Origin of the sequence: Nocardioides litoris, from assembly GCF_006346315.1 — a bacterium.
In the GTDB taxonomy this organism is placed as follows: Bacteria; Actinomycetota; Actinomycetes; order Propionibacteriales; family Nocardioidaceae; genus Nocardioides; species Nocardioides litoris.
Genome location: NZ_VDMR01000009.1, coordinates 1 through 113,677 on the forward strand (window position 1 = coordinate 1; position 113,677 = coordinate 113,677).

At 75.2% G+C, this 113,677-nt stretch carries 105 protein-coding genes, 1 tRNA gene, 1 rRNA gene, 1 other RNA gene, 1 pseudogene and 3 riboswitches (1 of these 112 cut by a window edge); of the genes and pseudogenes, 55 read left to right on the top strand and 54 right to left on the bottom strand.

What is annotated here, in order from left to right; all coding sequences use genetic code 11:
* Positions 1-3: 3 nt before the first annotated feature.
* Positions 4-120: ribosomal RNA gene (rrf, locus tag FJQ57_RS19710) — 5S ribosomal RNA — on the top strand.
* A gap of 83 nt (positions 121-203) precedes the next feature.
* Positions 204-1,043 (top strand): tetratricopeptide repeat protein, encoded by an 840-nt coding sequence (locus FJQ57_RS19715; protein ID WP_246081924.1) that lies wholly within the window; start codon positions 204-206, stop codon positions 1,041-1,043.
* Between the two features lie 18 nt (positions 1,044-1,061).
* On the opposite strand, the gene FJQ57_RS19720 is transcribed toward FJQ57_RS19715, so the two are convergent.
* Entirely contained in the window at positions 1,062-1,577 is a 516-nt protein-coding gene (locus FJQ57_RS19720; protein ID WP_139983674.1) for a hypothetical protein, read from the bottom strand.
* Positions 1,578-1,638: 61 nt separating this feature from the next.
* Between FJQ57_RS19720 and FJQ57_RS19725 the strand changes: the two genes are divergently transcribed.
* Positions 1,639-2,571 (top strand): alpha/beta fold hydrolase, encoded by a 933-nt coding sequence (locus tag FJQ57_RS19725; protein WP_139983676.1) that lies wholly within the window; start codon positions 1,639-1,641, stop codon positions 2,569-2,571.
* Positions 2,572-2,672: 101 nt separating this feature from the next.
* A complete protein-coding gene (locus FJQ57_RS19730) occupies positions 2,673-3,191 on the top strand; it encodes a DUF3145 domain-containing protein (RefSeq protein ID WP_139983678.1) in 519 nt (172 codons plus the stop codon).
* A gap of 15 nt (positions 3,192-3,206) precedes the next feature.
* On the opposite strand, the gene FJQ57_RS19735 is transcribed toward FJQ57_RS19730, so the two are convergent.
* The 7 genes from FJQ57_RS19735 to FJQ57_RS19765 form a co-directional block, all read right to left on the bottom strand.
* Entirely contained in the window at positions 3,207-3,653 is a 447-nt protein-coding gene (locus FJQ57_RS19735; protein WP_139983680.1) for a hypothetical protein, read from the bottom strand.
* Positions 3,654-3,736: 83 nt separating this feature from the next.
* On the bottom strand, positions 3,737-5,185 hold the full coding sequence (locus FJQ57_RS19740; RefSeq protein WP_139983682.1) for an acyl-CoA carboxylase subunit beta: 1,449 nt from the start codon (positions 5,183-5,185) through the stop codon (positions 3,737-3,739).
* A 23-nt stretch (positions 5,186-5,208) separates the two neighbouring features.
* Entirely contained in the window at positions 5,209-6,471 is a 1,263-nt protein-coding gene (locus tag FJQ57_RS19745) for a beta-ketoacyl-[acyl-carrier-protein] synthase family protein (protein WP_139983684.1), read from the bottom strand.
* Positions 6,471-6,716, bottom strand: a complete 246-nt coding sequence (locus tag FJQ57_RS19750; RefSeq protein ID WP_139983686.1) for an acyl carrier protein — start codon at positions 6,714-6,716, stop codon at positions 6,471-6,473. Before FJQ57_RS19750 ends, FJQ57_RS19745 begins: the two co-directional genes overlap by 1 nt.
* A gap of 53 nt (positions 6,717-6,769) precedes the next feature.
* Positions 6,770-7,777 carry a beta-ketoacyl-ACP synthase III gene (locus FJQ57_RS19755; protein WP_139983688.1) on the bottom strand — a complete coding sequence of 336 codons (1,008 nt, stop codon included), beginning with the start codon at positions 7,775-7,777 and terminating at the stop codon, positions 6,770-6,772.
* Positions 7,774-8,961 (bottom strand): acyltransferase domain-containing protein, encoded by a 1,188-nt coding sequence (locus tag FJQ57_RS19760; RefSeq protein ID WP_139983690.1) that lies wholly within the window; start codon positions 8,959-8,961, stop codon positions 7,774-7,776. The genes FJQ57_RS19755 and FJQ57_RS19760 overlap by 4 nt, the downstream gene beginning before the upstream one ends.
* Before the next feature lie 80 nt (positions 8,962-9,041).
* On the bottom strand, positions 9,042-10,256 hold the full coding sequence (locus tag FJQ57_RS19765; protein WP_246081925.1) for a PucR family transcriptional regulator: 1,215 nt from the start codon (positions 10,254-10,256) through the stop codon (positions 9,042-9,044).
* A 187-nt stretch (positions 10,257-10,443) separates the two neighbouring features.
* Here FJQ57_RS19765 and FJQ57_RS19770 point away from each other — a divergent pair, with 187 nt between their 5' ends.
* Positions 10,444-11,400, top strand: coding sequence for an alpha/beta fold hydrolase (locus FJQ57_RS19770; protein WP_139983692.1), 957 nt, complete (start codon positions 10,444-10,446; stop codon positions 11,398-11,400).
* Positions 11,401-11,603: 203 nt separating this feature from the next.
* Here FJQ57_RS19770 and aceE read toward each other — a convergent pair whose 3' ends face one another.
* A complete protein-coding gene (gene aceE / locus FJQ57_RS19775; RefSeq protein ID WP_139983694.1) occupies positions 11,604-14,399 on the bottom strand; it encodes a pyruvate dehydrogenase (acetyl-transferring), homodimeric type in 2,796 nt (931 codons plus the stop codon).
* 220 nt (positions 14,400-14,619) lie between these two features.
* Between aceE and FJQ57_RS19780 the strand changes: the two genes are divergently transcribed.
* The 4 genes from FJQ57_RS19780 (at position 14,620) to FJQ57_RS19795 (ending at position 17,871) form a co-directional block, all read left to right on the top strand.
* Positions 14,620-15,048 carry a DUF3052 domain-containing protein gene (locus tag FJQ57_RS19780; protein ID WP_246081926.1) on the top strand — a complete coding sequence of 143 codons (429 nt, stop codon included), beginning with the start codon at positions 14,620-14,622 and terminating at the stop codon, positions 15,046-15,048.
* An 87-nt stretch (positions 15,049-15,135) separates the two neighbouring features.
* Positions 15,136-16,824: an AMP-binding protein gene (locus FJQ57_RS19785; RefSeq protein ID WP_139983697.1), complete on the top strand. Its 1,689-nt coding sequence runs from the start codon at positions 15,136-15,138 to the stop codon at positions 16,822-16,824.
* The gene (locus FJQ57_RS19790; RefSeq protein ID WP_139983699.1) at positions 16,821-17,285 is read left to right on the top strand and encodes a peroxiredoxin; all 465 of its coding nucleotides are present in this window, start codon (positions 16,821-16,823) and stop codon (positions 17,283-17,285) included. The genes FJQ57_RS19785 and FJQ57_RS19790 overlap by 4 nt, the downstream gene beginning before the upstream one ends.
* A gap of 283 nt (positions 17,286-17,568) precedes the next feature.
* The gene (locus FJQ57_RS19795; protein ID WP_139983701.1) at positions 17,569-17,871 is read left to right on the top strand and encodes a DUF3467 domain-containing protein; all 303 of its coding nucleotides are present in this window, start codon (positions 17,569-17,571) and stop codon (positions 17,869-17,871) included.
* 7 nt (positions 17,872-17,878) lie between these two features.
* Here FJQ57_RS19795 and FJQ57_RS19800 read toward each other — a convergent pair.
* Positions 17,879-17,953 (bottom strand) — tRNA-Val (locus tag FJQ57_RS19800).
* A 146-nt stretch (positions 17,954-18,099) separates the two neighbouring features.
* Between FJQ57_RS19800 and FJQ57_RS19805 the strand changes: the two genes are divergently transcribed.
* Positions 18,100-18,531 carry a hypothetical protein gene (locus tag FJQ57_RS19805; protein WP_139983703.1) on the top strand — a complete coding sequence of 144 codons (432 nt, stop codon included), beginning with the start codon at positions 18,100-18,102 and terminating at the stop codon, positions 18,529-18,531.
* Positions 18,532-18,578: 47 nt separating this feature from the next.
* On the top strand, positions 18,579-19,457 hold the full coding sequence (locus FJQ57_RS19810; RefSeq protein WP_139983704.1) for a serine/threonine-protein kinase: 879 nt from the start codon (positions 18,579-18,581) through the stop codon (positions 19,455-19,457).
* A gap of 18 nt (positions 19,458-19,475) precedes the next feature.
* Here FJQ57_RS19810 and FJQ57_RS19815 read toward each other — a convergent pair whose 3' ends face one another.
* Genes FJQ57_RS19815 through FJQ57_RS19830 form a run of 4 tightly spaced genes read right to left on the bottom strand, consistent with a single transcriptional unit; the run spans position 19,476 to position 23,057 of the window.
* Positions 19,476-20,567: a serine/threonine-protein kinase gene (locus FJQ57_RS19815; protein ID WP_139983706.1), complete on the bottom strand. Its 1,092-nt coding sequence runs from the start codon at positions 20,565-20,567 to the stop codon at positions 19,476-19,478.
* Positions 20,564-21,232 carry a response regulator transcription factor gene (locus tag FJQ57_RS19820; protein ID WP_139983708.1) on the bottom strand — a complete coding sequence of 223 codons (669 nt, stop codon included), beginning with the start codon at positions 21,230-21,232 and terminating at the stop codon, positions 20,564-20,566. The genes FJQ57_RS19815 and FJQ57_RS19820 overlap by 4 nt, the downstream gene beginning before the upstream one ends.
* 3 nt (positions 21,233-21,235) lie before the next feature.
* Complete coding sequence (locus FJQ57_RS19825) at positions 21,236-22,705, bottom strand: sensor histidine kinase (protein ID WP_246081927.1); 1,470 nt, start codon at positions 22,703-22,705, stop codon at positions 21,236-21,238.
* Positions 22,674-23,057 (bottom strand): hypothetical protein, encoded by a 384-nt coding sequence (locus FJQ57_RS19830; protein WP_139983712.1) that lies wholly within the window; start codon positions 23,055-23,057, stop codon positions 22,674-22,676. Before FJQ57_RS19830 ends, FJQ57_RS19825 begins: the two co-directional genes overlap by 32 nt.
* A gap of 140 nt (positions 23,058-23,197) precedes the next feature.
* Between FJQ57_RS19830 and FJQ57_RS19835 the strand changes: the two genes are divergently transcribed.
* A complete protein-coding gene (locus FJQ57_RS19835) occupies positions 23,198-24,772 on the top strand; it encodes an AMP-binding protein (RefSeq protein WP_139983714.1) in 1,575 nt (524 codons plus the stop codon).
* Positions 24,773-25,268: 496 nt separating this feature from the next.
* On the opposite strand, the gene FJQ57_RS19840 is transcribed toward FJQ57_RS19835, so the two are convergent.
* Positions 25,269-25,556 (bottom strand): zinc-ribbon domain-containing protein, encoded by a 288-nt coding sequence (locus FJQ57_RS19840; RefSeq protein WP_139983716.1) that lies wholly within the window; start codon positions 25,554-25,556, stop codon positions 25,269-25,271.
* Between the two features lie 27 nt (positions 25,557-25,583).
* Here FJQ57_RS19840 and FJQ57_RS19845 point away from each other — a divergent pair, with 27 nt between their 5' ends.
* Genes FJQ57_RS19845 through FJQ57_RS19860 form a run of 4 tightly spaced genes read left to right on the top strand, consistent with a single transcriptional unit; the run spans position 25,584 to position 29,914 of the window.
* Positions 25,584-26,714, top strand: coding sequence for a Nif3-like dinuclear metal center hexameric protein (locus FJQ57_RS19845; RefSeq protein ID WP_139983718.1), 1,131 nt, complete (start codon positions 25,584-25,586; stop codon positions 26,712-26,714).
* Positions 26,711-27,454, top strand: a complete 744-nt coding sequence (locus tag FJQ57_RS19850) for a zinc ribbon domain-containing protein (RefSeq protein WP_246081928.1) — start codon at positions 26,711-26,713, stop codon at positions 27,452-27,454. The genes FJQ57_RS19845 and FJQ57_RS19850 overlap by 4 nt, the downstream gene beginning before the upstream one ends.
* Positions 27,451-28,638 (top strand): bifunctional RNase H/acid phosphatase, encoded by a 1,188-nt coding sequence (locus FJQ57_RS19855; RefSeq protein ID WP_139983720.1) that lies wholly within the window; start codon positions 27,451-27,453, stop codon positions 28,636-28,638. The genes FJQ57_RS19850 and FJQ57_RS19855 overlap by 4 nt, the downstream gene beginning before the upstream one ends.
* A 13-nt stretch (positions 28,639-28,651) precedes the next feature.
* Positions 28,652-29,914, top strand: a complete 1,263-nt coding sequence (locus tag FJQ57_RS19860) for an aminoglycoside phosphotransferase family protein (protein WP_139983722.1) — start codon at positions 28,652-28,654, stop codon at positions 29,912-29,914.
* A gap of 17 nt (positions 29,915-29,931) precedes the next feature.
* Here FJQ57_RS19860 and yaaA read toward each other — a convergent pair whose 3' ends face one another.
* Positions 29,932-30,711, bottom strand: coding sequence for a peroxide stress protein YaaA (yaaA, locus tag FJQ57_RS19865; protein WP_139983724.1), 780 nt, complete (start codon positions 30,709-30,711; stop codon positions 29,932-29,934).
* A 29-nt stretch (positions 30,712-30,740) separates the two neighbouring features.
* On the opposite strand from yaaA, the gene FJQ57_RS19870 reads away from it, so the two are divergent.
* Complete coding sequence (locus FJQ57_RS19870; protein ID WP_139983726.1) at positions 30,741-32,216, top strand: RNB domain-containing ribonuclease; 1,476 nt, start codon at positions 30,741-30,743, stop codon at positions 32,214-32,216.
* Between the two features lie 18 nt (positions 32,217-32,234).
* Here FJQ57_RS19870 and FJQ57_RS19875 read toward each other — a convergent pair whose 3' ends face one another.
* Positions 32,235-34,370, bottom strand: a complete 2,136-nt coding sequence (locus tag FJQ57_RS19875; protein ID WP_139983728.1) for an MMPL family transporter — start codon at positions 34,368-34,370, stop codon at positions 32,235-32,237.
* A gap of 39 nt (positions 34,371-34,409) precedes the next feature.
* On the opposite strand from FJQ57_RS19875, the gene FJQ57_RS19880 reads away from it, so the two are divergent.
* Entirely contained in the window at positions 34,410-34,877 is a 468-nt protein-coding gene (locus FJQ57_RS19880; RefSeq protein WP_139983730.1) for a GNAT family N-acetyltransferase, read from the top strand.
* On the opposite strand, the gene FJQ57_RS19885 is transcribed toward FJQ57_RS19880, so the two are convergent.
* Complete coding sequence (locus tag FJQ57_RS19885; protein WP_139983732.1) at positions 34,874-35,455, bottom strand: sugar O-acetyltransferase; 582 nt, start codon at positions 35,453-35,455, stop codon at positions 34,874-34,876. The genes FJQ57_RS19880 and FJQ57_RS19885 overlap by 4 nt on opposite strands.
* Positions 35,456-35,475: 20 nt before the next feature.
* Positions 35,476-36,831 carry a serine/threonine-protein kinase gene (locus FJQ57_RS19890; RefSeq protein ID WP_170219525.1) on the bottom strand — a complete coding sequence of 452 codons (1,356 nt, stop codon included), beginning with the start codon at positions 36,829-36,831 and terminating at the stop codon, positions 35,476-35,478.
* A 221-nt stretch (positions 36,832-37,052) separates the two neighbouring features.
* Here FJQ57_RS19890 and FJQ57_RS19895 point away from each other — a divergent pair, with 221 nt between their 5' ends.
* The 9 genes from FJQ57_RS19895 (at position 37,053) to FJQ57_RS19935 (ending at position 49,113) form a co-directional block, all read left to right on the top strand.
* Entirely contained in the window at positions 37,053-37,955 is a 903-nt protein-coding gene (locus FJQ57_RS19895; RefSeq protein ID WP_246081929.1) for a pyruvate, water dikinase regulatory protein, read from the top strand.
* Complete coding sequence (ppsA, locus tag FJQ57_RS19900; RefSeq protein WP_139983738.1) at positions 37,952-40,378, top strand: phosphoenolpyruvate synthase; 2,427 nt, start codon at positions 37,952-37,954, stop codon at positions 40,376-40,378. Before FJQ57_RS19895 ends, ppsA begins: the two co-directional genes overlap by 4 nt.
* Before the next feature lie 19 nt (positions 40,379-40,397).
* Positions 40,398-41,444: a zinc-binding dehydrogenase gene (locus tag FJQ57_RS19905; RefSeq protein WP_139983739.1), complete on the top strand. Its 1,047-nt coding sequence runs from the start codon at positions 40,398-40,400 to the stop codon at positions 41,442-41,444.
* A gap of 176 nt (positions 41,445-41,620) precedes the next feature.
* A riboswitch (cobalamin riboswitch) is annotated at positions 41,621-41,743 on the top strand.
* Positions 41,744-41,780: 37 nt separating this feature from the next.
* Positions 41,781-45,383: a cobaltochelatase subunit CobN gene (gene cobN, locus FJQ57_RS19910; RefSeq protein ID WP_139983741.1), complete on the top strand. Its 3,603-nt coding sequence runs from the start codon at positions 41,781-41,783 to the stop codon at positions 45,381-45,383.
* The gene (locus tag FJQ57_RS19915; RefSeq protein WP_246081930.1) at positions 45,380-46,126 is read left to right on the top strand and encodes an SAM-dependent methyltransferase; all 747 of its coding nucleotides are present in this window, start codon (positions 45,380-45,382) and stop codon (positions 46,124-46,126) included. The genes cobN and FJQ57_RS19915 overlap by 4 nt, the downstream gene beginning before the upstream one ends.
* Positions 46,123-46,464, top strand: coding sequence for a hypothetical protein (locus tag FJQ57_RS19920; RefSeq protein WP_139983743.1), 342 nt, complete (start codon positions 46,123-46,125; stop codon positions 46,462-46,464). Before FJQ57_RS19915 ends, FJQ57_RS19920 begins: the two co-directional genes overlap by 4 nt.
* Positions 46,465-46,484: 20 nt before the next feature.
* On the top strand, positions 46,485-46,997 hold the full coding sequence (locus FJQ57_RS19925) for a 2'-5' RNA ligase family protein (RefSeq protein ID WP_246081931.1): 513 nt from the start codon (positions 46,485-46,487) through the stop codon (positions 46,995-46,997).
* On the top strand, positions 46,997-48,403 hold the full coding sequence (locus FJQ57_RS19930) for a cobyric acid synthase (RefSeq protein ID WP_139983747.1): 1,407 nt from the start codon (positions 46,997-46,999) through the stop codon (positions 48,401-48,403). The genes FJQ57_RS19925 and FJQ57_RS19930 overlap by 1 nt, the downstream gene beginning before the upstream one ends.
* Positions 48,400-49,113, top strand: coding sequence for a cobalt-precorrin-6A reductase (locus FJQ57_RS19935; protein WP_139983749.1), 714 nt, complete (start codon positions 48,400-48,402; stop codon positions 49,111-49,113). The genes FJQ57_RS19930 and FJQ57_RS19935 overlap by 4 nt, the downstream gene beginning before the upstream one ends.
* On the opposite strand, the gene FJQ57_RS19940 is transcribed toward FJQ57_RS19935, so the two are convergent.
* A complete protein-coding gene (locus FJQ57_RS19940) occupies positions 49,058-49,963 on the bottom strand; it encodes a cobalamin biosynthesis protein (RefSeq protein ID WP_139983751.1) in 906 nt (301 codons plus the stop codon). The genes FJQ57_RS19935 and FJQ57_RS19940 overlap by 56 nt on opposite strands.
* Positions 49,964-49,974: 11 nt before the next feature.
* On the opposite strand from FJQ57_RS19940, the gene FJQ57_RS19945 reads away from it, so the two are divergent.
* Complete coding sequence (locus FJQ57_RS19945) at positions 49,975-50,487, top strand: bifunctional adenosylcobinamide kinase/adenosylcobinamide-phosphate guanylyltransferase (RefSeq protein ID WP_139983753.1); 513 nt, start codon at positions 49,975-49,977, stop codon at positions 50,485-50,487.
* On the opposite strand, the gene FJQ57_RS19950 is transcribed toward FJQ57_RS19945, so the two are convergent.
* The 7 genes and pseudogenes from FJQ57_RS19950 to FJQ57_RS19980 form a co-directional block, all read right to left on the bottom strand.
* The gene (locus tag FJQ57_RS19950; RefSeq protein WP_246081932.1) at positions 50,484-51,194 is read right to left on the bottom strand and encodes an adenosylcobinamide-GDP ribazoletransferase; all 711 of its coding nucleotides are present in this window, start codon (positions 51,192-51,194) and stop codon (positions 50,484-50,486) included. The two genes, FJQ57_RS19945 and FJQ57_RS19950, sit on opposite strands and share 4 nt — an antisense overlap.
* Before the next feature lie 253 nt (positions 51,195-51,447).
* Positions 51,448-52,464 carry a nicotinate-nucleotide--dimethylbenzimidazole phosphoribosyltransferase gene (gene cobT / locus FJQ57_RS19955; RefSeq protein ID WP_139983755.1) on the bottom strand — a complete coding sequence of 339 codons (1,017 nt, stop codon included), beginning with the start codon at positions 52,462-52,464 and terminating at the stop codon, positions 51,448-51,450.
* Complete coding sequence (locus FJQ57_RS19960; protein WP_139983757.1) at positions 52,461-53,231, bottom strand: CbtA family protein; 771 nt, start codon at positions 53,229-53,231, stop codon at positions 52,461-52,463. Before FJQ57_RS19960 ends, cobT begins: the two co-directional genes overlap by 4 nt.
* A 19-nt stretch (positions 53,232-53,250) precedes the next feature.
* The gene (locus FJQ57_RS19965) at positions 53,251-53,469 is read right to left on the bottom strand and encodes a CbtB domain-containing protein (protein ID WP_139983759.1); all 219 of its coding nucleotides are present in this window, start codon (positions 53,467-53,469) and stop codon (positions 53,251-53,253) included.
* A 157-nt stretch (positions 53,470-53,626) separates the two neighbouring features.
* Positions 53,627-55,988 (bottom strand): annotated as a pseudogene (gene cobBC / locus FJQ57_RS19970) (bifunctional hydrogenobyrinic acid a,c-diamide synthase/histidinol phosphate aminotransferase CobBC).
* Positions 55,982-56,599 carry a cob(I)yrinic acid a,c-diamide adenosyltransferase gene (gene cobO, locus FJQ57_RS19975; RefSeq protein WP_139983761.1) on the bottom strand — a complete coding sequence of 206 codons (618 nt, stop codon included), beginning with the start codon at positions 56,597-56,599 and terminating at the stop codon, positions 55,982-55,984. Before cobO ends, cobBC begins: the two are co-directional and overlap by 7 nt.
* Entirely contained in the window at positions 56,599-58,575 is a 1,977-nt protein-coding gene (locus tag FJQ57_RS19980) for a VWA domain-containing protein (RefSeq protein ID WP_246081933.1), read from the bottom strand. The genes cobO and FJQ57_RS19980 overlap by 1 nt, the downstream gene beginning before the upstream one ends.
* A gap of 23 nt (positions 58,576-58,598) precedes the next feature.
* A riboswitch (cobalamin riboswitch) is annotated at positions 58,599-58,745 on the bottom strand.
* Between the two features lie 13 nt (positions 58,746-58,758).
* Between FJQ57_RS19980 and cbiE the strand changes: the two genes are divergently transcribed.
* Both cbiE and FJQ57_RS19990 read left to right on the top strand, forming a co-directional pair.
* A complete protein-coding gene (gene cbiE / locus FJQ57_RS19985; RefSeq protein ID WP_246081934.1) occupies positions 58,759-59,952 on the top strand; it encodes a precorrin-6y C5,15-methyltransferase (decarboxylating) subunit CbiE in 1,194 nt (397 codons plus the stop codon).
* Positions 59,949-60,692, top strand: coding sequence for a cobalt-precorrin-4/precorrin-4 C(11)-methyltransferase (locus tag FJQ57_RS19990; RefSeq protein WP_211349215.1), 744 nt, complete (start codon positions 59,949-59,951; stop codon positions 60,690-60,692). Before cbiE ends, FJQ57_RS19990 begins: the two co-directional genes overlap by 4 nt.
* Here FJQ57_RS19990 and FJQ57_RS19995 read toward each other — a convergent pair.
* The 7 genes from FJQ57_RS19995 to FJQ57_RS20025 form a co-directional block, all read right to left on the bottom strand.
* Positions 60,613-62,175 carry a precorrin-2 C(20)-methyltransferase gene (locus FJQ57_RS19995; protein WP_139983763.1) on the bottom strand — a complete coding sequence of 521 codons (1,563 nt, stop codon included), beginning with the start codon at positions 62,173-62,175 and terminating at the stop codon, positions 60,613-60,615. The two genes, FJQ57_RS19990 and FJQ57_RS19995, sit on opposite strands and share 80 nt — an antisense overlap.
* The gene (locus tag FJQ57_RS20000) at positions 62,172-62,861 is read right to left on the bottom strand and encodes a precorrin-8X methylmutase (protein ID WP_139983765.1); all 690 of its coding nucleotides are present in this window, start codon (positions 62,859-62,861) and stop codon (positions 62,172-62,174) included. The genes FJQ57_RS19995 and FJQ57_RS20000 overlap by 4 nt, the downstream gene beginning before the upstream one ends.
* Positions 62,858-63,700, bottom strand: a complete 843-nt coding sequence (locus FJQ57_RS20005; protein WP_139983767.1) for a nitrite reductase — start codon at positions 63,698-63,700, stop codon at positions 62,858-62,860. The genes FJQ57_RS20000 and FJQ57_RS20005 overlap by 4 nt, the downstream gene beginning before the upstream one ends.
* A gap of 84 nt (positions 63,701-63,784) precedes the next feature.
* Positions 63,785-63,938: riboswitch (cobalamin riboswitch) on the bottom strand.
* A 17-nt stretch (positions 63,939-63,955) separates the two neighbouring features.
* Entirely contained in the window at positions 63,956-64,618 is a 663-nt protein-coding gene (locus FJQ57_RS20010; protein WP_139983769.1) for a (2Fe-2S)-binding protein, read from the bottom strand.
* Positions 64,619-64,670: 52 nt separating this feature from the next.
* Positions 64,671-64,967, bottom strand: coding sequence for a hypothetical protein (locus FJQ57_RS20015; protein ID WP_139983771.1), 297 nt, complete (start codon positions 64,965-64,967; stop codon positions 64,671-64,673).
* Positions 64,964-65,260, bottom strand: a complete 297-nt coding sequence (locus FJQ57_RS20020; protein WP_139983773.1) for a hypothetical protein — start codon at positions 65,258-65,260, stop codon at positions 64,964-64,966. The genes FJQ57_RS20015 and FJQ57_RS20020 overlap by 4 nt, the downstream gene beginning before the upstream one ends.
* Before the next feature lie 272 nt (positions 65,261-65,532).
* Positions 65,533-66,825 carry an HNH endonuclease signature motif containing protein gene (locus FJQ57_RS20025; protein WP_139983775.1) on the bottom strand — a complete coding sequence of 431 codons (1,293 nt, stop codon included), beginning with the start codon at positions 66,823-66,825 and terminating at the stop codon, positions 65,533-65,535.
* A 231-nt stretch (positions 66,826-67,056) separates the two neighbouring features.
* Between FJQ57_RS20025 and FJQ57_RS20030 the strand changes: the two genes are divergently transcribed.
* The 5 genes from FJQ57_RS20030 to FJQ57_RS20050 all read left to right on the top strand — a co-directional run bounded on the left by FJQ57_RS20030 (position 67,057) and on the right by FJQ57_RS20050 (position 71,380).
* The gene (locus tag FJQ57_RS20030; protein ID WP_139983777.1) at positions 67,057-68,274 is read left to right on the top strand and encodes a cytochrome P450; all 1,218 of its coding nucleotides are present in this window, start codon (positions 67,057-67,059) and stop codon (positions 68,272-68,274) included.
* Positions 68,275-68,392: 118 nt separating this feature from the next.
* Positions 68,393-68,803 (top strand): hypothetical protein, encoded by a 411-nt coding sequence (locus FJQ57_RS20035; protein ID WP_139983779.1) that lies wholly within the window; start codon positions 68,393-68,395, stop codon positions 68,801-68,803.
* Positions 68,804-68,830: 27 nt separating this feature from the next.
* Complete coding sequence (locus FJQ57_RS20040; protein ID WP_139983781.1) at positions 68,831-70,141, top strand: sensor histidine kinase; 1,311 nt, start codon at positions 68,831-68,833, stop codon at positions 70,139-70,141.
* Positions 70,138-70,785: a response regulator gene (locus FJQ57_RS20045; RefSeq protein ID WP_246081935.1), complete on the top strand. Its 648-nt coding sequence runs from the start codon at positions 70,138-70,140 to the stop codon at positions 70,783-70,785. The genes FJQ57_RS20040 and FJQ57_RS20045 overlap by 4 nt, the downstream gene beginning before the upstream one ends.
* 82 nt (positions 70,786-70,867) lie before the next feature.
* Positions 70,868-71,380: a VanZ family protein gene (locus tag FJQ57_RS20050; protein ID WP_170219526.1), complete on the top strand. Its 513-nt coding sequence runs from the start codon at positions 70,868-70,870 to the stop codon at positions 71,378-71,380.
* Here the strand turns inward: FJQ57_RS20050 and FJQ57_RS22710 are convergent.
* Together FJQ57_RS22710 and FJQ57_RS20055 are read right to left on the bottom strand one after the other, a co-directional pair.
* Positions 71,367-71,528 carry a hypothetical protein gene (locus FJQ57_RS22710; RefSeq protein ID WP_170219527.1) on the bottom strand — a complete coding sequence of 54 codons (162 nt, stop codon included), beginning with the start codon at positions 71,526-71,528 and terminating at the stop codon, positions 71,367-71,369. The genes FJQ57_RS20050 and FJQ57_RS22710 overlap by 14 nt on opposite strands.
* Entirely contained in the window at positions 71,525-72,760 is a 1,236-nt protein-coding gene (locus tag FJQ57_RS20055; RefSeq protein ID WP_139983785.1) for a fatty acid desaturase family protein, read from the bottom strand. Before FJQ57_RS20055 ends, FJQ57_RS22710 begins: the two co-directional genes overlap by 4 nt.
* A 124-nt stretch (positions 72,761-72,884) precedes the next feature.
* Here FJQ57_RS20055 and FJQ57_RS20060 point away from each other — a divergent pair, with 124 nt between their 5' ends.
* The gene (locus tag FJQ57_RS20060; protein ID WP_139983787.1) at positions 72,885-74,750 is read left to right on the top strand and encodes a hypothetical protein; all 1,866 of its coding nucleotides are present in this window, start codon (positions 72,885-72,887) and stop codon (positions 74,748-74,750) included.
* A gap of 15 nt (positions 74,751-74,765) precedes the next feature.
* On the opposite strand, the gene FJQ57_RS20065 is transcribed toward FJQ57_RS20060, so the two are convergent.
* From FJQ57_RS20065 to FJQ57_RS20085, 5 genes are all read right to left on the bottom strand, one after another.
* Positions 74,766-75,440, bottom strand: a complete 675-nt coding sequence (locus FJQ57_RS20065) for a class I SAM-dependent methyltransferase (protein ID WP_139983789.1) — start codon at positions 75,438-75,440, stop codon at positions 74,766-74,768.
* Entirely contained in the window at positions 75,437-76,237 is an 801-nt protein-coding gene (locus FJQ57_RS20070; RefSeq protein ID WP_139983804.1) for an ABC transporter ATP-binding protein, read from the bottom strand. Before FJQ57_RS20070 ends, FJQ57_RS20065 begins: the two co-directional genes overlap by 4 nt.
* Complete coding sequence (locus tag FJQ57_RS20075; protein WP_211349217.1) at positions 76,234-77,211, bottom strand: ABC transporter substrate-binding protein; 978 nt, start codon at positions 77,209-77,211, stop codon at positions 76,234-76,236. Before FJQ57_RS20075 ends, FJQ57_RS20070 begins: the two co-directional genes overlap by 4 nt.
* A 23-nt stretch (positions 77,212-77,234) precedes the next feature.
* Positions 77,235-78,323 carry a FecCD family ABC transporter permease gene (locus tag FJQ57_RS20080; RefSeq protein ID WP_170219528.1) on the bottom strand — a complete coding sequence of 363 codons (1,089 nt, stop codon included), beginning with the start codon at positions 78,321-78,323 and terminating at the stop codon, positions 77,235-77,237.
* 556 nt (positions 78,324-78,879) lie between these two features.
* On the bottom strand, positions 78,880-79,680 hold the full coding sequence (locus tag FJQ57_RS20085; protein WP_139983806.1) for an NADPH-dependent oxidoreductase: 801 nt from the start codon (positions 79,678-79,680) through the stop codon (positions 78,880-78,882).
* Between the two features lie 49 nt (positions 79,681-79,729).
* On the opposite strand from FJQ57_RS20085, the gene FJQ57_RS20090 reads away from it, so the two are divergent.
* From FJQ57_RS20090 to FJQ57_RS20135, 10 genes are all read left to right on the top strand, one after another.
* A complete protein-coding gene (locus tag FJQ57_RS20090; RefSeq protein WP_139983808.1) occupies positions 79,730-80,833 on the top strand; it encodes an LLM class flavin-dependent oxidoreductase in 1,104 nt (367 codons plus the stop codon).
* Between the two features lie 110 nt (positions 80,834-80,943).
* Positions 80,944-82,035 carry an ABC transporter substrate-binding protein gene (locus FJQ57_RS20095; RefSeq protein WP_246081936.1) on the top strand — a complete coding sequence of 364 codons (1,092 nt, stop codon included), beginning with the start codon at positions 80,944-80,946 and terminating at the stop codon, positions 82,033-82,035.
* Positions 82,032-82,892 (top strand): ABC transporter permease, encoded by an 861-nt coding sequence (locus tag FJQ57_RS20100; protein WP_246081937.1) that lies wholly within the window; start codon positions 82,032-82,034, stop codon positions 82,890-82,892. Before FJQ57_RS20095 ends, FJQ57_RS20100 begins: the two co-directional genes overlap by 4 nt.
* A gap of 5 nt (positions 82,893-82,897) precedes the next feature.
* On the top strand, positions 82,898-83,728 hold the full coding sequence (locus tag FJQ57_RS20105; protein ID WP_246081938.1) for an ABC transporter ATP-binding protein: 831 nt from the start codon (positions 82,898-82,900) through the stop codon (positions 83,726-83,728).
* Complete coding sequence (locus FJQ57_RS20110; protein ID WP_139983812.1) at positions 83,728-85,086, top strand: LLM class flavin-dependent oxidoreductase; 1,359 nt, start codon at positions 83,728-83,730, stop codon at positions 85,084-85,086. Before FJQ57_RS20105 ends, FJQ57_RS20110 begins: the two co-directional genes overlap by 1 nt.
* On the top strand, positions 85,083-86,144 hold the full coding sequence (locus FJQ57_RS20115; RefSeq protein ID WP_139983814.1) for an aldo/keto reductase: 1,062 nt from the start codon (positions 85,083-85,085) through the stop codon (positions 86,142-86,144). The genes FJQ57_RS20110 and FJQ57_RS20115 overlap by 4 nt, the downstream gene beginning before the upstream one ends.
* Positions 86,145-86,205: 61 nt before the next feature.
* Positions 86,206-90,633, top strand: coding sequence for a hypothetical protein (locus FJQ57_RS20120; RefSeq protein ID WP_139983816.1), 4,428 nt, complete (start codon positions 86,206-86,208; stop codon positions 90,631-90,633).
* 30 nt (positions 90,634-90,663) lie between these two features.
* Entirely contained in the window at positions 90,664-91,410 is a 747-nt protein-coding gene (locus tag FJQ57_RS20125; protein ID WP_139983818.1) for a vitamin K epoxide reductase family protein, read from the top strand.
* A gap of 7 nt (positions 91,411-91,417) precedes the next feature.
* Complete coding sequence (locus FJQ57_RS20130; RefSeq protein ID WP_139983820.1) at positions 91,418-92,131, top strand: SDR family NAD(P)-dependent oxidoreductase; 714 nt, start codon at positions 91,418-91,420, stop codon at positions 92,129-92,131.
* Positions 92,132-92,155: 24 nt separating this feature from the next.
* Positions 92,156-93,001 (top strand): ERCC4 domain-containing protein, encoded by an 846-nt coding sequence (locus tag FJQ57_RS20135; protein WP_139983822.1) that lies wholly within the window; start codon positions 92,156-92,158, stop codon positions 92,999-93,001.
* Here the strand turns inward: FJQ57_RS20135 and FJQ57_RS20140 are convergent.
* The gene (locus FJQ57_RS20140; RefSeq protein WP_139983824.1) at positions 92,987-93,790 is read right to left on the bottom strand and encodes a hypothetical protein; all 804 of its coding nucleotides are present in this window, start codon (positions 93,788-93,790) and stop codon (positions 92,987-92,989) included. The genes FJQ57_RS20135 and FJQ57_RS20140 overlap by 15 nt on opposite strands.
* Before the next feature lie 115 nt (positions 93,791-93,905).
* Between FJQ57_RS20140 and FJQ57_RS20145 the strand changes: the two genes are divergently transcribed.
* The 3 genes from FJQ57_RS20145 (at position 93,906) to FJQ57_RS20155 (ending at position 97,614) form a co-directional block, all read left to right on the top strand.
* Complete coding sequence (locus FJQ57_RS20145; RefSeq protein WP_139983826.1) at positions 93,906-94,403, top strand: SRPBCC family protein; 498 nt, start codon at positions 93,906-93,908, stop codon at positions 94,401-94,403.
* A gap of 61 nt (positions 94,404-94,464) precedes the next feature.
* Entirely contained in the window at positions 94,465-96,765 is a 2,301-nt protein-coding gene (locus tag FJQ57_RS20150; protein ID WP_139983828.1) for an FdhF/YdeP family oxidoreductase, read from the top strand.
* A gap of 51 nt (positions 96,766-96,816) precedes the next feature.
* On the top strand, positions 96,817-97,614 hold the full coding sequence (locus FJQ57_RS20155; RefSeq protein WP_211349221.1) for a lipase family alpha/beta hydrolase: 798 nt from the start codon (positions 96,817-96,819) through the stop codon (positions 97,612-97,614).
* 16 nt (positions 97,615-97,630) lie between these two features.
* Here FJQ57_RS20155 and FJQ57_RS20160 read toward each other — a convergent pair whose 3' ends face one another.
* Genes FJQ57_RS20160 through FJQ57_RS20175 form a run of 4 tightly spaced genes read right to left on the bottom strand, consistent with a single transcriptional unit; the run spans position 97,631 to position 101,115 of the window.
* The gene (locus tag FJQ57_RS20160) at positions 97,631-98,452 is read right to left on the bottom strand and encodes an ABC transporter permease (protein ID WP_139983830.1); all 822 of its coding nucleotides are present in this window, start codon (positions 98,450-98,452) and stop codon (positions 97,631-97,633) included.
* Entirely contained in the window at positions 98,449-99,432 is a 984-nt protein-coding gene (locus tag FJQ57_RS23695; RefSeq protein WP_139983832.1) for an ABC transporter ATP-binding protein, read from the bottom strand. Before FJQ57_RS23695 ends, FJQ57_RS20160 begins: the two co-directional genes overlap by 4 nt.
* Positions 99,429-100,535 (bottom strand): LolA-like protein, encoded by a 1,107-nt coding sequence (locus FJQ57_RS22715; RefSeq protein WP_170219529.1) that lies wholly within the window; start codon positions 100,533-100,535, stop codon positions 99,429-99,431. The genes FJQ57_RS23695 and FJQ57_RS22715 overlap by 4 nt, the downstream gene beginning before the upstream one ends.
* Positions 100,528-101,115, bottom strand: coding sequence for a DUF2238 domain-containing protein (locus FJQ57_RS20175; RefSeq protein WP_139983834.1), 588 nt, complete (start codon positions 101,113-101,115; stop codon positions 100,528-100,530). The genes FJQ57_RS22715 and FJQ57_RS20175 overlap by 8 nt, the downstream gene beginning before the upstream one ends.
* 67 nt (positions 101,116-101,182) lie before the next feature.
* Between FJQ57_RS20175 and FJQ57_RS20180 the strand changes: the two genes are divergently transcribed.
* The 3 genes from FJQ57_RS20180 to FJQ57_RS20190 all read left to right on the top strand — a co-directional run bounded on the left by FJQ57_RS20180 (position 101,183) and on the right by FJQ57_RS20190 (position 102,988).
* Positions 101,183-101,929: a DedA family protein gene (locus FJQ57_RS20180; protein ID WP_139983836.1), complete on the top strand. Its 747-nt coding sequence runs from the start codon at positions 101,183-101,185 to the stop codon at positions 101,927-101,929.
* A 67-nt stretch (positions 101,930-101,996) separates the two neighbouring features.
* A complete protein-coding gene (locus FJQ57_RS20185; RefSeq protein WP_139983838.1) occupies positions 101,997-102,266 on the top strand; it encodes a hypothetical protein in 270 nt (89 codons plus the stop codon).
* Between the two features lie 77 nt (positions 102,267-102,343).
* Positions 102,344-102,988 carry a hypothetical protein gene (locus FJQ57_RS20190; RefSeq protein ID WP_139983840.1) on the top strand — a complete coding sequence of 215 codons (645 nt, stop codon included), beginning with the start codon at positions 102,344-102,346 and terminating at the stop codon, positions 102,986-102,988.
* Positions 102,989-103,765: 777 nt separating this feature from the next.
* Here the strand turns inward: FJQ57_RS20190 and FJQ57_RS20200 are convergent.
* The 3 genes from FJQ57_RS20200 to FJQ57_RS20210 are packed head-to-tail and all read right to left on the bottom strand — an operon-like array spanning position 103,766 to position 106,012.
* Positions 103,766-104,380, bottom strand: coding sequence for a VC0807 family protein (locus FJQ57_RS20200; protein WP_139983842.1), 615 nt, complete (start codon positions 104,378-104,380; stop codon positions 103,766-103,768).
* The gene (locus FJQ57_RS20205) at positions 104,370-104,804 is read right to left on the bottom strand and encodes a MarR family winged helix-turn-helix transcriptional regulator (RefSeq protein ID WP_170219530.1); all 435 of its coding nucleotides are present in this window, start codon (positions 104,802-104,804) and stop codon (positions 104,370-104,372) included. The genes FJQ57_RS20200 and FJQ57_RS20205 overlap by 11 nt, the downstream gene beginning before the upstream one ends.
* Positions 104,801-106,012 (bottom strand): FAD-dependent oxidoreductase, encoded by a 1,212-nt coding sequence (locus FJQ57_RS20210; RefSeq protein ID WP_170219542.1) that lies wholly within the window; start codon positions 106,010-106,012, stop codon positions 104,801-104,803. Before FJQ57_RS20210 ends, FJQ57_RS20205 begins: the two co-directional genes overlap by 4 nt.
* 1,266 nt (positions 106,013-107,278) lie before the next feature.
* Here FJQ57_RS20210 and FJQ57_RS20215 point away from each other — a divergent pair.
* The 3 genes from FJQ57_RS20215 to FJQ57_RS20225 all read left to right on the top strand — a co-directional run bounded on the left by FJQ57_RS20215 (position 107,279) and on the right by FJQ57_RS20225 (position 109,350).
* Positions 107,279-108,022, top strand: coding sequence for an ANTAR domain-containing protein (locus FJQ57_RS20215; protein WP_170219531.1), 744 nt, complete (start codon positions 107,279-107,281; stop codon positions 108,020-108,022).
* 270 nt (positions 108,023-108,292) lie between these two features.
* Positions 108,293-108,586, top strand: coding sequence for a VOC family protein (locus tag FJQ57_RS20220; protein ID WP_139983850.1), 294 nt, complete (start codon positions 108,293-108,295; stop codon positions 108,584-108,586).
* A gap of 176 nt (positions 108,587-108,762) precedes the next feature.
* Positions 108,763-109,350, top strand: coding sequence for a dihydrofolate reductase family protein (locus FJQ57_RS20225; RefSeq protein WP_139983852.1), 588 nt, complete (start codon positions 108,763-108,765; stop codon positions 109,348-109,350).
* Between the two features lie 237 nt (positions 109,351-109,587).
* On the opposite strand, the gene rnpB is transcribed toward FJQ57_RS20225, so the two are convergent.
* The 5 genes from rnpB to FJQ57_RS20250 form a co-directional block, all read right to left on the bottom strand.
* Positions 109,588-109,971: RNase P RNA component class A (rnpB, locus tag FJQ57_RS20230), an RNA gene on the bottom strand.
* Positions 109,972-110,104: 133 nt separating this feature from the next.
* Positions 110,105-111,367, bottom strand: a complete 1,263-nt coding sequence (locus FJQ57_RS20235) for a YibE/F family protein (RefSeq protein ID WP_139983854.1) — start codon at positions 111,365-111,367, stop codon at positions 110,105-110,107.
* A gap of 1 nt (position 111,368) precedes the next feature.
* Positions 111,369-112,208 (bottom strand): transglutaminase family protein, encoded by an 840-nt coding sequence (locus FJQ57_RS20240; RefSeq protein ID WP_139983856.1) that lies wholly within the window; start codon positions 112,206-112,208, stop codon positions 111,369-111,371.
* Position 112,209: 1 nt separating this feature from the next.
* Positions 112,210-113,142 carry an alpha-E domain-containing protein gene (locus FJQ57_RS20245; RefSeq protein ID WP_139983858.1) on the bottom strand — a complete coding sequence of 311 codons (933 nt, stop codon included), beginning with the start codon at positions 113,140-113,142 and terminating at the stop codon, positions 112,210-112,212.
* A protein-coding gene (locus tag FJQ57_RS20250) for a circularly permuted type 2 ATP-grasp protein (protein WP_139983860.1) crosses the window boundary here: on the bottom strand, positions 113,136-113,677 show its final stretch. It continues 1,186 nt past the right edge of the window; only the last 542 of its 1,728 coding nucleotides appear in the window; its start codon lies beyond the right edge, outside the window; it ends in the stop codon at positions 113,136-113,138. The genes FJQ57_RS20245 and FJQ57_RS20250 overlap by 7 nt, the downstream gene beginning before the upstream one ends.

The window sequence follows — 113,677 nt, forward strand, 5'->3', positions numbered from 1 at the left end:
AGTTACGGCGGCCATAGCGGCAGGGAAACACCCGGACCCATACCGAACCCGGAAGTTAAGCCTGCCAGCGCCGATGGTACTGCAACCGCGAGGCTGTGGGAGAGTAGGACGCCGCCGGACAAGCATTGGGTAGAGGCCACCGAAAGGTGGCCTCTACTCTGTTTTGCAGACGTTTCTCGAGATCTGAAGAGGGAGTACCGATCGTGGCCAACGAGCGTGGCTCGCGGCCGCAGGGCGGCCGGAGCGGAAGGCCCGCACAGGGCGGAGCCAAGAAGGGCGCCGGCGGCGCCCGTCCCCAGCGACGCGGCGACTGGAAGCGCCCCGCGGACAAGCAGGCGCCCCGGAGCGCCGAGCAGGCCGTCTACGACGGCCCCCCGCTGCCGGAGGACGTGACGGGCCGCGAGCTCGACCGTGCGATCACCGCCCAGCTCAAGGGTCTCCCCGAGAAGCTCGCCGCCCGCGTCGCGCGGCACCTCGCAGCAGCCGGCCTGCTGGTCGACTCCGACCCCGAGACGGCCTACCAGCACACCCTGGCTGCCCGGGCCCGAGCGCCCCGCCTCGCCGTCGTGCGTGAGGCGGCCGGCGAGGCGGCGTACGCGGCCGGCCACTACGCCGAGGCGCTCGCGGAGCTGCGGGCGGCCAAGCGGATGAACGGCGCCACGGCCTACCTGCCGATCATGGCCGACTGCCACCGCGCCCTGGGCAACCCGACGCGCGCCCTCGAGCTGGCCAAGAGCCCGTCGGTCGCCTCGTTCAGTGCCGACGCCAAGGCTGAGATGACCCTGGTCGAGGCCGGCGCCCGTCGCGACCTCGGACAGCTCGACGCCGCGCTGCGCGTGCTCGAGAACGCGCCGCTGACGAGCAAGAGCCGGGAGGCCTGGGTCGTGCGTCTGCGCTACGCCTACGCCGACGCGCTGGTCGCGGCCGGCCGCGAGAAGGACGCCCTGGCCTGGTTCCACCGGACCCACGCCATCGACGCCGAGGAGATCACCGACGCCGCTGCGCGGGCCGACGACCTCGAGCGCCGGCTCGACGAGAGCTGAGCGGGCACCTGCGCGGGTTCAGCGCGGCAGGACGTTGACGACGGCCCCGGTGCCCGCCGGGAGCGTGGCCCACTGGAGGTCCTCGCTGAACGCCAGGCGGACCGGGTCGACCACGGCCACGGCCGGTTGGTCGCTCACGACCTGGAGCAGGATGCTGTCGCCCGCCGACAGGTCTTGGCCCTCCGGGTTGACCAGCTGGCGGCAGAAGGACTCGGGCTCGGTGGTGACGCCGATCGAGCCCGCCCGGCACAGCAGCGGGGTCAGGCTGACGGCGACGTTGCTGGTCGCCTGCACCTTGACGCCGGAGAGGTGCAAGGTGCGGCCGAAGTCGGCCGGGGCGGTGAACATGCCGACGTACACCGGCTCGGAGACCGGGGTCGCGGCCGGCACGAGCCGGTCGGCATCGACCGGCAAGGCGGCGGGGGAGCCCCGCAGCCACAGGCCGAGCCCGGTGGCCAGGACCGCGATGGTGATGCCGGCCACGAGCAGCAGCCGGTGGCGGGGACGCACCTGCAGGCCCCCCGTGCTCGACACGGCGACAGAGTAGCGGCCGGACCGCCGCCACCTCGACGAGGTCCGTGGGAGGATGCGCGGCGTGGCCGACGTCGAGCGTCCTGCCCTCGAGGGCACGGTGGCGGTGCGTGCCGGACGCCGGCTGAGCTTCGCCGAGTACGGCTCGCCGCGCGGGCCGGCGCTGGTCTGGATGCACGGCACCCCGGGGGCGCGGCGTCAGATCCCGCTCGAGGCCCGTGCGTACGCCGAGCGGCACGGCGTGCGCATCATCGGCATCGACCGGCCGGGGATCGGGTCGTCGACGCCCTACCTGTACCCCTGCATCTCCGACTGGACCGCTGACCTCGAGCTGCTGCTCGACGCGCTGGCGGTCGACGACCTGCGGATCGTGGGACTCTCGGGTGGTGGGCCGTACGCGCTCGCTGCGGGAGCTGCCCTGCCCGACCGGGTGCGCGGGGTCGGCGTCCTCGGGGGCGTCGCTCCCACGGTCGGCGTCGATGCGGCCGAGGGCGGGCCGATCCGGCTCGCGGTGCGCCTGGCGCCGCTGCTGCGGGCGACGAGGGTGCCGCTCGGCGTGGCCCTGACCCAGGGCGTCCGGCTCGTCCGGCCGCTGGCCGGCAGCGCCCTCGACCTGTACGCCGCGGTGCAGCCGCCCGGCGACAAGAACCTTCTCTCGCGGCCGGAGTTCAAGGCCATGTTCCTCGACGACCTGCTCAACGGCTCCCGCTTCCAGGCGCTCGCGCCGCTGAGCGACCTCGTGCTGTTCACGCGGCCGTGGGGCTTCGAGGCGTCCGACGTCCAGGTGCCGGTGCGGTGGTGGCACGGCGACGACGACCACATCGTGCCGCTCGCCCACGGCGAGCACCTCGTGGCCCGGCTGCCCGACGCCACGCTCACCGTGATCAGCGGCGAGAGCCACCTGGGCGGTCTCGGCATCGCCGAGGAGGTCGTCTCGACCCTGATGGGGCAGAGGGACGCGAGCACTGGTGCCGACGCGCCTCATGCGTCACACTAGAGATCTAACTACACACGTGTCACGTGCAGCCGTGACGACGGATCCACCTCCGAGAGCCCGCTGGGGAAGGCGTAGCTCACGCCGGAGACAAAGGAGATGTCGTGACTGTTCGCACTGCTGACCGCACCCTGAGCCGCGGTGTCCTCTACGTGCACTCAGCGCCCTCGGCGCTGTGCCCGCACGTGGAGTGGGCAGTCGGCGGCGTCCTCGGGGTGCAGACCAACCCGACCTGGACGCCGCAGCCGGCGCAGTCGGGCACCTACCGCGCCGAGCTCTCGTGGACCGGCGTGGCGGGTTCGGCTGCCGCCATCGCCTCTGCGCTGCGCGGCTGGAACCACCTGCGCTTCGAGGTGACCGAGGACCCGAGCCCCGGCACGGAGGGCTCGCGCTGGTCCTACACGCCCGACCTCGGCGTCTTCCACGCCGTGACCGGCATCCACGGCGACATCATGATCCCCGAGGACCGCCTCAAGGCCGCCGTGGTGAAGTCGGCCCTCGGCGAGACGACGCTCGAGAACGAGATCGACAAACTGCTCGGCAAGCCGTGGGACGACGAGCTGGAGACCTTCCGGCACGCCGGCGAGGGCGCCCCGGTGCGCTGGCTGCACCAGGTCGTCTGACCGACCGCCGCGGCGTCAGCGGCGCTTGCGGAAGATCTTGAAGTACGTCGGCGCGCGGTTGAGCGTGATCTCGTCACGCCCGTCGGTCACGATCATCTGCATCTTGATCTTGTAGCGACCCGGCTTGATGCTCGAGCCGCACATCGGGAAGGTCAGCGAGCCGGTGGTCTGGCCGAGCTTGTTGGGCGAGTTGGAGTCCCAGAACTCGCTGCGGATCGAGAAGCCGCGCGGCTCGATGATGTTGGCGATCACCGTCCAGCCGTCGTTGCCGGCCGGGGGAGTGAAGCGCCAGTTGAGCCGGTAGCGGGCGCACTGGGGCTTCCAGGCCTGACGCGGGGCCGTGATGACGCCGATGCTGTTGTCGACGGCCGCGGACGCGGGCGGTGCCGGCGTGGGGGCCGCACTCAGCCCGGCGGCGAGCAGCAGCCCGGCGGCGGACGAGGCGAGGATGCGCCGGAACATGGGGATCGACCTCCGTGGGTGGGTGTGACGTGCGTCAAACATACCAACGGGTAGCAGGCGGCCCGGGTTACGGCCGTGGAGCCCTAGAGCGGGATGTTGCCGTGCGCCCCGCGGCGTACGCCGTCGCGCTGGACGGCCTCGGCGATCGCGCGCGCGATCGCGCCACGGGTGCGGTCGGGCTCGACGACCTCGTCGACGACCCCGATCTCGACGGCCCTGTCGACACCGCCGGCGATGCGCTCGTGCTCGGCGGCCAGCTCGGCCTCGACCTGGGGCCGGATCTCGGGCGGCACCTCGGCCAGCCGCCGGCGGTGGAGGATGCGCACAGCGGCGACCGCGCCCATCACCGCCACCTCGGCTCCCGGCCAGGCGAAGACCTTGGTGGCGCCGAGGGACCGGGCGTTCATGGCGATGTAGGCGCCGCCGTAGGTCTTGCGGGTGACCAGGGTGATCCGCGGGACCACGCACTCGCCGAACGCGTGGAGCAGCTTGGCCCCGCGGCGCACGACGCCGTCCCACTCCTGGCCGACGCCGGGCAGGTAGCCCGGCACGTCGACGAGCACGACGAGCGGCACGCCGAACGCGTCGCACATGCGCACGAAGCGGGACGCCTTCTCGGCCGACAGGGAGTCGAGGCAGCCGCCGAGGCGCAACGGGTTGTTGGCGACCACGCCGACGGTGCGACCACCGAGCCGACCGAGGGCGGTGACGATGTTGGGGGCCCAACGGGCGTGCAGCTCCTGGACCGTGCCCTCGTCGAGCACCTTCTCGACCAGCGGGTGGACGTCGTAGGCGCGCTTCTTGGACTCGGGCAGCGCGTCCTCCAGCGGGAGGTCCTCGACGTCGTCGACGACGAGGCTGCCCTGCGACCCCAGGAGCGAGGCCACGGTGCGGGCCCGCTCGAGCGCCTCGGCCTCGGAGTCGGTGAGCACGTGCACGACGCCGGAGCGGCGGCCGTGGGGCTCGGGGCCGCCGAGGCGGAGCATGTCGACCGCCTCGCCGGTGACCGAGCGGACCACGTCGGGGCCGGTGACGAAGATGCGGCCCTCGGGCCCGAGGATGACGACGTCGGTCAGCGCCGGGCCGTAAGCCGCCCCGCCGGCCGCCGGGCCGAGCACGACGGAGACCTGCGGCACGACGCCGGAGGCCTGGGTCATCACCTGGAAGATCCGGCCGACGGCGTGCAGCGAGAGCACGCCCTCGGCGAGCCGGGCGCCGCCGGAGTGCCACAGCCCGATGATCGGGACGCGCTCGGTCAGCGCCCGGTGGTAGGCGTCGACCACGACGCGGCACCCGAGGTCGCCCATGGCGCCGCCCATCACCGTGGCGTCGCTGCAGAACGCCACCACCCGGGTGCCGTCGACCGTGCCGACGGCGGCCACCATGCCCGAGTCGTCGTCGGGCGTGATCAGCTCGAGCGTGCCCTCGTCGAGGAGGTGGCGCAGCCGGGTGACCGGGTTGCGGGGGTCCTCGGAGCGGGGCAGCTTGACCTTCGCCGGAGCGGCGGACGGGGCAGAAGGGGCGGCGGTCATGGTGGTCTCCCGGGTCGGGGCGGTCAGGCGGTGGCGAAGACCACGGCGACGTTGGCGCCGCCGAAGCCGAAGGAGTTGTTGAGCGCGGCGACGTCGCCCACCGGGAGGTCGCGGACCTTGGTGGCGATGTCGAGCTCGACCTGCGGGTCCTGGTCGTCGAGGTTGATGGTCGGCGGCACGATGCGGTGCTGCAGCGCGAGCACGGTGGCCACGGCCTCGAGGGCCCCGGCACCGCCGAGCAGGTGCCCGGTCATCGACTTGGTGCTGGTGACGACCACGTCGCCGACGTGGGAGCCGAGGGTCGCGTGCAGCATCAGGCCCTCGGCGATGTCGCCCTGCGGGGTCGAGGTGGCGTGGGCGTTGACGTGCTTGATGACCGACGGGTCGACGTCGGACTCCAGCAGCGCCCGCTTGATCGCGCGGGAGCCGCCGGACCCGGATGGGTCGGGCTGGGCGATGTCGTGGGAGTCGGCGGTGATGCCGGCGCCCAGCACCTCGGCGTACACGCGGGCGCCGCGGGCGCGGGCGTGCTCCTCGGACTCGAGCACCAGCACCCCGGCGCCCTCGCCGAGCACGAACCCGTCGCGGCCGGTGTCCCACGGCCGGCTGACCGTGGTGGGGTCGGCGCCGTCGGCGCTGCCGGTCTTGGACAGCGCCATCATGTTGGCGAACGCGGCCATCGGCAGCGGGTGGATCGCGGCCTCGGTGCCGCCGGCGACGACGACGTCGGCCCGGCCGAGCCGGATCTGGTCGATCGCCATGGCGATGGCCTCGTTGCCGGACGCGCAGGCCGAGATCGGGGTGTTGACCGCGGCCCGCGCGCCGATGATCAGGCTGATGTTGGCCGCCGGCCCGTTGGCCATGAGCATCGGCACCGCGAGGGGGGAGACCCGGCGCGGGCCCTTCTCCTTCATGGTGTCGTAGTTGGCCAGCAGGGTGGACACGCCGCCGATGCCGGTGGCCATGGCGACCCCGACCCGGTCGCCGTCGAGGTCGCCGGCCTCCTGGGCCGCGGCCAGGCCGGCGTCGGCCCAGGCCTCGGTGGCGGCCACGACGGCGAGCTGCGAGCTGCGGTCGAGGCGGCGGGCCTTGACCCGGTCGAGGACCGTGGTCGGGTCGACCGCCGCCGGCGCGCCGATCTTCACCGCAAGGTCCTCGACCCAGTCCTGCTCGAGGCGGCGTACGCCGGACCGGCCGGCGAGCATGCCGTCCCAGGTCGTCTCCACGTCGCCACCGAGCGGGCTGGTCGTGCCGAGGCCGGTGACGACGACGCGCGTGCGGGACATCAGGCGGACGCGCGCTCGATGTAGGCCACGGCGTCGCCGACGGTCTTGAGGTTCTTGACCTCGTCGTCGGGGATCGTGACGCCGAACTTCTCCTCGGCGGCGACGACGACCTCGACCATCGAGAGCGAGTCGACGTCGAGGTCGTCGACGAAGCTCTTGTCGAGCTGCACGTCGTCGGGCTCGATGCCGGCGACCTCGTTGACGATCTCGGCCAGGTCGGAGCGGATCTCCTCGGTGGTGGCCATGCTGGTTCTCTCCTCGGGTTGGGTGGCAGGGGGTCTGCCCGGGTGGTGCAGGATCAGGGGACGACGACGACCTGGGCCGCGTAGGCCAGGCCGGCGCCGAAGGCGATGAGCAGCGCGCGGTCGCCGGAGCGGGCCTCGCCGTCGTCGACCATGCGCTGCAGGGCGAGCGGGATGGAGGCGGCGGAGGTGTTGCCCTGCTCGGCGATGTCGCGGGCGATGCGGACGCCGGCGGGCAGCTTCATGGCCCTGGCCATGGCGTCGGTGATGCGCATGTTGGCCTGGTGGGGCACGAACAGGTCGAGGTCGTCGACGGTGAGGCCGGCGCGGTCGATCGCCTGCAGGCCGATCTTGGCCATGGTGAACGACGCCCAGCGGAAGACCGCGCTGCCCTGCATGACCAGGTGCGGGGTCACGGGGGTCTCGGCCGCCATGACGTCGCGCCAGTCGTCGCGGCTGCGGATGAGGTCGTACTGCTCGCCGTCGGAGCCCCAGACCACCGGTCCGATGCCGGGGGTCTCGCTCGGGCCCACCACGACGGCGCCGGCACCGTCGCCGAAGATGAAGGCGGTGCCGCGGTCGGTCCGGTCGAGCATGTCGGTGAGCCGCTCCACGCCGACGACGAGCACGTGGCGGGCGCTGCCGGCGCGGACCATGTCGGCGGCCAGCGCGACGCCGTGGCAGAACCCGGCGCAGGCGGCGGAGACGTCGAAGGCCACCGGCTGCTCGCAGCCGAGCTCGGTGGCGACCAACGGGGCGACGGCCGGGAGCTGCATGAAGTGGCTGACCGTGGCCACGATGACGCCGTCGACCTGCCGGGGGTCGATGCCGGCGTGCTCGAGCGCCCGTCGCGAGGCGGCGACGCTCATCATCTGCACGGTCTCCTCGGGCGAGGCGAAGCGCCGCTCCTTGATGCCGGAGCGCTGCTGGATCCACTCGTCGCTGCTGTCGATGGCCTCGACGACCTCGGCGTTGGGGACGACGCGCGCCGGGCGGTAGGCGCCGAGCCCGAGGATCGCGGCGTGGGCGGCGCCGGTCTGGGCCGCCAGCGGACGGGCGCTCACGCCTCGGCACCCTCGGGGTGCAGCCGCAGCAGCGGCTGGCCGGGGGAGACGAGGTCGCCGTCCTCGACGAGCCACTCCACGACGTGGCCTCCGTGCCGGGCCGTGACGGCGACCCGGTCGCGCAGGCTGCTCACCCCGCCGATCTCGGTGCCGGCGGGCAGCAGGCCGGCCGTTGCGGCGTCCTCGGCGATGGAGAACGTGCCCTTGGCGGGGGAGACGACCATGCGCCAGGTCGGGGTGGTGTCGATCAGCGAGCCCTCGCCGTGCTCGGCGCAGAAGGCGCGCGCCTCGTCGAGCTGGTCGGGCGTCTTGAGGGCGAAGGTGGCCACGCCCTTCAGGGCGCGCTTGGCGATGCCGGTCAGGGTGCCGGCGGGCGGCATCTCGAGGATGCCGGTGACGCCGAGGTCGGCCATGGTCTCCAGGCACAGGTCCCAGCGGACGGGGCTGGCGATCTGCCCGACGATGCGCCGCAGGACGTCGGGGCCGTCGTGGACGACCTGGCCGTCCTTGTTGGAGATGAACGGGATGCGCACGTCGTGGGTGGAGACCGAGCGCGCCAGGCGGGCGACGTGGTCGACCGCGGGGGCCATGTGCTCGGTGTGGAAGGCACCGGCGACCGAGAGCGGCATGAGGCGGGCCTTGGCTGGCGGGTCGGCGGCCAGGGCGGCGAGCTGCTCGGTGGTGCCGGCGGCGACGACCTGGCCGGGCCCGTTGTCGTTGGCCGCGACCAGGCCGTGGCGGTCGAGGGCGGCGCGGACCTCGTCGGGGTCGCCGCCGAGGACCGCGGTCATGCCGGTCGGGGCGGCGGCGGCGGCCGCGGCCATCGCGTTGCCGCGCTCGCGCACCAGGACCATTGCCTGCTCGGCGGTGATGGCCCGGGCACCGACGGCGGCGGCGAGCTCGCCCACGCTGTGGCCGGCGACCGCGCCGACCTGGCTGAAGCCGTCGTTGGGGTGCGGGAACAGCTCCAGCGTGGTCACCAGGGCGGTGGCGACCAGGAGCGGCTGGGCGATGCGGGTGTCACGGATGGTGTCGGCATCCGACACCGTGCCGTGCTCGGCGAGGTCGATGCCGGCGACGGTCGAGAGCCAGTGCAGGCGGGACGCGACGGTGGCGTCCTCGAGCCAGGGCGTGAGGAAACCGGGTGTCTGGGCACCTTGTCCGGGGGCGACGATCACGAGCACGACCCTCACTCTGCCGTCGGCAGGCGGCCGCGCGCGCCTCGGGCTCGCACGAACCTGACGGGGTGAAGTTTGTCGGGTTCCTACAAAGTCGCGGTGCGACCCGACTGCCGCCCGAGGACGAGCGCGACCTGGAGGGTCAGGGCGTCGCGCGGGTCGCCGGGCGTGAGCCCGGTCAGCTCGGCCACCTGACGCATCCGGTAGCGCACGGTGTTGGCGTGCACGAACAGCGCACGGGCGGTGGCCTCGACCGAGCCCCCGGTGGCCAGGTAGGCGCTCAGCGAGTCGGCCAGCCCGCCCCGGGCGCCGACCAACGGCAGCCAGACCTCCTCGACCAGGAAGCGGCGGGCGTGGCCGTCGCCGGCCAGGGCGCGCTCGGGCAGCAGCTCCCCGCTCAGCACCGGCCGTGGCGCGTCGGGCCACCCGGGGGCGGCCCGGTGGGCGGCCAGCGCGGCGCGGGCCGAGGTGTGGGCCAGGCCCAGGTCGGCCACGACCGGTCCCGCCACCACCGGCCCGACCCCGAACTGGTCGAGCAGCCCCGTGGCCGCGGCCCGCGGGTCGTCGACGCCGCCCAGCAGCACCACGAGCCGGTCGCCCTGCGCCGCGCAGAGCGCGTCCATGCCGCGCTCGCGCGCCACGCGCCGTACCTCGTCGAACAGGTCGGTGTCGGTGCGGCGGGCCGGCACGCTGCCCAGCACCACGGCCACGTCGCCACGCGAGGACCAGCCGAGAGCGCTGGCCCGGGACAGCACGGTCTCGTCGGTCTCGGCGCGCAGCACGGCGTCGACGACGAGCGCCTCGAGCCGGGCGTCCCACGCGCCGCGGACCTCGGCGGCCCGGGCGTAGACCTCCGCGGTGGCGAAGGCGATCTCGCGGGCGTAGCGCAGCACCGCCCCGCGCACGTCGGCCGCGTCGGCCGGGTCGACGATGGCGTCGAGGTCGTGCTCGACCACCTCGATCGAGAGCCGCACCAGGTCGACGGTCTGCTGCAGGCTGATCGTGCCCGCGAGGGCGCGGGGCGCGGCGCCGAAGACCGAGGCGGCCACGGCGAACGACGCGGTCGCGTCGCCGCCGGGCGTCCCGTCGTCGGCCGGCGGGGCGGCGTACCAGTCGACGAAGGCCCGGATGCCGGCCTGGACGATCTGGCCGACCCACGACCGCTCGGCCGCGCCGAGCTCGCCGAACCACGGCATCTCGGCGTCCATCCGGGTCATGGCCGAGGTGCTGAGTGCCCCCGAGGACCGGACCAGGGCCGCGGCCGCGCGCTCGCGCGGGCTGCGGGGGGCGCGCGGGGACACCACGACACCCTAGTGCGGGCTCGGGGCACCGGGGCGGGCCATGCCCCGAACGGGCCATGCGGCGTGCTCCGAAGGGTCAGGATCCCGTGGTTGAGCGGGATTCTTCCTTCCAGATCGACTCAAGGGCATGTTGCGCAGGCCACACCACGTGGTTGAATCCGGCACCAGACGACCCAGGAGGCACGCCATGCAGGACGACCCGCACGTGGTGCAGCACGTCACCGTGCACGGGCACCGACGCGCGTTCGTGAAGGTCGGGTCGGGCCCGGCCCTGCTGCTCCTGCACGGCCTCGGCTGCGACCACACGACCTGGACGCCGGTCATCGACACCCTGGCCAAGCGCTACACCGTGGTCGCGCCCGACCTGCTGGGCCACGGCCGGTCCGACAAGCCGCGCGCCGACTACAGCGTGGGCGGCTACGCCAACGGGGTGCGCGACCTGCTCACCGTGCTGGGCATCGACAAGTGCACGGTCGTGGGCCACAGCTTCGGCGGCGGCGTGGCCATGCAGTTCGCCTACCAGTTCCCCGAGCGCACCGAGCGGATGGTGCTCGTCGCCTCCGGCGGGCTCGGGCCCGAGGTGACGCCGGCCATCCGGGCCATCACGACCCCCGGCTTCCACCAGGCCATGGGCCTGCTCACGCTGCCGGGCGTGCGCCACGTCGGCGTCGCCGGTCTGCGCGCCGCCTCGCACACCGGCCTCAAGGCCACCCGCGACCTCGCCGAGGTCGCCGACATCTACGACTCCTTCAAGGACCCCGCGGCCCGCGCCGCGATCCGGCACGTCGTGCGGGCCGTGGTCGACTGGCGGGGCCAGATCGTGACGATGGCCGACCGCGCCTACCTCACCGACGCCATGCCCATGGCCGTCGTGTGGGGCCGCGACGACCACGTCATCCCGGTCAGGCACGCCAGCAACGCCGCCGCGCTCGCGCCCAAGGCGCGGGTGGAGGTGATCCCCAACGCGGGGCACTTCCCGCACAAGGACCACCCCGAGCGGTTCGCCAAGATCGTGCACGACTTCATCCGCACCACCCAGCCCGCGACGTACTCACGGGCCAAGTGGCGCACGCTGCTGCGCAACGGCCAGGTCGGTCCGGTCGGTCCGGTCGGGTTGACCGTGGTGCCGGCCACCACGGCCTGAGGCGCCGCTCGGTCGTGTGGTCTCGAGACAGGCGCTAGCGCGCCTTCCTCGACCACCGTGGGCGCTGGCGCGCCTTCCTCGACCACCGTGGGTGCTGGCGCGCCTTCCTCGACCACCGTGGGCGCTGGCGCGCCTTCCTCGACCACCGTGGGTGCTGGCGCGCCTTCCTCGACCACCGTGGGTGGAGGAAGGCGCGCGCGGCGTCAGGCGTCGCCGCCCTCCTGCTTGACGTCGGCGACGGCGGTGGGGTCGTCGATGCGGTACTGCGTGAAGGCCTTGGTGACCAGGGCCGGGTCGATCTCGCCGGCGTCGGCGAGGGCCTGCAGGGCGCGGACGACGACCGACTGGGCGTCGATGTTGAAGAAGCGGCGGGCGGCGGGGCGGGTGTCGGCGAAGCCGAACCCGTCGGCGCCGAGGACGACGTAGTCGCCGGGCACCCAGCGCGCGATCTGCAGGGGCACGGCGGCCATGTAGTCGGAGACCGCCACGAACGGGCCGCCGGCGCCGTCGAGCTTGGTGGTCACGTAGGGCACGCGCGGGCTGTCGTCGGGGTGGAGGAGGTTGTGGTCTTCCGAGGCGACGGCGTCGCGGGCCAGCTCGTTCCACGAGGTGACCGACCAGGTGTCGGCCTGGACGCCCCAGTCCTCGGCGAGCAGGCGGGCCGCCTCGACCACCCACGGGAAGCCGACGCCGGAGGCCATCAGCTGCACCCGGGGTCCGTCGCCCTGCTCGCCGACCGAGACCCGGTGGACGCCGCGCAGGATGCCCTCGACGTCGACGTCGTCGGGCTGCGCGGGCTGCGCGACCGGCTCGTTGTAGACGGTGAGGTAGTAGATGACGTCCTCGCCGTTGCCGTGCGGGCCGGTGTCGCCGTACATGCGCTCCAGGCCGGCGCGCATGATGTGGCCGATCTCGTAGGCGAAGGCCGGGTCGTAGTGCACGACCGCGGGGTTGGTGGCGGCGATCAGGGGGGAGTGGCCGTCGGCGTGCTGCAGGCCCTCGCCGGTCAGCGTGGTGCGGCCGGCGGTGGCGCCGATGAGGAAGCCGCGGGCGAGCTGGTCGGCCATGGCCCAGATCGAGTCGCCGGTGCGCTGGAAGCCGAACATCGAGTAGAAGATGTAGAACGGGATCATCGGCTCGCCGTGGGTGGCGTACGACGACCCGGCGGCGATGGCCGAGCCCATCGCGCCGGCCTCGGAGATGCCCTCGTGGAGCATCTGGCCCTGCTCGGACTCGGTGTACTTCAGCAGCAGCTTGCGGTCGACCGACTCGTACTGCTGGCCGCCCGGGTTGTAGACCTTGGCGCTCGGGAACATCGAGTCCATGCCGAAGGTGCGGTACTCGTCGGGCGCGATCGGCACGACGCGCTGGCCGATCTCGGGGTCCTTCATCCAGTCGCGCAGCAGCCGGACCACGGCCATGGTGGTGGCGACCTTGTTCTTGCCGCCGCCCTTGGCCAGCTCGGCGTACACCTTGTCGCCGGGCAGCTCGAGGGCCTTGGCGCGCTCGGGGGTACGGCGGGGGAGCGGGCCGCCGAGCTCCTCGCGGCGGTGCATCATGTACTCGATCTCGGGCGACTTCTCGCCCGGGTGGAAGAACGGCGCCGCGCCGGTCTCCTCGTAGGAGCGCTCGAGGTCGCGGTCGGAGATCGGCAGGTAGAGCCGGTCGCGGAACCGCTTGAGGTCGTCGGGGGTCAGCTTCTTCATCTGGTGCGTGGCGTTCTTGCCCTCGAGGGCGTCGATCGTCCAGCCCTTGATGGTCTTGGCCAGGATCACCGTCGGCTGGCCGACGTGCTTGCTCGCGGCGTCGAAGGCGGCGTACACCTTGCGGTAGTCGTGGCCGCCGCGCGGCAGCTTCTGGATCTGGGCGTCGCTCATGTGCTCGACCATGGCCCGCAGCCGCGGGTCGGGGCCGAAGAAGTTCTCGCGGACGTAGCCCCCGCCCTCGACCGAGTAGGTCTGGAAGGCGCCGTCGGGGGTGGTGTTCATCTTGTTGACCAGCACACCGTCGACGTCGCGGGCCAGCAGGTCGTCCCAGCCCTGGCCCCAGATCACCTTGATGACGTTCCAGCCGGCGCCGCGGAAGTTGGACTCCAGCTCCTGGATGATCTTGCCGTTGCCGGTGACCGGGCCGTCGAGCTGCTGCAGGTTGCAGTTGACGACCCAGGTGAGGTTGTCGAGCTCCTCGCGGGCCGCGACCCGGATCGCGCCGAGCGACTCGGGCTCGGCCATCTCACCGTCGCCGAGGAAGGCGTAGACGTTCTGCTGCGAGGTGTCCTTGAGGCCGCGGTTGTGCAGGTAGCGGTTGAAGCGGGCCTGATAGATCGAGTTCAGGGCGGTCAGGCCCATCGAGACCGTCGGGAACTCCCAGAACTCCGGCATCAGCCGGGGGTGGGGGTAGGACGACAGGCCGGCGTGGGCGCCGTGCTGGACCTCCTGGCGGAAGCGGTAGAGCTGCTGCTCGTCGAGGCGGCCCTCGAGGAACGCGCGGGCGTAGATGCCGGGGGAGGCGTGGCCCTGGATGAAGACCTGGTCGCCGCCGCCCGGGTGGTCCTTGCCGCGGAAGAAGTGGTTGAAGCCGACCTCGTAGAGGCTGGCCGAGGACTGGTAGGTGGCGATGTGGCCGCCGACCTCCAGGCCCTTGCGGTTGGCGCTGGAGACCATGACCGCGGCGTTCCAGCGGAGGAAGGCGCGGATGCGCTGCTCGACCTCGTAGTCGCCGGGGAACCACGGCTCGCGCTCGGGCGGGATGGTGTTGATGTAGTCGGTGCTGCGCAGCGCCGGGACCCCGACCTGCGTCTCGCGGGCGCGCTCCAGCAGGCGCAGCATGACGTAGCGGGCACGCTCGCGGCCGCGCTCGTCGAGCATCGCGTCGAAGGAGTCGAGCCAGTCGCGCGTCTCGTCGGGATCGATGTCGGGGAGCTGGGTCGGCAGCCCCTCGTGGATGACCGTCGGGGTCGGCTGGGAACGACGTACGGGGGTCTCCTGCTCGCTGCTCACCTCGCAATCGTCGCACGCACGGACACGCCCGAAAAACGCCCTGGGGGCTACCGGACAGTAGTGAGGACGGCCGTGCGGAACGGTGTCGCAGGACGACCGGTCCGGGTGAAGTGGTTGCGGGCCGGGCGCATCTTCGATGGACTACGGCCCAGCATCGCGCCCCGACGGCGCGGCGTCCCACCCGAAGCAGCACCGGACCCACCCGATGGAGGCACCTCCCGTGAGCTCGACCGCCGGCGGCGGCACCGCCCAGACCGGCATCGCCGACCGACTCAACCTCCGCACCGGCATGGTCGTGCAAGAGCTGGGGTGGGACGACGACACCGACGACGACCTCCGGGTCGCGATCGAGGACGCGATCGACGCCGACATGGTCGACGGCGACTACGGCAACGTGGTCGACGCGGTCGTCCTGTGGTGGCGCGACGAGGACGGTGACCTGGTCGACGGGCTCATGGGCGCGCTGACCGACCTCGTGGGCGGCGGCGTGATCTGGCTGCTGACGCCGAAGATCGGCCGGCCCAACGCCGTCGACGCCGCCGACGTCTCCGAGGCCGCGCCCATCGCCGGCCTCTCGCAGACCACCTCGGTCACGGTCAGCAAGGACTGGGCGGCGACCCGCCTGGTCGCGCCCAAGACCGTCGGCTGACGGCCGCGTCCCGACCCCGTCGGGACGTGACGGCGCCCACCCTCGACGGGGGACCGGCGACCCCGCTGCGCCACTAGGGTGAGGCCCGTGCTCTCCAACGTCGCCGCCGGTGCGAAGGCCGCCGGCACCTCGCTGAAGGTGCTGGGCCAGGCCGGGGTCATCCGCCCCTACTCCCCGGCCACCCTCGTCAAGCTCGCCAAGACCCTGCGCCAGTGGGGCACCGGCCCGGCGGGCGGCTTCACGTCGCTCGCGCTGCGGGTGCCCGACCAGGTGGGCGTCGTCGACGAGCTCGGCGAGCTGACCTTCGGCGAGCTGCACCGCCGCTCCAACGCGCTCGCCCACGCCCTGCGCGACCTCGGCGTCCAGGAGGGTGACGGCATCGGCCTGATGGCGCGCAACCACCGCGGCTTCATCGACGCCAGCATCGCCGCCGCCAAGCTCGGCGCCGACATCATCTACCTCAACACCGCCTTCGCCGGCCCGCAGCTGGTCGAGGTGCTCGAGCGCGACCAGCCCGCCGTGCTGGTGCACGACGAGGAGTTCACCGAGCTCGTCAGCAAGGCCGACGTGGCCACCCGCGTCCTGGCCTGGGCCGACTCCGACCCGTCCGGGCTCGACGAGGGCGTCCGCACCCTCGAGCAGCTCATCGACAGCGGCCGCGACGACGACCTCGACCCGCCCTCGCGCCACGGCCGGCTCATCATCCTCACCTCCGGCACCACCGGTACGCCGAAGGGCGCGCCCCGCAGCGAGGCTGGCGTCGAGGCGGCGGTCGCCCTGTGCGGCTCGATCCCGCTCAAGCACGGCCAGACCTGCCACATCGCCGCGCCGCTGTTCCACACCTGGGGCTACGCCCACCTCGCGCTGTCGATGCTGCTCGGCACCAAGATCGTGCTGCGCCGCAAGTTCGAGCCCGAGCAGTTCCTGGAGACCCTGCGCGAGCACCAGTGCGACACCGCCGCGGTCATCCCGGTCATGCTGCAGCGGGTGCTCGCGCTGCCCGCCGAGACCCTCGACCGCTACGACCTGCCGCGCCTCCAGGTCGTGGCCAGCTCCGGCTCCGCGCTGCCCGGCGACCTCGCGCTGACCTGGATGGACCGGTTCGGCGACAACCTGTACTCCACCTACGGCTCCACCGAGGTCGCCTACGCCGCGATCGCCGGGCCCGCCGACCTCCGCAAGGACCCCGGCACGGCCGGGCGGCCGCCGTACGCCACGACGGTGAAGATCCTCGACGACGACGGCAAGGAGGTGCCGCAGGGCACCTCGGGCCGCATCTTCGTCGGCAACGGCCTGCTCTTCGAGGGCTACACCGGCGGCGGGCACAAGGAGGTCGTCGACGGACTGATGTCCTCGGGCGACGTCGGCCGCATCGACGAGCACGGGCTGCTGGCGATCGAGGGCCGTGACGACGAGATGATCGTCTCCGGCGGCGAGAACGTCTTCCCCAAGGAGGTCGAGGACTGCCTGGCCCGCCACGAGGCGGTCACCGAGGTCGCCGCGATCGGCGTCGACGACGACGACTTCGGCAAGCGCCTGCGCGCCTTCGTGGTCACCTCGGCCGACTCCTCGGTGGACGAGGACGACCTCAAGGGCTGGGTGAAGGAGAACCTCGCGCGCTACAAGGTGCCGCGCGAGATCGTCTTCCTCGACGAGCTGCCCCGCAACGCCACCGGCAAGGTGCTCAAGCGCGAGCTGGTCGAGCACGACGACAGCGGCGAGGGCGAGAGCGGCGACAGCGGCGACACCGGCGACAGCGGCGACGGGGACGAGTGAGCGGGATCGAGCTGGGCGGCCCGGCGCCCGACTTCACCCTGCGCGACCAGTTCGGCCAGGACGTCACGCTGTCGTCGTTCCGGGGCCGCAAGGTCGTGGCGATCCTCTTCTACCCCTTCGCCTTCTCCGGCGTGTGCACCGGCGAGATGTCCGGCATCCGCGACCGGCTCGACGAGTTCCTGACCTTCCACACCGAGGTGCTCGGCATCTCCTGCGACCCGGTCTACGCCCAGCGGGCGTTCGCCGACCAGGACGGGCTCAACTTCCCGCTGCTGAGCGACTTCTGGCCGCACGGCGAGGTCGCCCGTTCCTACGGCGTGCTCGACGAGGACCGCGGGGCGCCGCGGCGCTCGTCGTACGTCGTCGACCGCGACGGCGTGCTGCGCTGGTCGGTGCACAACCCGGGCCCGCAGCCGCGCGACCTGGACGAGCACCTGGCCCGGATGCGCGCCCTTGTCTAGACCGATCGGGTGAATTCCGGCCGGACCTCGCCGTTCGGCTTGCGTCCGACGCCCCACCCGGTAATGTTCGGGTTGTTGAACCGCTGGTGACCCGAGACGCCAGCGGTTCAGCTCTTTTTCCGCACCAGTCGCGAGCGTCGCTCGCCGGGCGGAGGACGCCGCGGAGCCCGCACCGGTCACCCCCACGGAAGCCGGCACGGGCTCCGTCGGTGGTTCGGAGCAGCCCTCGCTCGCGGATGGGTCGGATCGTGGGGCAATTTCGTCGACTCGTCATGATCGGCGCATGACCGAGGACGCACTGCCCCCCGCCTTCAACATCACCGTGCCCCCCGAGCACCTCGAGGGCCACTACGCCGACTTCGCGAGCGTGTGGCACAACAACGAGACGTTCATCCTCGACTTCGTCTCGATGAGCCGACCGCCGCAGCCGACCCGGACCGAGGAGGGCGCCCAGGTCGCCCGCGTCGACGCCCAGGTCGTCACCCGGGTCCGCATCCCCGCCGCCCAGGTGTGGGAGGTCATGAAGGCCCTGCAGGCGCAGCTGGGGCAGTGGGAGACCGAGAACCCGGACCGCCGGCTGGGTTGAGGGCGGCTGGTGGGCGCGGAGGGGATCGAACCCCCGACCACTTCGTTGTAAGCGAAGCGCTCTACCGCTGAGCTACACGCCCGCGGACGGCAGCCTACAAGCGGCCGCGGACGCCCGGGCGGGGGCCATGAGAGGGCTCTCACCGCGACCTCACGGTGGGCTCACCGCGCGGCGGTTGAGTTCTCGTCATCGGGTCGCAGGACGCGGCCCCCGACGGGAGGACCCACCATGAAGCGCAGCACCCTCGCCACCGCCCTCACCACCGGCACCCTCGGCCTCGCCGGGCTGGTCGCCGCCAGCGCCCTCGCGATCCCGGGCGCCTCGGTCGCCAGCCCCAGCGAGGACCGCTGGACCAAGCGCGACGAGGACACCCCCGACGTCGTGCTCGTCGCCGATGACGACGACGACGACACCAATGCCCGCGACGAGGACACCCGCACCCGCGACCAGCAGACCCGCACGCGTGACACCCGCAGCCGCGGCGACGTCGGCGCCGACACCCGCAGCAACGACAACACCGGCACCGGCGACCGCACCGGCCGCGACGACAGCCGCGACCGCCGGGTGAAGGACTGGACGCAGGACGGCCCGGGCGCGCAGAAGCGCGACTGGTCGGTCAACAAGACCAACGACCGCTCGCGCAACAACACCCGCCGCTGACCTCGAGACCTCCGTCCACCCGACGCGACCCGAGAGAGGGACACACCGTGAGCGCTGCCGCCTCCTGGCGCCTGCGCGAGGGAGACGAGATCGCCCCCGAGCTGACCGCGATGCGGCTGCTCGGGGGCGGCTCGGCCTACGAGGCCTACCTCGCCTTCGACGACGTGACCCTGGCCCCGGTCGTGGTCAAGGTCGTCCGCCCCGACCAGGTCGACGACGACCGCAGCCTGCGGGGCCTGGCCCGCGAGGTCGAGTCCCTCGAGCGGGCGCGGCACCCCGTCGTCGTACGGCTGCTGCGGCACGCGACCGACGGCGACCGCCCGCACGTCGTGCTGGAGAACGTCGACGGGCCGCGCCTGTCGAGCCTGGTACGTCGGCACGGACGGCTCTCGCAGCAGCAGTACCTGCCGCTGGCGGTCGACATCGCCTCGGCCCTGCACTTCTTCCGCCGCGTCGACCTGTGCCACCTCGACGTGAAGCCGAGCAACGTGATCATGGGGGCGCCGGCGCGGCTCATCGACCTGTCGGTGGCCCGCACGTCGGCAGAGGCCGCGGCGCTGACCGCGCAGATCGGCACCGACTTCTACATGGCACCCGAGCAGGCCGCGCCCGGCGAGGTCGGCGTGCCCGGTCACGCCAGCGACGTGTGGGGGCTCGGCGCGACGCTGTTCCACGCCGTCGCGGGCTACCGGCCCTTCGACGAGGGTGACCCCGACGCCGCCGACCTCGACGACCGGTTCCCGCAGCTCGTCGACCCGCCGTACGAGCTGCCCGACGACGTGCCGCCGGCCGTGGCCTCGACGGTCCTGGCGATGCTCGAGCCGCGCGCCGAGGACCGTCCCGAGCCCCGGGAGGTCGCCGACGCCCTCGAGCCCGTGCTGGACGCCCAGCCCGAGGTCCGGCTGACCTTCAAGGTCGGTCGCTAGCCCTCGTGGCCGCAGCGGTCAGGGGGCCAGCGCGGCCACGACCAGCAGCAGGAGCATGAGCAAGGCCACGGTGCCCAGGACCCACTGCTGCTGGGGGACCTCGGCCGCGCGGGCCCGCAGGACGGCCAGCCGGTCCTGGAGCGTGGGACCGGACGGCTGGGGGGCCTCCGGCTCGGGCTCGGCCGCGGCCGGTGCCGGTGCCGGCGACGGTGGGGGCTCGGCGGGCGCCGGGGGCCGCACCACGGGAGCGGGCCGCATCCGCACCCGGGTGCGCTCCGGCGCGGGCGGCGTGGCGGCGGCGATGGGCACCGTCGGCGGGGGAGCCGGCTCCTCGAGGGCGACGGCCACCGCGGCGGCGTTGGGCCGGTGGGCGGGCTCCAGCTCGGTCATCGCGAGCAGCAGGTCGCGCACCGCCGGGGGCAGGTCGGCCGGCACCTCGGGCCGCCGGGAGAGCCGCGCGAACGCGGCCTCGGCCGGGTGGCCGGGGTACTCCCGCCGCCCGGTGAGCGCCTCCAGCAGCGTGAGCCCCAGGGCGTAGACGTCGGCGGCGCCCGCGACGGGGGCACCGCGCACCTGCTCCGGCGAGATGTACGCCGCCGTGCCGACCGCGTGGCCGGTCCGCGTGTGGCGGGCCAGGTCACCGATGATGCGGGCGATGCCGAAGTCGGCGAGCTTGACCGCGCCGTCGGTGCGCAGCAGGACGTTGCCGGGCTTGACGTCGCGGTGCACGACGCCGGCCGCGTGCACGTGGGCGAGGGCCTCGGCCACGGCACGGCCGATGGGCCGCACCCGCCCCAGCGGCAGCGGCCCGTGGTCGAGGGCGCGCGCCAGGCTGGGGCCGGTGACCAGCTCGAGCACGAGGAAGGGCCGGTCGGCGGTCTCGGTCAGGCCGGCGTCGAGCACCGTGACCAGGCCGGGGTGGGACAGCGCGGCCAGCGTGCGCGCCTCGGACTCGAACCGGGCGCGGTCGGTGTGGTCGACCGCGCTGTCGCGGAGCAGCTTGACGGCGACCCGGCGGCCCAGACGGGTGTCGGTGGCGGCGTGCACGTCGGCCAGGCCGCCGCGGCCGAGGAGCTCCCCGAGCTCGTAGCGGTCGTGCAGGAGCGTCATGGGTTGAAGCGATATCCCATGCCGCGCACGGTGGCAATCGTGTGGGCCCCGAACTTCTTGCGCAGGTAGCCCACGTACACGTCGACGACGTTGGAGCCCGGGTCGAAGTCGAGCCGCCAGACGTGGTCGAGCAGCTGCTCGCGGGAGAGCACGTTGCCGGCGTTCAGCATGAACGTCTCGGCCAGGGTGAACTCGCGTGCCGACAGGTCGATCTCGCGCCCGTCGACCGTGGCCCGGCGGGTGCGCAGGTCGAGGCGCACGCCGCCGACCTCGAGCGCGTCCTGGGGCGGACCCTGCTGGTCGGACTGCTGGCGCAGGCGCAGCCGGATGCGGGCGAGCAGCTCGGCGAACCGGAAGGGCTTGGGCATGTAGTCGTCGGCGCCGCCCTCCAGGGCGGTGACCGTGTCGCTCACCGAGTCGCGGGCCGTCAGCACGATCACCGGGACCGAGGAGCCGCCCTCGCGCAGGCGCTCGAGGACGGCGTACCCGTCGATGCCGGGCAGGCCGATGTCGAGCACGACGAGGTCGTGGTTGCCGCTGAGGGCCTCGTGGAGGCCGCTCACGCCGTCGGTCACGACGGTCGCGTTGTGCCCCTCCGCGCGCAGCCCCTTGGCCACGAAGGAGGAGATGCGGTCCTCGTCCTCGACGATGAGGATGCGGGCCATGGGTCAGACCTCCTGGGGTGTGGTCGGCGGGTTGGCCGGCGGATTCGTCGGGCGCAGGGGGAGGGACAGCACGAAGCGCGCCCCGTCGGCGTAGGCGTCGTCGAGCCACACCGCGCCCCCGTGGGCGCGGGCGATGCCGGTGACGATGGTCAGGCCGAGGCCGAAGCCGTCGGGGTCGACCTCGCCTGCGCGGGCGCCGCGGCCGAAGCGCTCGAAGATGCGGTCGCGGTCGGCCGGGTCGACGCCGGGGCCGGTGTCACGCACCCACAGCAGCACCTGGTGGTCGACGGTGGCCGAGCCGAGGGCGACGAGGTCACCGGGGCGGGTGTGCTTGACGGCGTTGTGGGCGAGCTGCAGCAGGGCCTGGGTGAGCCGCTGCGGGTCGCCGGGGACGACGACCTCGGCCGCCTCGTCGACGGCCCAGTGCCGGTCGCCGAGGCCCCCGGCCTTGGCCGCCACCGACTCGGTGAGCTCGGCGACGTCGACCTCGGCCGTGGCGAGGAACCCCGGCCGCTCGGTCTTGGCGAGCAGGATCAGGTCCTCGACCAGCCGCGACATCCGGTCGACCTCGTCGAGGAGCATGGTGCGGGTCTCGTCGACCTCGCGCGGGTCACCCGCGTCGAGCAGCTCGAGGTGGCCCTGCAGGATCGTCAGCGGCGTGCGGAGCTCGTGGCCGGCGTCGTCGAGCAGCTGGCGCTGGGCCACGAAGGCCGCCTCGAGCCGGTCGAGCATGCCGTTGAAGGTGCGGGTGAGGGCAGTGATGTCGTCGTTGCCGGTCAGCGGCAGGCGCCGGGACAGGTCGGTCTCGGTGATCTCCTCGGCCGTCGTGCGCACGTCGCGCAGCGGTCGCAGGAGCCGACCGGCCTGGGCGAAGGCGGCCGCGGTGATGACGAGCAGCGCGAGCAGGGCCACCACGACGTAGGTGCGCATGGTGTCGACGAGGTCGGCGCGGTCGATGTCGAGGTACTTGACCACGACCAGCGCGCCCTGCTGGCCCCCGACCGTCGCCCGCTGCGAGCTCAGGAGCAGCTCGCCGCGCTGCGGGTCGTCGAGCCGTCTCGTGCCGCCGTCCCGGACGAGGGGCAGGGCGGCCGCCTCGAAGGCGGGGTCGAGGGTGAGCGCGCGGGCGTCGCGGCCGTTGCCCAGCCGCTCGTCGGCGACGAAGCCGATGAGCGCCTCGTCGTTGTCGGGCACGTTGCGCTGCAGGAAGATCTGCAGCGTGGCCTCCAGGTCGGGCCCGACCCCGGCCGACCCGGTGCCGAGCTGCTTGGCGAACTCGTCGAGCTCCTGCTGGGCGCCCTGCATGCTCCGGTCGTCGAGCCGGCGCAGCTCGATGAGGTAGACGCTCGCCCCCGCCAGGGTCAGGCCGACGGCGACCAGCACCGCGACCGTGACGGTGATGCGGACCCGGACCGAGAAGGCCCGCCCGCGGGGCGGGCGCTCAGTCGTCGCCGTCGTCGTCCCCGTCGTCATCGCCCCGGTCGTCGTCCCCGTCGTCATCGTCCCGGTCGTCCCGGTCGTCCCGGTCGTCCCGGTCGTCCCGTCCGTCGTCCCGGTCGTCGAGGTCCGGCACCACCGGCGTCACCGAGGTGAACGGCGTGCCCGGCGTCCGCGACGGCGGCGCAGCCGGGCTGGTGGGCGAGGTGGGCGAGGTGGGCGAGGTGGGCGAGGCCGGGTCGGACGTGGGCGCGGGGGAGGTGGGCACCACGATGCCGGGCCGGGGCGGCGGGGAGTCGGCGACGGAGGTCAGCACGGTGCCCGCGACGAAACCACCCACCGGCAGCGCGATGGCTGCGAGTGCGATGGTCTGCCACCTGGTCAGCATGTCGCACACGATCCTGCCCGAGCATGGACTGGGGGTGAGAGGGCCATGAGAGGACTCTCATGGCGGGGTGGGGCGGGCTCGGTGTCCGTCACTACAGTGACCGGGGTCACCCGGCCCACCCCGGCTCCCAGGAGGTTCCCGTGCTCGTCCCGCTGACCGTCAACGACTTCATCGACCGGGCCGTGCAGGTCTACGGCGAGCGCATCGGTGTCGTCGACGAGCCCGACCAGCCCGCCCCGTCGCTGGGCGAGGTGACCTACGCCGGCCTCGGCGGCCTCGCCCGGCGCCAGGCGGCCCACCTGGACTCGCTCGGCCTCGACGTGGGCGACCGGGTCGCCGTGGTCAGCCACAACAGCGCGCGGCTGCTGGCGTCGTTCTTCGGCGTCGCGGGCTCCGGGCGCGTGCTCGTGCCCGTCAACTTCCGGCTGCGGCCCGACGAGGTGAGCTACATCGTCGAGCACTCCGGCGCCCGCGTGCTGTACGTCGACCCCGAGCTCGACGAGGCGCTGGCCGGCGTGACCGCCGAGCACCGCTTCGTGCTGGGCCACGACGAGGACCTGTTCGGCGGGGCCGACCTCGCCGACGTCGAGCCGCGTCCGTGGGAGCCCGACGAGGGCGCCACGGCGACCATCAACTACACCTCGGGCACGACCGCGCGGCCCAAGGGCGTGCAGATCACCCACCGCAACATCTGGACCAACGCGGTCACCTTCGCCCTGCACGCCGGTGTCACCGACCGCGACGTCTACCTGCACACGCTGCCGATGTTCCACGCCAACGGCTGGGGGATGCCCTTCGCCATGACCGGCATGGGGGCGCGCCACGTCGTGCTGCGCAAGATCGACGGCGCCGAGATCCTGCGACGCGTGCGCGACCACGGCGTCACCGTCATGTGTGCCGCCCCCGCCGTCGCGGCCGCGGTGCTGGAAGCCGCGCAGTCGTGGGAGGGCGAGGTCCCCGGCCGCGACAAGGTCCGCATCATCATGGCCGGCGCTCCACCGCCCACCAAGACCGTCGCCCGCGTCGAGGCCGAGCTGGGCTGGGAGTTCATCCAGATCTACGGCCTCACCGAGACCTCCCCGCTGCTGACCATCAACCGCACCCGCGAGGAGTGGGACGACCTGGGCACCGAGGAGCGGGCCCAGAAGCTCACCCGGGCCGGCGCGCCCGCCATCGGCGTACGGCTGTCGGTGACCGAGCCGTCCACCGACGAGGACGGCGAGCCGGTGGCCGGTGGCGAGCTGCTCGCCCGGTCCAACGTCGTGCTCGAGGGCTACTGGGAGCAGCCGGAGGAGAGCGCGGTCGCGCTCGAGGGCGGCTGGTTCCACACCGGCGACGGCGCGGTCATCGGCGACGACGGCTACGTCACCATCCAGGACCGCAAGAAGGACGTCATCATCACCGGCGGCGAGAACGTCTCCTCCATCGAGGTCGAGGACGTGCTCTTCTCCCACCCCGCCGTCGCCGAGGTCGCGGTCATCGGGGTCCCCGACGAGAAGTGGGGCGAGACGATCAAGGCGCTCGTCGTCCTGGCCGAGGGCGAGGACGCCTCCGAGGCCGACCTGATCGCCTGGTGCAAGGACAAGGCGGCCGGCTACAAGGCCCCGACCTCGATCGAGTTCCGCGACGAGCTGGCCCGCACCGCCACCGGGAAGCTGCAGAAGTTCAAGCTGCGCGCGCCGTACTGGGAAGGGCGCGAGCGGCAGGTGAACTGACTGTTCGGGTCGCTGCGGGGCGGCGCGCGCCGCAGGCCCGCGCCGCTCTCGGAGGGCTGCCGCGGCTCGGTACGGCGGGCCCGACCGGCGCGGGTGCCGCCCCGGCGCTCCGTGCGCCCGGTGACCCGGTGGTGATGTGGTCGGGGCGCCTGTGCCCCGTCGTCCTGTTCGGGTCGCTGCGGGGAGGCGCGCGCCGCGAGTGCTGTCACCCCACGGTGGTCGAGGAAGGCGCCCTGGCGCCTGTCTCGAGGCCACTGGCCGCAGGTCGGACCTCGGGTCAGTTGCGGTCAGGTGGTCTCGAGACGGTTGCCAGCGCAACCTCCTCGACCACCGTGGGGTCGGGTGGTCTCGAGACGGTTGCCAGCGCAACCTCCTCGACCACCGTGGGGTCGGGTGGTCTCGAGACGGTTGCCAGCGCAACCTCCTCGCCCACCGTGGGGTCAGGTGGTCTCGAGACGGTTGCCAGCGCAACCTCCCCGACCACCGTGCGGCCGGGTCAGTGCTGGGGGACCTGCGGGTGGGAGGGCTGCCCGCCGCCGTACGACGAGCGCAGGTCGGCCGCGCAACGCTCGGCCTCCTCGGCGGTGAGGTGGGACTGCAGGCCGCAGAAGGTGCAGTCGAGCAGGTGCTTGGTGGAGGTCGTGAAGAGCGGGATCCAGAAGAAGGTGAACTTGCGGCGCACCCGGTGCAGGCGGTGCGCGGCGGGGTTGTGGCACTGGCGGCAGACCAGGTTGCCGGTGGCCAGCAGGTCGACATAGGCCTTGGAGCCCCAGATGAAGATCACCCCCAGACGGTACCTAGGGTGGGCCGCGTGCCCCGCCTGCAGACCGTCGTCGACCTGCTCCACACCTGGTTCCCGCCCGGCACGGCCGACTCGTGGGACGCCGTCGGGCTGGTGTGGGGCGACCCGGAGCAGGCCGTGCAGAAGGTCGCCTTCGCCGTCGACGTGACGCCCGAGGTCGCCGCCGAGGCCGCGGAGTGGGGTGCCGACCTGCTGGTGGTGCACCACCCGCTGTTCCTCAAGCCCGTGCACGGGTTCGCGGCGACGACGCCGAAGGGCCGCACGCTGGCCACGCTGGTCGGGGCGGGGTGCGCGCTGCTGACCGCGCACACCAACGCCGACCAGGCCGTCGGCGGGGTGTCGGAGGCGATGGCGACCGCGCTCGGCCTGCACGAGCAGCAGCCGCTGGCCCCCGCGCCGGCCGACCCGACCGACCGGCTCACGGTCTACGTGCCGGTCGAGGCCGCCGCCGTGGTGCGGGCCGCCATCGCCGAGGCCGGGGCGGGGCAGATCGGTCGCTACGACTTCGCGTCGTTCACCTCGGCGCCGGGCCAGGGGCGGTTCCGGCCGCTGGAGGGGGCCGACCCGTTCTACGGCACCGTCGGCGAGATCAGCGAGGTCGAGGAGGTCCGTGTCGAGGCCGTGCTGCAGCGTTCGCGCCGCCGGGCCGTGGTCGCGGCGATGGAGGCCGCGCACCCCTACGAGGAGCCGGCGTACGACGTGGTCGAGGTCGCCGACGCCGAGGTCGGCGCCACCGGGAGCGGGCGGATCGGCACGATCACGCCGGTGACGCTGGCCGAGTTCGCCGAGCAGGTGGCCGCCGCGCTGCCGGACACGCAGCACGGGGTGCGGGTGGCCGGCGATCCTGGGCGCCGGGTGCGGCGGGTGGCGGTCTGCGGCGGCGCGGGCGACTTCCTCCTCGACCGGGTGCTCGGCACGAACGCCGACGTCTACGTCACCAGCGACCTGCGCCACCACCCGGCGGCGGAGTTCGTCGAGAAGGGCGGTCCGGCCCTGGTCGACGTGGCGCACTGGGCGGCTGAGTGGACCTGGCTGCCGGTCGTCTCGCAGCGGCTGGCCGACGCCCTCGACGCGGCCGGGGAGCCCGTGCAGACCCGGGTCAGCACGCTCGTCACCGATCCGTGGACAATGCGCCTGTGAAGGCCGACCCCGCCGCCCAGCTGCGCCTGCTCGAGGTGCAGGCCCTCGACTCGCGCGCCGACCAGCTGCGCCACAAGCGCGCCTCCCTGCCGGAGCTGGCCGAGATCGCCTCGCTCACCGCGAGCCGCCGCGAGGAGGACGACCGCCGCCGCGACCAGCAGGTCGTCGTCGACGACCTCACTGCCGCCCTGCGCAAGGCCGAGGTCGACGTCGAGGCGGTCCGGGCACGACGCACCCGCGACAACGACCGGATGGCCCAGGGGCTCATCACCAACCCCAAGGACCTCGAGCGCATGCAGCACGAGCTGGCCTCCCTCGAGCGCCGCATCGGCACGCTCGAGGACGAGGAGCTCGAGGTGATGGAGCAGCTGGAGGAGGCCCAGGCCCTGCTCACCGAGATCGAGCAGCGGGTCGCGGCCAGCGACGAGCGGCTGGCCGAGCTGCAGGCCGTCGTCGGCGAGCGCACCGCGACTTTCGACGCCGACCTCGCGACCGTGGAGGCCCAGCGCGGCCCGGCCGCGGAGGGGCTGCCCGACGACCTGGTCGCGCTCTACGACCGGCTCCGGGCCGCCAAGGGCGGCGTCGGCGCCGCCGCGCTGACCCAGCGCCGCTGCACAGGCTGCCAGCTGGGCATCGACAACGCCGAGCTCGGGGTCATCCGGGCCACGCCCGAGGACACGGTCGTGCGGTGCGAGGAGTGCTCGCGCATCCTCGTCCGCACCGCGGAGAGCGGCCTGTGACCGACGCCGGAGGCACCGGCCCGCGGGCGGTCCTCATCGAGGCCGACGGCGGGTCGCGGGGCAACCCCGGCCCGGCGGCGTACGGCGCGGTGCTCAAGGACGCCGACACCGGCGCCGTCATCGCCGAGGACGGCACCACCATCGGCGTCGCGACCAACAACGTCGCGGAGTACTCCGGCCTCATCGCCGGGCTGCGGATGGCGGCCGACCACGCCCCCGAGGCCGACGTCGAGGTGCGGATGGACTCCAAGCTCGTCGTGGAGCAGATGTCGGGCCGGTGGAAGATCAAGCACCCCGGCATGAAGCCGCTCGCGGCCGAGGCGGCCCAGCTGGCGCCGTTCGGGACGACGTACACGTGGGTGCCGCGCGAGCGCAACAAGCACGCCGACCGGCTGGCCAACGAGGCCCTCGACGGCAAGCGATCGGGGGTCACCGTGGCCGGGGCGCCGCGCGCGGCGAGCGAGGCCGGCGAGTCGGTGGTCGAGGAGGTCGAGGACCCCGCCAAGACCCCCGCTCGCGGGTGGTCGGCCCCTGGCGCATCGACGACGCTGGTGCTCGTGCGGCACGGCGTCACCGTGCACACCACGGCCAAGCGGTTCTCCGGCGGCCTCGGCGGCGACAACCCGCCGCTCAGCGACGAGGGACGCGACCAGGTCCGGCTCGCCGCCGAGTGGCTCGCGCCGCTGGCCGAGCAGGTCGACCGCGTCGTGGCCTCGCCCGTCCGACGCACCCGCGAGTCGGCCGACATCGTCGGCGCCGTGCTCGGGGTCGAGGTGGCCGAGGAGCCCGGCTTCGCCGAGATGGAGTTCGGCCACTGGGACGGGCTGACCTTCGCCGAGGTGGGCGAGCGGCACGGCGAGGAGCTCACGGCCTGGATGGGGTCGGTGGACGTGGCGCCGCGGGGCGGGGAGTCGTTCAGCACGGTCCGCGCGCGCGTGCTGGCCGGGCTCGACCGGGTCCTGGCCCAGCACGCCGGCCGCACCGTGGTGGTGGTCAGCCACGTCACCCCGATCAAGACGCTCGTGGCGCACGCCCTGGGGGCGCCGCTGCCGTCGGTCTTCGCGATGGAGCTCGCGCCCGCGTCGGTCAGCGTGGTGTCGTTCCACGACGACGGCCGCGGCTCCATGCGGCTCTACAACGCGCTGCCCCCCGCCCGCGACGCCTTCGTGCCCGGCACCTGGTGAGCGGCTGACCGGCGTGCCCGCCCACCTCGTCGCCCTGCTCGACCCGGCGGCCGGGCTGGTGCTCGTCGGTCCCCACGACCCACCCCGGCTGCCCGTCGCGACCGGGAGCTGGCCCACGGCGGGCGACCTGCGCGCCGTCGTCGGGGAGCCCAGCGCGTGGCCCGCGGGCCCGCCGTTCCCCGCCGGTCCCGGGTACGTCGTCGACCCGCTCGTGGCGCGGACGCCGGTCTCGGTGCCGGGCCGCCGGTGGTGGCCGCTCGCCGGGGCCACCGACCTGGGCCTGCCGCCGGAGGCGGTGCACGGGCTGCACGCGGCGGTGCACGAGCTCCGCGTCGGGGCGCCGGCCGACGGACGGGCCCCGTGGTGGACGCCGACGTGGGCCGAGGGGACCGACGCCTGGGTCGACGCGGTGCTCGCCGGCCGGGGCCGGGGCGAGCGTCGCACGGGGCCCGGGGTGCCGGTGAAGACCTGGTCGCTCGCCGCCGTCGTCCGGTACGACGTCGTCGAGCCCTCCGGGCGGGAGCGGCCGGTGTGGCTCAAGGCCCCGTGCGCCGGGTTCCGCGACGAGCCCGCGCTCACCGCCTGGGTCGCCCGGGAGGCGGCCGAGGTGGCGCCGGAGGTGGTCGGGCTCGACGAGGAGCGCGCGCTCCTGCTGGTCGAGCACCTCGAGGAGGTCGCCGAGCCCCTCGACGTCGCCGTGGTGGCCGAGGTGGCGCGTCGCCTGGCCCAGGCGCAGGTCGCGACGGTCGGCCGGCTCGACGGGCTGCTGCGCGCCGGGGCGCCCGACCGCGGGGCCGCCCGCACCGTCGCGGGCCTGCTGCGGGTGCTGCCCGAGGGGACGGCGCGGGCCCGGCTGGTCGCCCACGTCGAGGAGCTGCACGCCCTCGGTCTCCCGCCGACCCTGGTGCACGGCGACCTGCACGTCGGCAACCTCGGTCGGCGCGCCGACGGCACCCCCGTCGCCTTCGACTGGACCGACGCCTGCGTCGCCCACCCCTACCTCGACGGCCGCCACCTCGCGACGAGCGTCGAGCGGGTGGCCGGGGCGGGGGCGGAGGGGGCGGTGCGCGACGCGTTCGTGGGCGTGTGGCACGCGGCGTACCCGCACGTCGACCACCGGCGGGCCTGGGGCCTGGCCCGCGTCGTCGACCGGGCCTTCACGCTGCTGTCCTACGACGCGATCGGGGCTGCGCTGCGACCGCAGGACCGGCTGGAGCACACCCCGGTGCGCGACCAGCTGGTGGCCGAGCTGGTCGGGCCCGACGGGATCGCCTGACGGGGACTGCCGGAGGGTCAGACCTCGCTGACGACGACGTCGAGGCGGGTGCCGGTCTTGGAGGGCTCGTCGAGCTCGACGGTCCAGCCGAGGTCACCGAGGAGCTCGGCCAGCCGGGCCGGGGTGCGCGGGTCGCCGCCGTCCTCGAGCAGCGCGCGCACCAGGCGGCCCTTGGTGGCCTTGTTGAAGTGGCTGACCACCTGTCGGCGGCCGTCGACCTCGTGCAGCACCCGCACCGTCGCCACCCGGCCGGCGAGCTCGGCGGGCGGGCGCCAGAAGGCGGCGTACGTGCCGGAGCGGAGGTCGACGAGCAGCCCCCGGCCCATCGCCTCGGTGACCGCGGGGCCGAGGGCCTCGCGCCACACGCCCGCCACCGGGCCGAGGCCGGGCAGCGAGGCGTCGCCGGAGAGGCGGTAGGCCGGGATGCGGTCGCCCGGGCGCACGAGGCCGAACAGGCTGGAGGTGATCGCGACCCGGCTGCTGGCCCGGCGGCGGGCGGCCGTGGGCAGGCTGGGCAGGCCGAGGGCGTCGTACAGGACGCCGGTGTAGACGGCGTCGGCGCGGGCCGTGGGCGCGGTGGCGGCCCGGGCGTTGAGCCCGACGAGGTCGAGCTGGGTGCGGGGGACCGAGAGCACGCGGGCGGCCTCGTCGGGGTCGCGCTCGCACAGCTCGACGAGGGCGTCGAGGACGCGGGCGCGCGCGGCGGTGAGGGAGCGGGACGAGAGGGTGTCGAGGTCGAGGCGCCGGCCCCGGCCGGGAGCCGCCTTGCCCTCGCTCGGCGGCAGCAGGATCAGCACGACGCGCTCACGACGCCTAGGTTAGGGACATGTCCAGCAGCCGCGTGGTCCGGGTCGGCACCGACGACGAGTCCGTCGTCGTCACCTTGCGACGGGGGGTCGAGCAGCTGCAGGCCGAGCTCGAGGTCACTCCCGCCTTCCCGCCCGAGGTCGAGGAGGCGGCCGCGGCGGCCGCCGCGGCGCCTCGGCTGCCGGAGCTCGACCGCACCGACCTGCCGTTCGTCACCATCGACCCCGACGGCGCGCGTGACCTCGACCAGGCCGTGCACGTGGAGCGCGACGGCGACGGCTTCGTCGTGCACTACGCCATCGCCGACGTCGCCGCCTTCGTCAGCCCGGGCGACCCGGTCGACCTCGAGGCCCACCGCCGCGGCCAGACGCTGTACGGCGCCGACTCCAAGGTCCCGCTGCACCCTCCGGTGCTCAGCGAGGACGCCGCCTCGCTGCTGCCCGACCAGGTGCGGCCCGCGCTGCTGTGGACGATCCGGCTCGACGAGACCGGCGAGGGCACCGACGTCACCGTGCAGCGGGCCCGGGTGCGCTCGACCGCGCAGCTGACCTACGAGGGCGCCCAGGCCGCGCTCGACGACGGCACCGCACCCGAGGTCGTGCAGCTGGTCGCCGAGGTCGGCCGGCTGCGCATCGAGCGCGAGGTCGCCCGCGGCGGCGTCTCGCTGCCGCTGCCCGAGCAGGTCGTCGACGTGCCCGAGGACGGGGAGCTGTGGCGCCTCTCGCTGCGCCGCCTGCTGCCCATCGAGGAGTGGAACGCCCAGATCTCGCTGCTCACCGGGTTCGGCGCCGCCTCGCTCATGGTCTACGCCCGCGTCGGCCTGCTCCGCACCCTCCCGCCGCCCGACCCGCGCGACCTCCAGCGGCTGCACCGCGTCGCCCGCGCGCTCCGCGTCGAGTGGCCCGCCGAGCAGCTCTACCCCGACTTCATCCGCTCCCTCGACCCCGCCCGCCCCGACCACGCGGCCGTCGTCGTGGCCAGCACCCGGCTGCTGCGGGGCAGCGGCTACGTCGCCTTCGACGGCGAGGTCCCGGCCGAGCCCCAGCACGCGGCGCTCGCCTCCGAGTACGCCCACGTCACGGCCCCGCTGCGCCGGCTCGCCGACCGCTACGCCGGCGAGGTGTGCCTCGCGCTCTGCGCCGAGCAGCCCGTGCCGGCGTGGGTGCTGGAGGCCCTGCCCGGCCTGCCGGAGGAGATGGCGACCTCGTCGCGGCGCGCGTCGTCGTACGAGCGGGGGGTGGTGGACCTCGTGGAGGCCGGGCTGCTCGCCGGCCGGGTCGGCTCGGAGCACGACGGGGCGATCGTGTCGGTGGAGGAGAAGGACGAGCGGCGCGGCAAGGTGACCGTGCGGGCGCTCGGCGTCGAGGCGCCGGTGACCTCCGCCGACCCGCTGCCGCTGGGCCAGGACGTGCGGGTGCGGCTCGTCGAGGCCGACGTGGAGGAGCGGTCGGTGCGGTTCGAGGTCGTGCCGGGCCAGCTCGGCCGGGCGCGCTAGGGGTCCCGGCGACGTCGGTCAGGCCTCGGCGACGGTCCGGCTCCCCGGCCGCCACCCCGGCCGCCACCAGTTGCGCTGGCCGAGCAGCGTCATCGCAGCCGGGAGCAGCAGCCCGCGCACCACGGTGACGTCGAGCAGGATCGCCACGGTCATGCCCACGCCGACCTCCTTGACCGCCACCAGCTCGCCGGCGGCGAAGCCGAGGAAGACGACGGCGATGGCCAGCGCGGCGAGGGTGACGACCGGGCCGGTGGCGGTGATGCCGGCCAGCACGGCACGGTCGTTGGCGGCGCGCCCGTCGAGCGACGGCCGGACGGTCCCGCGGCGGTCCCACTCCTCCTTGATCCGGGCGACGAGGAAGACGTGGTAGTCCATCGACAGGCCGAAGACGAACATGAAGAGCAGCAGCGGCGTCGTCAGGTCGAGCGACCCGGTCGCGGTCCCGCCCAGCAGCGGCCCGCCCCACCCGTGCTGGAAGACGAGCACGACGACGCCGAGCGTGGCCGAGAGGGACAGGAGGTTCAGCACCAGCGCCTTGGCCGCGACGACGGGCGAGCCGGTCAGGCGCAGCAGGAGGAGGCCGGCCGCCACGACCACGGCTCCGACCGCGAGGGGCACCCGGGACCCGAGGGCGTCGCGGGAGTCGACGAGCTCCGCGGCGGGCCCGCCGACCAGGACCGGTACGTCGCGGCCGAGGGCGCGCACGTCGGCGACGACCCGTTGCGCGCCGGGGCCGCTGGTGGGGCCGTGGGGGAGCACGGTCAGGTGGCTCCAGCCGTCGGGCAGGCCGTCGCGGAGCAGCACCTCCTCGACGTCGGGCAGGGCGGTGGTCCGCTCGGTCAGCACGGTGAGGCGCGGGTCGCCGACCGGGGCGTCGACGAGCACCTCGAGCGGCGCCGTGGCGATGTCGGGGTGGTCGGCCTGGATGACCTCGACGACCGTCCGGGCCTCCGAGCCGGGCGGCAGCGCGCGGGCGTCGGAGGCGCCGAGCTGCAGGCCGAGGAGCGGCAGGGCCAGGGCGACCAGCAGCCCGGCCGACCCGAGCAGCACCGGCCACGGCCGGGCCTGGGCCAGCCGCGTCGTGCGCGCGAGGAACGACCGCCCGGCGGGGCGGGCCGGCCGCCCCAGGGCGCCGCGGTCGACCGGTGGGACGCGTCGGTGGGCCACCGCGACCAGGGCGGGGGCCAGGCTGAGGCCGGCTGCGGTCACCACGGTCACGGCGGCCAGCCCGCCGACCGCCATCCCGGTCAGCAGGGGGTCGCCGAGCAGCAGCAGGGCGGCGAGCGAGGCCCCGACGGTGAGGCCCGAGACGAGCACGGTGCGGCCCGCGGTGTCGAGGGTCCGGCCGAGCACGGCCTCGGCGTCCGGGCGTCGTCCGGCCGCGGCGCGCTCCTCCCGGAACCGGGCGAGCACGAGGAGGCAGTAGTCGACGGCCAGGCCGAGACCGAGCACCGTCACCACGTTGACGGCGAAGTCGCTCACCGGGGCGACGCCGGCCAGCCCGGCCAGCACGAGCAGGGACACCGCGACCGACCCGAGCGCGACGCCCACCGGCAGCAGCCCGGCCACGAGGCTGCCGAGCGCGACGGCCAGGAGCACCAGCAGCACCACGAGCGCCACCCCCTCACCCCGGGCCGCGTCCTGCACGGCCTGGTCGACGAAGGTGCGCTCGGCCAGCAGGTCGCCCCCGACCGCGACCTCGGGGAACGGCGCCCGGTGCAGCGCCGCGGAGACCCGGTCGGCCAGGGCCATGGCCTCCTCCTCGCCGAGCGCCGGGTCGAGGTCGACCTCGACGACCGCGCTCGAGCGGTCCTCGGCCACCAGCTCGTAGGCGCTGGTCACCCACGGGTCGCGCACGTCGAGGACCCCGGGCAGCGCCCGGACCTCCTCCACGACCGCGCTCGACCCGGCCGCGACCTCGGCGTCGACCGGGTCGGCGCCGCGGAGCACCGCGACGACCTGCTCGCCGTCGTCGTCGAGCGCGTCCAGCCGGCGGTCGACCTGGGTCGACTCGACGTCGGCGCGGAGCCCGACGTCGCTCGCCCGGTCGAAGACCGAGCCCCCGAGGACGGCGCCGGCCACGACGAGCACGGCCCACAGCGCCAGGACGATCCTGCGTCGACGGTGCACCCACCGGCCCCACCGCTCCAGCACCCGCCGACTCTAGTGCCGCCCTCCGCTAGCGTCGCGGCGATGGAGACCATCCGTCTCGGGCCCGACGACTGGGAGACGTTCCGCGAGGTGCGGCTGCGGTCCCTCGCCGAGGCACCCGCCGCGTTCGGGTCGCGGTACGCCGACTGGGTCGACGCCCCGGAGGAGCGCTGGCGCCAGCGGCTGACCGACGTGCCGCTCACCCTCGTCGCCCGGGCCGAGGGCAGGGTCGTCGGGGTCGTCAGCGGGACCCGGGCCGAGGACGGCTGGGCCGAGCTCATCTCGCTGTGGGTCGACCCGGCCCTGCGCGGCACCGGGGTGGTCACCGACCTCGTCGAGGCCGTCGTGGCCTGGGGTGCCGAGCAGGGCCGGTCGACGTACCTCATGGTGCGCGCCGACAACGCGCGGGCACGGGCGGCGTACGAGCGAGCGGGCTTCGTCGACGTCGGGGTCCCCGATGACTGGCCCGACGACGAGCCGCCCGAGCACCGGATGGAGCGCGCGGGCTAGAGCTCGCGGATGACCCGGGCCGGGTTGCCCACGGCGACGACGCCGGCCGGCAGGTCCTTGGTGACCACGGAGCCCGCACCCACGACGGTGTCGGCGCCGATGGTGACGCCTGGGCACACGACGACGCCGCCGCCGAGCCAGACGTTGTCGCCGAGGGTGATGGGCTCGGCGCCCTCCCACTTGTCGCGGCGCGGGCCGGGCTCGAGGGGGTGGGTCGGGGTCAGGAGCTGGACGTGGGGGCCGATCTGCACGTCGTCACCGATGGTGATGGGGGCGACGTCGAGGGCGACCAGGCCCATGTTGGCGAACGTGCGGGCCCCGACCGTCAGGTGCCGCCCGTAGTCGACGTGCAGCGGCGGACGCAGCACGGTGTCCTCGCCGATCGCGCCGAGCAGCTGCTCGAGCAGTGCACGACGGAGCGGACCCTGGCGCGAGGTCGTGGCGTTGTAGGCCGCCGTCAGGTCGAAGGCCTGGTGGCTCCACTCCTCCAGCTCGGGGTCGTCGGCGACGTAGGGGTCGCCGGCGAGCATCCGCTCGCGCATCGTGCGGCCGTCGGGCTGGTACGGGTCGCTCGTCATGCGGGCAGCCTAGGGACCGCTCAGGGGCGGCCCTTCGGACCCTTCCCCGGACCCTTCCCAGGCCCCTTGCCGGGCCCCTTCTTCTTGCCCTTGCCCTTGCTCCCGCCCGGGCCCTTGTCCTCGGCAGGCCCGGCCTTCGAGGGCTTCGACGGCGACGCGGGTGGCTGGGCGGGCGGCTGGGCGGGCGGCCGGGGTGCGCGGGTGGGTCGGGGTGCGCGCGCGGGCCGGGGGGACCGCGTGGCCGGCGTCGTCGACCCGGTGCGGACCGGGGCGACCTCGGTGGTGGCGGACGGGTCCACGGGGGCCGCGGTCGTGGTGGTCGGCGTCGGGGTGGGCGACGCCGTCGTCGGGTCGGACGTGCTCGACGAGGTCGGGGGAGGTGCGGCCTCGGCGACCGCGGGCTCGGCGGTGCCCAGCAGCCGCCAGGTGCCGGCAGCCAGGGCGAGCACGAGCAGCACGGCGGCGGCCACCAGGATCACCGGTCCGCGCCGGTGCTCGGGCCCGCGGCGCACGACAGCCACGGCGGCCGTCGCCGGGCCGTCGGCGTGGACGGGCACCCGGTCGGGGTCGGCCAGGCCAGCGAGCCGCTCGGCCGCGGCAGCGGCGTCAGGCCGGTCGGCGGGGTCGGCGGCGGTGAGGGCGGCCAGCAGGGCGGGCCAGCCCGGTGGCAGGGAGGTGGGGACGAGCGGGCCGCGCGTCAGCCGGGCCAGGGCCGCCTCGACCGGGGTGCCGGTGAAGGCGCGCACGCCGGTCAGGGCCTCGAGCAGCACGAGCCCGAGCGCGTAGAGGTCGGTGGCGGGCGTGACGGTCTCGCCGCGCACCTGCTCCGGGGCCAGGTAGGCGGCGGTGCCGACCGTGGCCCCGGTCAGGGTCAGGCCCGAGGTCGCGTCGGCCAGGCGCGCGACCCCGAAGTCGGTGAGCAGGGCGCGGTCGCCCGCGAGCAGCACGTTGGAGGGCTTCACGTCGCGGTGGACCACGCCCCGGTCGTGCGCGTGGGCCAGCCCGCGCGCCACCTGCGCGCCGAGGGACGCCAGCCGCTCGGCCGACGGCCGCTCGCGGGCCAGCAGGTCGGCCAGCGTCTCGCCGTCGACGAGCTCGAGCGCCAACCACGGACCGTCGTCGCCGACCCCGGCATCCAGCAGGGAAACGACGTTGTCGTGGTCGAGCCGGGACAGCACCCGCGCCTCCGCGACGAACCGCTCCCGGTCGACCGTCGCCCCGCCCCGCACCGTCTTGACCGCCACCTCGTGGCCGAGCACGCGGTCGTGGGCCCGGCGCACGTCGGCCATGCCGCCGCGCCCGAGCAGCTCGCCCAGCTCGTAGCGGCCGGCGAGCACCGGGTGGTCAGGCGCGTCAGGGGCGTCGGGGTCGTCCACGGGCGTGCTCCTGGGGTGGGGGTCGGACCATGGTGACCGGCCCCACCGGTGGGCCGCACCGTCCGCGGGGGCGATGCCGTGCCGGACCGCGCCGGCGTCCCGCGCACCGGTCATCACCCCGCAGCCGCTCTCGCACCAGCGTCGGGGTGTGGCGGTGGACACAAGGACCGGAAGGTGACGAGGACGGCCACACCGGCCCGGGCTGGGCTAGGTTGCGGCGGGTGAGCGCGACGGAGCCGAGCGGGTCGCCCGAGCCGGACGACGGGGTCGTGCCCGTCTTCTTCCTCTCCGACTCCACCGGCATCAGCGCGGAGACGATGGGCAACGCGCTGCTGATGCAGTTCCCCGACCTGGTCTTCGAGCGCACCACGATCCCCTTCATCACGACCCCCGAGGCCGCGCGCGAGGTCGTCCAGCAGCTCGACGAGGCGATGGACGGACCGGTGGTGCCGCTGGCCTTCACCACCGCCGCCGAGGACCGCATCCGCCTCGAGCTGCTCAAGACCCGGGCGCCGATCATCGACTTCTTCGAGATGCACATGGACCCGGTCGAGCGGATCCTCGGCCAGCGCGGCGTGCGGCAGCCCGCCCGGCTGCACGGCGTCGGCGACATCAAGCGCTACAACTCGCGGATGGCCGCGGTGGAGTTCACCATCGAGCACGACGACGGCCAGAGCCTGCGCGCCCTCGACCGGGCCGACGTGGTGCTCATCGCGCCGTCGCGGTGCGGCAAGACGCCGACGAGCATGTACCTCGCGCTGCAGCACGGCCTCTTCGTGGCCAACTACCCGCTCGTCGACGAGGACCTCGAGTCCCGCGACCTGCCCCGGCCGCTGGCCGACATCAAGGCGCGCTGCTTCGGCATCACCACCAACGCCGAGCGGCTGGCCCGGGTGCGCAACGAGCGTCGCCCCGGCTCGCGCTACGCCGAGGTGGCCCAGTGCCGGTGGGAGCTGCGCCAGGCCGCGGCCCTCTACGCCGCCCACGGCGTCCCGGTCATCGACTCGGCCACCAAGTCGGTCGAGGAGATGGCCGCCCTCGTCCTGCAGACCCTCAAGCGCAACGGCGGGGTCCCCAGCCGTCAGCGGAGCAAGACCCGTCACGCCCCGGGAGGCACCCCATGAGCACCACCCCGTCCGAGTCCCGCGACCACGTCAACGTCCGCTGGTTCTCCGACCTCGGCCTCGGCGACCTCGAGGAGGTCGGCGGCAAGAACGCCTCGCTGGGCGAGATGGTCAGCCACCTCACCGACCTCGGGGTGCGGGTGCCCGACGGCTTCGCGACCACCGCGGCGGCGTACCACCGCTTCATCGGCGAGACCGGGCTGGCCGAGCGCATCGCCGGCCTCGTCGACGGCCTCGACACCGACGACGTGCGCGCGCTGGCCGCGGCCGGCCGCGAGATCCGCGAGGCCGTCGTCTCCCAGGAGTTCCCGCCCGACCTCGAGGCCGACATCCGCGCGGCGTACGACGAGCTGGCCGCCGGCTCGGGCGGCGAGGCGTCCTTCGCGGTGCGCTCCTCGGCCACGGCCGAGGACCTGCCGGACGCCTCGTTCGCGGGCCAGCAGGAGACCTTCCTCAACGTGCGCGGCATCGACGCGGTGCTGCAGGCGGTGCGCGAGGTGTTCGCCTCGCTCTACAACGACCGGGCCATCGCCTACCGGGTGCACCACGGGTTCGCCCACGGCGACGTCGGCCTCTCGGCGGGCGTGCAGAAGATGGTGCGCTCCGACATCGGCTCCTCGGGCGTGATGTTCACGATGGACACCGAGTCCGGGTTCACCGACGCGGTCTTCGTGACCTCGGCCTACGGCCTCGGCGAGGGCGTGGTGCAGGGCGCGGTCAACCCCGACGAGTTCTACGTCTACAAGCCCGCCCTGCGCGAGGGCCGCCCGGCCGTCCTCAAGCGCGGCGTGGGCGCCAAGCTGACCAAGATGGTCTACACCAACGACGCCGCGGTCGGCCGCACGACCGAGTTCGTCGACGTCGACGCCGACCAGGCGCGGCTGCTGTCGCTGACCGACGCCGAGGTGACCGAGCTGGCCCGGCACGCGCTGGTCATCGAGGAGCACTACGGCCGCCCCATGGACATCGAGTGGGGCAAGGACGGGGTCGACGGCCAGCTCTACGTGCTCCAGGCGCGGCCCGAGACGGTGCAGTCGCGTCGTACGGGCGCGCTGGAGCGGTTCAGCATCGACAAGACGGTGACCAAGGACGCCACCGTGCTCGTCGAGGGCCGCGCCATCGGCCAGAAGATCGGCGCCGGCCCGGTGCGGGTGCTCTCCTCGGTCGAGCAGATGAGCGACTTCGTGGCCGGCGAGGTGCTGGTCGCCGACATGACCGACCCCGACTGGGAGCCGATCATGAAGCGGGCCTCGGCCATCGTCACCAACCGCGGCGGCCGCACCTGCCACGCCGCGATCATCGCCCGCGAGCTCGGCATCCCGGCGATCGTCGGCACCACCAGCGCCACCCGCACCCTGGCCGACGGTGCCGAGGTCACGGTCTCGTGCGCCGAGGGCGACACGGGCCTGGTCTACGACGGCGCCCTCGACTTCGACGTCGAGCGCACCGAGCTCGACGCCATGCCCGACGTGCCGGTCAAGATCATGATGAACGTCGGGACGCCGGAGCAGGCGTTCTCCTTCGCCCAGCTGCCCCACCGCGGGGTCGGCCTGGCCCGGCTCGAGTTCGTCATCAACCGCCAGATCGGCATCCACCCCAAGGCCCTGCTCGACCTCGAGGCCGGCGTGCTCGACGAGGCCGACCCGGAGCTGGCGGCCGAGGTGCGCGAGACGGTGGCGGCGTACCCCTCGCCCCGGCAGTTCTTCGTCCAGCGCGTCGCCGAGGGCGTCTCGATGCTGGCGGCGGCGTTCGCGCCGTACCCGGTGATCGTGCGGATGAGCGACTTCAAGTCCAACGAGTACGCCAACCTCGTGGGCGGCGAGCGCTACGAGCCCGAGGAGGAGAACCCGATGATCGGCTACCGCGGCGCGTCGCGGTACCTGTCCGCGGACTTCGCCGAGTGCTTCGCCATGGAGTGCGAGGCGCTGCGCTTCGTGCGCGACGAGATGGGCCTGACCAACGTGCGGGTGATGATCCCGTTCGTGCGCACCCTCAAGGAGGCCGAGGGCGTCATCTCGCTGCTCGGCGAGCACGGGCTGCGCCGCGGCGAGAACGACCTGCAGGTCGTGATGATGTGCGAGGTGCCGTCCAACGCCGTGCTGGCCGACGCGTTCCTGGACCACTTCGACGGCTTCTCCATCGGGTCCAACGACATGACGCAGCTGACCCTGGGGCTCGACCGCGACTCTGCACTCGTGGCCGACGGGTTCGACGAGCGCGACCCCGCGGTGCAGCACATGCTGTCGCTGGCCATCAAGGCCTGCAAGGACCGCGGCAAGTACGTCGGCATCTGCGGCCAGGGCCCCTCGGACCACCCCGACCTGGCCGACTGGCTGCTCGACCAGGGCATCGAGTCGATGTCGCTCAACCCCGACACCGTCGTCGCGACCTGGCAGCGCCTCGCGGCGCGCGCCTCGGGCTGACGGGCTCGGGACGGGCGGCGTGCGCGCGGTCGTCGTCGACGGGGTCCGGGCGACGCCCCGGGTCGCCGAGGTGCCCGCCCCGGCCTGCCCGCCGGCCGGGGTCGTGGTGCGCGTCGGCGCGACCGGCCTGTGCCGCAGCGACTGGCACGCCTGGGCCGGGCACGACGACATCGCCTGGCCGCACGTGCCGGGCCACGAGCTGGCCGGCGAGGTGGTCGAGGTCGGGCCCGAGGTGCGGCGGTGGGCGGTCGGTGACCGGGTGACCGTGCCGTTCGTGTGCGGCTGCGGGCGGTGCGAGTGGTGCCGGGCCGGCGACGCGCAGGTGTGCCCCGACCAGGAGCAGCCGGGGTTCACGCACTGGGGGTCCTTCGCCGAGCTGGTCGCCCTGCACGCCGCCGACACCAACCTGGTCGCCGTGCCGCCCGAGGTCGACCTGGAGACCGCGGCGTCGCTGGGCTGCCGCTTCGCCACCGCGTTCCGGGCGCTGGTCGGGCGGGCGCGGGTCGTCGAGGGGGAGTGGGTGACCGTCGTCGGTGCCGGTGGGGTCGGGCTGAGCGCGGTCATGGTCGCCCGGGCGCTCGGCGCGCGCGTGGTCGCCGTCGACCGGAGCCCCGAGGCGCTGGCCGTGGCGACCGACCTCGGGGCCGAGCACGTGGTCCTCGCGGCCCCGGGCACCGACCCGGCCGCGACGGTCGCCGACGTCGTACGACGCACGGGCGGGAGCCACGTCGCCGTCGACGCCGTGGGCAGCGAGCAGACCTCGGCCACCGCGGTCCACGTGCTGCGGCGCCGCGGTCGGATGGTCCAGGTCGGGCTGCTCCCGCCCGTCGACGGCCACCCGCGGGTGCCGATGGACCGGGTCATCGCGTGGGAGCTCGACCTGCTCGGCAGCCACGGCATGGCCGCGGCCGACTACCCGGAGATGATGGCGATGATCGCCGACGGTCGGCTCGCGCCGCAGCGGCTCGTCGAGCGGACCGTCGGGCTGGCCGAGGCGGCCGCGCTGCTGCCGGGGTTCGACTCCGCCGTCGTCGCGGGGATGACGGTGGTCGACCCGGCACGGTGACGCTGCGGTCGGGTGATCTCGAGACGGGACTCCGTCCCTCCTCGACCACCGTGGGTCCGGCTCGACCGGTTGCGGTCGTGTGGTCTCGAGACGGTTGCCAGCGCGACCTCCTCGACCACCGTGGGCTCGGCCGGGCCGCACGGTGGTCGAGGAAGGCGCCCTGGCGCCTGTCCCGGGACCACAGCCCCTAGAGTGGCGCCACCGATTCTCGTGGAGCAGGAACCCGGTGCGAGTCCGGGGCGGTTCCGCCACTGTGAGGCCCTCGCGGCCCAGCCAGACACTGGCCACGGGACTCTCCGCCGACCAGGGGCGAGAACCCCGAGGAGAAACCCGCTGATGCGCATCGCTCTGCTGTCGACGTCCGACACCGACCTGCTCTCCGCCCGCGCCGCCAACGACCTGGGCGCCGACTGGGTGTTCGCCAACCCGTCCCGGCCGGGGCACCAGTCGATGGCCGCGACCATCGAGGGCTGCGACCTCGTGGTGGGCCGGGTGCTGGGCTCGCCCGACGACTTGTGCTCGGGGTTCGCCCGGATCAAGGCGACCGGGATGCCGGTCGTCGTGCTGGGCGGGGAGCAGCAGCCCAGCGCCGAGCTGATGGAGCTCTCCTCGGTGCCGATCGGCGTCGCGGCCGACGCCCACCGCTACCTGGCCGAGGGCGGGCCGGCCAACCTGCGCCAGCTGCACGCGTTCCTCTCCGACACCGTGCTGCTGACCGGCGAGGGCTTCGAGGCGCCGTTCGCGGTGCCGCAGTGGGGCATGGTCGAGCGCGAGGACACCGGCCTGCCGCGGGTCGGGATCCTCTACTACCGGGCCCACGAGGTCTCCGGCAACGCCGCCTTCGCCCACGCCCTGGCCGACGCGGTCGACGCGACGGGCGAGGCGGTCGGCGTCCCCGTGTTCGCGGGGTCGCTGCGCTCCGCCCCCGACGAGCTGTACGACGCGCTCGGCTCCCTCGACGCGCTCGTGGTCACCGTGCTGGCCGCCGGCGGCAGCACGCCGGCCTCGGCCAGCGCGGGCGGGGACGACGAGGCCTGGGACGTGGCGCGGATGGCCGCGCTCGACATCCCGGTGCTGCAGGGCCTGTGCCTGACCACCAGCCGCGCGGAGTGGGAGGCCAGCGACGACGGCGTGACGCCGCTGGACTCGGCGACCCAGATCGCGATCCCCGAGTTCGACGGCCGCATCATCACCGCGCCGTTCTCCTTCAAGGAGGTCGACGAGGACGGGCTGCCGCACTACGTCGCCGACGCCGAGCGCTGCGCCCGGGTCGCCCGGATCGCGGTCAACCACGCCCGCCTGCGTCGTACCCCGCCCGCCGAGCGCCGGGTCGCGCTGATGCTCTCGGCCTACCCGACCAAGCACTCCCGCGTCGGCAACGCCGTCGGCCTCGACACCCCCGTCTCGACCATCCGGCTGCTGCGCCGGCTGCGCGACGAGGGCTACGACCTCGGGCCCGTGGGCGCCGTCCCGGGCCTCGAGATGGCCGACGACACCGAGGCCGGCGACGCCCTCATCCACGCCCTCATCGACGCGGGCGGCCAGGACGAGGAGTGGCTGACCAACGCCCAGCTCACCGACGCCCACGTCCGCATCACCAAGAGCCAGTACGACGCCTGGACGGCCGACCTGCCCGACGACCTCAAGGCCGACGTGGTCGAGGCGTGGGGCGAGTCGCCGGGCGAGCTGTTCGTCAACGACGCGGGCGAGATCGTGCTGGCCACCATCCAGGCCGGCAACGTGGTGCTGCTCATCCAGCCGCCGCGCGGGTTCGGCGAGAACCCGATCGCGATCTACCACGACCCCGACCTCGCGGTGACCCACCACTACCTGGCGGCGTACCGGTGGTTGCGGGCCGCGCCCGACGAGGGCGGGTTCGGCGCGCACGCCGTGGTGCACCTGGGCAAGCACGGCTCGATGGAGTGGCTGCCGGGCAAGAACGCCGCCCTGTCGGCCTCCTGCGCGACCGACCAGACCATCGCCGACCTGCCGCTGGTCTACCCGTTCCTGGTCAACGACCCCGGCGAGGGCGCGCAGGCCAAGCGGCGCGCGCACGCGGTCATCGTCGACCACCTCATCCCGCCGATGGCGCGGGCGGAGACCTACGGCGACATCGCGCGCCTGGAGCAGCTGCTCGACGAGCACGCCAACATCGCCGCGATGGACCCGGCCAAGCTGCCGGCCATCCGCGGGGAGATCTGGCAGCTCATGCACGCCGCGGAGATGCACCGCGACCTCGGGCTCGACGAGCAGCCCGACGACGAGGACTTCGACGACTTCATCATGCACGTCGACGGGTGGCTCTGCGAGATCAAGGACGCCCAGATCCGCGACGGCCTGCACGTGCTCGGCCAGGCGCCCGAGGGCTCGACCCGGGTCGACCTGGTGCTGGCCATCCTGCGCGCGGCCCAGGTCTTCGGCGGCCAGAGCGCCGCGGTGCCCGGCCTGCGCGCCGCGCTCGGCCTCAAGGAGGGGGCCGAGGCCACCTCGGCCGTCGACGAGATCGAGCGCCGCGCCCGCGGCCTCGTGCAGGCCCTGGCCGACGCCGACTGGGACCCCGCCGTCGCCACCACGCTGCACGACGACCCCGAGGTGCAGCGGGTGCTGGCCTTCGCGGCCACCGAGGTCGTGCCCCGCCTGGCCCGCACCACCGACGAGCTCGACGCGGTGCTGCACGCCCTGGGCGGCGGGTTCGTGCCCGCCGGGCCGAGCGGCTCGCCCCTGCGCGGCTTGGTCAACGTGCTCCCGACCGGCCGCAACTTCTACACCGTCGACCCGCGCGCCGTCCCGTCCCGGCTGGCCTGGCAGACCGGCCAGGCCATGGCCGAGTCGCTCGTCGCCAAGTACGTCGAGGAGACCGGCGACTTCCCGCGCTCGGTCGGGCTGTCGGTGTGGGGCACCAGCGCCATGCGCACCAGCGGCGACGACGTCGCCGAGGTGCTCGCGCTGCTCGGCGTGCGTCCGGAGTGGGACGAGGCGTCCCGCCGGGTCCGCGACCTCACCCCCGTGCCGCTGGAGGAGCTCGGCCGGCCACGCATCGACGTGACCGTGCGCATCTCGGGGTTCTTCCGCGACGCGTTCCCGCACGTGGTGGCCATGCTCGATGACGCCGTGCAGCTGGTCGCCGGCCTCGACGAGCCGGCGGAGTCCAACTACGTGCGCGCCCACGCCCAGGCCGACCTGGCCGAGCACGGCGACGAGCGCCGCGCGACCACCCGCATCTTCGGCTCCAAGCCCGGGTCGTACGGCGCGGGCATCCTGCAGCTCGTCGAGTCGGGCACCTGGAAGGACGACGCCGACCTGGCCGAGGTCTACACGACCTGGGGCGGGTTCGCCTACGGCCGCGGGCTCGACGGCGCCCCGGCCTCGGACGACATGCGCACCAACTACCGGCGCATCAAGGTCGCGGCCAAGAACATCGACACCCGCGAGCACGACATCGCCGACAGCGACGACTACTACCAGTACCACGGCGGCATGGTGGCCACGGTGCGCGCGCTGACCGGCGCCGACCCCAAGGCCTACGTCGGCGACTCGACCACGCCCGACGCGGTGCGCACCCGCACCCTGCAGGAGGAGACCAACCGGGTCTTCCGCGCCCGGGTGGTCAACCCGCGCTGGATCGGCGCCATGCAGCGCCACGGCTACAAGGGCGCCTTCGAGCTGGCCGCGACCGTCGACTACCTGTTCGGCTTCGACGCCACCGCGGGGGTCGTGCACGACTGGATGTACGCCTCGCTCGCCCAGGAGTACGTGCTCGACGAGACCAACCAGGAGTTCATGCGCACCTCCAACCCGTGGGCGCTGCGCGGCATCGTGGAGAAGCTGCACGAGGCCGCCGACCGCGGGCTGTGGGCCGAGCCCGACCCCGAGCTGATGGCCGCGATGCAGCAGGTCTACCTCGAGCTCGAGGGCGACCTGGAGGACCGCGGCCAGTGAGCCGGCCGCTGACCGTCCGCGTGGTCGGGGTCGGCATGGGATCCCAGCACGTGACGCCCGAGGCGGCCGCGGCGCTGGCCCGGTCGGCGTACGTCGTGGCGGCGGAGAAGTCGGCCGACGACCCCCTGCTCGCGCTGCGGCGCGAGATCGCGGCCGCGCACGGCCTCGAGGTCGTCGCCGTGCCCGACCCGACCCGCGACCGCGATGACCCCGCCGACTACCCCGGGGCCGTCCGCGACTGGCACGCGGCCCGCGCGGCGGCGTACGCCGAGGTGGTGGCCGCGCGCGGGGGCGACCCGGCGTTCCTGGTGTGGGGCGACCCGTCGCTCTACGACTCGACCATCCGCGTCGCCCGCCTGATGGGGCCCGACGTGCGGGTCGAGGTCGTGGCCGGCGTCGGCGCGCCGCAGCTGCTGGCCGCGCGCTGCGGCATCGTGCTGCACGACGTCGGCCGGCCCGTGCACGTGACGACCGAGCGTCGCCTCGGCGAGGCGATCACGGGTGGGCAGACCAACGTGGTCGTGATGCTGACCTCCGGGCCGCCGCCCGCGGGTGCGGACGGCGTGCCCGACGACTGGTGCGTGTGGTGGGGCGCCGACCTCGGCACCGAGCACGAGTCGCTCGTGCACGGACGGCTCGGCGACGTGCGCGAGCGGATCGCCGCCGAGCGGGAGCGGGTCAGGGCTGCTGCCGGCTGGGTCATGGACACCTACCTGGTGCGGGCCCCGGGGACGACGCCGTGAAGCGCCCCGACCGCGACGTGCTGCTCTGCCGCGACTGCTGCTGCGGCACGGCCCGCAAGCACCCCGGCACCGACCACGGCGCCCAGCGCGACGTGCTGGAGGCGGCCGGCGACGCCGCCGAGCACGTGCGGGTGCGGGTCGTGGACTGCCTCGACGAGTGCGACCGCAGCAACGTCGTGCTGGTGCGCGACTTCACCGCCGGGCGGCGGCCGAAGGACACCTGGCTCGGCGGCGTGCTCGACGACACCGCGACCACCGCCGTCGTCGACTGGGCGCGCGACGGCGGGCCGGTGCCCGACGTGCTGGCGCGGCACGTGTTCCGGAGCAAGCGCGGGTGACCGGTTTGTCGGGACACTCGGTGCTGGCGGTGCCCGTGCGCGAGCTCGACGGCTGGGTGCGCGAGCGCACGGAGCGGCAGGACGCGTCGTTCGTCTCCGCCGACCCCGGCTTCATCCACGCCCACGTCACCGTGCTCGGGCCCTGGCTGTCCGCGCCCACGCCCGCCGACCTCGCGGAGGTGGCCGAGGTCGTGGCGGCCGAGCCGGCGTTCGAGGTCGAGCTGGCCGAGGTGGGGGAGTTCCCCGACGGCAACCTGCACCTGCGGCCCGAGCCCGACGGGCCGTTCCGGCGGCTGACCGCCGCCCTGGCGGTGGCCTTCCCGGCCACGCCGCCGTACGCGGGTCGGTACGCCGAGGTCGTGCCGCACCTGACGCTCGACCACCGGCTCACCGGCGCCACGGTGGACTCGCTCCGGGCCGAGCTGGCCGAGGTGCTGCCCGTGCGGAGCCGGGTGGAGCGGGTCGACCTGCAGTGGTGGGCCAACCACGACTGCCACCGGCGGTGCACGTGGCCGCTCGGCGGGGCCGCCTGATGGCCGGCCTGCTGGTCGCGGGCACGACGTCCGACGCCGGCAAGTCCGTGGTCACGACCGGACTGTGCCGGGCGCTGGCCCGGCGGGGCGTGCGGGTGGCGCCGTACAAGGCGCAGAACATGAGCAACAACTCGATGGTCGTCGTCGGCGCCGACGGGCAGCCCGGCGAGATCGGGCGGGCGCAGTGGGTGCAGGCCCTGGCCGCGCGGGCCGAGCCCGAGGTGGCGATGAACCCGGTGCTGCTCAAGCCCGGCGGCGAGCGCCGCAGCCACGTCGTCCTGATGGGGCGACCCGGGGGAGAGGTGCGGGCGACCGACTTCGTCGACGGCCGGCGGCACCTCGCGGCGGCCGCGCACGCGGCGTACGACGACCTGGCGGGCCGGTGGGACGTCGTGGTCGCCGAGGGGGCGGGCAGCCCGGCCGAGATCAACCTGCGCGCGAGCGACTACGTCAACATGGGCCTGGCCCAGCACGCCGGCCTGCCGACCGTGGTCGTCGGCGACATCGACCGGGGCGGGGTGTTCGCGGCCTTCTTCGGCACCCTGGGGCTGCTCGACGAGGCCGACCAGCGGCTGGTCGCGGGCTGGGTGGTCAACAAGTTCCGCGGCGACCTGGGGCTGCTGCGCCCGGGCCTCGACGAGATCGAGCGGCGGACGGGCCGCCGGGTCTTCGGCGTGCTGCCGTGGCGGCCCGACCTGTGGCTGGACAGCGAGGACGCGCTGGACCTGGAGGGCCGCCGCGCCGCCGCCGGGACCGGGGGCGCCGGCACGAGACGGGTCGCGGTGGTGCGCTTCCCGCGGATCTCCAACTTCACCGACGTCGACGCCCTGGGGCTCGAGCCCGACCTCGACGTGGTCTTCGCGAGCACGCCGGCCGGGCTGTCCGACGCCGACCTCGTGGTGCTGCCGGGCACCCGCGCGACGATCGACGACCTGGCCTGGATGCGCGAGCGCGGGCTCGACCGCGCGGTCGTGGCGCACGCGCGGTCCGGCCGTCCGGTGCTCGGCATCTGCGGCGGCTGCCAGGTGCTGGGCCGCGAGGTGGGAGACCCCGACGGCGTCGAGGGCCCGCCGCGTACGGTGGAGGGCATCGGACTGCTCGACGCCACCACCCGCTTCGCGGAGGAGAAGACCCTGCGCCTGCACGCGCCCGCCGGGTACGAGATCCACCACGGCCGCTTCTCCGGCGAGCGCACCTCCGGTGCCGTGACCGGCACGATGGTGCACGGGGCGCTCGAGGACGACGCCGCCCGCGCGGCCTTCCTGCGCGATGCGCTCGGGGTCACCTCCCGCGCGTCGTTCCCGGCGGCCCGCGAGCGTCGCCTCGACCTGCTCGGCGACCTCGTCGAGGAACACCTCGACGTCGACGCCCTGCTGGCCCTCGCCCGGTCGGGGGCAGCCCGGTGAGGGTGCTCATCCTGGGCGGCACGGCCGAGGCGCGGGCGCTGGCCGCGCTGCTGGTCGAGGACGGCGACGAGGTGCTGACCTCGCTCGCCGGTCGGGTCGCCCGGCCGCGGCTGCCCGAGGGCGCGACCCGCGTGGGTGGGTTCGGCGGGGTGGCCGGGCTCGTCGACTACGCCCGTGACTTCGACGCCGTCGTCGACGCCACCCACCCCTTCGCCGCCACCATCTCGGCCCACGCCGCCGGGGTCGACGTGCCGCTGCTGCGCCTCGCGCGCCCCGGCTGGACCGACCCCGGTGACTGGCACTGGGCCGCCGACCACGACGAGGCCGCGTCCCTGGCGGCGAGCCTGGGCCGCCGGCCGCTGCTGACCACCGGCCGGCAGACCCTCGACCGGTTCGTCGGGCCGCTGCGCGAGCTGGCCGTGCTGGCCCGCGTCGTCGACCCGCCCGAGGTCGAGCTGCCGCCGTCGTGGCGGCTGCTCCAGGACCGCGGCCCCTACCAGCTCGAGGGCGAGCAGGCGCTGATGGTCGGCCACCGGGCCGACGTGCTCGTCACCAAGGACTCCGGCGGCGCCCACACCCGGCCCAAGCTCGACGCCGCCGCCTCGCTCGGCGTCCCGGTCGTCGTCGTGCGCCGTCCGGCGCCGCCGCCCGGCGTCAGGCTCGTGCCCGACGTCGCCGCCGCCCGGGCGTGGGTGCGAGGGCGAGGATGACCACCGACGCCAGCTGCACGCGCCGGGCCAGCACCCGCGCGCGGCGCACGTCGTGAGCGGCGGGGGCCCGGCCGTCGCCGAGCACGGCGCGGTGCTCGACCCGGCCCGCGTAGTCGTTGGTGCCGCCCAGGCGCACGCCGAGCGCACCGGCGAACGCCGCCTCCACCGGCCCGGCGTTGGGACTCGGGTGGCCGCCCGCGTCGCGGCGCCAGGCCCGCAGGCTGCCCCGCGGGTCGCCGCCGAGCACCGTGGCCAGGGCCGCGGTGAGCCGCGCGCCGGGCAGGTTGAGCACGTCGTCGAGGCGGGCCGCGGCCCAGCCGAAGCGTTCGTGGCGCTCGCTGCGGTGGCCCACCATCGCGTCGAGGGTGTTGGCCGCGCGGTAGGCCAGCAGCCCGGGCACCCCGGCCACCGCGCCCCAGACGAGCGGGGCGACCACGGCGTCGCTGGTGTTCTCGGCCACCGACTCCACCACGGCCCGGGCGACCCCGGCCTCGTCGAGGTCGTCGGTGCGCCGGCCGACCAGCCGCCCCACCTGGCGGCGGGCGCCGGGCAGGTCGCCGGCCTCCAGGAACGCCCCCACCGCCGCCGCCTCCCGGTCGAGGCTGGTGCCGCCGAGCACGACCCACGTGGCCGCGGCCGTGGTCACGGTGCTGGTGGGCAGGGCGCGGCCCAGCAGGACCGCGCCGCCGACGAGCAGGGCGACGTGGGCGACGCCGCGCGCGCGGTCGTCGCCCCAGGTGCGACGCTCGAGCGCGGCGGCCAGCGACCCGAACCCGGCCACCGGGTGCCCGCGCTGCGGGTCGCCGAGCAGCCGGTCGGCGGCGTACCCCAGCAGGAGACCGGCGTTCACGGGAGGTCCCGGTGAGGGTGCTGGTGACCGGCGGCGTGCGGTCGGGCAAGTCGCGCCACGCGGAGTCGCTCGTGGGGTCGCTCGAGGCGTGCCGCTACGTCGCGCCCGGCCCGACCTACGACGACGCCGACTGGGCCGCGCGCGTCGCCGCCCACCGGGCGCGGCGCCCGGCGTCGTGGGAGACCGTCGAGACCCACGACCTCGCGGCCGCGCTGGCCACCGACCGGCCGGTGCTGGTCGACTGCCTGGGCACCTGGCTGACGGGCGTGGTCGACGACGCGGGCCGGTGGGACGACCCGGTGGACGCGCTGCTGCCGTGGCTGGAGGGCCTGGTCGAGGAGGCGGTGGCCGCGATGCGCGGCGACGTGGTGCTGGTGACCAACGAGGTCGGGCTCGGGGTGGTGCCGGCGCACCGGTCGGGGCGGTTGTTCCGCGACCTGCTGGGCTCGGTCAACCAGCGGTTCGGGGCGGCGTGCGACGAGGTGCACCTCGTCGTCGCCGGGCGGGTCCTCAGGCTGCCCTAGGCGCACGCCAACCCCAGCAGCATCGTGGTCAGGCAGAGCTCGATGGCCGCTCCCATGACGTCGCCGGTCACGCCGCCGAGGCGCCGGGTGCAGCGCCGGACCAGGGCGACGACGACCAGGCCCGGCACGACGCCGGTGAGCACGCCGCCGACGACCGCGACCGGCACCGGGACGGTGCGGGTGAACGCACCGCCGATGCCGTCCCAGCGCGCCGGCGGCACCGGGCTCGCGCAGACGATCCACAACGCGCAGCGCGACAGGCAGACGGCCCCACCGGCCAGCAGGGGGTCGTCGGCCAGCGCGGCCAGGGCCGCGGCCTGGAGGCCGGCCACGAGGACGGTGGCCAGGGTGCCCGCGGGGCCCGACGTGCCGGTCTTCATCACCGCCAGCGACCGCTCCGGGTCGTAGGACGCGGTGAGGCCGTCGGCCACGTCGGACAGCCCGTCCCAGTGCAGCGCGCGGGTGCCCAGGGCCACGGCGCCCACGGCCAGCAGCCCGACGGCGTACGACGGCAGGCCGGCGAGGTCGCCCAGCCAGAGCACCGCCGCGACCAGCGCCCCGAGCGGCAGCACGGCCACCGGCGCCAGCAGCATGGTCGCCCGCGCGACGGCCGGGGACGGCTCGCCGTCGAAGTGCGGCCCGCGCACGGGCAGCGCGGTCAGCAGACCGGTGGCCAGGCGCCAGGCGTCGGTCAGGTCGCGCGGCACGGGGTCTCGGCTCTCGTGGTCTCGAGACGGGCCTGGCGGCCCTCCTCGACCACCGTGTGGTGACGGCCGGGCGCGCGTGTGGTCTCGAGACGGGCCTGGCGGCCCTCCTCGACCACCGTGTGGTGACGGCTGGGCGCGCGTGTGGTCTCGAGACGGGCCTGGCGGCCCTCCTCGACCACCGTGTGGCGACCGGGCCCCACGGTGGTCGAGGAGGTTGCGCAGCAACCGTCTCGAGACCACTCGAGCCGAGACGTCACAGCAGGTCGGCGAGGAGGGCGGTGTCGCGGAGCAGGGCGACGGCGCTGCGCAGGACCGGGACGGCGGCGACGGCGCCGCTGCCCTCGCCGAGCCGCAGGCCCAGGTCGAGCAGCGGCTCGAGGCCGAGCTTCTCCAGGGCCAGGGACTGCGCGGGCTCGGTGGAGCGGTGGCCGGCGGCACACCAGGCGGCCGTGCCGGGCGCGAGCCGCTCGGCGGTGAGGGCGCAGGCCACCGACATGAGGCCGTCGAGCAGCACGGGCACCCCGGCCTCGGCGGCGGCGACGAGGTAGCCGACGGTGGCGGCGAGGTCGGCGCTGCCGAGCGCGGCCAGCGTCTCGACCGGGTCGTCGGTGCGCAACCCGGCGCGGGCCAGGGCCTGGCGGACGACGTCGTGCTTGCGGCGCAGGGCCGCGTCGTCGATGCCGGTGCCGCGGCCGACGACGTCCTCGGCGGGCAGGCCGAGGGCGGCCGCGACCAGGGCCGAGGCGGGCGTGGTGTTGCCGATGCCCATGTCGCCGCTGAGCAGCAGGTCGGCGCCGGCGGCGACCTCCTCGGCCGCGACGGCCCGGCCGACCTCGATCGCCCGGCGGGCCTCCGCGGCGGTCAGGGCGTCCTCGAGGTGGATGGCGCCGGAGCCGCGGCGGACCTTGTGGGCCGACACGTCGGCCGGGAGGCCGTCGAGGTCGTCGTCGACCCCGAGGTCGAGCACCCGGACCGCGACGCCGTGGGCGGCCGCGAGCGCGGAGACCCCGGCCCGGCCGGCCACGAACGTGCGGACCATGGCGCCCGTGATGGCCGGCGGGTAGGCCGAGACGCCGTGGGCAGCGACGCCGTGGTCGCCCGCGAAGACGACCAGGCGGACGTCGTCCAGCGGCCGCGGTGGCACCGCGCCCTGGCAGGCCGAGACCCAGGTGGCGAGGTCGCCGAGGCGACCCAGCGCCCCGGCGGGCGTGGCGAGCCCGGCCAGCCGCTCGGCCGCCGCCGCACGGCTCGCCGCGTCGGGCGCCCTCACAGGCTGGCGGCCAGCGCGCGGCGCTCGGCCACGGCCCGCTCGGCCCGGGCCAGGCGGTCGACGCTGAGCACCAACCCCGCACCGATGACGGCCCACAGGGTGGTGAGCGTCAGCAGCGAGGAGACCCGGAAGGACCACAGGGTGTCGGCCGGGAACGCGCCGACCTCGTTGACCGTGGGCAGCAGCGCCGCGGCGACACCCGCCACGACGACGTACGCCGCCACGCCGGCCATCGAGGCGCGCAGGCCCCCGAACCGGTCGGCCAGGGCGCGGGCCAGCTGGACCGCGGCCAGCGCTGCGACGACCGAGACGAGCACGAGCAGGAAGTAGTCGCTGGTGCGGCTGCCGATCGTGTCGCCGCTGCCGACGGCGGGCGGGGTGGCGGGGTACTTCAGGAACGGGACCAGGCTGTAGGCCACGAACCCGATCGCGGCGACGAGGCCGGTCGTCTGGACGGCGGTGAGCCGGCCCAGGCGGCCGATGGCGGCGGCGCTGAGCAGGGCCACGAACCCGCCGAGCACGACGCCGATGGCGACGGTGCCGGTGAGCAGGCCCCAGGTGCGCTGCACGGGACGGCTGACCTCGGTGACCTCCTCCTCGGGCTCGTCCGCGGCCTCGGCGGCCGGGTCGGCGGCGGAGGCGGCCTCCTCGAGCGCGATGGCGGTCTCGACGTGGGGCTCGCCCACCTCGTGCGCGACGAGGAAGGCGGCGAGCCCGGCGAGGAGGCCGACGAGCAGCCCCCGCACCAGGACGTTGCGGGCGGTCATCTCGCGGGACTCCCGGCCGTCAGTGGCAGGGGTACCCGAGGAGGTGGCGGGCGTCGTGCACCCACTCGTGGACCGCGGTGCCCGACGGCACGGACACGCCGCCCTGGTTGGCGCTGACGAAGAAGACGACGACGGCGGCGAAGAGGCCGAAGAACACGGCCCACGGGCCGAGGTCGCGGATCGGGATGGCGGGCGTGGCCGGAGTGGCGATCTCCGGGGTGGCGGCAGTGTGGGCCATGAGGACCTCCTGAGGGATGACTGCGTCCCTGTCGATGGGGTGGAAGCGGGCCTTCGGGTCTGACTTCCGCCACGATCCCGCTCAGCAGAGCGGCAAAATGGCGGTCACAGTAGCGCGACTGTGCCGGATTCACACCGGCTTCCTCGGGCCCGCCGGCTCACCCTAGGGCATCGCGGAGGGCCCGGGACAGCAGGTCCGCGAGCAGGCCCGTCGTGGCGGGCGGGCGCACGGCGACGCGCATCCAGGAGCCGTCGAGGCCGGGGAACGTGTCGGCCCGACGGGCCGCGACGCCGCGGGCCCGCAGGGCGGCGTGCACGCCCGCGCCGGGGCGGGCCAGGACGAAGCTGGTGGCGCTGGGCAGGTGGTCGACGCCGAGGTCGGTGAGGACGGCCTCGAGGTGGTCCCGCCAGCGCGCGACGCGCTCGGCGCGAGCGGTGCTCTCGGTCCGGGCGCGCTCGGTGGCCAGCACGGTGGCGGCGGCGATCGCGGTCGTGGAGACCGACCACGGCACCTGCGCGCGGCGCAGCTGGGCGACGAGGTCGGGGTCGCCCACGGCGTACCCGATGCGGACGCCGGGGATCGTCCAGTGCTTGGTCAGGCTGCGGGTGACCAGGACGCCCGGCTCGCCGAGCACCGACGCGGCCTCACCGGGCACGGTCTCCATGAACGCCTCGTCGACCAGCACCAGCCGCCCCGGCGCCCGCAGGGACAGGACGGCCTCGCGCGGGTGGAGGACGCCGGTGGGGTTGGTCGGGTTGCCGACGACGACGAGGTCGGCCCCGGCCGGGACGGCAGCGGGGTCGAGGAGGAACGGCCGGGGCAGCACCACGGTGGTGACGGCGTGGCCGGCCTGCTCCAGCGCGGCGTGCGGCTCGGTGAACTGCGGGTGCACCACCGCGGGCTCGCGCCAGGCCTGCCGCGCGACCAGCGAGAACGCCTCGGCCGCGCCCGCGGTCAGCAGCACCTGGGCCGGGTCGAGGCCGTGGTGGGCCGCCACCGCGGCCTCGGCGGCGGTCGGGTCGGGATAGGCGCCGACGTCGTCGAGCGAGGCCCGCAGGGCGGCGTCGAGCCAGTCGGGGCGGGGCTCGGGGTGCACGTTGACCGCGAGGTCCAGGAGCCCCGCGTCGCGGACCTCGGCGTCGCCGTGGTGGCGGAGCGGGTCCGGGTGGGAGTCACGCACGGGCGTGCACGGCGTCGGCAAACCGCTGCGCGAGGTGCGGCTGGCCGGCCCAGTGCGTGTGCAGGTACGACGCGTGCAGGCTGTCGCTGGCGAAGCCGACCGGCTCGCCGTCGACGACCCACGCGGGGGCCAGGCCGGTGACGGGCTCGACGGTGGTGTGGTGGAACTCGTGGGCGTTGACCTGCTCGCCGACCCGGGTCAGCAGGCCGTCGGCGGCGGCCGCGATGGTCGGGTAGCGCAGGGTCAGGCCGACCATCCGGGCGTCGGCCTCGACGGCACCGACCATGGGGGTGCCGTCGAGGGTGCGGCACAGGTAGAGCAGTCCGCCGCACTCGGCGACCGTCGGCACGCCGTCGGCCACGGCCTCGCGCACCGAGGCACGGAAGGCGGCGTTGGCGGCCAGGCCCTCGGCGTGCACCTCGGGGAACCCCCCGCCCAGCACCAGCCCCGCCGCGTCCGCCGGGAGCGCGTCGTCGACCAGCGGGTCGACGTCGACCACCTCGCAGCCCGCGGCGCGCAGCAGCTCGGCGGTCTCGGCGTAGCGGAAGGTGAACGCGCGGCCGGCGGCGACGGCGACCACGGGCCGGCGCCCGCTGGGGGGCGCGACCGCGGCGGTCGGGTCCCAGGGCTCGGCGTCGAGGTCGGGTGCGGACCGGGCGACCTCGAGCACGGCGTCGAGGTCGACGTGCTCGGCCACCCGGTCGGCCAGCGCGGCCAGGGTCGCCGCGGTCTCCTCGCGCTCGGCCGCGGTGACCAGCCCGAGGTGGCGCGACGGCATCGCGAGCGCCGCGTCGCGGGGGATCGTGCCCAGCACCGGCACCCGCACCGAGGAGGCCACCTCGGCCGCGTGCCGGGGCGAGCCCGCCTGGTTGAGCACCACGCCGGCGACCCGCACCGAGGGGTCGTACGTCGCCAGGCCGTGCACGACCGCGCCGACGGTGCGCGAGGCCCGCGACACGTCGACGACCAGCACGACCGGGGCCTCGAGCACGCCGGCCACGTGGGCGGTCGAGGCGAACCCCTCGGCGCCGACGCGGCCGTCGTACAGGCCCATGACGCCCTCGACGACCGCCACGTCGGCGGGCGTCGGGGTGCGGGCGCCGTGCAGCAGCAGCGGGGCGAGGCGGTCGACGCCGACGAGGTGCGGGTCGAGGTTGCGGCCGGGGCGGCCGCAGGCGGCGCCGTGGTAGCCGGGGTCGATGTAGTCGGGGCCGACCTTGTGGCCCGAGACGGTGAGGCCGCGGGCGGTGAGGGCGGCCATGAGGCCGGTGGCGACGGTGGTCTTGCCCTGGCCGGTGCCGGGCGCGCCGACGACCAGCCGGGGGAGCGGGGTCACCACTCGATGCCCGCCTGGCCCTTCTGGCCGCGCTCCATCTGGTGCTTGACCTTGGTCATCTCGGTGACCAGGTCGGCGGCCTCGACCAGCGCGGGGTGCGCGCGGCGGCCGGTGACGACGACGAACTGGCGGCCCGGCCGGTCGCGCAGCGTCGACACGACGTCGTCGACGTCGACCCAGCCCCACTCCATGGGGTAGGTGAACTCGTCGAGCACGTAGAGGTCGTGGCGCTGGTCGGCGATCCGGCGCTTGACCTCGGCCCAGCCCTCGGCGGCGGCCCGGGCGTGGTCGTCGGCCTCGCCCTGCTTGCGCGACCACGACCAGCCGGAGCCCATCTTGTGCCACTCCACCGGCCCGCCCTCGCCGGTCTGCTCGTGCAGCTCGCCGAGGCGCTCGAGCACGGTCTGCTCGCCGATGCGCCACTTGGCCGACTTCACGAACTGGAAGACCCCGACGTCCCAGCCCTGGTTCCACGCGCGCACGGCGAGCCCGAAGGCCGCGGTCGACTTCCCCTTGCCGTCGCCGGTGTGCACCATCAGCAGCGGCAGGCGGCGGCGCTGGGCGGTGGTCAGCCCGTCGTCCGGTACGACGTCGGGCCGGCCCTGCGGGGCCATCAGGCCACCCGCCCGCGCACGACGCCGGTCAGGGCCTCGGCGCTGACCTGCCCGATGGGCACGTGCTCCCCGCCGAGGTCGGCGGCCAGGGTCCGGGCGAGGCCGAGGCGCATCGGTCCGGCCTCGCAGTCGACGACGACGCTGGTCACGCCGGTGGTGGCCAGGCCGCGGGCGGCCCAGGTGGCCCGGCCGGCGGCGTCGGCGCCCGAGGTGGCGCGGCCGTCGGTGACCACGACGAGCAGGGGTCGCCGGCGGGGGTCGCGGACGCGCTCGAGGTCGATCACCCGCGCCGCCTCGAGCAGGCCCTCGGCCAGCGGGGTGCGGCCCCCGGCGGGCAGCTCGTCGAGCCGGCGCGCGGCCACGTCGACCGACCCGGTCGGCGGGAGCGCGAGGTCGGCGGTCGTGCCGCGGAACGTCACCAGCGCGACCTTGTCGCGGCGCCGGTAGGCGTCGAGGAGCAGGCTGAGCACGGCCGTCTTGACCTGCTCCATCCGCTTGCGCGCGGCCATCGAGCCGCTCGCGTCGACGCAGAAGAGGACGAGGTTGGCCTCCCGGCCCTCGCGCACCGCCACCCGCAGGTCGGCCGGCTCCAGGAGCACCCGCCCGCCGGCCCGCCCGCGGGCGGCCTGGTGGGGTGCGGCGGCGCGGACGGTCTCGAGCAGGTGCACCCCGCCCGTGCTGCCGGGTCGGGCGCCGACGCGGCGGCCGGTCTCGGTGAGCGCGCGGCTGCGGCGCCCGGCCTCGCCGCGGCCCGTGCCCGCCACCCGGAACGTCCGCGCGCGGTAGGGGTCGGTCGCGGTGACCGTGGTCGGCTGCGGGGTCTCGAGACGGGCGTGGCCGCCCTCCTCGACCCCCGTGTGGCCCGGTCGCTCGCCGCCCTCCTCGACCCCCGTGTGGTCGGGCGCGTCCACGGTGGTCGAGGAAGGCGCGCTGGCGCCTGTCTCGAGACCACTGTCCGCAGCGTCCTCGCCACCCCCACCACCGTCGGGCCCGCCGTCGGGCCCGCCGTCGGGGTCGGGGTCCGGGTCGTCCTCGCCCAGCACCTCGTCGAGGAGGTCCTCGTCGAGGCCGGGGGCGTCGAAGGGGTTGCGCCGGCGGCGGTGGGGGAGCGCGAGGCGGGCGGCGACCCGCACGTCCTCCAGCGTGACCACGGTGCGGCCGCACCAGGCGGCGTGGGCGGCGGCGGTGCGGGCGGTGACGATGTCGGCGCGCAGGCCGTCGACCTCGAACGCCGCGCACACCTCGGCGATGCGCAGCAGCACGTCGTCGGGCAGCTCGACCGCGCCCGCGGTCAGGAGCACCTGGGCCGCGCGCAGCCGCTCGGTCAGGTCGGCCTCGGCGTCGGCGTACGACGCGGAGAAGGCCTCGGGGTCGGCGTCGAAGGCCATCCGCCGCCGGACGACGTCGACGCGGACGGCCGGGTCGCGCGGGGCGGCGACCTCGACGGTGAGCCCGAACCGGTCGAGCAGCTGCGGGCGCAGCTCGCCCTCCTCGGGGTTCATGGTGCCGACGAGCACGAACCGCGCCGGGTGCGAGACCGAGACCCCGTCGCGCTCGACGGTGCAGCGGCCCATCGCGGCCGCGTCGAGCAGCACGTCGACGAGGTGGTCGTGCAGGAGGTTGACCTCGTCGACGTACAGCAGGCCGCGGTGGGCCTTGACCAGCAGCCCGGGCTCGTACTCCGCGACGCCGTCGGCCAGCGCCTTCTCCAGGTGCAGCGAGCCGAGCACGCGGTCCTCGGTGGCGCCGACGGGCAGCTCGACCAGCGGCACGCGCCGTTGGGCACCGCCGTCGTCGAGCGGCGGCAGCACGGCGGCCAGGGCGCGCACGATGGTGGACTTGGCCGTGCCCTTCTCGCCGCGGACCAGCACGCCGCCGATCTCGGGCGAGACGGTGGTGAGCACCAGGGCCAGGGCCATGTCGCCGGGGTCGACGACCGCCGTGAAGGGATAGGTGGTCAGGGGTGTGTCCGGCACGTGAGGCTCCCGCTCGTCGCCGTGGAAGAGGACGTCGCGAGGCCGGTCTTCGGACTTCCGTGGTCGCCGTCCGCTCGACGGCGCCGCGGTCACCGCAGCGGGCCTGTGCCGGACTCCCACCGGCTTCCCAGATTCTCCCCGTGAGGGGCACCTCGTGACGTCCGCACGATAGCGTCGGCGCCCGTGGTCGTCGTGGTGGGGATGGGCGCCGACGGGCTCGCCGGGCTGGCGCCCGCGGTGCGCGACCGCGTGCTCGCCGCCCCGGTCGTGGTCGGTGGCCCCCGCCACCTGGCGCTGCTGCCCGACGTCCCGGGGCAGGAGCGGCGGGCGTGGCCCTCGCCCTTCACGGTCGACGGCGTCCCCGCGGACGCGCTCGTGCTCGCCTCGGGCGACCCGCTCGTCTCCGGCGTCGCGACCACGCTCGTACGCCGCCTCGGCGCCGACGCCGTCGAGGTCGTCCCGCACGTCTCGTCGGTGGCCCTGGCCCGGGCCCGGATGCGCTGGAGCGCCGAGGAGAGCACCGCGCTCACCGTGGTCGGCCGCCGGGTCGAGCGGGTGCTGCGCGAGCTCGCGCCGGGCCGCCGGCTGCTGCTGCTGACCTCGGACGAGCACACCCCGGCCCGGGTGGCCGCGCTGCTGGTCGGCGCGGGGTACGGCGCGACGCGGATGACCGCCCTGGCCGACCTCGGCGCGGCCGAGGAGTCGCGGCACGAGGCCACCGCCGCGGCCTGGGACCTCGCCGTCCCGCGCCTGCACGTGCTCGCCCTCGACCTCCTCGGCCCGGCCGGCGGGTCGGTCAGCGGGTCCTGGGCCGCCGGGCTGCCCGACGACGCGTTCGAGCACGACGGCCAGCTGACCAAGCGCGACGTGCGCGCCTCCGCCCTGGCCCGGCTCCGACCGCAGCCCGGCCAGCGCCTGCTCGACCTCGGCGCCGGCGCCGGGTCGGTGGCCATCGAGTGGGCGCGCGCCCACCCGACCTGCCGGGCCACCGCCGTCGAGCGCGAGGCCGAGCGGGCCGCCCGGATCGCCCGCAACGCCGCCCGCCTCGGCGTCCCCGACCTCGAGGTCGTGCACGGCGACGTCCTGGCCTCCGTCCGCGCCGTCGAGGGCCTGGTCGACGCGATCTTCGTCGGCGGCGGGGCGACCGCGCCCGGCCTGCTCGACGCCTGCCGCGACCGGCTCGCCCCGGGCGGGCGGCTCGTCGTCCACGGGGTGACGCTCGAGACCGAGCAGGTGCTGGCGGCGGCGTACGCCGCGCACGGGGGCGAGCTGACCCGCCTGGCGGTCGAGACGGCCGCCCCGATCGGCTCCTTCACCGGGTGGACGCCGGCGCGGGCCGTGACCCAGTGGAGCTGGACCCGGGAGGAACAGCCGTGACCGTGACCTTCGTCGGCGCCGGACCGGGCGCGGCCGACCTGCTGACCCTGCGCGCCGTGCGCCTGCTCGGCGAGGCCGACGTCGTGCTCTACCCCGGCACCTACCTCGACGCCGCCGTGCTCTCGCACTGCCGCGACGGCGCCACGCTCGTCGACACGCAAGCCCTCGACCTCGACGCGATCGTCGGCCACCTGGTCGAGGCCCACCGCTCGGGGAGCGCCAGCGTGCGGCTGACCTCGGGCGACCCGTCGGTCTACTCCGCCCTGACCGAGCAGACCCGGCGCCTCGACGAGGCTGGGGTGCCGTGGGAGGTCGTGCCGGGTGTGCCGGCGTACGCCGCCGCGGCGGCCCGGGTGGGCCGCGAGCTGACGGTGCCGCTGGTGGCGCAGTCGGTGGTCGTGACCCGGCCGCAGGCGCGGTCCTCGGCGATGCCGGAGACCGAGGAGCTGGAGGCGTTCGCGCGCACCCGCGCCACGCTGGCGCTGCACCTCGGCATCACCCGCACGCGGGAGCTGATGGAGCGCGTGGCGCCGCACTACGGGCAGGACTGCCCCGTCGCGGTGGTCTTCCGGGCCAGCCAGCCCGACGAGCAGGTGCTCACCGGCACGGTCGGCGACATCGCCGACGCCGTGGAGGCCGCCGGCCTGCGTCAGGCGGCGGTCATCCTCGTGGGCCGGGCGCTGGCGCGCGGTGGTGGGGAGTCGTGGCTCTACTCGTCCACACGCGACCGCTCCGGCTGACCTGGGTGCCGCTGGACCCCACGATGACCAGGCACTTCATGTCGATCGAGGCGGGGTCGAGGTCGCCGAGCGTGGTCACGGTGAGCGACTCCTCGGCCCGGCCGACGTCGCGGCCGACGACCACGACCCGGTCGGCGGGCAGCGACTCCAGCAGCAGGTCGCGGGCCGCGGCGATCTGCTCGGTGCGGCTGCGCGAGGCCGGGTTGTAGAGCGCGAGCACGAGGTCGGCCTCGGCGATCGCCCGCAGCCGTCGGGCGATGAGGTCCCACGGCTTGAGCCGGTCGGACAGGCTGACGACCGCGAAGTCGCCGCCGATGGGAGCGCCCGCCTTGGCCGCCACGGCCTGCACCGCGCTCACGCCCGGCAGCACCCGCACGTCGACCGACGGGAACTCGTCGGCCTGCTCCAGCACCGCCGTGGCCATCCCGAACACGCCCGCGTCGCCGCCCGAGACCACCGCGACCCGGCAGCCGTCGGCGGCCAGCTCGAGGGCGTGCCGCGCGCGGTCGGCCTCGACCCGGTTGCCCGAGGCGTGCCGGGTGAGCCCGGCGCGCTGCGGCACCCGGTCGACGTACGGCGCGTAGCCGACGACGTGGTCGACCCCGGCCAGCGCCTCGACCACCTCGGGGGTGGTCCAGGCGTCGGGGCCGGGGCCCAGGCCGATGACGAGCAGCTCGCAGCGGGGCCGCCCGGCGTCGTCGGTCGGCTCGGGCACGACGGCCTCGACGGCGGGGGAGTGCCGTCGCCCGCGGGTGTCGCCGCCGACGAGGACGAGGGCGAAGTAGGGCACCGACCCGGGGTCGACCTCGCGCACCGGGACCCGCCGCTCACCCTCCATCGAGGCGCGCTCGACGTAGACCGCCTCGTCGAGCCGGCCGGCCTCGGCCAGCGCCTCGAGGACGGCGGGGAAGGTGCGGCCGAGCTTCATGATGACCGCGGCGTCGGTGTCGGCCAGGCGGCGGGCGAGCTCGGGCGCGGGCAGGGTGCCGGGGAGCACGGTGAGCACGTCGGTCTGGCGGGCCAGGGGCAGCCCGGCGGCTGCGGTCGAGGCGGCGAAGGCCGGGACGCCGGGCACGACCTCGGTGGCGAACCGGTCGGCGAGCCGGTCGTGCATGTACATCGCCGAGCCGTAGAACAGCGGGTCGCCCTCGGCCAGCAGCACCACGTCGCGGCCGGCCTCGAGGTGCTCGGCCAGCCGGGCCGCGGAGGCCTCGTAGAAGTCGGCGATGGCGCCGGCGTACCCGCCCGGGTGGTCGGTGGTGCCGGTGGTGACGGGGTAGCGCAGCTCGACCTCGACGGCGCCCTCGGGGAGCACGCCGGCCTCCTCGGCGATGCGGCGGGCGTGGGAGGTCGTGCGCGTGCCGGCGTGGTAAGCGACGACGTCGGCGGCGCCGATGACGCGGGCGGCCTTGAGCGTCATCAGCCCGGGGTCGCCGGGGCCGACGCCGACGCAGGTGAACCGGCCTCGCTGCCCGGCGCTCATGCCTCGCTCACCGAGGCCAGGGCGTTGACCGCCGAGGAGGTCATGGCCGACCCGCCGCGGCGGCCGCGCACGGTCACAAAGGGAACGTCGACGCCCCACCGCTCGGCGAACGTCGCCAGCGCCTCCTTCGACTCGGCCGCGCCGATGAACCCGACCGGACAGCCCACGATCGCCGCCGGCCGCGGGGCGCCGTCGGCCAGCATCTCCAGCAGGTGGAACAGCGCGGTCGGGGCGTTGCCGATGGCGACGACGGCGCCCTCGAGGTGGGGCTCCCAGAGCGAGACGGCGGCCGCGCTGCGGGTGGTGCCCCAGGAGCGGGCCAGGTCGGGCACGCGGTCGTCGTACAGGTGGCACATGATCTCGTTGCCGGCCGGCAGCCGGCCGGCGGTGATGCCGACCGCGACCATGCGGGCGTCGCAGAGCACCGGCGCGCCGGCGGCCAGGGCGGCGCGGCCGGCGGGCCCGAGGTCGGGGTGGACGACGAGGTCGTCGACCAGGTCGACCTGGCCGCAGCCGTGGATCATCCGGACCGCGACCTGCTCGGCGCTCGCCGGGACGCGGGACAGGTCGGCCTCGCGGCGGATCGTGGCGAAGGAGTCGGCGTAGATCGCCGGGCCGGTCGGCACGTAGGCGTAGCGCGGGGTGGGGCGGCGGAGGTCGTCCGCCGGGGAGCTCGGGGTGCTCACAGCAGGTCCGTCCTGATGATCGAGTGCCAGGGGGTGACGACGACGGGGCCACCGGTGGAGGTGGCCAGGGCGGCGAGGTCGGGGGTGAGGCGGCCGTCGGGGACGGGCAGCAGCGCGTCGCCGAGGTCGTGGCCGGGCGCGTGGCCGGGTGGTGCGGTGCGCGCCGTCGTACGCCGGTCGGGCGGCTCGGGCGCGAGGAGCGGGGTGGCCGGGTCGAGCTCGGTGACGTGCCACGGGGCCGTGTCGGTCCGGCCGCCGGTGCCGCGGAGGTCGAGGAAGCGGTGCACGAGCGCGAGCAGGGCGTCGACGGCGTGGTCGAGCGGCACCACCGGGCCCCACCCGGCGCCGACGCGGAGCTGGGCGAACCGGTCGTCGAGGGCCATCAGCCCCAGGTCGGTGTCGCGGTCGACCAGGTCGCCCCGGCCGTCGTCGAGGACGAGGAGGAAGCGGCCCGGGAGCTCGGGCGTGCGGTCGTCGGCCAGGATCGCGCGGTCGAGGGCGGCGGCCAGCGGACGCAGGTCGACGCGCCCGCCGCGCAGGCCGGTGAGCGGGGAGACCATGACGTTGCGGGCCTGGTCGTGGGCGCGGCTGGGCAGGAGGCCGAGGGCCTCGACGGCCTGGAGGAACGGTTCGCCGTGGTCGACCGCCCGCAGCTGGAGGTTGGCCCGGGCGGTCAGGTGCACGTCGCCGTCGCCGTACGTCGCGGCGAGGTCGGACAGGCCGGCCAGGGTCGCTGCGGGCAGCTCGCCGCCGACCGTGCGCAGCCGGACCAGGGGTCCGTCGTCGGCGAGCCACGGGCGCAGGGCGCCGGGGCACCGGTCGGGTCGGGTGCGGGGCACGGGGGGTCCTCAGCGTCCTCGGAGGTCTGGGCCGTCACGCGTGGGCCTGGTCGACCTCGCGGCGGTCGGCCGCAAGGGCCAGCAGGTCTTCGGACTCGGGATCGCACCGACCCTGGACGCCTTCCCAGGTCCCCGTCACGCTGACGTCACGTGGACCCAGTGGCTGCCGGTCACCCCCGGCCGTCCTGCCGATCACCCTCACCGCTGCGCGTCAGTCCCGGACTCTCACCGGGTTCCCGCACTGGCGGGGTGACCCTAGCAAGCGCGGCCGCCGCGGGTCGGGCGACGGGTGGGCACGGTGTCGAGGACGCAGTCGCCGCACAGCCCGGCGCCCGGCACCTGCCAGAACAAGCAGCAGGTGCCGCGGCGGGTGCTGCCGTCGGGTCGGACCACGACCTCGCCGGCGAGGCCGGGCCCGTCGAGCAGGTGCGCGACCACCGGCCGGGCGCGGGGGAGCACGTGCACCCGCGGCACCGTGGCCAGGCTGCCGGCGACGTTGCCCCACAGCAGCCGCGGCGAGAGCGGTGTCGCCGCCACCAGCGGGTCGACCACCTCGTGCACCGCCCGCTCCAGGTCGTCGACGCTGGCCTGGACCCAGCCCCGTGGCTCCCGCACGCCCAGCGTGACCGCACCCTCGTCGTGGCGGAGCAGGATCGTCGCCGGGTCGGGGAGCACTCCGTCGACGACGTACGGCACGACGGTCAGCGACCACAGCCGCGACGCGATGCCCATGACCGCCGTCGACCAGCCCACCCGCAGCGGTGGGTCGCCCATCCGTCGGGCAACGGCCCGGGCCAGCGCCTCGAGGTCGACCTCCGCGAGCGGCACGTAGCGGTCGTCGGGCGCCAGGTCGGGCTCCCACGCCAGCACCCGGGCCAGCGCACGCGTCACGGCGGCGGGGGTGGCGGGGGTCGTCATGGCGTCGGCCAGCGTACGTCGGCCGTCCGACCGGCAGGTCGGTCAGGACGCGTCAGGAACCCACGGTGAGGGTGAGGAGGAGGACGGCGAGGGCGGGGCCAGCCGCGGCCGAGATCGCCCACCCCGTGGCGAGCCAGCGCCAGCGGGCCCGGGTGGCGAGGGCGGTCGCGCCGAGCCGCCAGGCGCCGCTCAGGAGGAGCCCGGCGAGGGCGGCGTCGTGGCTGGCCCCGATCGACGCGACCGGGTCCAGGGCGGCGAACCAGGCGGCCGTGCCGATGACCACCGCGCCCAGCAGCTCGACGGTGGCGCGGTCGGGGCTGACGGGGCTGACGGGGTCGGGGGCGGTCACGCGCCGAGGGCGACGAGGAGCAGGGCGAACGCCACAGCGGGGCCCGTCACCGCTGACAGCGCCAACCCGGCGGCCACGAACCGCCACGGGGGAGCCACCGCGAGCGTGGCCGACCCCGCCAGCCAGGTGGCGCTCAGGACGACGGCCACCGACCCCGCCTGGTCCAGCCACAGCCCCCCGGCGGCGCCGACGGCCACGAGTGCGGCCACCCACGTGGCGCTGCCGATGACGGCGGCGCCGAGCATCTGGACGGTCGCGCGGTCGGGGCTCACCAGGTCGCGGGTCCTGCTCACGGGTTCATCGTCGCCGTCGTCCGTCGGATCCGCCTGAGCACGAGTACCTGCCTCGGTGACCGCCCGACCGCAGCTGCCGTGGTCTCGAGACAGGCCACGAGGTGGCCTTCCTCGACCACCGGGTGGCCCGGCCTCCCACGGTGGTCGAGGAGGGACGGAGTCCCGTCTCGAGGCCACATGGCCGCAGCCGGCGCGCCCTTCACGACCACACGATGGTGGGCAGGCCAGTGGCCCCGCGCACCAGATGGTGGGCGGGGTGTGGGGCTCGGCGGTCAGGGTTCGGCGGAGCGGTCGACGGTGTACGTCGCGCCAGCGGGGCTGTGCCACGCGAAGACCCCAGGCCCGGGTCGGTCGTACCGCCAGGTGGAGTGGGTCTTGGCGCGGTGGTGGGCTCGGCAGAGCCGGGCGAGGTTGGACGACCGGGTCTCGCCGCCTGGGTCGTAGGGGCGGATGTGGTCGCGGTCGGTGCGGCGTCGGTTGCAGTGCGGGAACACGCAGCGCCGGTCGCGGAGGTCGACCTGCTCGGCCAAGGTCGGTGACGGCTGATAGCCGCTGCTGGCCAGGTCGGCGGACAGGTCGATGGCAGGTCGGACGTGGGTGTCAGTGTCGAGCCAGGCCGCGACCCTCTCGGCCAGGGCCTGGGCGGCGGCGGGGTCGCCGCCGGGGAGGTCGACGACCGGTGTGACGGTGACCGTCGTGCCGGGGGCGCGGCACCAGGTCGCGAGCTGCTCGCGGGTGACGGTGGTGCCGGCGGTCTCGACGACGTCGGAGTCCGAGCGCAGGTGCGCGTACACCGTCACCCCACGCCCCGTGGTGCTGCCGACCTCGAGGTCGAGCGCGAGCTGGGCGCGGGCGATCTCGCCGACGGCGAGGGCGCGGCGGGCGTCCCACGACTCATGGCACCCCAGCTCGCCGAGCTGGGCCGCCACACCGGCAACGGCGGTGTCGAGGTCGACCGCGTCAGCCAGGTCGAGGGTCCCGGTGACCTCGACGGTGCCGTCGAGCGATCGGACGTGGTCGAGGTGCACGTCGAACCGCCGGTGCTCCAACGCCGCCAACCTGCGGCGTTCCACCTCATCGGGACAGTGGGCGGTGAGTGCGGAGGTGACGGTGCGCTCGACCTGCGCGAACGTGCACGAGTGCGCGGTCGGCGCGAGGGCCCGGTCGACCTCCGCCGCACCCGCGGGCGGGAGCTGTTGGGTCTGCTCTGCGATGCGGAACGCCTTCCACACCGGCACCTCCGACCCGCCGACCCGGGCCCAGAGTCGGGGGAGGCGGTGGCGCAGCTCGAGGGCGTTGCCGACGTACGCAGCGCACGAGTCGGGGGAGCGTCCGAGGACGCAGGCCAAGTCATGGGCGTCGAACTCGCTGACCCACGGGCACCCGTCACCGCCGAGCTGCAGACCGGGCGTCATGGTGTGGATCGACGCCTCGGCCTCGGTGACCTCGTGGGCTGCGCACCAGTCCAGCACCGCGACCAGCGTGGCGACCTCCTCGCGCAGCATCCGTCCACGCGCGTCGGCCACGGCGGCGAGGGCCGGGTCGAGGAGGCGGGTGCTGGTCATGTTGACCACGATAGACGTGACCACGGACAGTTATCGATGACGCGTTCGACAGTGCGTCCAGTCCCGTGGAGGGGCCTCGAGACGGGCGCCAGGGCGCCCTCCTCGACCATCATGGGCTGCGGTGGGCTCCGCCACCCGGGCAGGTGGTGAGGGTGCGGAGGGGCCGTGGCTAGCGTCGAGCGCGTCGCTGGAGCAGCCGGCGCCCCACCCCGAGACCTCGGGAGCCACGGCATGGACCTCGCCCTGCGGCTGCGCCGCGACGGGTACGCCGCCCTCGACCGCGACCGGCAGGCACGCGGCGGGGGCACGACGTACGCCTCGCGACTCCTCGCACGCCGGGCGGTCGTGCTCGGCGGTGAGGAGGGTGCGCGGGTGTTCTACGACGAGTCCGTCGTGGAGCGGAAGGGTGCGGTGCCGCCGCCGCTGGGGTGGCTGCTGTTCGGGCGCGGGGCGGTGCACTCGCTCGACGGCGGGAGGCACCGGACGCGCAAGGCGATGTTCACCGGCCGGCTCGGCCCGGAGCAGGTGGCGGCCTGCGCGGCGCTCGCCCGCGAGCGGCTCGAGGCGTCCCTGCCCGACTGGGACGGCTCGACCGCCGACCTGCACGACCGCCTCGCCGTGGCGTACGGCGGCGCGGTGCTCACCTGGGTCGGGATCGACCTCGACGAGGACGAGCGGCGGGCGTGGAGCAGGCGGTACGCGCGGATCGTCGGGGGGTTCGGGTTCGCCGGGCCGCGGCTCTACGCCCGGGCCTGGCGCGAGCGCACGGTCACCGACCGGTGGGCGCGCAGGCTGGTCACGGCCGTCCGGGCCGGCGAGCTCGCCCCGCCGGAGGGCTCGGTGCTCGCCACGATCGCGGCCACCGACCTCGACGACAGCACCGCGGCCGTCGAGCTGGGCAACGTCGTCCGGCCGACCATCGCGGTGGCCTGGCTCGGCGTGCACGCGGCCGCCGCCCTGGCGGGCCTCCCGCCGCAGGAGCGGGCCCTGCTGGCCGAGACGACCGCGGAGGACCGCCGCTGGGCGTTCGCGGAGGAGGTCCGGCGCACCACCCCGTTCGTGCCGGCCCTGGCCGGACGGGTGCGCCGCCGCACCAAGCACGGCGGCGTCGACCTGCGGGTGGGTGACTTCGTGGTCCTCGACGTGCGCGGCATCGACCTCGACGAGCGCCACTACCCCGACCCGACGGAGTTCCGGGCCGACCGCTTCGCGGAGCGCCGACCCACGCCGTACGACCTCGTGCCGCAGGGCGGCGGCCCGCTCGAGGGCCACCGGTGCCCCGGGGAGTCGATGACCCTGCAGCTGCTCGTCCAGACGACCGCGGTGCTGGCCGAGGTGCTCACCGGACCGGAGGCGTCGACCCCCGACCCCGACCTCGGGCGCATCCCCACCCTGCCCAGGCTCGGCCTCTACCTCAGCGTCGCTCGACCCGGCACGCGGCGGTCGTAGCGGTCGGCTGCGGGTCCGGAGGTACTACGACCACCGTCCAGTGGTGGGCCGGACCCGACCGGCGGTGTGCTGGGTGCACGACGGGACGACCGTCCCGCCCCACCTGGAGGAGACCGCCATGACCCGCACCCGAACCCTGCTCGCCACCACCGCCGCCGTCGCCACGCTGGGCGCGCTGGCCGGCCCCGCCGCCGCCTCGCACGGCGGCGGCGACGACGGCCGCGACCGGGACGACCGCGTCATCCGCACGGGGGCATGCTCCGGCGGCGCCCGCTGGAAGATCAAGGCCAAGGAGGACGACGGTCGCATCGAGGTCGAGTCGGAGGTCGACAGCAACCGCACCGGCCAGCGGTGGGCCTGGGTCCTGCGGCACGACGGGTCGGTCTCGGCCCGCGGGACGGCGACGACCACCGGCCGCAGCGGCTCGTTCGAGGTCGAGCGGCGCGCCGTCGACGGCGCCGGCACCGACGCCTTCGTCTTCCGGGCGACCTTCCGCGGCCAGACCTGCCTGGCCTCCGTGCGCTACTGACGCCCGGCGGGGGATGATCGGTGGGCGATGGCGGACAGGGCGGGTGCGCGACGGCGTACGGCGGCGCGCTGGTGGCGCACGCCCGTGGCGGTGTTCCTGCTGCTGTCCGTCCTCGTCCTGGTCGCGCTGGTCCTCGTCACCTCGTGGCTGGGCCAGCGGGTCGCGCGCGAGGAGGCCCTGACCGACGCCCAGGCGACGACCGGCCTGCTCGCCCGCTCGGTCGCCCAGCCGTCGCTGACCCGCGGCGTGCTGGCCGGGGACGCGGGGGCGGTCGACCGGTTCGACCGGACGATGCTGGCGCGCCTCGACGTCGACGGCGTGCGGCGGGTGAAGATCTGGGACCGCGACGGGAGCGTCGTGTGGTCCGACGAGGCCCGGCTGACCGGTGAGCGGTTCGAGCTCGACGAGGAGGAGCTCGAGGTGCTCGAGCGGGGCGGGTCCGACGCGGAGATCTCCGACCTGTCCGAGCCCGAGAACCGCTACGAGCCGCGTGACGGCGGTGGCCTGGTGGAGGTCTACACCCGCATCGAGGCCCCCGACGGCACCCCGCTGCTGTTCGAGGCCTACTTCGCCGACGACCAGATCGACCGGCGCCAGGCGGAGGTCGTGGCGCCGTTCCGTGCGATCACCCTCGGCGCGCTCGTCGCCGTGCTGCTGGTGGCGACCCCGATGATCTGGGTCCTCACCCGTCGGCTGACCCGGGCGGCCGACGAGCGCGAGCGCCTGCTCGTCGCCGCCGCCGAGGCCTCCGACGCCGAGCGGCGCCGGATCGCACGCGACCTGCACGACGGTGTGGTGCAGGACCTCGCCGGCACCTCCTTCGCCCTCTCCGCGCTCGCCGGCCGCGAGACCGACCCCGATGCGCGCGGGCGGCTCGACGACGCCGCCGGGTCGGTCCGCTCCGCCATGCGAGCGCTGCGCTCGCTGCTCGTCGAGATCCACCCGCCCGGCCTGCGCGCTGACGGGCTCCCGGCCGCGCTCCAGGACCTCACTGCCGGTGCCGCCGACCAGGGGGTCGAGGCCCGGGTGGAGGTCGAGACCCGCGACCTCGACGCGCTGTCCGACGACGGGACGGCCCTGGTGTGGCGGGTGGCCCAGGAGGCGGTCCGCAACGCGCTCCGCCACGCCGGTGCGACCACCCTGGTGCTCGAGCTGCGCGGCCGTCCCGTGACGCTGACCGTCCGCGACGACGGCGTCGGCTTCGACCCCGCCGCGGTGGGCGGCGCGTCCTACGGCCTGCGCGGCCTGACCAGCCTGGCCCGCGACCACGGTGGTCGGCTCGAGGTCGACGCCGCTCCGGGCCGCGGCACCACCGTCCGCCTGGAGGTGGCCCCGTGAGCGGCTCCGACGTGGTCCGGGACGTGGTGCGGGTCGTGGTCGTCGACGACCACGCCGTCGTGCGCGCCGGGCTCGTCCAGCTGCTCGACGCCGCGAGCGACGTGAGCGTGGTCGGCCAGGCCGCCGACGGGGCCGAGGTGCTCGGGGTGGTGGCCACGAGCGGCCCGCACGTGGTGCTGATGGACCTGCAGATGGCCGGCGTCGACGGCGTCACCGCGACCCGCCACCTGGTCGCGGAGCACCCCGAGGTGCAGGTGCTCGTGCTGACGTCGTTCTCCGACGCGGAGCGCATCGTCGGCGCCCTCGACGCCGGCGCCGTCGGCTACCTGCTCAAGGACGCCGACCCCGCCGACATCGTGGAGGGCGTGCGGGCCGTCCACCGCGGGGAGTCGCCGCTCGACCCCAAGGCCGCACGCTCACTGCTCACCGCCCGCCGTCGACCGCCGGCGGTGGAGCTCACGCCCCGGGAGACCGAGGTGCTGGCCCTGGTGCGGGCCGGACTGGCCAACAAGCAGATCGCCCGGCGCCTCGGCATCACCGACCGCACCGTCAAGGCGCACCTGACCTCCACCTTCGCCCGCATCGGTGTGCAGGACCGCACGCAGGCCGCGGTCTGGGCCGAGCGCCACGGCGTCGGCGACTGAGCCGGCGGACCCGGTACCCGCGACCACCCCGACGGCACCTGCGACCGAGGCGCGGGCCCCGGTCCACGGCGAGCATGGGGGCGTGCTCACGACGTACCTCATCGAGCACCGGTGGATCCCGCCGGTGCTGCTCGCCGGCCTCGTCCTGCTGGGGCCGCCCGTCGGCGCCTGGTTGTCGTCGCGGCCCGCCCTCGCCCGCGGGGCGGCGGCCATCTCGCTGGTGCCGGTCGCAGTGCTGGTGCTGGCCCCCACGTCGACCCGGGGCACCGGGCGGTGCGAGGTGGCGTGGACCGTGCCGACGTTCGCCCGGGTCGAGCTGGCCGCCAACGTGGTGCTGCTCGTGGGCCCGGTGCTGCTCGCCGCGGTGGCCCTGGGTCGCGTGCTGCCGGCGCTGGGGGCCGGGGTGGCGCTCCCCGTCGCGATCGAGACGGTGCAGCTGGTCGTGCCGTCCCTGGGCCGGGCGTGCTCGACCGCCGACTGGCTCTCCAACAGCCTCGGCGCGGCGCTCGGGGCCGTCCTGGGCGCCCTCGCCCTCGGGCTCGCCCGGCACCGCACCTCGCGTCGGGTGCCGCTGGCGGGCGTCAGCCCTCGCTGATCCCGGTCTCCTCGCCCCGGCCCGCCTCGTTGCCGAGGCCCTCGCCGTCGGAGTCGCCGTCGAGCTGCTCCTGCACCTCGGCGATCTCCTGCTGCTGCTCCTCGCGGTCGGCCTCGGTGGCGGTGTCCTCGGGGTCGAGCTCGCTCATGCGGTCCTCCTGCTGTGGTCCTGGACCGGGCCGTGGTGCCCGGCCGCACCATCCTGGCCGCCGGCGGCCCGCCTCGCCCTCACCCGTCGGACCCGCTCGCCCCACCCCCGGCGCACGTCGGCGGGCGGGACCGACAGCCGCACCACCTTGTGCCACGCGCTCGCGACCTGCCGGGGCAGCGACGCCGCGTGGTGGGGCAGGCCGTGGCGGTCGAGGACCTCGCGCACGCGCGGCGCGAGCTCGGCGTACCGGTTGCTGGGCAGGTCGGGGAAGCAGTGGTGCTCGACCTGGTGGGAGAGGTTGCCGGTGAGCAGGTGCAGCCAGCGCGGGCCGGTGACGTCGGCGGAGCCGAGGGCCTGGCGCAGGTACCACTCGCCGCGGCCCTCCTGGGCCGGCAGCTCGTCGACCTCGAACGTCGCGACCCCCTCGGGGAAGTGGCCGCACATGATCACCGAGTGGCTCCACAGGTTGCGCAGCACGAGCGCGGTCACGTCGGCGGCGAGCACGTGCCGGGCCGCGCGGCCGGAGAACAGCGGCCAGACCACGAGGTCCTTGGCCAGCTGCCGCCCGGCGCGGCGGAGCGTCTCGCGGGCCTCGGCGCGCTGTTCCGGCGACAGGCCGGAGCCGGAGCGGAACGCCTCGCCGACCCCGAGGTCGTACAGCGCGATGCCGTACTCGAAGAAGACCGCGTTGACGAGGTTCCACAGGGGCTGGGCGGCGTGCCGGGGCCGCCAGGGCTGGGCCTCGTCGACGCGGAGGATGCCGTAGCCGAGGTCGTTGTCGCGGCCGAGCACGTTGGTGTGCACGTGGTGCACCTCGTTGTGCGCGCGCTGCCACTGCGCGGGCGAGGAGACGTGGTCCCAGTCCCAGGTGGAGGAGTGGACCTTCGGGTCGCGCATCCAGTCCCACTGGCCGTGCAGCACGTTGTGCCCGATCTCCATGTTGTCCAGCACCTTGGCCAGCGTCAGGCACGCGGTGCCGAGCAACCAGGCCGGTCGGCGCCGGCTGCCCAGCAGCACCAGCCGGCCGCCGAGCTCGAGGGCTCGCTGGGCCGCGATGACCCGACGGATGTACGCCGCGTCGGCCGCGCCCAGGGACGCGCGGACCTCCTCGCGCAGGGCGTCGAGATCGGCGCCCAGGGCGTCGACCTCGGCCGGGGAGAGGTGGTCGTAGGGGGTGGGGTGGGGGCTGGGGCTCGGTGCGGGGCCGGTGGGGGTGGCCGTGACGGTCATGGGACCCGGTACCCGCACCGACCAGGCCCGACCGGCCACGACCCGCCACAGGTGGTCTGGACCGACGGTGGCCGTCACGGTGGGGGTGGTGCGGCAGGGCGCCCCGGATGCTCTCATCCCCAGCATGAAGGACCGGCCCACCCCCGCCTCGACCGGTCGCCGGTCCTTCGCCGCGGCGGTGGCCGCCGTCGTCGCCGCCGCGCTCCTCCCCGCCGGGCTGGACGTCGGTGCGTCGGCTGCCCCCGCGCCGGCCGGCCTCGTCGGCCGCCTCGCGGACCAGCGGTACGGCCCGGCCGTGCCCCGACCGTGGGACCCGCCCAGCCTCACGCCCCGCGGGACGCCGCTCGACCTCGACGTCCACGGCGCCGACACCGCCTACGACCACGAGCGGGACCGACTGTTCCTCGCTGGTCGTCGGACCGGCGACGCAGCCGGCAGCAGCGCGCCGCGGGTGCTCGACACGGGAGCTGGGCGCTGGAGCGAGCTCGAGGGCGCGGACGGCGCGACCGTGGTCGACACCGACCGGGCCCAGGAGCGGCTGTTCGTGTTCGTGCCCGACCCCCAGCAGGTCGTCGTCTACGACCTCGACACCCTCGAGGTCGTCGCGCGGCACGTCGTCGACCCCGACGGTGCGGACCCCCGCTACGTCTGCCCGTCGTCGTTCACGCTCGTCCAGGGACTGCTGTGGATGCCGGTCGTCGCGCGCGACCGTTCGGACTGCGAGACCCTCGCCGGCCTCGACCCGGTGACCGGGGAGTGGTTCGTCCCGCTCACCCCCGGCCCGGGCGGTCCGGGGCCCTCCGACGAGACCGGCCAGGCCACGGTGGACGGTGAGTGGCGCGTCGGCCTGACCGCCGACGTCCCGGGCGACCCCGCGGCGCTGCTGGTCGGAGGCGACGACGACGGGGACGTCTCGCGGCTGCAGGTGACCCGAGCCGCGGACGGCACGCCGTCGGTGGTCCGCGTGGCCCGCGCCGAGGTCGACGTCACCGAGGTCGAGGCCGCGCCGGACGGGCGGACCGTCTACCTGACGGGCAACGGCCTGCCGGAGGTGCGCGACGCCCGCACGCTCGCCGTCCTCGACCGCCTGGGCGACGTCGAGACGACCGGGTCGGCGCTCTCCGTCGCCCCCGACGGCCGGGTGGCGATCGGGCGCCCGCTCTCGGCGGAGGCCGAGGTGTTCCTCTACCACCCGGGGCGCACCGAGCCCTACCGCTCGTGGGAGCTCGGTCCGGACCACGACCCCGCGGTCTCGGCGGGGGAGCCGGAGTCCCAGGAGCCGCGCAGCCTGGTGCTCGGCGGCGGCGCCGCCTGGACGGTCTCCGAGGACTACCTCTCGGAGGTCCACGAGCTGCGACGGATGAGCCTGGCCGACCGGGTCCGCGTCCCGTCGACCGTGACGTCGACCGTCGTCCCGGCCGTGGCGACCTACGGGCAGCAGGTCGCCGTCGTCGCCGCGGTCGCCCCCGCCGAGGCTGGTCGCGACGTCTACCTCGACCTCCGCGCGACCATGGACGAGCGCTACGAGGAGGTCGTCACCGACGGGCGCGGCGTCGCGGTGCTGCGCCACTACCGCCCCGAGCAGAACACCCTGGTCGAGGTCGATGCGCGGCCGACCGACCGGGCCCTCTGGCGCACGACTCGGGTCCTGGTGCGGGTCCGCCCCGCGGCCACGGCCGGGTGGCAGGCGGGGGCCGCCGTCGGCACGGTCCGGCCCTCGGCGGCCGCGCGCTGCGTGCGGGTGGAGGTCCAGCGCTACGGCGGACCACGCGGCCAGCGTCGGTGGCGGCCGACCCCGTGGGGGCGGGCCTGCGCCGGCCCGACGGCGGTCCGGCGCGACGACACCGCGGTGGTCACCGCGCAGCTGCCCTCGGGCTCGTCGCGACGGCGCCAGGTGCTCCGCACCCGACTCGTGGTGCCGCCGCAGCCCGGCCGGTGGGAGGGCGTCACGACGAGGTGGGAGCGCACCACGCTCGGTCGACGCCGCTGACCCGTCGGACGGGGCCTAGCCGAGCCCGGTCAGCAGCCACTGCAGCTGCACGTCGTGGCCGGGCGCGACGCCGTGCGCGCGGTCGAGCTCCAGCACCTCGTGCAGCGGCGTGACGGTGACCTCGCGGAGGCCGCCCTCGCGCAGCACCTGGGCCGCCTCCTCGATGCTGCGGGCGTCGGCCAGCGGCAGGGTGGCGTCGGGCCGGTCGCCGTACAGCGAGCCGAGGCCCTCGGTGAACCACGTGCTGTCGACCATGGCCACCACACCACCGGGCCGCAGCACGCGCCGCCAGCCGGCCACGGCCGTAGCCGGGTCACGCAGGGTCCACATCACGTAGCGGCCGACCACGGCGTCGTACGACGCGGGCGGGAGGTCGGGCGCCACGGCGTCGCCGCGCCGGAAGGTCGGCGGGTCGGGCAGCCGCGCGGCGTGCTCGCGGGCGATCTCGAGCATGCCGTCGGCCAGGTCGATGCCGGTGACCCGGTGCCCGAGCCCGGCGAGCAGGCAGGCGACGTGGCCGCGGCCGGTGCCCACGTCGAGCACGTCGGCCGGCGCCGCGGGCAGGGCCGAGGACCACACCCGGCCCCAGACGTCGACGTCGAGGTCGCGCCGCTCGGGGCGCTGCTGGTAGGCGTCGTACGACGGCGCGCGGTCGGTCCAGTAGTCGTTGATGGCGTCCTGGAGGGTCATCGTGTGGGCTCCTTGGCGGTCGTGCGGGCGGGGAGGGGGTGGAAGAGCAGGTGGGCCTGGCCACCGGCCCCGACGCGCTCGACGCCGATGCCGTAGACGGGCTCGAGGACCCCGGGGACGAGCACCTCGTCGACCGGCCCGGAGGCGGCGACGGCGCCGCCGGCGAGCACGACGGCGTCGTCGCAGTAGCGGGCGGCCAGGTTGAGGTCGTGCAGGACGACCACGACCGTGCGGTGCAGGTCGTGGGCCAGGCCGGCGACGAGGCCGAGCACCTCGTGCTGGTAGCGGATGTCGAGGTGGTTGGTCGGCTCGTCGAGCAGGAGGTGGGTGGCCTCCTGGGTCAGGGCGCGGGCGATGAGCACCCGCTGCCGCTCACCACCCGACAGCCCGGCGAAGCCGCGGGCGGCCAGGTGCAGCGCGCCGACCCGCTCCAGCGCCCGGTGTGCGGCCCGGTGGTCGCCGGGTCCGGTGCGCGCGAAGGTGCCGAGGTGCGGCGTCCGGCCGAGCAGCACGGTCTCGGCGACGGTCATCGACGTCTCGCCGCCCGACTCCTGCACCACCACGGCCAGCCGGCGCGCCACCTCGCGCACCGGCAGGCCGGCGACCCGGTCACCGTCGAGCCGGACCTCGCCGGTGGGGCTGGACAGCGCGCCGTGCAGGAGCCGCAGCAGGGTCGTCTTGCCGCTGCCGTTGGGCCCGACGAGCCCGAGCACCCGGCCGTGCGGCGCGGCCAGGTCGACGGCGCGCAGGACCGCCGCGTCGCCGTAGGAGAAGGAGAGGTCGTGGCCCTCGATCACGACCCGGTGGCCCCGAACCGGTCGACGATGCGCCGCAGCCCCTCGACCGCGAGCGGGCTGGGCGGCTCGGTGAAGTTGAAGAGCTGGGTCATCACGGCCTCGTCGCGGACGGCCGTGAGCTCCCCGGCCCCGGGCAGGTCGATGAGCGCGTCGACGACCGGCCCGGGACCACCCTCGCTGTGCAGCAGCACCAGGACGTCGGGGTCGCGGCCGAGCAGCTCCTCGAGCGTCACCTCGAAGACCCGCTCGTCGACGTCGCCGAACACGTTGGTCAGCCCGGCTGCCTCGAGCTGCGGGTGGGCCATGCTGGCCGTGCCGTAGGCGTACGTCGTGCCGCCGCCGACGGTCGGGTAGAGCACGGCGGCGGTGCGGCCGCTGCCCTCGCCCACCTGCTCGGTGATTCCGGCCAGGTCGGCCTCCATCGCGGCGACCGCGTCATCGGCCTCCTGCTGGCGGTCGAAGACCGCGCCGTACATCGTCATCTGCTCGGCCACGTCGTCGAACCCGGGGTCGGTGTCGCCGGTGTCGCACAGGGCGGGCTCCTCGAGGAGCGGGATCCCGACCGCGTCGAGGCTGGAGCGCGACAGGTTGTCGACCTCGCCGAGCACGAGGTCGGGTTCCTGGCCGATGACGACCTCCTTGCTGATCTGCAGGTGGCCGCTGCTGTCGAGCTCGTCGGTCAGCAGGGGTACGTCGGCGAGCGCCGCGCGGGTCTGCTCGTCGTAGTACTCCTCGGGGTAGGAGCCGGCGCGGGCCACGGCCCGGTCGAGCACCCCGAGGTGCTGCAGGAACGGCACGGCCGAGCTCTTGAGCAGCACGAGGCGCTCGGGCGGGGCGTCGAAGGTGACGTCGGCGCCGCAGTTGGCCACGGTGACGGGGAAGCCGTCGGGGGAGACCGCAGGGCCGCCGGTCGTGGCGTCGGCGCCGCAGGCGGCGAGGGGGGCGAGCAGGGTCAGGGCGGCGAGGCGGCGCACGGGCGCTCCTGTCGGGTGGCGGGTCAGGTGGCGTGGAGTCGGCGGACGAGGACGAGCAGGAACGGCGCTCCGACGAGCGCGGTGATGATGCCGATCGGGATCTCCTGGGGGGCCAGGAGCGTGCGGGCGACGACGTCGGCCCAGACCAGGAGGATCGCGCCCATGAGGGCGGCGACGACGACCACGCGCCCGTGGGCGCCGCCCACGGCGCGGCGGGCGAGGTGGGGCACGACGAGCCCGACGAACCCGATGCTGCCGGCGGCCGCGACGACCACGCCGACGGCGAGCGCGACCACGACGAGCAGGCGCAGCCGGAACCGGTCGGGGCGCACGCCCAGGGTGTGCGCGGTCTCGTCGCCGGCGGCGAGCGCGTCGAGGCGGCGGGCCGACAGCGTGAGCAGGGCGACGGTCGCGACCACGACGAGGGCGACGACGGCGAGCGGCGCGTCCCACTGCGCCAGGCCGAGCGAGCCCAGCAGCCAGAACATCACCGACCGTGCGCCCTCGGCCGAGCCCGAGGCGAAGACGAGGAAGCTGGTCAGCGCGGTCAGGGCGTAGCCGACCGCGACCCCGGCGAGCAGCAGCCGCACCGAGGTGACCCGGCCGGCGGTGCGGGCGACGACGAGGACGAGCAGGGCCGCGGCCAGTGCGCCGAGGAACGCCATCAGCTGCAGCGCGTGCTCGACCAGCCCGGCGCCGATGCCGAACAGGATCGCCGCCGCCGCCCCGCTCGAGGCGCCACTGCCGACGCCGAGCAGGTAGGGGTCGGCCAGGACGTTGCGCACCATCGCCTGCAGGGCCACCCCGCACACCGCGAGGCCGGCGCCCACCAGCGCCCCGAGCAGCACCCGCGGTAGCCGCACGTCCCACACGATCGCGTCGGCGGGCAGGCTCCACGTGCGCTCGGTCGGCCAGCCGACCAGGTGGTGGGAGACGACCTGGGCCACCGTGCCCGGCGCCACGGCGAACGCCCCGACCGCGGTCGCCACCAGCACCGTCGCCACCAGCCCGACCCCGAGGCCGACCACCCACGCCGTCGTACGACGCCGCGCGGCGCGCAGGCCCAGCGGGTCGGCGAGGTCGGCCTCGACCTCGCGCTCGATGACGGTCACGTGCGCTCTTCCTCTTGTTGCAACGGACTTGCAGGAGCGTAGGGGAGGCGGCGTTGATGGCGGTGGGTGGGTCAGGTGGCCGCGCGCTTGGCAGGCCGCGTCTCGGCGTCAAGGACGTCGCTCCGCTCCGCCGCTGCGCGGCGCGCTCCGCGCGTCCTTGACCCCGAGCCTCGCGCGGCCCGCCGGACTGCGCGCTGTCGGCGCGGCCTCGCAAGCTCGGCGCGCCGCCGCTGGCGCGGCCACCCGCCCCACAGGTCACACGTGACCCGCCGGCACCACTCCTGGCGCGGATCTCCCACCCCTGGTTGGTAGTTCCCTGCCAGGAGTGGGAGATCGGCGTCAGGAGTGACATCAGTGTGACGGACGGGGCGGCCGCGCCAGCGGCGGCGCGGGCGGAGCCCGTGCCGTTGAGCGCGCCGTCAGTCGATCGGGCGAGGCTCCGGGTCAAGGACCGCCGCAGGCGGCCGGCGAAGCCGGCGCGAGCGCAGCGAGCGTCCTTGACGCGGAGACCCGATCGACTACGCGCGCGGCCGCCCACACCAGCCCCGGAAGACGCTCACCGCGACGGCAGACCCAGGTCCTCCAGCGCAGCCCGCAACGTGTGCCGCCCGGCCATCGACTCCGGTCCGGCGAGGCGGGCGAGGACGCGGTCGGTCCAGGCGCCGGTGAGCCCGTGCTCGCGGTTGTACGCCGCCAGGTGCTCGTCGTAGGCGTCGAGGTGCGCGTCGGCCGACTCGGCGTCGTAGGTCTCGAGGTGCAGCACAGCGCCCTGGGGGAGCCGGGGCTTGATGTCGGCGTCCTCGCCGGGGTCGGGCACGCCGACGGCGAGCCCGAAGGCGGCGACGGCGCCGTGGGGGAGGCCGAGCTCGGCGGCGACCTCGCCGGGCTGGTTGCGGACGGCGCCGACGTAGGTGCACCCGAGGCCCAGGGACTCCGCGGCGACGACGGCGTTCTGCGCGGCCAGGGCGGCGTCGACGAACCCGATGATCGTGCTCTCGAGGTAGTCCGGGGCCTCCAGGGGCGTCCCGGCCCGCTCGGCGAGGCGGCGGGCGCGGGAGAGGTCGGCGACCCAGACGAGGAAGACCGCCGCCCGCGTGATCCAGTCCTGCTCGCCGGCGAGCGCGGCCAGTCGTGCCTTGCGGTCGGGGTCGCGGACGGCGACCACGCTCCAGGCCTGGAGGTTGGACGACGTCGACGCCGACTGCGCGGCCGCGACCAGGGTCCCGAGCTGCTCGTCGGAGACCTCGCCGTCGGCGAAGCGGCGCACGGACCGGTGGGCGACCTGCAGGGCCACGACGGGGCTGCCCGAGGTGGGGGTCGGCTGATCGCCGTAACGACCATTGTCTAGTGTCTTCATGGTCATAACCTAGTTTGACGCTCCCGCCCACCCGATCCGAGGAGACAGCATGACCATCCCCGAGCTGCTCTGGTACATCCCCAACCAGGTCGAGCCCGGCCACCGCGGTGACGACGTCGTCGAGGACCACAACAGCCTCGACACCCTCACCGAGCACGCCCGCGCGCTCGAGCAGCACGGCTGGCTCGGCGCCCTGCTCGGCACGAGCTGGGGGCGGCCCGACACGTTCACCGTCGCCACCGCGCTCGCGGTCCGCACCGAGACCTTCTCGCCCCTGGTGGCCATCCGTCCGGGCTACTGGCGCCCGGCCCACTTCGCCTCCGCCGCCGCCACCCTCGACCACCTCACCGGCGGCCGGCTGCGCGTCAACGTCGTCTCCGGCCAGGACCACCTCGCGGCGTACGGCGACAGCGAGGGCGACCAGGCCCACCGCTACGCCCGCACCCGGGAGTTCATGCAGCTGGTCCGGCGGCTGTGGACCGAGGAGTCGGTGACGTTCCGCGGCGAGCACTTCTCGGTCACCGACTCCACCGTGCGGCCGCGCATCCAGCCGCGACCGGGCCCGGGCGCCGGCGGCACGCGGCGCCACCCGCGGCTGTACTTCGGCGGCGCGTCGGAGGCCGCCGAGCGGGTCGCCGCCACCGAGGCCGACGTGCAGCTGTTCTGGGGCGAGCCCCTCGCCGGCGTCGAGGAGCGGATCGACCGGCTGCGCAAGCTCGCCGCCGACCTCGGGCGCGAGCACGCCCCGCTGGAGTTCGGGCTGCGCATCACCACGGTGGTGCGCGAGACCAGCGAGGAGGCCTGGGCCGACGCCGAGGCCAGGGTGGCCGCCATGGCCGCGGAGCAGGCCGGCGGCGGCGGACCGCTCAAGCGCGACGAGCGCCCGCACCCCGGCCACGCCGTGGGGCAGCAGCGGCTGCTCGACCTGGCCGAGCGCGGCGACGTGCTCGACGACAACCTGTACACCGCTCCCGGCCGGTACGGCGGCGGCGGGGCCGGCACGACCTGGTTGGTCGGCTCCGCACCGGAGGTAGCGGCCTCGCTGCGCCGCTACCAGGAGCTCGGCGTCTCGACGTTCGTGCTCTCCGACACGCCGTACCTGCAGGAGATCCACCGGCAGGGCGAGCTGCTGCTGCCGTTGCTGCGCGACTGAGCGCACCGACCCCGACGCAGCCGTCCCACTCCGCGAGTCGCTGCAGCGCCGCATATGTCTACTGTGTCAATGTAGATACACAAGAACGAACCACCCCCCGAGGAGATCCTGTGTCCCACGCACCCCGACCCACCCGGCCGCCCGGCCGACGACGCCTGGCGGCGCTGACCGCCGCCGGTGTCGTCGCGACCCTCGCTCTGGCCGGCTGCGGCGGCGAGGAGGCCGGCCCCCGGCTCGACGCCTCCGCCCCGGTCCCCGACGACGTGCCGGCCGGCACCGTCCTGCGCATCGGTGACCCGACCACCCAGGCCGCCCTCGAGCTCTCCGGGCTCGACGACGAGCTGCCCTTCGACGTCGAGTGGGCCAACATCAGCGGCGGCCCCAAGACGCTCGAGGCCTTCCGGGCCGACGCCCTCGACGTGGGCGCCGTGGCCGACATCCCGCCGCTGTTCGCCACCTGGACCGGCACCGACGTCAAGATCGTGGCCACCCGCCTCACCGTCGACCCGCTCGAGCACCCGACGTACGAGCTGGGGGTCGCGCCCGGCGTCGACGTCGCCGAGACCGCCGACCTGCGCGGCAAGAAGATCGCCTACAGTCCCGGCCAGGCCCAGGGGGCGCTCGTGCTCAAGGTGCTCCAGGAGGCCGGGCTGGCCCAGGACGACGTGCAGCTGGTCGAGATGGCCAGCGTCGACGACGTCTACGTCAACGCCCTCGGCAGCGGGCAGGTCGACGTGGCCCCGCTCGGGCAGACCCTCGTGCCGCCCTTCCTGGCCAAGTACGGCGCCGAGGGCGGCACCACCATCGCGCCCGGCACCCGCGACGACTACTGGCACCTGTACGTGCCGACCGAGACCCTCGAGGACGCGGACAAGGCCGCGGCCCTGAAGAAGTACACCGAGGTCTGGGCCGAGGCGGTCGCGTGGGTCGACGAGCACCCCGACGAGTTCGCCCAGGGCTACTACGTGGAGAAGGAGGGCCTCGCGCCCGAGGACGCCACGGCGCTCGTGACCGCCCTCGGCACCTACGAGGTCCCGCCCACCTGGGACGAGGTGGTCACCGAGCACCAGGCCACCGCCGACCTCCTCGCCTCCGAGCAGGGCCACGAGCCCCTCGACGTCGCCTCGCTCTACGACCGGCGCTACGAGCCGGCGGCCGAGGCCGCGCCGTCGGGCGAGCAGTCCGAGAAGGCGGCCTCGTGAGCACCCCGACCCTGACCCGCAGCGAGCAGGTCGCGGCCGGCACGCGGATCGCCGGCACGCCGACCGACGACCGGGTGCGGCTGCGCCGCCTCGGCCCCGGCCGCCGGGTCCCCGGCGGCATCCTCCTCGGGCCGGTGCTGCTCCTGGCCGGCTGGGTCGTGGGCTCGGCCACCGGGCTCCTCGACGAGCGCACCCTCTCCGCGCCGTGGACCGTCCTCGAGACCGCCCGCGAGCTGTGGGCCGACGGCCGCCTGCAGGACGGCCTCGTCACCTCGGCCACCCGGGCCGCGCTCGGCCTCGGGCTCGGGGTCGCGGTGGGCCTGGTGCTCGCGGTGGTCGCCGGCCTGTTCCGCCTCGGCGAGGCCGTCATCGACGGGCCGGTGCAGGTCAAGCGCTCGATCCCGAGCCTGGCGCTCATCCCGCTGCTGATCCTCTGGTTCGGCATCGGGGAGGAGATGAAGGTCTGCACGATCGCCCTGGGCGTCCTCGTGCCGATCTACATCCACACCCACCACGGCCTGCGCGGCATCGACAGCCGGTACGCCGAGCTGGCCGAGACCATCGGCCTGGGCCGCCTGGCCTTCCTGCGCCAGGTGGTCGTGCCCGGCGCCCTGCCCGGGTTCCTGCTCGGGCTGCGGTTCGCGGTCACCTCCGCCCTGCTGGCCCTGGTCGTCGTCGAGCAGGTCAACGCCACCAGCGGCATCGGCTACATGATCACGCTCGCGTCCAGCTATGGGCAGACCGACGTCATCGTCGTCGGGCTCGTCGTGTACGCCGTCCTCGGCCTGGCGGCCGACGGCGCCGTACGCCTGATCGGGAGGAAGGCGCTCACGTGGCGACGGACACTCGAGAGCTAGAGGCGGTGCGCCCGGCCGTGGAGGTCGAGGCCCTGCACCGCAGCTTCAACCGGACCGGCGGGGTCCTCCACGGCCTCGACCTGCGCATCGGGGCGGGGGAGTTCGTCGCCCTCATCGGCCGCAGCGGCAGCGGCAAGAGCACGCTGCTGCGGGCCCTGGCCGGGCTCGACCGCGGCGTCGACGGCCACGGGCGGGTCCGCGTGCCGGCCAAGGTGTCGATGGTCTTCCAGGACTCGCGCCTGCTGCCGTGGAAGCGGGTCCTGGACAACGTCGTCCTCGGCCTCGACGGGCGCGACGCCCGCGAGCGCGGACGCCGGGCCCTGGCCGAGGTCGGCCTCGCCGGGCGCGAGAAGGCCTGGCCCCACCAGCTGTCCGGGGGCGAGGCGCAGCGCGCCGCCCTGGCCCGCTCGCTCGTGCGTGACCCCGAGCTGCTGCTGGCCGACGAGCCGTTCGGGGCGCTCGACGCGCTGACCCGGCTCAACATGCACACGCTCCTGCGCGAGCTGTGCGAGCGGCACCGGCCCGCCGTCCTGCTCGTGACCCACGACGTCGACGAGGCGATCGTGCTCGCCGACCGGGTCATCGTGCTCGACGACGGCGTCGTGCAGAGTGACGTGCGCGTCGAGCTCGGCTCGCGCCGCGACCCCGCCGACGCCGGGTTCGCCGCCCTGCGCCGGCGCCTGCTGGGTGCCCTGGGCGTCGACGTCGACGAGGACGGGCTCGTGCACGACCCCGACCCCGACGACCTCGCGCACGACCGGCCCGACCGCAGCCGCGGCACCGACCGCAAGACCGACCGCACGACCGGCCGCACGACCGGCCGGGAGGGCGCCTGATGGCCGCGCGCACCGGCCGGCGGCCGCTGCACCTCAACGCCTTCCTCATGGGCGTCGGCCACCACGAGGCGGCGTGGCGGCTGCCGGGGGTCGACCCGGCCGCGGCCCTCGACGTGCACCACTACGTCGCCCTCGCCCGCACCGCCGAGCGCGGGCTGATGGACTCGGTGTTCTTCGCCGACTCCCCGGCCCTCGTCGGCGACGTCGGCCGCCGCCCGGCGGGCACGCTCGACCCGACGCTGCTGCTGGCCGCGATGGCGCTGGCCACCGAGCGCATCGGCCTGGTCGCGACCGCGTCGACGTCGTACGACGAGCCGTGGAACCTGGCCCGCCGCTTCGCCTCCCTCGACCACCTCAGCGGCGGGCGCGCGGGGTGGAACGTCGTCACCACCGCGACCCTCGACGCGGCCCGCAACTTCGGCCTCGACGCGCTGCCGGCGCACCGCGACCGCTACGAGCGGGCGGAGGAGGTCGTCGAGGTCGCCACGGCCCTGTGGGACTCCTGGGACGACGACGCGGTGCTCGCCGACCAGGCCGCCGGCGTGTGGGGCGACGCCACGAAGGTGCACCCGCCCGAGCACGTGGGGCGGCACTTCCGGGTCGCCGGACCGCTCAACCTGCCGCGCTCGCCGCAGGGCCGCCCGGTGCTGGTGCAGGCCGGCTCCTCCCAGGACGGGCGCGCGTTCGCCGCCCGGCACGCCGAGGCCGTCTTCACCGCCCAGCAGACCCTCGCCGAGGCCCAGGACTTCTGCGCCGACGTCAAGGACCGCGCGCGCCGGCTCGGCCGCGACCCCGAGCACGTCGTCGTGCTGCCGGGCATCGTGCCGGTGCTCGGGTCGACCGAGGCCGAGGCCCGGGCGCTGGAGCGCGAGCTCGACGAGCTGATCCGTCCCGAGCACGCGCGCGACCAGCTGGCGCGCACCCTGCGCCTGGCCCCCGAGGACCTCGCGCTCGACCGCCCGCTGCCCGCCGACCTGCCGGCCGAGGACGAGATCGAGGGCGCCAAGTCGCGCTACACGCTCATCGTGTCGCTGGCCCGGCGGGAGCGGCTGACGGTCCGCGAGCTCATCGGCCGGCTCGGCGGCGGCCGCGGCCACCACACCGTGGTCGGCACGCCCGAGCAGGTGGCGGGCACGATGCTGGCCTGGGCCGACGCCGGCGCCGCCGACGGGTTCAACGTCATGCCGCCCGTGCTGCCCGCCGGGCTCGAGGTCTTCGTCGAGGAGGTGGTGCCGCTGCTGCAGGCCCGCGGCCGCTTCCGGACGGCGTACGCCGGCACCACGCTGCGCGACCACCTCGGACTGCCCCGGCCGGCGGTCGACCGAGCACGAGGCCGGCAGGAGAGGGTGACGGCATGAGCACCACCAGCACGGACGTCTCGTCCTACCGCCCGCTGGGGCGCACCGGGGTCCAGGTCAGCCCGCTGACCCTGGGCGCGATGATGTTCGGCCGGTGGGGCAACCCCGACCACGCCGAGTGCGTGCGCATCATCCACCGCGCCCTCGACGCCGGCATCAACGTCATCGACACCGCCGACGTCTACTCCCGTGGGGAGTCGGAGGAGATCGTCGGCAAGGCCCTGCAGGGCCGTCGCGACGACGTGGTGCTGGCCACCAAGTTCCACGGCGCGATGGACGACCACGACCCCAACCGGGCCGGCAGCTCGCGCCGCTGGATCATCCGGGCGGTCGAGGACTCGCTGCGGCGGCTCGGCACCGACCACCTCGACCTCTACCAGGTGCACCGGCCCCGGCCCGAGATCGACGTCGACGAGACCCTCGGCGCGCTCACCGACCTCGTGCGGCAGGGCAAGGTCCGCTACGTCGGCACCTCGACCTTCCTGCCCTCGCAGCTCGTCGAGGCCCAGTGGGTCGCCGAGCGCCGCCAGCGCGAGCGCCCGGTCACCGAGCAGCCGCCGTACTCGATCCTGGCCCGCGAGGTCGAGCGCGACGTGCTCCCCTTCGCCCAGCGGTACGGCGTCGGGGTGCTGCCCTGGAGCCCGCTCGCCGGCGGGTGGCTCTCCGGCCGCTACCGCCGCGGTGAGCAGCCGCCGCCCTCGAGCCGGCTGCAGCGCCAGCCCGCGCGGCACGACCCGACCAGCCCCGAGAACGCCGCCAAGCTCGACGCCGTGCACCGGCTGACCGACCTCGCGGACGAGGCCGGGCTGACGCTCGTCCAGCTCGCGCTGGCCTTCGTGCTCGAGCACCCGGCCGTCTCCTCGGCCATCATCGGGCCGCGCACGATGGAGCAGCTGGAGTCGCAGCTCGGTGCCGAGCGGGTCGTCCTCGACGACGGCCTGCTCGACCGCATCGACGTGGTCGTGCCGCCCGGCACCACGCTCAACGAGGCCGACCGCGGCTACGCGCCGCCCGCCCTCGTCGACGCGTCGCTGCGTCGGCGGCGCCGCCGGTCGTAGCCGGTCGTGGGCGACCCCCGAAAGGCGTCCCGACCGCCCCCGGATCGTGGTCCCATGGGCCATGCCCCGCCGCGCCGTCCTCGTCGCCTCCGCCGTGCTGGTGGCCCTCACCGGCCTGCCGGCGGGGGTGGCCACCGCCGCCGACGGCCCGGTCGGCCGCGCGGACGGCGAGCCGCGCGCGGGTGAGGTCTGGCCGGCGTACGACGGGCGGCTCGCGGACCTGGCGGCGTCCCCCGGCACCACCGTCGAGGGCTACCCCGACGGGGCGGTGCTGGTGCGGGCGGGCACCGCCGGCCGCGGGAACGCGGCCGGGTCACCGGGTGCGGTGGCCAAACTCGACGGGGTGACGGGCGAGCCACGCCTGGACTTCGGTCGCGCCGGGTTCGCGCCCTTCCGCGGGCCGACCAGCTCGTGGTCCTGGACCAGCGACGTCGCCGCCCGTCCCGACGGCGGGGCCCTCGCGGTGCACGGGCCCGTCGGCACCTACGACCGCCCCGAGACCCACCGGCTCGCCGTCCTCGCCCTCGACGGGCGCGGACGACCCGACCCGGCGTACCCAGCGGCGGACGGAGAGCCCCAGGGCCACGCGCTGCTGCCCGTGGCCGACGGCTCCACCCTGCTGCGGGGTGCCGAGGTGCTGGCGACCGCCGACGGTGGGGCCGTGGTCACTTCCCTCCAGCAGCGCCAGGTCGGCGCGGACGCCGTCACCACCGACGTGGTCGTGCAGCGGGTGCGTCGCGACGGGTCGGTCGACCCGCTCTTCGGCGACGGCGGGGAGGTGCGGTGGACCTCACCGGAGCACGCCGACACCGGTCTCATCGAGGTCCGCGTCCGCACCTCCGGGCTGGCGGCGACCCCGGGGGGCGGCTTCCTGGTGCTGGCCGACACCCGCAGCCGACGGACGATGGACGTGACAGAGCAGGTCGGCACCGTCAGCTCGGCCTACCTGCTCGCCTTCGACGGCGCGGGTCGCCCGGTGCCGGCGTTCGGCACCGCGGGCGTGCTGCGGCTCCCCGACGCGCAGCCGTCCTGCGACGCCGAGAGGCAGGCCGAGCCCGGCCTCGCCGTCGGCGCAGACGGCCGCATCGCGGTCACGAGCACGCTCCCGGTGCCCGTGTCGTCGACGTGCCGGCTCGGGCGCGAGGGCGTCGCGGGCCACCTGCTGCTGCAGGTGCTCGACCCCGACGGGACCCCCGACACGGCCTTCGGTGACGGCGGTCGGGTGAGCCGCGCCGTCCAGCCGCCGGGGCCGGTCGACGGTGACGTCATCGACGTGCCGACCGCCGTGACGCTCGATCCGCAGGGTCGGCTCGTGGTCGTCGTGCAGGTCGACAAGCCCTTCGTCTCCGACGACCCCGGTCCCGTCGCGCTGCGCTTCGGCCGCGACGGTGCGCAGGACGTCGGCTTCGCGGACGGGTCTCCGGACCTCCCGAGCACGGCAGCGATCGTCCCCACCGCGGGCGGTGACTACGTCGTCGCCGGCCACGGGGCCGGTGCCGGCTCCCCGGCCCGTCTCGCCACCCTCGTCCTCGGCGACGACCGACCTCCGGTCGGACCGACCGGTCCCCGACCGGCCGACGGGTCCGAGGTCCGCGTGGTCGGCCCGTCCGGTCGCCCGTGGCGGCCCGGTGACACCCTCACCGTCGGTCTGGGCCCCTGGACGGGCTCGCCGGTCGACCACGTCGACGTCTCGCTCGTGGGGTGCGACGAACCCAGGCTCGCCCGGGCTGACTGCCGCCAGCTCCCGCACCAGCAGGAGCGCGTCAGCGGCGACGCCCAGGACGTCGCGCTGACGCTGCCGGCAGCCTCGTCGGGCCAGCAGGTCGACGTGTGGGTGAGCGCGGTCGGGGCCGACGGTGGGCGCTGGCGCCAGCGGCACTCGCGCCGGGTCGTCGGGTCGTCGTACCTGTCGGCGGAGGAGCCCGCGCCGCAGGTGCCTCCCGCCGGGGCCGTGCCCGGCGCCGCCCGCCACCTGGTGCTCCCCGACCGCACCGAGGTGCGCGTGGGCGTCGACCAGGGGGTGCAGGACGACCACGTGCGCATCCTCGAGCGCCGGCCCGACGAACGGGCGCGCGTGGTCGCGGAGCACCCGGAGCTGCGCCACGCGCTCGTGCGTGACCTCGTCGCCGGCCCCGACGGCACGGCGCACGTCCTGGTGATGTCCCACCGCGAGCTCTACGTCCTCGACCGCGACCCGGGGGGCGCCTGGTCCGACCCGCTCCGCGTCACCGAGCGGCCCGACGGGGCGCTGCTCTCGGGGGAGCTCGTCCAGGCCCAGCTGGCCGTCGGCCCCGGGGGGCAGGCCGCTCTCGTGCACGCCGAGTCCGAGCCCCGGGCGCCGGGACAGGCGCCGCCGCTGGTGGTCCGGGTCCGCGGCGAGGACGGGTGGGGACCTCCGGAGGTGCTCGTCTGGTCCGCTGACGGCTACCCCGCCTGCGGACCGTACGGCTGCACGGACACCGAGCTGTTCGAGCGCGGCCTGCCCCAGCACGTCCGACTGGCGGTCGACGCCACCGGGGCGGTCCGGCTCGCCGCGAGCCGGCGGGTGCCCGACGCGTCGGGCGCCTCCGACGTCGTGCTCGCCTCCGCCGACCGCACGCCCGACGGCACCTGGACCCAGCGCGACCTGGCGCGCGTCGCCGACGGTTCCGTGGCCGCGCTGGAGATGCAACCCCTCACCGGCGGAGGGACCGTGCTCGTGGTCGAGGAGCGCCCGGTGCACCGGGTCGAGCCCACCTCGACCGGCCGCACCAAGCGGTACGAGACCCGCGTGGTCTCGCAGGTGGCCCTCGCCGGTGCCCCGTTCGTCGGCGACGGGACGCGGACCGGCGGGCAGGTGCTCCTGCGCCGCGTCGACGGCGACGGGGTGGACTACGAGTCGCTCCAGGGCGCGCGGCCGTCCCGGTCGCGACTCGCGGTCGACGGCGACCACTGGCGGTTCGTGTTCACGCAGGAGGAGCTCGGCGCCACCCGACCCACCCCGGTGTACGCCGTCGAGGGCAGCGGGCTGTTGCCCGCCACGGTCCAGGAGGTCGAGGGCGTCGACGAGCAGGGGTGCTGCACCACCGTCCTGCAGAACGCGGCAGGGCAGGACGGCCGGGCGCTGCTCGTCGTGCGCACCGTCAACGGCACCCAGTACGCCGAGGCCGACGGCCCCGGGCCCCTCGGTGCGCTGCAACCCCTCCTCGTCGTGGGGCCTGACGGGGCGGCGCGCCCCGGTCCGGAGGAGCCTGCCTGGGCCGAGCAGCGCGACGGCTCGTGGTGGGTCGCCCTCGAGGGGCAGACCCCCCGCGACTGGATCCGGCCGCACCGCCTGACCCGCAGCACCGGGGCGCCGCGGGTCGCCCTCGAGCCGCCCGGCGACCTGCGGGCGGGGCAGCGCGTGGAGCTGCGCGTCGACCCGGACGCGACCGACGACCCCGACGGCGGGCCGGTCACCGTGGCCTGGGACCTCGACGACGACGCCGCCTTCGACGACGCCACCGGCCCCACGGCGGCGGCGGTCGTCTCCGCGCCCGGCACGGCCCAGCGCGTGTCGGTGCGCGTCACGGCCCCCGACGGTGACCGGGCGGTGGCCTCGCAACCGCTGTCGCAGGCCGCCAACGAGCCACCCCGCTTCCTCGGCATCCTCGGTCCCGACGAGGTGGTCGCCGGGCAGCCCGTCGTGCTCGAGGCCGTCGCCGACGACGACCGGACCAGTCAGCTCGAGCACCGCTGGACGGTGGACGGCCGGATCGTCGAGCAGTCGGGTCGCGAGGTGACGGTGGTCCTGGAGGCCGGCGACCGCGTGGTGCGGGTCGACGTCACCGACGGCGACGGGGCCACCACCACCGGGTCCCAGCGGTTCACGGTGCGACCCAGCCCGACCGACCCGGGACCGCAGCCACAGCCGGACCGACCGCCGACCGCGACGCTCACCGGACCGACGCGGGTCGCCGACGGCGACCGGGCCGTCTTCCGGGTCGCCGCCCGCGACCCCGAGGGCCGGACGCTGCGCCGCGCCTGGTTCGTCGACGGGCGTCCCGTGCTCGGTGCCCGCGGCCCCTCAGCCACCGTGGTGCTGCGTGCCGGGACCCGCACCGTGGCGGTCGCGGTCGCCGACCCCGCGGGTCACCTCGTGGTGCGCTCGCAGCGGGTCCGGGTCGTCCGGGGCTCCCGCCTCTCCGACGAGCCCCTGGAGGTCCGCGCGCCCGCGCGGGTCGGTCGGCTCGTCACGCGGGTCGGGGTGCCCCGGGCGGGCCGGGTGCGCGTCGTCCTGCGGGCGCCGGGCGGCCGCACCACGTGGGGCACCGCGTCGGCGCGGTCGACCCGTCGGGGCGCGGTCCCGGTCGTCGTACGGCTGACCCCGGCCGGGCGGCGGGCCCTCACCGGCGCCGGGACCCGCACGGTCGTCGCGGTCGTCACCTTCCGCGCGGCCGGACGCCCGGCCGTCGTCCGCACCCAGCGGGTCGTCGTCGCGCGCTCCGGGACGCCACCAGCACGGTCGTAGCATGTGGGCGGCTCGGGAGGACGGGAGCAGATGACCACGACGAACCCCTCGCACGACGACCTCGGCGCCGTCGACCGGCTCGACCGGCGGCGCGGTGCGGACCGGTCCGGCCACCGCGACGGCGTGGCCGTGGCCGAGCGCGACGACCTCGACCACCTCAGCGACGACGAGGTGCTGGCGCTGCTGGCCCGCGAGCGGCGCACCCCGCGGCCGACGCGGGCCTGGGGCGTCGTGCTGGCGGTGCTCGGGCTGCTGGGCCTGGCCGCGGCGTTCACGCTGGCCGTCGACAAGTACAAGATCCTCGAGGACCCCTCCTACGTCCCGAGCTGCAACCTCAACCCGGTGCTGTCGTGCGGGTCGATCATGCGCACCGACCAGGCGTCGGTGCTCGGGTTCCCCAACCCGCTCATGGGCATCGTCGGGTTCTCGGTCGTGGTCACCCTCGGCGTGCTGCTCGCCTCCGGGGTCCGGCTGCCGCGGGGCGTGCTGGCCGGGCTGGCCGCGGGCGGCGTCGTGGGTGCCGGCTTCGTGCACTGGTTGGCCTACCAGTCGATGTTCGAGATCGGCGCCCTGTGCCCGTGGTGCCTGGTCGTGTGGACCGTGACCCTGCCCGTCGCGCTGTGGTCGGTGCTGGTCGCCGCCGGGTCGTTCGCCGCCACCCGGGGCGCGGCCACCGCGGTGTGGCGGGCACGCTGGGTGCTGCTCCTCGTCTGGTACGCCGCGTTCGTGGCCACCGCGCTGGTGCAGTTCTGGAGCTACTGGCGCACGCTGCTGTGATGGCCTCGTGACCGTCCTCGTCACCGGTGCCTCCACCGGCCTCGGCCTGGCCGCCGTGCGCGCGCTGCTCGACGCCGGCCACGACGTCGTCCTGCACGCGCGCAGCCTCGACCGGGTCGAGGACCCTGCGGTGCTCGACCGGGTCGCCGACGCGGTGGCCGCCGACCTGGCCGACCTCGACGCCGTCGCCGCCCTCGCCGACCGGCTGGCCGCCCACGGTCCCCTCGAGGCCGTCGTCCACAACGCGGGCGTGATGCGGGGGCCCGACGTGCGCACCGTCAACGTCCTCGCGCCGTGGGTGCTCGCCGCCCGGCTGCCCCGGCCGGGCCGCTCGGTCGTGCTGAGCAGCTCGATGCACCGCGGCGGACGGGCCGAGGTGGGTGCGGCCCGCGCGTCGTCGTACGAGGACAGCAAGCTGTGGGTCACCGCGCTCGTCCTCCACCTCGCCGAGGCGCAGCCCGACGTGCTCTGGCACGCCGTCGACCCGGGGTGGGTGCCGACCCGGATGGGGGGTGCGGGTGCGCCCGACGACCTCGAGGAGGGCCACCGCACCCAGGTCTGGCTGGCCACCGCGCCCGAGGCGGAGATCGACCCCCGCACCGGTGGGTACTGGCGCCACCACGCCACCCAGGACCCCCACCCGGCCGCCCTCGACCCCGCCTTCCGCGCCGCCGTCGTGGAGCGGGTCGTGGACCTGACCGGGGTCGACCTCCCGGTCTGAGAGCCCCACCCGTAGCGTCGAGGGGTGGGCGACGCACAGGTGCCGGGCGAGGTCCTGGTCGACCACCGCGAGCGGGGGAGCGGCATCCCCGAGGCGCTGGCCGCGGCCGGCCTCGAGGTGGCACTGACCGACCTCCCGGTCGGCGACTACGTGCTCGGGCCGGGCCTCGCGGTCGAGCGCAAGGGCCCCGTCGACCTGGGGTCCTCGATCCGCGACGGCCGGCTGTTCGACCAGGCGACGCGGCTGCAGTCGGCGTTCCCGCAGGCCGTGCTCATGGTCGAGGGCGAGCCGCGTGGGATCGCCGAGGACGCGTGGCGCGGGGCGGTGTGCCGCCTCGTCGAGGACGGCGTGACCGTGCTGCACAGCCTCGACGCCGAGGACAGCGCGGCCTGGATCGCCCGGCTCGCCAAGCGGGCCCGCCGCAGCGCGCCGACGACGCCGGGCGAGGGTCCGCGGCGGGCGCCCCGGCACCCCTCGGCCCAGGCCGAGGTGATGCTGTCGGTCGTGCCCGGGATCAGCCCGGTCATGGCGCGCAGCCTGCTGGCGTCGTACGGCAGCGTCGCGGCGATCGCCGCCGCCGGCGCCGACGGCCTGCGCCGCCACCCCGGCATCGGGCGGGTGCGGGCGTCCCGCCTGCTGGCCGCGCTCACCGAGCCGTACGTCGACCTGGCCGACCGAGAGCCCGAGCCGGAGCGCCCGCCGCGCGGACCACGGGCCCTGCGTCGGTGGGTCCTGGTGGGCCCGGGCCTCGACGACGACCCGCCCTCGTGGGACCGGCGGGCGATCGCCCTCCGAGCACTGCGGTCGGCGCCGGCCGGGGCCCAGCTGGTCGACGGGCTGACCGGCGAGGTGGTCTCAGGCCCGGCGTGAGCCCGGGCGGGACCCGGCCGGCGGGCGGGCGGCGAGCACGCCGGCCACGGCCACGACGACCACGGCGGCGGCCGCCAGCACGGTGACCTCGGTGGTGCCGTCGTCGAGGCCGGTGACGGTGATGCCGATGAAGGCCCAGGCCCCCGCCACGGCGAAGGCGGCCAGGCGCCCGACCACGACCAGGGTGGTCACGGTCACCGCTGCGACCACCAGCAGTGCGAGCTGCCAGCCGAGCTCGCGGGCCCCGAACCAGTCCCAGCCGACCATCGCGGTGGAGGCGTTGAGGAAGAACGCGGCCGAGACCCAGCCGGCGAACAGGCCCCACGCGATGCGGGTCAGCGTGGCGAACCAGCCGCGGGGCAGGTCGGCCCGGGCCAGGGTCAGCACGCCGTCGACCGCCGCGACGAACATCAGGGCCAGCGCGAGGAAGGTCAACGTGCTGCTGTCGAGGGCGGCCATGACGATCCACAGCACCGCGGCGGCGTACAGGGCGACCTGGTCCCACCGGAAGCGCACCGGGAGCGCCGCGCCGGCCTCGCGGGCGGCGGGCAGCACGCCGGCCACGGCCTGGGCGATGGCGAGGGTGTAGATGACGCCCCAGATCGAGAACGCCCAGCCGACCGGGGTGATCAGCAGGTCGGCGCCGGCGCCGCTGCCCGGCGACGCGCCGGGCCCGTTGATGGTGACGGCGGGGGCCACGACCTGGGCCAGGGCCGCGACGAGCACGATCCACGGCAGGGCGCTGCCGGCGCTGGCGGTGGCCGGTCGGTCGGTCGTCAGCTGGGCCATGTCCTCGACGGTAGGTCGGCCCCGCCTCGCGCCCCACCCCCGATCGGAGGGGACCTGGAGGCCGTCACCCCTGCGGGCCAAGCACCCCCGGGCGCCCCCGTGGTGCGGTGGGGACATGGCGATCGAGGTGGTGGTCGACGTCGCGGCACCGTTGCGCACGACGTACGACCGGTGGACCCGGTTCGAGTCGTTCCCCCGCTTCATGCCCCTGGTGCAGGCGGTCACCCAGGTGCGCCCGACCGTGACCCGCTGGCGCCTGGGCCGCGGACCGCTGCACCACGAGTTCGAGGCCGAGGTCGTCGAGCAGCACCCCGACGAGCGCGTCGCGTGGCGCAGCCTCGACAGCCGGTTCCCGCACCGCGGCGAGGTGACCTTCGCCGCGACCGGGGAACGTCGGACCCGGGTGCGGCTCGTGCTCGACGACGACGTGCTCGCGCACCGCTGGTCCGAGCCCGTCGTACGCCGCCTCGCCGTCGCCCAGCTCGCCGCCTTCGGCCGCTTCGTCGAGGGCGTCGGGGACGCCGGCGAGACCTGGCGCGGCACCATCCGCCGCGGCCGGGTCACCGCCGTGGAGAAGGACGCCCCGGCCCACCCGGGCTGGGTCCACGGCTGACCCCGCCGCCACCCCCACCCCGACCCGACCCCCGACCGACCGCAGCACCGGAGGACCCACCGTGCCCACCAACGCCCAGGACCCCGACGCCTCGACCGACGGCGACCAGCTGGAGGTCACCGAGCCCAAGGACTGGGCGGCGGGCGTGCCCGCGGTGGCGCACGCCCTGGGGTACTCGCTCTCGCAGACCTCGCCCACGAAGACCGCGATCACCCTGCTGACGATGAACCAGGTCGACGGCATCGACTGCCCCGGCTGCGCCTGGCCCGACCCCGAGCCGGGCAAGCGGCACCGCAACGAGTACTGCGAGAACGGCGCCAAGCACATCAACGACGAGGCGACCAGCAAGCGGGTCACCCGGGAGTTCTTCGCCGAGCACCCGGTCTCCGACCTGGCCACCCGCTCCGACAAGTGGCTCAACCAGCAGGGCCGCCTGACCGAGCCGATGGTCAAGCGGCCGGGGTCCGACCACTACGAGCCCATCGGCTGGGACGACGCCGTCGCCCTCGTCGCCGGCGAGCTGCGGGGCCTCGACTCGCCCGACGAGGCCGCGTTCTACACCTCGGGCCGGGTCAGCAACGAGGCGGCGTTCACGCTCGGGCTGTTCGCCCGCGCCTTCGGCACCAACAACCTCCCCGACTGCAGCAACATGTGCCACGAGTCGAGCGGGTTCGCGCTGCACGAGACCCTCGGCACCGGCAAGGGCACGGTCAGCCTGCTCGACATCGAGCATGCCGACCTCATCTTCGTCGTCGGCCAGAACCCGGGCACCAACCACCCGCGCCAGCTCTCGGCGCTGGAGGCGGCCAAGCGGCGCGGGGCCCGCATCATCGCGGTCAACCCGCTCCCCGAGGCCGGCCTGAAGCGGTTCAAGAACCCCCAGAAGCCGCGCGGGGTGGTCGGGGCCGGCACCGAGATCGCCGACCACCTGCTGCAGGTGCGCCCCGGGTCGGACCTGGCCCTGTTCCAGGGGGTCAACAAGCTCCTGCTCGAGGCCGAGGACCACGCGCCGGGCACCGTCCTGGACCAGGAGTTCATCGACGCCGCGACCGACGGGTTCGACGCCTTCGCCGCCCACGTGCGCGCCGTCGACCTCGACGACGTCGCCGCGCAGACCGGCCTGACGAGGGCCGAGCTCGACACGGTCGCCGAGGAGGTGCTGCGGGCCGACCGGATCATCGTGTGCTGGGCGATGGGGCTGACCCAGCACCGCCACGCCGTGCCCACGATCCGCGAGGTCGTCAACTTCCTCCTGCTCCGCGGCAACGTCGGACGCCTCGGCACCGGCGCCTGTCCGGTGCGCGGCCACAGCAACGTGCAGGGCGACCGGACCATGGGCATCTGGGAGCAGATGCCCGACACGTTCCTCGACGCCCTGCAGGCCGAGTTCGGCTTCGACCCGCCGCGCCACCACGGCCTCGACGCGGTGGGCACGATCCGGGCGATGCGCGACGGCACGGTCAAGGTCTTCGTGGGCGTGGCCGGCAACTTCGTGCGCGCCGCGCCCGACAGCGAGGCCACCGAGGCCGCCGTACGCCGGTGCCGGCTGACGGTGCAGGTCTCGACCAAGCTCAACCGCTCGCACACGGTGTGCGGCGAGACCGCGCTGGTGCTGCCCGTGCTCAGCCGGACCGAGCGCGATCGGCAGGACAGCGGTGAGCAGGGCGTCACCGTCGAGGACTCGATGAGCGAGGTCCACCTCTCCCGCGGCCGGCTCGAGCCGGCCTCGCCCCTGCTGCTCAGCGAGGTCGCGGTGCTCAGCCGGATCGCCCGGGCGACCGTGGGGGAGCGGGTCGACGTCGACTGGGCCTCCTTCGAGGCCGACTACGGCACCATCCGCGACCACGTCTCCCGGGTCGTCCCCGGCTTCCACGACTACAACCGCCGGGCCGCCCAGCCCGGAGGGTTCCGGCTGCCCAACCCGGTCAACGAGGGCGTCTTCCCGACCGAGACGGGCAACGCCCGCTTCACCGTCAACGAGGGGGCGGCGCCGCGCGTGCCCGCGGGCCACCTGCTGCTGCAGACCCTGCGCTCGCACGACCAGTGGAACACCGTCCCCTACACCGACGACGACCGCTACCGCGGCATCCACGGCGACCGCCGGGTCGTGATGGCCCACGCCGACGACCTCGCCGACCTCGGCCTGGCGCAGGGCGACCGGGTCGACCTCGTCAGCGTCGCCGACGACGGGTCGGAGCGCCGCGCGGCCGGGTTCCGCGTCGTGCCCTACCCGACGCCCCGGGGCAGCGCCGCCGCCTACTACCCGGAGACCAACGTGCTCGTGGCCCTCGACGACGTGGCCACCACCAGCGGGCAGCCGGCGTCGAAGGCCGTGGTGGTCCGGCTCGAGCCCGTCGCGTAACCGGTTGCCGGCTGTCTGCTGCCGGTTGTCCGCGCCCCGGAGGATGGAGGGGTGCGCGACACCTGGTCCTCCCTCGCCCCGGCCCGCCGGCGGGTGCTGGTGGGCGCGGTCGGACTCCTGCTCGTCGTGGTGGTGGCGGTCGTCGTGGTCGCGCTCGTGCGGCGCGACGACCCGGTCGACCCCGTCGCGCAGGACCGGCCCGGGCCGGTGCTGCTCGTCCCCGGGTACGGCGGCAGCACGGCCGGTCTCGAGGTGCTGGCCGACGCGCTCCGCACCAGCGGCCGCGACGCAAGGGTCGTCGCTCCGGCAGGCGACGGCACCGGCGACCTGGAGGACCAGGCCGCCGACCTGGCCGCCGCCGTCGACCGCGTGCTGGGGGAGACCGGCGCCCCGTCGGTCGACCTCGTCGGCTACTCCGCCGGCGGCGTCGTGGTGCGGCTCTACGTCGCCGACCTCGGCGGCGGGTCGACGGTGCGCCGCGCGGTCAGCCTGGGGTCCCCGCAGCACGGCACCGACCTGACCTCGCTCGGCGCCGCCCTCGGCGGCGCCACCTGCCCCGAGGCCTGCCGCCAGCTCGACCCCGGCTCCACGCTGCTGCGCGAGCTCAACGCCGGCGACGAGACCCCGCCCGGACCGGCCTGGGTCGCGGTCTGGACCGAGGGTGACGCCACCGTGGTGCCGGCCGACTCCGGCGCGCTCGCCGGCGCGACGTCGTACGCCGTGCAGGAGGTGTGCCCCGACCTGGCGGTGTCGCACACCGAGCTGCCCCGCGACCCCGCGGTCGCCGGGATGGTCGAGGCGGCCCTGGCGGGGGCCGAGCCGGCCGTGCCCGGACCGGGCGTCTGCTGAGCCCGGTCGGTCGAGGTCAGTCGCTGACGTCCTTGGTGGCGAAGCTGGCCCAGGCGGCGCCGAGGAAGACGACGACGTAGGCCAGCTGCAGGAGCGTGCCGCGCACGATGTCGCGCCACAGGATCGGGTCACGGAAGAGGTCGACGAACGCGATCCAGTAGCGCGTCGGCAGGTAGGGGTGCAGCACCTGGGCGGCGTCGAGCGTGAGCAGCACCGTCGAGCCGACGAGCAGCCCGAGGGTGCCGAAGGCCGCGGCCGCGGGCGTGCGGACGACGGTCGAGAGGAAGAGCGCGACGCAGGCCACGCCGAGCATGCAGAGGATGGCGTAGCCGAAGGCGAGCCCGGTGCGCGCGACGAGCTCGGGGGTCGACAGCGCGGTGCCCGACACGCTCGTCGTCGGACCCGTGACGGTGATCGACTCGTCGCCCAGCAGGAGCACCCCGAGCACGTAGGCGGTGGCGGCCACGACGAGCACCGCGAGGACCACGAAGACCATCGAGGCGACCAGCTTGGCCACCAGCAGCCGCACCCGGCCCACCGGCCGGACGAGCAGGTAGCGCAGCGTGCCCTGCTGGGCCTCCCCGGCCACGGCCTCCCCGGCGGTGAGGGCGACCGCGATGGGCAGGAACAGCGGCAGCACGATGGCCAGGGCCGCCAGCGGGTAGAGCGTGCCGTCGGTCAGCACCGCCGAGAGGAACGCAGGTCCGGTGCCCGGCCGCGGGCCGAGGTCGGTGACCGCCAGGAGCACGGCCACCAGGGCCGGGAGGGCGTCGATCATCGCGATCGTCATCCACGTACGACGGCTGCGGAGCAGCTTGGACAGCTCGACCGGGATCACCCGGCCACCTCCTCGCGGTCGGGCCGGTCGGGCCGGTCGGGCCGGTCGGGCCGGTCGAACCGGTCGGACCCGGCCCGGGTGGCTGCGAGCACGACGTCCTCGAGGCGGCGCACCTCGGCGGCGATGGAGGTGACGCGCACGCCGGCCGCGACGAGACGGGCGTTGACCGCCGCAGGGTCGGGGTCGCGCACGAGCAGGCGCTGGTCGTCGTGGGCCACGACCGTGCCGCCGAGGAGGCCGAGCGCGTGGCCGACGTCGGGCGTGGTGAGCTCGACGTGGCCGGTGGGGCGGCGCAGGTCGTCGAGCTCGTCCTGCAGGACCAGGCGGCCGCGGTCGAGCACGCCGACCCGGGTGCAGGTCTGCTCGATCTCGGCGAGCAGGTGGCTGGAGACGACGACGGTGGTGCCGGCCGCGTTGAGCTCGAGCAGCAGCCGTCGGATCTCTTGGATGCCCTGGGGGTCGAGGCCGTTGGTCGGCTCGTCGAGCACCAGCAGCCGGGGCCGCCGGAGCAGGGCGCCGGCCAGGCCGAGGCGCTGACGCATGCCGAGGGAGTAGGCACGGACCGGTCGCTTGTCGACCCCGCCCAGGCCGACCTGCTCGAGCGCGTCGTCGACCCGGCGGGCGCGGCTGGCCCGGTCGCCGTCGGCGGCCATGGCGTCGAACAGGGCCAGGTTGCGGCGCCCGGAGAGCTGGCCGTAGGCGGCGGGCCCCTCGATCATCGCGCCGACCTGGGGGAGCACCCGGCGCCAGGCCGACGGCATCGGCTCGCCCAGCACCTCGACCCGTCCCGAGGTGGGCAGGACCAGGCCCAGCAGCATCCGCACAGTGGTGGTCTTGCCGGACCCGTTGGCGCCGAGGAACCCGTAGACGTCGCCCTCACGCACCTCGAGGTCGATGCCGTCGACGGCGGTGACCGGGCCGAAGCGCTTGGTCAGGCTCTCGGTGCGCACCGCCACCGGGCGCTGGGACAGCTCGCTCATCGGTCCCCCGTGTACTCGTAGCCCGCGACGGCCTCGGCTGCGGCTCGGCCCATCGCCTCGGGCGTCACCCATCCAGCCAGCAGAAGCCCGCCGTCGTCGGAGCCGGTGATCGCCACCGTCAGCGGACCGACCGCGGCCACCGTGCGCTCCGCGGTCACCGCGGCCCCGGGCACGGCTTGCAGCTGCTCGCGGAACGGCTCGGCCTCCCGGCCGCGCAGCGGGATCGTGACCAGCTGGGTCGTGCCCGCGCCGAACACCCCGACGGCCCCGTCGGTGGCCTCGGCCTGCGGCAGCCCGACCAGCGAGCCCGGCGGCCGCAGGGGTGCGTACTGGTTGGCCGCGTCGGCGATGTCGAGCGCCTCGTCGTACTCGACGTCGACGCGCTGGCCGGTCACCGGACCGACCTCGGCGTCGTCGGGCCGACCCGGGTCGTGCTCCACGAAGGCGGTCGTGAACGACGGCGCGGCCTGCCCGTCGGCGTACACCTCGACCCGGAGGGCGACGCCGGTCTCGCGGTCGGCCCACAGGTCGACGTGGTCGATGCTCGACAGCGGTGAAGGCGGCCGCACCCGGAGGCCGAGCGCGGTGCGGCCGGCCACCCGCTCGTCCGACAGGCGCTCGAGGTCGTCGTCGCCGACGCCGTCCAGCACCCGGCGGGCCAGGGCGGGCGGCAGCACGTCGGAGGAGCGGGGGAGCCGGACGTCGGGGTCGCGGCTGACGGTGGCGCGGTCGCGCTCGAAGTCCCACGAGACCAGGCCGACGCCGTCGCGGCGCAGGCCGTGCTCGCCCGCGGGCAGCAGCTCGTCGACCCGCCACCGCCGGTCGTCCTGCCACCAGGCGCGCAGCCGCGTGCGCTCGCCCAGCAGCCGGCCCAGGTCGCTGAGCTCGTCGGCGGCGGGCAGCTGGAGGGCGCCGGAGGTCTCGACCAGGCCCGACCACGACGCGTCGGCCGAGGCGCGCACGCGCTCGGCCACCACGGCCGCGGTGGCGTCGTCGGCCGCCACGGGCCGGGCACGCCATGCGAGCGGCCCGGCGACGAGCAGGGCGGCGACGACGGCGACCACGGCCCACCGGCGCGGGGCGGTGCTGCGGGGTTCAGGCATCCCCGGCAACGGTACGACCGCGCCCCCAGCCGAGCACCGCCACGAGGGTGGCGGCCACGACCGCCCCGGTCGTGCCGAGCACCAGGTCGCCGAGGGTGTCGCCGTAGTCGCCGCCGCGCTCGCGGTAGAACAGCGCCCACTCCAGCACCTCCCACAGCACCGCCAGCAGCGCGCCGGCGCCGCCGACGAGCGGCACCAGGAGCCACCGCGGTCGCAGCACCGGCCGCGCGAGGAGGGCCAGCCCGAGCCCGATCAGGAACCAGTGGCCGGCGTGGCTGGCCTTGTCCCACCAGTCGAAGCGCGCGTAGAGGTCGAGCCAGGTCGCCGTCACGTCGGACCAGAACGGCAGCACGAGCAGCCCGAACGCGGCGTACGGCGGCCGCTCGCCCGCAGGCCGTCCGCGGCCGCGCCACAGGACGGCCGGGAGCGCGGTGAGGACGGGGTAGACCAGCCCGCGCACGGTCCACCCGAACCCCTCGAACTGCTCGGGGCGCAGCACCGCCGCCGCGGCGAGCTCGGCGACCAGCGCCGACCACGCGACGGTCGGGAACCACACCGGCCACCGGGATCCGCGCGTCATCGCTCCATCATGCGTCGCCACCCGCGGGGTGGCCGACAGCCGACCGGGTGGTCGGCACGATGGGGCCATGGACTCCGGAGGTGCCGCGGACGCCGCGACCGCGGATCCGCCGTCCACCCACCGGCGCTTCCGGCCCTGGGAGGGGGAGGCGCAGCGGGCCGACAAGGTCCTCGTCGCGCTGATCGTGGCCCGCGGCGTCTACGGCCTGGCCATGGTGCCGCTCATCCCGCTCATGCTCGATCCCCACCCGGTGCTCATCCAGCTCATCAGCGGCTCGTCGATCGCCGACGTCGTGGTCGGGGCGCGGGTGAGGGTGGGCGACGTGTCGTGGCCGGTCGCGATCCTCGCCGGGCTGCCGTTGTGGGTGCTGACCGACTGGATCTACTGGTGGGCCGGCCGCCGCTGGGGCGACCGTGCCCTGGTGGCCCTGCTCTCGCGCAGCGGCCGCCCCGACGCCCACGCCCGCGCCAAGCGGGTCGAGCAGGTGATGCACCGCCTGGGCCCCTCGGCGGTGCTGCTCGCGTGGTTCCTCCCCGTCCCCAGCTTCCTGGTGTACGCCGCCGCCGGCACCGCCCGCATGCGGCTGTGGGTCTTCCTGGTCCTCGACGTCCTCGGCACCGCCCTGACCGTCGCCATCCTGGTCACCCTCGGCTACCTGGTGGGCCGGCGGGCGGTCGACCTGGTCGAGGCGTTCAACCGGTACGCCGCCCTGACCGCCGTCGCGCTCGTCGTGCTGCTCGTGCTGGTGCACCTCGTCCGTCGCCGTTCCGACCGGCGGGCGGCCCGGCGGGCCGGGTCGTCCGGCGGAGCGTGAGTCCCGGCTCGCGCCGGGCCGGACGACCTCGGCCGAGGGGTGCACCGGCCACCCGGATACTGGTCCGGTGCCGTCCCGCCGCCTGCTCGTCCCTGCGGCGGTGCTCGTCGTCGCGGCGGGCCTGCTGGGGGGAGGCTTCGAGGTCGCCCTGGGGCACGCCGCGGAGGGCTGCCACGCCGTCCGGGAGGGCTACCTGACGCCCCGCGTGGTCGCGGTGGACCGCCGCTGGTGGACCGTCGACTGCAGGCTCGACCCCCTCGACGGCGACCCGGTCTACACCGTGCACCGGCCGTGGCAGTCCGTGCGCGACATCCCCGACATCGACGGGGACGGGTAGAGCCGCTGCCCGGCCGCGGACCGGAGTGAGCCCCCGTGCTCACGACGGCCTGCGCGCCCCGCTCGTACGGTGCCGGCATGAGGCGCGTGGCACCCATCCCGATCGTGGTCGCCGGCCTGGTGCTCGTGACCGGGTGCTCGGGTCTGGTCGACACGCCGCTGGGCGCCGCGGGCGACCAGCGGGTCGTGGCCCCGGGCGAGGACATCACGGGCGAGGTCGTCCATCCCGACGGCGAGATCCGGGTGACGCTCGCCGACGGTGACGCGCCGCTGCCGCCGAACGGCCAGAACTCACGGGGTGCCCGTGCCTGCGCCTACGACGACGGGCGCTTCGTGTGCTCCACCGAGGGGCTGGACACGGGCGCCTACCGCGTCGAGGTCACCGACGCGACGTGGCAGAGCGAGGGGACCCACGTCGTCGAGGTGGTCCTCACCGACGTCCCGGACTACGACCCGCGCGTGAGCCTGGCTGACGGGGGTCGTGCCCTGCTGCTCACCGGGTGGGAGCCCGGCCGCACCGTCACCCTCACCGTGAAGGACGTCGAGTCGGCGCGCGCGGTGGCCGGTCCCCTGGGCGGGACCCCGGACGCGCGGGGCTCGCTGACCGTCGGGCTCGGCGACGTCCTCCCGGCCGGCACCTACCGCGTCGACGCCTCCGACGGGCTCTGGTCCTCGGGCACCCTCGACAACGGCTGGGCCCCGGTCTTCCTCACCATCGACTGAGGGTGGTCACCAGTGCCGGTCGGGCCGAGCTCGGCCGCACCGCGACTCGCTCGCCGTCATCGACGACGGTCGTGCAGAGGCCGCCAGGGAACCCGGCGAGGGTGCGGACCAGCCGACCCGTGGCCGCTTGCGGGCCTGCCATGGTGGCTCACGTCGGCGCGCGGGCCCCTCGCGCGGACGTGCCGACCACCGCATCTGCTCCAGCCGCGGCGCCGCGCCCTGCGACCAGCTCAGCACGTGCACGGGCCGGCGCTGTTCGGACGCGGACCGTCCTGGGTGCTCGGCGCTCGGACGGATGCGCCCGACCATGCCGACGTGCGGGCGACCGTCGATAGCCTCGCTGGAAGTCGTACACCATCATCCATGCCGACGACGTGCCTGCCGAACGCGGCCCGCACTACGCAGCAAGCCCCTACGACGAGCGAGTCAGCGATCAGCTGGGTCTGTCCGCTTTCGCGTTGTATCAAGTGGAGTTGCCACCCAGCGCCAGCACCGAGCCCCACGACCACCTCGAAGACGGAGTCGAGGATGCCTACGCCCTCATTCGGGGGACTGGATGGCTGGTGGTCGACGGAAGTGAGGTCCCGCTCGACGTCGGGCACTTCGTAGCCGTGACGAAGGAGTCGGTACGCCACATCCGAGCCGGGACTGACGGCTGCGTCCTCATCGCGGTTTGCGCCTGACGGACCAGAACGGTCCACGCGATCATGTCGACGTCCGGGCGCAGCAGCCGTCGTTGTGTCGTCTGCTTGCATCCGCGGGCGGAGGCGGTGGCGTTCAGCGACTGTGGGACGCGGCGGGTCGGCGGGCGGACCATTCGGTCCAGAGGACGAGGCCGACGATGACGACCGGTCCGGTGAGGTTGGTGACCACCACGGCGAGGGTGATCGGAGCGAGCAGCGCCACGGCGATCGACGAGCACGCTTCGGCGGTCAGGCCGACGGCCCAGGCCAGGGTGAGCCGTCGGTGCAGTCGTGCCAGGCCGTCGTCGCTGGCCAGCCGCGCCTCGAACGCCTCCCGGTCGGGCGCCAGGTCGGCCCGGATGCGGGCGATGAGCGGTCGTGACCAGGTGAGCGAGGCCAGGGCGACCGCGGCGATGACGAGGGTGATGACGCTGTCCTTGACCAGCAGCAGCCGCGCGTCGCCGGTCAGCCAGGCCAGGGCGAGCGACAACCCGAACCGCAGCAGCACCAGCAGTCCCAGCGCATTCAGGGGGACGCCGCGCAGCCGGTCGACCCCGAGCAGGGCTGCGCTCACGGCGGCCGACCCCGCGAGCGCCCACACCGGGGCCGCACCGAGGGCGACGAGGGCCAGGTACGAGGCGATGGGCACGCCCACGTTCTGGGTGACGCCGAGCAGCGTGCCGACCCAGGCGGGTCGCTCAGTCCTCATGGGCGTCCGCGTCGAGGGTGTCGCGCACCTGCGCCAGCAGGGCGGCCAGCTCGGCCACCTGTGCAGGCGCCAGCCCGGTCACGTGCGTCCCGTCGAGGTCGTGCAGCCGGCCTCGCACGCGTCGGGCGACTGCCCGGCCCTCGTCGGTCAGCGTCACGACGGTCCGCTGGCCTCGACCACCGGGGCCGTCTCGTACGACCAGGCCGCGGGCGCGCAGGCCGTCGACCAGCCCGGCCATGCTCTGCGGGCGCACCAACAGCGCGCGTGCGAGGTCGGAGGAGGACAGGTCGTCGCCGTCGAGCAGCGCGGCGAGCACCCCGAACTGCGGTCCGGTGATCCCCTCCTCCCCGATGACCTCGCTCAACCGGCGCCGCGCGAGGTGGGCCGTCTGGACCAGGGTCCACAGCACCGGAGGCCCGCTCACGCTGCGTCCCCGCGGCGGGTCAACAGCCGCATGCCGCGGACGAGGGCGGCCGCGGCGACCACGCCGGCACTGCCCACCGGTCCGCTCGTGCGCTGCACCCACCGTGCCGGTCCCAGCGACTCCCTGACCCTGGGCCGGGCTCGAGCTTCGAGGAGCACCTGGTAGCGCGACAGTGCAGCCTCCAGCGTGCGTCGTCCCGCGCGGACGTCGTCGAGGGCCGCCAGCAGGTCGCCCGCGTCGGCGATGGCCGTCGACGCCGACTGTCCCCCGGTCGGGGGCATCGCGTGCACCGCGTCGCCGAGCACTGCCACCGGCCCGGGGGTCCACCCGAGCATCTCGCCGTGTGGGTCGGCGGCGTGGAAGCGGTAGTGGCCCAGTCGATCGGCCGGGGTGGAGGCGACCATGCCGCGCGCCCACGGCGACCATCCGGCCATCTGGCGCAGCGCGTCCGGCAGCACGGTGCGCGGGTCCTGGTCGACCGGACGGGCGAGCACCAGCCCCCACACCCAACCCGGCTCCTCCAGCGGCGTCGCAACGTCGTGCCGGGTCACGAACATCCCGGTGCCCCGTGGGCCGATCGCCAGGGCCGGTCCGTGGGTCAAGAACGCCGGCGCACCCTCGTCGTGGGGCGCCAGGCCGTCGACCCTGCCCGCAAGCCCGACCAGCCCGATCGGCGCCGAGGTCGCCCGCCCGGCCGCCTGACGAGCCACCACGGACCCGACGCCGTCGGCCGCGACGAGCAGGTCGCCGTCGAGGTCGCCCCGGTCGGTCACCACCACGACCCCACCGCCGACACCCTTGCCGACCTCGCCCCCGGCCGCGGCTCGCCACCCCGTGACACGGACGCCGAGGTCGAGCACGTCGTCGAGGCCGCCGGCGAGGGCCAGCCGCAGAGGTCGCCGCCCGACGAGCCGGTGCTCGCCTTCCTCGGCCGGCACCCGGACCAGCAGGCGCAACCGCCGGTCAGTCACGTGCATCGCCGTGAACGACCCACCGCCCGCGCTGACCGACTCGAGCTCATCCCACCGCTCTGCCGGCAGCTCGCGGCGCAGCACGGCGCAGGCCCCGGGGTCGAGGTGCAGCCGGTACCCGCCCGTGAGGGCCAGGTCGGTGTCGCGCTCCAGCACACGCACCTCGACCCCACGGCGTCGGAGCCCTTGGGCAAGCACCAGTCCACCGATCCCGCCACCGACCACCACGATGCGCATGTCATCCACCGTAGTTTCAGCATCCTGAAACATCCAGTGCGCGGCGCCCGCTGCCGTTGTCCACTCCGTGCCATCGCCAGACCACGCGGGAAGCGGGGCCAGCCCGACCGTGCCGACGGGCGGGCGCAGCGCGACGTCCGAGTGGCCGTCTCCACCGTGCGACGTGGGTGCGCGGGTTGAAGCGGGATGTGTGATCTGGGTCATGGAGCGCATAGGGTGAGGCTCCTCATCGAGACACGGTGCGACGCCCCACAGCTCGATGAAAGGCAGATCATGTCCATGATCGACAACCTCCGCGCCGACGGCGCCGTCACGACGTTGCTGCGCGGTCCGTGCGGCCGCGTCAGGCTGGTCGACTCGCCGGCACCGGGATCACCCGCCCCGTTGCGACCCATCGCCAGCGGGCACGAACCGCCCCCGGGCGGCGGTGCAGATCCGACTGGACCCGAGACGAACCCGGGGGCAGACGACCCGAGCGACCCTCCCCCCGACAACCCCTCCGGCCGCGCCAGGACCCGCGCGTCCGCGTGACCAGTCGAGCGCGCCGATCCACCGCTCGCGGACCGACCAGTGCACCCGGGTCTGCAGCCCACGCCCATCTCTTGATCGCGACAACCGGGAGCACGAGGTGGTCCCGATCTCCACCAACGGCCGCAGCGACGCCGAGATCGCCCACCGCTCGTGCTAGGCGTCTCGACCCACGAAGCGCACGTGCACCCAGCAGGTTGCACGATGGGCGTCGAACGGCACTCGCTTGCCATCCTGAGGGGTTCGCGACACGGCCTCGCGGCCACCACCGAAGCCATTTGAGCCCGGCAGCCCTGTGCAGGGTGAGTCCACGCAGCATCGGTCCCGTCGACCGAGACTCCGCTGTGACCCGTCTTGCGTCCGCAGGTCTGACGAACTGGGCCGGCAACCCGGCTACAGCCGATGGTCGCAACCCAGCTGCCCCTCCATGCGAGAGCCGAGCGTGTCCCCGTTCAGACGCACCGACCCACCGTCCAGCAACGACACGCCATCTACACGGTCAGCTGTTCGTGCGGCTGGCGGGGAACCGGTGCCTACCTGACTGTCCTCGACGCCTCGGCCGAGTTCGATGAACACGCACTCGCCATGGCTCTCGAGCCACTCCCGCAACGCACCCGAGCCCGCCCCGCACCCCACCGAGAAAGCGGACGGGCGCACGGACCGGCCCCAGTCCACGACGAGCCCGGATCGGCAGGCGGTTGCCGCTGCCCCGCCCCCGGCACAGGAGCAGCAGGCACAGTGAAACCCCTCCCTGAGACCCGAGTAGCCGCCCACGCCCTCTTCGCGTCCAGGGGTGGGGAGTTCCTGGCTGAGCTGCTCGCCTCGGCCGACCGGGTCCGGGACGTCGTGCCCAGCCTGGTGGGGGTCAGCCTGACCGCCCTGCGTGACGGCCTCACCTTCACCGTGGTGGCGACCTCCGCGGAGATCGCCGAGATCGACGCGGTCCAGTACCTCGACGGCGGGCCCTGCGTGACAGGGGCGACGACCGCGACGACCCGGTCCACCGAGGCCGTCGACCACCTCGACGAGGGTGAGTGGCGTGCCTTCGCCCACGCAACGGCAGCCCGAGGCATCGCCTGCAGCCTGACCCTCCCCATCATCGAGGACGGGACCAGCGTCGGCAGCGTCAACCTGTACGCCGCGCAGCCCGACGCGTTCGAGACCCACCACGAGGACGTCGCCGCCGTCTTCGCCGCCTGGGCCGGCGGCGCGGTCACGAACGCCGACCTGCCCTTCTCCACCCGCGAGGCTGCCATGTCCACGCCCGCGCTCCTGCGCGACCAGGCAGTCGTCGACCAGGCAGTCAGCGTCCTCGTCGCGGCGCGAGAGACCACCGCCGAGCACGCCCGCGCCTGGCTGCGAGACGCCGCACAACGCGCCGGCGTGCCAGACGTCCACGTGGCCCGCGCCATCATCGACGCCTTCACCCCCAGCGACGGCGAGACCGACCCCGACCCCGACCCCGGACCCTCCCCGAGCTGACCCCCTTGGTGACTGTCGAGGGCAGCGCTCCACCCCTCGCGGTCATGTCGGTTGCCCCGGGCGGCTCGCGACCACCGACGCGGCCACCTCGTCGATGCGCCCGACCATCCCGACGTGCGGGCGCAGCCCGACTGGCGGCCCCAGGGCGCTAACCCACAAAGGCGACGCGCCGCCGCATGGACGATGATGTGAACGGGTCGCTCAGGTCTGTATGTGGCATGGACGATGACACCTTGCCCGTAACGGCCGTGCTGGCCGCGGTTCCTGTCAGTGACCTCGACGCCGCGCGACACTTACGAGCGGCTGTTGGGCACCCCTTCGGCTGCATCGCCCGTGCCGGGGCTGGCTCAGAGGGACCTCGGTGTCGGCGTGCTGCAAGTCGTGGTCGACGCCGACCGGGCCGGCGGCGGTGTGGTGACCCTGATGTTCGATGACCTCTCCGCAGCTGCGGTGGCAGTCGGCGGCCGCGGTATCGAGCTCGAGGTGGCCGTGGGTGAGGTGGTCAGCGCGGTCACCCGAGTGCTCGATCCCGACGGCAACGCCATCACTCTCGTCGAGGCCTGACGGGCACCTGACCACCCGGCACCTGACCACCCGGCACCTGACCACCCGGCACCTGACCACCCGGCACCTGCAGTCCCAAACACCCCCGCCCGGGTGGCGTCCGGCCGCAGGCAACTTCGTAGCGTGCTCGCACCATCGCGTGCGTCCCCGTTCCAACCAACGTCCTCGGAGGCTTCATGGGTCGCGTCATCGTGGCAACAGCCGTCAGCGTCGACGGGTATGCCGAGGGCGCCGGCGGTGACATCTCCGTGATGCCGCTCGACGAGAGCTTCAACGAGCACAACGCCGAGCAGATCGCTGGCGCCGCACAGGTCCTGTACGGAGCCACCACCTACCGACAGATGGTCAGCTACTGGCCCCAGGTGCCGGACAACCCGGACGCCTCAGCAGCCGAGCGGCGCATCGCCGCCAGGATGGCCGAGGGCCTCCCGATCACCGTGGTCTCGGACTCGATCACTGCCGATGACACCGGCCCGTGGCGCGCTCAGACCACCATCATCCGGCGCGACGAGGCCCACCGAGCCGTCTCGCAGCTACGAGAGGCCGACGGCGACACCGTCATCTTCGGCAGCCGCACCGTGTGGTCCGACCTCCTGGCGCACGGCCTGGTCGATGAGCTGCATCTCATGGTCGGACCCAAGATCGTCGCGGGTAGCACCCAGGTCTTCGATGGTGTGCCTACGACGGGCCTGCACCTCATGGGTGTGACCCAGTTCGACGGATCCCCGGCAGTGGTCCTGCGCTACCGGGTCGAGCACGACTGAGTCCCCGCGCACCCGCCCTCTCTCTTTGCGCTGCTCCGGGCCGTGCATCGGCTCCGCCCGACCATGCCGCGATCGTGGGCTCCGCCCGACCATGCCGCGCTGCAAGTGCGAAGCGGAGGCCGTCAGCACCCATCAGCACGTGATCGACGCGTTTCCGTGCACCACGGCGCCGTGGGGCACCACAGCCGTGCCGCGAGCGGTCCCGCCACTGCGTCTGGCAGGCCAGCGGGCCAGGTGCGAACGGGCCGGCCTGTAGGCCGGGTTCTGTCCTCCGCCCTCGCGGGCGGTGGGGCGACCATCCATCTACGACCGCCGTTGCCGACGGCCTCCAGCGACCTACCCGCGCACTCGGACGAGCAGTCCTCCTGGCCGGAGCCGTCGTGCGCTGTCTGGTCTTGCTCCGGGTGGGGTTTGCCGAGCCACGCCGGTCACCCGGCGTGCTGGTGGTCTCTTGCTCCACCGTTTCACCCTTGCCGCCCCCGTCTCGCGACGGGGGAGGCGGTCTGTTCTCTGTGGCACTGTCCCGCGGGTCACCCCGGGTGGGTGTTACCCACCACCCTGCTCTGCGGAGCCCGGACCTTCCTCGGGGAGTCTCCTCCACGCGGTCGCCCGGCCGGCCCGTTCGCAGGAGCAGCGTAGCGGGCCAGCGCCCCAGCCGTCCGGTGCCCACCGGGACGCGCACGACGGCGGCGACGACCAGGGTCGGGCCGGTGCCGAGGACCATGGGAGCACCGCTACCAGGGCCAGGCCGTGTTCACCCGTCGGACGGCGCGGGCTCGGTGGCCGGGGGCAGCGTCGCCACCGCGATCAACGTCGTGAGCGGGACGGCGAGCACCAGGCCGATGCTGGTCGCGAGCGTCCGCACGACCTCCTGGGTGATCTCCTCGGTGGCGAGCAGGTCGCTGCCGGGCAGCTGGTAGAGCCGCAGCACGAGCAGCACGGTGAGCGCCGTGCCGGCGTAGGCGAAGACGATGGTGTAGATCGTCGAGGCGATGTGGTCGCGGCCGATGCGCATCCCGCTGGCGAACACCGTCACCCGCGACATCTCCGGGGACGCGGCCCGCAGCTCCCAGACCGCCGAGGCCTGGGTGATGGTGACGTCGTTGAGCACGCCGAGGCCGGCCACGATCACCGCCGCCGCGAACAGGTTGGAGAACGACAGGTCCGGGGCGAACGTCGAGAGCTGGCGCGAGCCCTCGTCGGCCACCCCCGTCACCCGCGTCGCCCCCACGGCCAGCGACCCGATGAGGGCCGTCACACCGATGCCGGCGATCGTGCCCGCCAGGGCCGCGCTCGTGCGCAGCGAGAACCCGTGGGTCGTGTAGAGGACGACGTACATGATCGCCACCGCGCCCACCGCCGCCACCAGCACCGGCGGCTCGCCCGCGAGCAGCGCGGGCAGCAGGAAGAACGCCAGCACCGCCGAGGCGAACCCGAGCCCCAGCAGCGCCATCAGCCCGCGGAAGCGGGCCACCGCGAGCACCACGACGACGAAGACGGCCAGCATCACGCCCAGCGGGGCCTCGCGGACGATGCCGAAGTAGTTGAGGGTCGTCTCGGCCCGGCCGTCGCCGGCCGGCGTGCGGATCAGCTTGACCGTGTCGCCGACGGCGAGGTCGGAGGCCAGCACGTCGGGGGGTACGCCGACCGCGAGGGTCTGCCCGGCGTCCTCGCCCTGGGTGACCCGCACCTCGAGCTGCCCGCAGCCCGCGGCGGCGGTGCCGGCCGGGCAGGGCTCCCCGAGGGCGGTGACCTCGGCCTGGGGGAAGGTCACGCCGGGGGCGGCGAACTGCACCTGCTCGGCCAGCTCGTCGACCCGGTCGCCGTCGGGCCACAGCAGCGCGACCCCGGCCAGCACCGCCACCAGGACCGCGACGAGCGACCCCACGAGCACGAGCCGCGGGCCGCCGCGGACCTCCACCTCCGGAGGAGGTCCGCCGTGGGCGTGGCTGTGGCCGTGGGCCGGGCCGTGGCCGCCGGCCGGCTCGGCGCGGCGACGGGCGTGCGAACCGGCCACGTCAGGCGAGGCGGGTCAGCTCGACCGACACCTCGAGCCGCGACGTCGCGGCCCCGGAGTAGATGCCGCTGATGGGCCGCACGTCGGCGTGGTCGCGCCCCTGGGCGATGGTGACGTAGCGGTCGTCGGGCTCGACGTCGTGGCACGGGTCGAAGGCCCGCCACCCGTCGTCCCACCACTCGACCCAGGCGTGCGACGCGCCGTGCGTGGTGGCCCCGACGACCGGGTCGACCTCGGGGTGGGCGTACCCGGAGACGTAGCGGGCCGGGATGCCGACCGTGCGCAGGCCGCCGACGACGAGGTGGGCCACGTCCTGGCAGACCCCCGCCCGCTGCTGCCAGGCCGTCGCCGCGGTGCCGCGGACCTCCGTGCTGCCGGGCACGTGGTCGACCTCGTCGTGCACGAGCTGGCACATGTCGCGCGCGGCCTCGCCGGGCCGCTCGTGGTCGGCGGCGACCTGCTTGGCCCGCTGGGCGAAGTCGGCCGGGGGAGCGACGAGGTCGGAGAGCGTGAGGTACTCGGTCCACCGGTCGCTGACCTCGCGGGCCGCGACCTGCTCCCAGGACAGGACAGGGGCGGGGGCCGGGCGCCGCTGGGTCTGCACGGTCGAGGTGGCCGCGACCGTCATCACCTCGTGGGGGTCGAGCACCTCGAAGGCGGTCACCGCGGTGCCGAAGTAGTCGCGGTACTCCGAGGTCCACGGCTTCGGGGTCACCTCGACCCGGCTGTGCACGACGATCTGCTCCGGCGTGGTCACCGGGGTCAGGCGCGCCTGGTTGTAGGACGCGACCGCGCGGCCGTCGTAGGTGAACCTGGTGGTGTGGACGATGCGCAGCTGCATCTCACGCCCCTCCCATGCCGTGCCAGGCGAGGGCCTCGGCCCCCGCGAAGAACCGTCGGGTCACCGCGTCGGTGGCCAGCGCGCAGGTGCGCTGAAGGCGCTCCATCTCCAGCGGGAGGTCGGCCAGCACGTCGGTCAGCGAGCGGTACTCCAGCTCGGCGCGGGTGCGGCCGAGCAGCCGCTGCGCCTCGTTCTGGAAGCCGGCCCGCTGGCTGGAGGACTCGAGGTTGTCCAGGCACTGCTCGGCCCGGTTGAGCGAGAAGACCACCGAGCGCGGGAACAGCCGGTCGAGCAGCAGGAACTCCGCCGCCGCGCGCTCGGTCGAGAGCCCGCGGTAGGTGCGCAGGAACGCCTCGTAGCCGCCGCACGCGCGCAGCGTGCCCGTCCACTGGTCGGTGCTGCCGCTGGTGGCCGCTGCCGTGGCCACCAGGCGGGAGGTCATGTCGGCCCGCTCGATGCAGCGCCCCAGCATGAGGAACTGCCAGCCCTCGTCACGGGTCATGGTCGCGTCGGCGGTGCCGTTGACCAGGGCGGCGCGCTCGCGGACCCACTGGAAGACGCCCGGCGGCCGGCGGGTGGCGAACCGGCCGGAGACGATGTCGCGGTGGGTGGTGTTGACGGCCTCCCACAGCGGCACCGACAGCGTCTCCCGGGCCCGGCGAGCGCTCTCGCGGGCGGCGCCGATGGCCGCGGCGATGGAGACCGGCGAGGCCGGGTCGAAGGCGAGGGTGCGGAGCACGAACTCGACGTCGACACCGGCGGGAGCGTCCTCGACGCCCATGATCGACAGCAGCCCGCGGCAGGTCTCGTCGACGTCGAGGGTGGCGTCCTCGAGCAGCAGCGAGGTCTGGACGTCGAGGATGCGCGCGGTGTCCTCCGCGCGCTCGACGTAGCGACCGATCCAGAACATCGACTCCGCGATTCGGCTCAGCACGGCAGGTCCCCATGGTGGCTCGACCCCACGGTGGTCGAGGAAGGCGCGCCAGCGCCTGTCTCGAGACCACGCGCCGGCTGCGGTCCCGTGGTCTCGAGACGGGCCTGGTCGGCCCTCCTCGACCACCGTGGAGACGGGCCCTGCTGCTGTTGCTGCTCGGCCTGCTCGTGGCGCACGTCGTGCACGGTGCCGAGGGCGGGCCCGCGCGTCTCGGGCACCGGCTGCGGAGGGGGCGCGGGCTCGGGTTCCGGCTCCGGCGCGACCGGGTCGGGCCGGGCGGGGCTGACGGCGGGGCCGGCGAGCACCCAGGTGTCCTTGGACCCGCCGCCGCGGGAGGAGTTGACGATGAGCTCGCCCTCGGCGAGCGCGACCCGGGTCAGGCCGCCGGGCAGCACCCACACCCGCGAGCCGTCGTTGACCGCGAAGGGCCGCAGGTCGACGTGCCGCGGCCCCAGGCTGCCCTCGACGAACGTCGGCACCGTGGACAGCTGCACCACCGGCTGGGCGATCCAGTCGCGGGGCGACTCCAGCACCT

What these genes read in the sequence shown, in the direction of transcription:
- FJQ57_RS20175 (WP_139983834.1), bottom strand. Translation starts at nt 101,115, where the DNA reads ATGACGCGCGGATCCCGGTGGCCGGTGTGGTTCCCGACCGTCGCGTGG.
- FJQ57_RS19880 (WP_139983730.1), top strand. Translation starts at nt 34,410, where the DNA reads ATGGAGACCATCCGTCTCGGGCCCGACGACTGGGAGACGTTCCGCGAG.
- FJQ57_RS20240 (WP_139983856.1), bottom strand. Translation starts at nt 112,208, where the DNA reads ATGCAGCTGCGCATCGTCCACACCACCAGGTTCACCTACGACGGCCGC.
- FJQ57_RS20225 (WP_139983852.1), top strand. Translation starts at nt 108,763, where the DNA reads ATGGGTCGCGTCATCGTGGCAACAGCCGTCAGCGTCGACGGGTATGCC.
- FJQ57_RS20085 (WP_139983806.1), bottom strand. Translation starts at nt 79,680, where the DNA reads ATGAAGACACTAGACAATGGTCGTTACGGCGATCAGCCGACCCCCACC.
- FJQ57_RS19830 (WP_139983712.1), bottom strand. Translation starts at nt 23,057, where the DNA reads ATGCTGACCAGGTGGCAGACCATCGCACTCGCAGCCATCGCGCTGCCG.
- FJQ57_RS19995 (WP_139983763.1), bottom strand. Translation starts at nt 62,175, where the DNA reads ATGAGCGCCGGGCAGCGAGGCCGGTTCACCTGCGTCGGCGTCGGCCCC.
- FJQ57_RS19750 (WP_139983686.1), bottom strand. Translation starts at nt 6,716, where the DNA reads ATGGCCACCACCGAGGAGATCCGCTCCGACCTGGCCGAGATCGTCAAC.
- FJQ57_RS20120 (WP_139983816.1), top strand. Translation starts at nt 86,206, where the DNA reads ATGCCCCGCCGCGCCGTCCTCGTCGCCTCCGCCGTGCTGGTGGCCCTC.
- FJQ57_RS23695 (WP_139983832.1), bottom strand. Translation starts at nt 99,432, where the DNA reads ATGAGCGAGCTGTCCCAGCGCCCGGTGGCGGTGCGCACCGAGAGCCTG.
- FJQ57_RS20010 (WP_139983769.1), bottom strand. Translation starts at nt 64,618, where the DNA reads ATGACGACCCCCGCCACCCCCGCCGCCGTGACGCGTGCGCTGGCCCGG.
- FJQ57_RS19745 (WP_139983684.1), bottom strand. Translation starts at nt 6,471, where the DNA reads ATGTCCCGCACGCGCGTCGTCGTCACCGGCCTCGGCACGACCAGCCCG.
- FJQ57_RS19965 (WP_139983759.1), bottom strand. Translation starts at nt 53,469, where the DNA reads ATGGCCCACACTGCCGCCACCCCGGAGATCGCCACTCCGGCCACGCCC.
- FJQ57_RS22710 (WP_170219527.1), bottom strand. Translation starts at nt 71,528, where the DNA reads ATGAGCGAGCTCGACCCCGAGGACACCGCCACCGAGGCCGACCGCGAG.
- FJQ57_RS19770 (WP_139983692.1), top strand. Translation starts at nt 10,444, where the DNA reads ATGCAGGACGACCCGCACGTGGTGCAGCACGTCACCGTGCACGGGCAC.
- FJQ57_RS20040 (WP_139983781.1), top strand. Translation starts at nt 68,831, where the DNA reads ATGGCGGACAGGGCGGGTGCGCGACGGCGTACGGCGGCGCGCTGGTGG.
- FJQ57_RS20210 (WP_170219542.1), bottom strand. Translation starts at nt 106,012, where the DNA reads ATGCGCATCGTGGTGGTCGGTGGCGGGATCGGTGGACTGGTGCTTGCC.
- FJQ57_RS20035 (WP_139983779.1), top strand. Translation starts at nt 68,393, where the DNA reads ATGACCCGCACCCGAACCCTGCTCGCCACCACCGCCGCCGTCGCCACG.
- FJQ57_RS19820 (WP_139983708.1), bottom strand. Translation starts at nt 21,232, where the DNA reads ATGGCCCGCATCCTCATCGTCGAGGACGAGGACCGCATCTCCTCCTTC.
- FJQ57_RS19815 (WP_139983706.1), bottom strand. Translation starts at nt 20,567, where the DNA reads ATGACGCTCCTGCACGACCGCTACGAGCTCGGGGAGCTCCTCGGCCGC.
- FJQ57_RS20125 (WP_139983818.1), top strand. Translation starts at nt 90,664, where the DNA reads ATGACCACGACGAACCCCTCGCACGACGACCTCGGCGCCGTCGACCGG.
- FJQ57_RS19825 (WP_246081927.1), bottom strand. Translation starts at nt 22,705, where the DNA reads ATGACGACGGGGACGACGACGGCGACGACTGAGCGCCCGCCCCGCGGG.
- FJQ57_RS19930 (WP_139983747.1), top strand. Translation starts at nt 46,997, where the DNA reads ATGGCCGGCCTGCTGGTCGCGGGCACGACGTCCGACGCCGGCAAGTCC.
- cobO (WP_139983761.1), bottom strand. Translation starts at nt 56,599, where the DNA reads ATGGCCCCGCAGGGCCGGCCCGACGTCGTACCGGACGACGGGCTGACC.
- FJQ57_RS19740 (WP_139983682.1), bottom strand. Translation starts at nt 5,185, where the DNA reads ATGACCGCCGCCCCTTCTGCCCCGTCCGCCGCTCCGGCGAAGGTCAAG.
- FJQ57_RS20110 (WP_139983812.1), top strand. Translation starts at nt 83,728, where the DNA reads ATGGCCGCGCGCACCGGCCGGCGGCCGCTGCACCTCAACGCCTTCCTC.
- FJQ57_RS20030 (WP_139983777.1), top strand. Translation starts at nt 67,057, where the DNA reads ATGGACCTCGCCCTGCGGCTGCGCCGCGACGGGTACGCCGCCCTCGAC.
- FJQ57_RS19805 (WP_139983703.1), top strand. Translation starts at nt 18,100, where the DNA reads ATGAAGCGCAGCACCCTCGCCACCGCCCTCACCACCGGCACCCTCGGC.
- FJQ57_RS19870 (WP_139983726.1), top strand. Translation starts at nt 30,741, where the DNA reads ATGTCCAGCAGCCGCGTGGTCCGGGTCGGCACCGACGACGAGTCCGTC.
- FJQ57_RS20060 (WP_139983787.1), top strand. Translation starts at nt 72,885, where the DNA reads ATGAAGGACCGGCCCACCCCCGCCTCGACCGGTCGCCGGTCCTTCGCC.
- FJQ57_RS20065 (WP_139983789.1), bottom strand. Translation starts at nt 75,440, where the DNA reads ATGACCCTCCAGGACGCCATCAACGACTACTGGACCGACCGCGCGCCG.
- FJQ57_RS20145 (WP_139983826.1), top strand. Translation starts at nt 93,906, where the DNA reads ATGGCGATCGAGGTGGTGGTCGACGTCGCGGCACCGTTGCGCACGACG.
- FJQ57_RS20200 (WP_139983842.1), bottom strand. Translation starts at nt 104,380, where the DNA reads ATGAGGACTGAGCGACCCGCCTGGGTCGGCACGCTGCTCGGCGTCACC.
- FJQ57_RS19735 (WP_139983680.1), bottom strand. Translation starts at nt 3,653, where the DNA reads ATGTTCCGGCGCATCCTCGCCTCGTCCGCCGCCGGGCTGCTGCTCGCC.
- ppsA (WP_139983738.1), top strand. Translation starts at nt 37,952, where the DNA reads ATGAGCACCACCCCGTCCGAGTCCCGCGACCACGTCAACGTCCGCTGG.
- FJQ57_RS20055 (WP_139983785.1), bottom strand. Translation starts at nt 72,760, where the DNA reads ATGACCGTCACGGCCACCCCCACCGGCCCCGCACCGAGCCCCAGCCCC.
- cobN (WP_139983741.1), top strand. Translation starts at nt 41,781, where the DNA reads ATGCGCATCGCTCTGCTGTCGACGTCCGACACCGACCTGCTCTCCGCC.
- FJQ57_RS19885 (WP_139983732.1), bottom strand. Translation starts at nt 35,455, where the DNA reads ATGACGAGCGACCCGTACCAGCCCGACGGCCGCACGATGCGCGAGCGG.
- FJQ57_RS19960 (WP_139983757.1), bottom strand. Translation starts at nt 53,231, where the DNA reads ATGACCGCCCGCAACGTCCTGGTGCGGGGGCTGCTCGTCGGCCTCCTC.
- FJQ57_RS22715 (WP_170219529.1), bottom strand. Translation starts at nt 100,535, where the DNA reads ATGCCTGAACCCCGCAGCACCGCCCCGCGCCGGTGGGCCGTGGTCGCC.
- FJQ57_RS20140 (WP_139983824.1), bottom strand. Translation starts at nt 93,790, where the DNA reads ATGGCCCAGCTGACGACCGACCGACCGGCCACCGCCAGCGCCGGCAGC.
- FJQ57_RS20025 (WP_139983775.1), bottom strand. Translation starts at nt 66,825, where the DNA reads ATGACCAGCACCCGCCTCCTCGACCCGGCCCTCGCCGCCGTGGCCGAC.
- FJQ57_RS20190 (WP_139983840.1), top strand. Translation starts at nt 102,344, where the DNA reads ATGAGGCGCGTGGCACCCATCCCGATCGTGGTCGCCGGCCTGGTGCTC.
- FJQ57_RS19795 (WP_139983701.1), top strand. Translation starts at nt 17,569, where the DNA reads ATGACCGAGGACGCACTGCCCCCCGCCTTCAACATCACCGTGCCCCCC.
- FJQ57_RS20180 (WP_139983836.1), top strand. Translation starts at nt 101,183, where the DNA reads ATGGACTCCGGAGGTGCCGCGGACGCCGCGACCGCGGATCCGCCGTCC.
- FJQ57_RS20115 (WP_139983814.1), top strand. Translation starts at nt 85,083, where the DNA reads ATGAGCACCACCAGCACGGACGTCTCGTCCTACCGCCCGCTGGGGCGC.
- FJQ57_RS20090 (WP_139983808.1), top strand. Translation starts at nt 79,730, where the DNA reads ATGACCATCCCCGAGCTGCTCTGGTACATCCCCAACCAGGTCGAGCCC.